This window comes from Ruminiclostridium papyrosolvens C7, assembly GCF_000421965.1.
Lineage (GTDB): Bacteria > Bacillota > Clostridia > Acetivibrionales > DSM-1351 > Ruminiclostridium > Ruminiclostridium papyrosolvens_A.
This window is the reverse complement of record NZ_ATAY01000093.1, coordinates 1-86,667: the sequence shown is the minus strand read 5'-3', so window position 1 is coordinate 86,667 and position 86,667 is coordinate 1. Positions and strand designations below refer to the sequence as shown.

The following is an 86,667-nucleotide window of genomic DNA, read 5'->3' as shown; positions in this document are numbered from 1 at the left end:
TTTGTCGCAAGCAGCTTAATTATATTAACACTTTGCTATCCTGTTGTCAACACTTTTTTTAATTTCAGTTTTTGGTAGTTATACTACCTTAACTATTTAAGTGCTGTTTTCTGCGACAGCTTGATTATGTTAACACACCATTACTTTTGTGTCAACACCAAATTCTACACTAATTTATGGTATATGATTATCTATAAAAACATCATTGCTGCGGGAAGCAACAGTGATGTTAAGGATAACAAAATTACTATCAATCCTCCAAACCAGTTGCTATTTTTCCAAGTGTAAACTCCGAAGCTGAATGAATATATACATATCCAGACTAAGAATATTACTATAATGATATTACCTGCCATTTTATCCACTCCCGATTTTATTTATTGCTGACCCGAAACCGTCATGCTTACTCTTATCCTGTAAATCGCATTGGGAAAAATCTCGTGCCATTTGACTTTATCCCATTGCGATATAGTCATGTAATTTTTCTTTGCAATCTGTCCAAAGCCAAATATATCGCTTTTGCACTCATATGACGTTTTAGTAAGAAGGCTGTTCATTTCATTTTTTATATAATCTTCATACTCCTTTTGAACTTTCTGTAATTTTGCAGGATCGGAGTAATTTATGTTGCTTTGAACAGCTTCTACATCTGCATGAAGATTGAGGTCTATATTTATTTCGGGTTTATTGCCATATACCTGTACGCTTGTATTGGAGGACCTGTCTTTGCTTACATTGCTTAATATTTTATATCTTTCGTCCAGGGGGTCTCTAACCTCCAGTTTTATATTATCTATAGACCCTGTCATTAATGCATATATAGAGGTTTCTGCTGAATCAAGACTTCCTATCATTTTGTCCCCATTAAATACGGCCAATCCCTTTACGGACATATTCTTCTTTCCCTTATCTGCCTCTTCCTCAGGTTTGTCTGTTTCAGGCTTTTTACTGTCAATAACGCTATTGTCCACATCTGTATATATTGCCACAGGTTGTGAACCTGAGCTATGTGTTCTGTAAAGATAGTCCCCCAGCTGAGAACTTGGAACACGAAAATCAGTTTGGTAGGATTTAAACATCATATCATAAAATTTGGTAGGGCTTGATGACAGTTTAGGTTGCAGGGATTCTATATAGTTTTTGGCTCCATTTGCAGAAACAATAATATTTACGTTAGGACGAAGCTCCATGTAGTTTTGTAAACCATTCAGAAATGGAAGTAGTCCTCTTTTCGCTATTTTTTCAGAAACTACAATTATTTTTGTATGGGACAAATTTATTTTTTTACTTAGATATCTTCCTGTTTTTCTGAAGCCTGAAATAAAATTATCAGTCTTGAAGGTTTTTATATCTGTCGTTTCCCCTTCACCGGTGGTTATTGATTTTGGTACAGCAGTCTGAAAGGTAAGATTAAACATATTGTTATCAGCTTCATCTATCCCGATTGCTACTACATATGCTAAGTCTTCAATTTCTCTGTTATCATAACAACCTGTCAGAGTTACCATAATTACAGATATACATAAAATAATACAAAAGAGTCTGGCTATTCTATTCGTAGTTTTGCCCTCCTTCATTTTCAGAATCTACTTTTTTTATGGAACCTATAATCAGTACGATAATCGGCAGCAAAAGTGCTAAAATACACAGTATGTTTGTCATTTGACTGCCCGGCAGGTGAAACGGAAGTCCTTTTTTAAAGAATGTCATAGAGTAAATTATTATTGCAATGGGCAATATAATTGGCTGATGTCTGTCCAAATCAAGAGTTTTAGCAATTATATGGATTATGAAAGTAAACAAGGCACCCATGTATAATACGGATGATAATGAAAATACCAAAACAAATACTGATTCCACTCTTTGTACATAATCTCCAATTTCAATAAGTCTTGCCATCTGATATATAGGTATTTTTTTACCAACTGCCATTTCGTATGGATAAGTCAATAGAAATGATAATGTGGACCAAAACATTATTAATCCTGATATGGTTATTGATAAATAGCCTACACGGTTTAGATTCCTTCTCTTAAAAAACGGTATCATAAAAAATATTAGCAGCAATGGAGAAAATATATGCAAGCTGACAGTACTTCCGTTTATTATTGAATCAACACCTTTTCCCAAGATGGGGAACAAATTGTCTGTATTATATTCCGGGATAACTCCTATTGTTATTAAAATAAATCCGATTATGCATATCGGTACTATAAAGGCACTTATACGTGCCACAACTTCTATTCCATAATATGCTGCCGCAGCCATCCCCACCAGAAACAATATGAGAATATAAGCTAATGGAGATTTATCAAGTGATACTATTTTAAGTGAGTGTGCGTACTCGCCCAAAAGAGATACTTCAAGTAATATAAGTAATAACGCTGCTAAAAGCCCTACAATTATCTTACATATCCTTCCTGCAGACTTTTCCGATATCTCAAGTAAATCAAGATTTCCATGTTGTCTATAAAATCCGGTGGCTATGGCAAAGTAAATATAGGCGATTATTGTTACCGCTATAGGTATAATCCATCCTGCGCTCCCTCCCATAACTGACGCATCTTTTGGAAAATATAATATTACCTGGACAAAAATCATATTTATTAGTAAACAGATTGCCTCCCAGGAACCAAATCCCTCGTTATTCCTCATTATCCTCACCTCCAGCTTCACCTTCATCACTGCGAGTCCAACCTCTGCTTACTTCAGGCTGCTTTATAATATCCTTTGTATTCAGATAGTCCGGCCTTTTTTCCTGTTTCCACATAGGCTTTCTCATTATCTTGTCTGAATATTTTCCATTTGTAATAGGCCCGAACGGTGTGAGAAAAGGTACTCCAAAAGATTTTGACGATGCAAGCAGCAGAGAATTCAATAGCAGACCTAATGCTATTCCAAAAAATCCAGCTATAGACCCTAATATAATATAAGCAAATCTAATTATTCTTATGGAAAAGGACATAGAGAAACTTGGTATTGAAAAGGAACCAAGTGCCGTAATAGCTACTACTATTATTAGTATCGGGCTTACAAGATTGGCTGAAACCGCTGCCTGTCCTAAAATCAGACCTCCCACAATGCCTATTGTAGAGCCGATAGCTCCCGGTACTCTGATGCCTGCTTCTCTTATGAGCTCAAACGAAAATTCCATTATTATTATTTCAATAACGGTTGGAAATGGAACGATTTCCCTTGAAGCCTCAATTGCAAATAAAAGATTAGTCGGAATCATTTCCTGATGATAATTTGTTACAGCTATATACAGTCCAGGTAATAGAAGTGCTATGATAACACCAATTATTCTTATCATACGTATAAAATTTACATATGGAAATCTTATGTTTATATCTTCAGGGGTACTAAGGTATTCCGTTATTGTTGCAGGCATCACAAGTACATATGGACTTCCGTCCAATATAACGGCTATGTTACCTTGGGCCAGCATTCTCGCAACAGTGTCAGGTCTTTCCGTTGCAAATATCTGTGGTGCTGTCAGAAAAGTGCTGTCTTCTAATAGTTGCTCCAACTCACCGGAATCAAATATATAATCAACCTTGATACTTTTCACTCGCTTTAATACTTCACGCACAAGGGATTCATTTGCAATATCACGGATATACATGACAGCACAGGGAGTATTACTTCTCGTACCAATAGTAAGTCCCTTGATAGTCAAGTCTTTGTCCTTTAATATTTTTCTTAAAAGGGCTGTATTTGCTCTTATTTGTTCATTAAAAGCCTCCTGTGGCCCTCTTATAACAGTTTCGGAATTAGGCTCACCCACATTCCTGTGTTCCCACTTTTTAGTATCCGCTGTGTATGCATATTCCAATCCATCCACAAATACAGCACAACCGCCAAAATTTATATTGCTTACAACATCTTTAAAATCCTTGTACCTTTTTTAACTGATTAAAAGGTATAAGTCTGTTGAATATAAATTCTCCTACATCCTTTACCTCTTGTTTAATATCAAGGTTTGATAAAATCATTAAAGGCTGAAGGATATTATTGCTTATAATACTACTGTCCGTCATTCCGTCAATAAATACTATAAAAGCCTGATAATTCTCATCTTGCACGGTTATATTGAACTCCCTGTATACAATATCGCTGTTTTCAGGTATATTATATATTTTTTTCATCATGCGTTTATTATAATCTATTTCGTCTGATACCGACTCTTCAAGATATTCATCATTAACCGGACATTCATCAAAGTAATCCTTGAAGTCTTCGCTATCAAATGTATCCATAGAAGCAGCGTTTTTCGCCCTGTTACAATTAACCGACTTTGTTTCCTTCAACTCAAAGTCATGTTTTATACTTTTTTTGTCATATATAATGTATTTGCTTAATCTCTTTGCAATTCCCAATTTTAAGCTCCTTTTATATAAATTATGCTTAGGTTTAAATGTATTATTTTATTTTAAGTTTACTTATATGCATTGTTTTCATTTGTTGAATAACTTTATTAATTCTTGAAAATTTTGTAACCTATTTTTAACCTTAGTTTATTGATTTTTGCCTTGTTAATTGAGTCCCTATGTTCTATCATTATATTAAGAAATGAAATAATTACTTTCGGCAGGTGAAGTTAATGAGCAAAAAAATAATTTCAGTTATAGTGGCATTAATTTTTATTTTAAACAGTATCCCGGTTTTTGCATGGACACCGGCTGAAAGTCTTACTTCCAGCTCTGTAGTCCTAATGGATACCGTAAGGGGACAAGTTCTTTTCGAAAAAAATGCTTATAAGCATTTATCGCCTTCGGTTATGTGTAAACTTATGACTGCTCTTGTTACCATCGAGAAAACAGATTTAAATGCAAAGGTTACAATCAGCAAAAATGCCGCCAGCTTTAATGGGCTTAATCTTGTGGTAGGAAATCAGTATACTGTTGAGGATTTACTTTATGCCGTAATGCTTTCACAGGGAAATGATGCAGCTGTAGCACTTGCCGAATATGTAGGTGACGGTGATATCAAAAAATTTGTCAGATATATGAATACGGAAGCTAAAGAGCTGTCTTTGAAAGATACATATTTTGTAAATCCAACGGGCCTTTATGAGAAGGCACAATATACCTCTGCCAATGACATTGCCTTACTTATAAAGGCAGCAATATCAAATAATACTTTTAATGTGATATTTGGAGCTAGAGGTTTTGGCTGGCTCAATGGAAATAATTCTTCTATTTTAACAAACCAAAATACCCTTTTCTGGAGTTATAAAGGTGTTGATGGCGGAAAATTAGGTACAAATACAAACCCTCAGAGCTTTTCCGCTGTTACTACTGCTTCCCAAAATGATAAACGGCTTATTGCTGTGGTATTCAACACCAGTAAGGAAAGTGCTTTTTCCGAGACTGCAAAACTTTTTGATTACGGGTTTTCCAAGTTTTATACGGGAGTGCTAGTTCCCAAAAATATCTCTCAAAGAAGTATAGAAGTAGATAATGTTAAGCTTGATCTGTCAAGTAAAATTGATGTTTATTACACCTATCCGGTAGGAGACAGTTTTATTAAAAATATAAGCTTTATACCGAATGAGAAGTTGAAACTCCCGGTTAATACCGAAACTATTGCGGGTGTTTTAAAATACACACTAAATGATAATACTGTAATAGAAGTTAATTTATACTCAGATAAGACTGTTTCAGCCCCTGAGGATTACAGAACGAAAATCAAAGAGATTGTTACCGAAAACAGGGATTTAGTTACAATTGTAGGTATTCTTGGAATTATTGAAATCATTCTGATAATAAAAAATCTTATAAAATTTATGTTAAGAGCTAAAAAAACAAGAACCCAGCAGTAGCAGGGTTCTTGTTTTTTAATTTGAAGCCGGTTTTGCATTATACTTATTGTGGCGCTTTGACGACCACCTGTTATTATTTTCAATATAAGTTTTTAATACTTTTTCCAAATCAAGGACATCCTTCATTTCGTAGTACCCGGATTTTTTATGAATAAATTTTGCTGCACTTACCGCTCCCTGTGCAAAGGCTTTTCTTGAAAAAGACTCATGACTGATTTCTATTTTGTCTTCCTGACCTACAATCATTACTTCATGCTTACCTATTACACCTCCGGCCCTTACTGAATTTATAGGTATGTCCTTATGCGAAACTACAACTCCTTTGTTTAAAAGACCACTCTGTATTTCGCCGGCTATTTTTTTTGCTGTTCCGGATGGTGAATCCAATTTGTTTTTATGATGCAACTCTGTGATTTGAAAATCGTAATTACTTAGCAAGCTTGCCGTAAGATTTGACAGCAGCATCAGAACATTTACACCCATAGTTATGTTTGGTGCATAAACAATGCCGTTTTTAAACTTTCTGCAAATTACGTAGAGCTTTTTAAGCTGATAATCTGAGAACCCAGTGGTTCCCACTACAATGTTTATCCTGTATTTTGAGAAAATTAAAGCATTTTTCAATGCTGATTTTGGATTTGAAAAATCAATAACAACGTCCGGTTTATTTCTGAATATTACTTCCTCCAGTTTATCAGACCCGGTAACCGTAATTCCTGTTTTATTCATTCCAAGAATTTCTCCCAAATCCTTATTTAAAGATTTACTGCTCGGACTGCATATAGCAGAAACAAGCTGAATTTCATTTTGTAATAGTATTGTCCTTGCAATTTCCATTCCAGTGCGGCCCAAGCCCGATATACAAACTTTCATCAAATAAGTTCCCTCCCTTTCAAATTATAATGTAAGATTTAAAATTGAATAATTAAATTTGAAGAAAATGAATAAGGATAAACTTAAAAAATGCTACAGATAAACTGTAGCATTGGGTTAGATAATTACAAAATGTAAAAATTCACTTTCTCCCCAACGCTTACGAAGTTAGCTGCCGGATTCGGGTTGTAAGAGACTAACCCTACCTGGTAACCCAGGATTCACCCCATCAAATGGTTCCCCCGCTTATAGCAATCAAACTGCTATAATTCAGCGATAAATTATTAATTTTTAGACTTAAATCTACTGTTAGTATATACCAATTATATAAATAAGTCAATATTTCCTGATTTTTATTAACATTCTATCATTTAAGCCGGTTTGGTTATAATAGATTCACTAATCTTACCGTTTCCTATTTTTACTAGGTACACGTCATAATATTGTTGTCCAAGCTCATATGCAAACTTTTTATCTAATACCGCAAAATCAAATCTGTTTTTACCTTTTATTGCACTCCCCGTGTCCATAGCGATTGTATATCCCAACCCCTTAATATAGAAAATTGTTCCATACGGCCAATGTGTGTTATCTATTGCTATTGATACACCGGGTACTATTGGCTGACCGGAGCTGGTTATGCCCTTGTTATTACCGCATTCCTCAGCACATGGAGTGTATGCCGTGCCAAGAAATTTTCCAAGATACTTTCTTTTACTGTTATTTTCGAGATTGTCACCACTGTATATCTTGTATGATTGAGGTTTTACACCTACCGCTGCTGCCTTTTTAAGTGATTTCTGAAGCTGAAGGTTATCATCGGCTAATTCTCTTTTTGTAGCTTCCAATTGCTTATTTTGTTTTTTCAGGTCCTCAAGCTGTCTTTTTATCTCTTCATTTTGTTTCTTAAGGTCGTTGTTAAGCTTACTGAGTTCATCACTTTGAGATTTATAATTATTTGTGTTTGTTGTTAATGATTGATTTGATTTCATAATAAGCATGGATTGAACACATTCATTATTATATTTTTCTTTGTACTGGTTTACTACATTGTTTACCCTGATACAGAAAAAAGCAAGTAAAGTACTTGTCAATACCAATGTTATAGTTAATACCTTGAACATCCAAATATCTGCAGACTTTTGTTTGTCTTTTTCGGTCATATATGCGAACTCCTTATTAAATAAATTAACCTAATATGGATTATTTTCCAAATTAGCAGTATTTATACATGTAGAATAACAATGTTTTATTTGGGGACAATGACTTTGGGTGATATAATGTTTAGTTTTTTTAAATCCAGAGAGCCTAAAAAACCAAAACGTACGGGTACCGAAGTACCTGAAGATAGTCAAAATAACAGCAGTACTCAAATTCCTAAATCTATCGACAAAGTCAAAGGACTGCTGAATCAGGAATTTTCCCTGTGTAGTGACTTTATTCTGCGTGAAGTGCTTTTAGGAAAAAAAAATACAAGAATTATCATTGCTTCTATAGAAGGTTTTTTTGACAAGGCAATCCTTGCTGAGAATATTATTGAACCTATTATAAATTATTCAGGTGAGAAAAGCTATTCATCAATTTTTACACTTTTAAGTGAGAGTATATTAAGTGTGAGTGATCTTAAAGAGCTCTATTCCTTTAAATCCTGTTTGGACGGTATTCTCACGGGGGATGTTGTTTTGTTCATAGACGGCGAGGACAAGGCCTTTAAAATAGGATTAAAATCTCCTGAAAAAAGGGCTGTCGGAGAACCAGATACCGAAATAAGTATTAAAGGTTCAAGGGAAGGCTTTACAGAGAGTCTTAAGACAAATCTAATTTTGCTTAGGAGAAGAATCAAAAATACTAAATTTAAAGTTGAAAGCCTTGTGTTAGGCAAGCAAACAAATACTGATATTGCAATTTGTTATATTCAGGGTATTGCAGCACCTGAAGTTGTCGAAGAAGTAAGAAACCGTCTTAATAGTATAAATATAGATGCAATTCTTGCTACCGGATATATGGAACAGTTTATTCAAGACGGAAAAATGCCTTTTTTCCCTATGGTCGGAAACAGCGAAAAGCCTGATAAGGTTGCAGCTAAACTTCTGGAAGGAAGAGTTGCAATTCTGGCAGACGGAACTCCTACGGTATTGACCGTTCCTTTTCTGATGATTGAGAGCTTTCAAGCTCAGGAGGACTACTTCGGAGAATTCTATTTCGCGAGCTTTATGAGGCTACTAAGATTAATGTCTTTTTTTATATCAGTATACTTGCCGGGACTATATGTTGCGGTTACAAGCTTTCACCAAACCATAATACCTTTTAAGCTTATGCTGACAATGGCAGCGACCAGAGAAGGAATCCCCTTTTCGTCTTTTATAGAAGCTTTGATTATGGTAATTACTTTTGAAATTCTTCGTGAAGCAGGTCTTCGGATGCCAAGGGCTATAGGTCAGGCAGTTAGTATTGTAGGAGCTATTGTACTTGGAGACGCCGCCGTAAGCGCAGGTATCGCTTCTGCTCCATTGGTTATTATTGCAGCTTTAGCAGGAATTTGCAGTTTTATTGTACCTCCTCTTATGAAAGTAGGTGCAATTTTAAGGATTGTTATTTTAATAGCAGCCAATGTTCTTGGGTTATTGGGAATAGGCTTTGTTACCTATATGTTTACTATTTACCTGTGCGGAAAGAAATCATTTTTTGTGCCTATCCTCTCCCCATTTGCACCTTTCCGAGGAGAAAGCCTGAAGGATTCCTTTGTAGTAGCACCTATATGGTCCATGTTTAACCGCCCCCGTTCATTAACTCAAGACCAGAATAGAAAACGTACAACTGGGAAAACTTTTGCTCCAAGGGGGAGTAAAAAATGATTAAAAAAGTAATTTTGTTATTGCTATGTATCAGTATGATTATGACTTTAACAACAGGTTGCTGGAACAACAGGGATCTAAGCGAATTGTCTATTCTTACAGCTATGGGAATTGACCAGACTGAGGATGGTAAAATAATGGTAACAGCACAGATTATCAAACCTGTAGATGTCAGCAGCTCCGGTGCAGGAGTTTCCGGTGGCGGAGGTGGCGGTGAAAAAAGCTTTGTAGTTGTCAGCAATACTGAAAGTACTATTTTTGCAGCGTTAAGAACCATGCTTGCCAAGATAAATAAAAAGATATTCTACAGTTCCTCACAAGTTATAGTTTTTAGTGAGGATCTTGCTAAATCCGGAATTAAAAATTATGTAGATTTCATTTTAAGAGACCATGAAACTCAGTTTAAATCACTTATTGTAGTAGCAAAGGGAACAACTGCAAAGGAAATTGTAGAACAGGAGTACGGGCTATCAAAAATTCCCGGCGGTTATATTAGAGATACCATAAAAAATTCTAAATCTCGAGGATTTACAAAAGAATTAAGGTTGCTGGACATGGCAAGAGAATTAGCAACAGAAGGCCGTGAGCTATCTATTGGAACTATAGAAAAATCAGAAAATCTAACTTCTACTGAAGGTTTGGCTGTATTTCAGAAGGATAAGATGGTAGGATGGCTTGACAAGTATGAAACCCGCGGATACATGTTTATAACAGGCCGTGCTAAGTCAGGAATTATAGAAATAGAAAGTCCTGATAATCCTAAAGAAATAATCGGAATTGAATTAATGAAGGGTTCTTCTAAAATTGAAGTTAATTCCTCAAGTAATAATTCTATAGAAGTCAACGTTAAAATCAAAGCGGAAGGCAATGTTGGCGAACAGCAAAGTCAGTCGGGACAAAGTCCGGATAAAATATGTAAATCTCTTAGCAAATGTCTTGAAAAGCAAATCACAAAAGAATGTTACAGTGCAATTTCTAAATGTCAGAATGAATATAAAAGTGACATATTTGGCTTTGGAATTCACGTGTTTGATAAGTATCCGAAATACTGGCAAAAAGTTACAAGTGTTTGGAGTGAGGAAATTTTTCCTTCTATACAGGTAAAAGTAAAAGTAGATGCAAAAATTAACAGAACCGGGCTTTTAAGTAAAACAATAAAGATTAGGTAAGGTGAGATTATTTGCTAAAAGTAATTATAGGTATATTAATACTTGTACTTTTAAATCTAAAAGAATTGATAACATCACCATCCAAGGGTAAAGTTATGGGTGTTTATTTTGTAATTGTTGGGATTTCTTTAATATTGGGTATTCTTTTAAGTATCAAAAAAGCACCTCCGAGTCCCTATGAAATCATTATGGTTATTTTTAACAACATGGGTTTGGGAGATGAATAGTATGAGTAAGGTTAAACTATCTAATTTTCAGCTTGCAGTTATAGCCATTGGTTATTTTCATGGAAGTACTACCATTTCCAACCCTGCCATAGGAGCAAAAAGAGATGCCTGGATAGCAGTTATTTTAGGAACTCTGGGAGGATTTATAGTTATTACCATGCAGTTATATCTATCGAAAATTAGCAAAGGGAAAAATCTTCTTGAAATAATTGAATTTTGCTTTGGCAAAACAACAGGAAAAATTTTGTGTCTGATTTATATCTTATATTTTATGCATAATGCAATATTAGATACTAAAGCTTTTAGCGAATTTATGGTAACTGTCAGTTATCCCGAGACGCCCATTATTGTAATTGTATTAGTACTAATAATTATAGCAGTTTATGCAGCCAGAAGTGGTCTTTCAGTAATTGGAAAAAGCTGCGAAGTACTTGTACCATTACTTCCTTTAGCAATTGCAATCGTTACTCTTTCATTACTTAAAGTAACTGATTTTACAGGGTTTAAGCCAATTTTACTTGAGATACCCCCTGTTATTAAAAGTTCTTTTGATTTGGTAAGCTCTGTTTTTGCAGACTTCATAGTTTTTCTTATGATATTGCCGTACACCAACAGCGAAAAAGGAAGGTTTAAAGCAACTTATTGGGCAACAGGTATTTCAGGGCTTATACTTCTGGTAATTTCGTCACGAAACCTTCAAATAATAGGTCCGGCACTAATTGAGTATGTAAGATATCCTTCACATATTGCAGCTCAGCTTATTCCTACTATAAGTATAGACCCACTTGTTGATATGAATCTTCTTATTGGCGGTGTAATTAAGGTTTTAGTTTCGTTGTATGCAATTTCAAAAATTACCGCTGAAATTTTCCACATAGAATATAAGCCTCTTGTTCCTGCTTTCGGTTTGCTTATAATTGTACTCTCTTTCTGGGCATTTCCAGATGCCATGGAGCTATACAGCTGGGAGCATAGTATGGGAGAAACATTAATTTCAATACCACCTCAATTATTGTTGCCAATAATATTACTCATAATTTCATTAATTAAAAACAAAAGAGAACAAAACGGTCAGAAAAGTCAGTCTGCGTAAATAAGTATCTAAAACAGGAGTTTTTATGAAAAAAAAAGTTATGATTGTAATCTTGTTAAGTCTCATTATTTCATATCCATGCAGTCTTGAAGCAAAACCTATAGATATAAGTCCAGCAGAGCAAGTAATAAGAGAATACCTCTGTACCAAAATTCAGTCTGCCATTTCGCATAATGTTGATGCTTTAGATAAATTTTTTACCAGTAGTACCGAAGCCTCTCAAAAGAACCTATTATTTGTAAAAAAACAGGTATTAGAGGATTATATACTTTCTTATGCCTCCAACGATTACGTAATAGAAAAGGTTAATCCCAAGGTTAAAATAAATGAAGCATTTTTTGATGGTAGTTCTGCACACATTAATGCGACCTTGACAGCAGATATTTTCTGGAATGCTGCAAACCCTTTAGGAAATTCCATAAATGGCAGAAAAGAAGAGAAACATTTAATATTACTATCAACCGACAGTGGTGTTTGGAAAATTACACAAGATAAGTTTCAAACAAAAAAAGGGCATTCCGACGACTTATCCAGAGATAATCTCTCTGAATTAAATGAACAGATTCTTACACTAAAAGCCGAAGAAGAAAAAGTTTTAGATAAGGCAAAAAAAAGCACACCTTCCAGGTTATTACCTGTAGTGCCAGACCGGAAAGGTTCACGTACGAGTAATAACTATAACAGAGATGCAGTTTACAACTGGGCATACAGCCACTGGAACAACTACTCAAAGGAATTTCTGAATTTTGGTGATGAAAAATGGAAAGGCGGAGACTGCACCAATTTTGTTTCACAATGTTTAAGGGCCGGGGGTGCTGCCAATGACAAATCAGGAGCTTTCCAATGGTATTATAACAAGAAGGGAACTCTGGCAACCTCCAATGATGATTATTCTTGGACCTGGAGTACTGCCAGAGGACTTAACAGCACCCTGTCAGGTAATTATAAAAATAACGAATTTGGTCCAAAAGCTACTCAGAAAGTAATTATCGGAGATAATCAATATGACGCATCAATAGGAGAATATGTAGTTCCGGGCGATGTTATACAGTATCACTGGAAGAATAAATCTGCCATTTCTCATGCTGCCGTTATTGTAGGAATGATTTACAATAGTGCAAAAGCCAGGTATGAGCCTGTAATAGCCGAACATACTGAAGATTCATGGTTTACTCCATGGACAAATAATGCATACAAGACATACTTTGTTCATATTACAGGTATAAATTAAGTCCCTCTTATCTTTCAGTTCATAATTATTGTATAATTAATTATACTTTAATCCAAAGGAGTTATTAACCATGAAAAGAACTGATTATATTAGCTGGGACGAATATTTTATGGGAATAGCCGTTTTATCCGGAAAAAGAAGCAAAGACCCTTCTACTCCGGTTGGCTCTTGCATTGTTGATAGAAAAGCCAACAGAATTTTGAGTGTCGGCTATAACGGATTCCCCTTCGGGTGTTCTGATGATGAATTTCCATGGGAAAGAGAAGGGGATGTACTTTGTACCAAATACCCTTATGTTGTACATGCAGAACTTAATGCAATTCTAAACAACAGAGGAGTTTCACTGGATGGAAGTAAAATTTATACCGCCCTGTTTCCCTGCAACGAATGTGCAAAGGCTATAATTCAATCAGGTATACGGGAAGTAATCTACTTGAGCGATAAATATGCTGATACAGATAATGTAAAGGCATCAAAAAGGATGTTTGAAAAAGCAGGTGTTATATTCAGAAAATTAGAAACAGCTATAAAAGAAATAACCTTAACATTTTAAGGAATTGTCATTCATATTCTGGTAGTTTCTCATTTTTCCTAAGCAGTTCAAGAATACTGTCATATAGGAGAAAGAACGTGGATAAGCTTAACAAAAGACTGTTTAAAAACGTAAAATCCTGTTCTTTTAAATGGTTGAAAAAGCTGTAGGTTGTTATTCCTGCGTTATCAATACGGCTTTGCATAGTTATACCGAAAAAATCCGGATGACAGTATTCTGATAAGTAATTATAATTCTCTCTGAATTCCTTTTTTTCACTATTTCTTGTTTTGCTGATATACTCATCAGCAGCATCTATTAGTGTCATTACGTTTACAGGTGCAGGAGTATTTTCAGACAGTTCCTCTGTTTTAGTACCCAGTATTAACCTTTGAAGAGCTTCATTGAGAATTTGGTAGGATATAATATTATTATAATAATTGTGAAGTTTCTTCAAGAAAAAAGCCAAAGCCCCGGTTACTTCCAAATGTGCTCTGGCGGAAAGCATTGCCAGCAGCCCATTTTTTGCATTAAGTGCGGTTATTACACCTTCAGCCAGTAATTTCGACCTGCACAATGCCATCTGAATATAATGCATACTGTTTCTTCCCAGAAGTTTTTCAGTATTTTCAGGCATTGGATACATCTTGTAAATGAATCTTGATGAATATTCGGAAAAGCGATCTTCCAACTCCTGCATTTCTCTTTCAATTCCGCATTGTGTAAGAAGTTCTTTAATTTCTTGATTTAACATTAGTTTACCTCTTTTTAATTAAACATATATATAAAAATGTCCCATTCAAATGCTTTTTATTCCCCGATAATTTTCACAAGTACTCTTTTTTCTCTCTTACCGTCATACTCGCCATAAAAGATCTGTTCCCAGGTTCCAAAATCCAATTTGCCGTTAGTAATTGCTATAACCGCTTCCCTGCCCATTATTTGCCTCTTTAAATGTGCGTCGGCATTGTCCTCATAGCCGTTATGATTGTATTGACTATAGGGCTTTTCAGGTGCCAGTTTTTCAAGCCATTTATCAAAATCCGCATGAAGCCCCTCTTCATCATCATTTATAAATACACTTGCAGTTATATTCATTGCGTTAACCAAAACCATACCCTCTTTAATGCCGCTTTCGTCAATACACTGCTGAACCTGCTGTGTAATATTAATATAAGCTCTTCTGCGCGGTAAATTAAAAAACAACTCTTTTCTGAAAGATTTCATACTAAAAACCTCCAATAAAATAATTATAACCTTTTACTAAACCTATCTTTTTATACAAACTTATTCTATATTTATTATATCAGTTATTATTTTTAAAGTACATTTTGGGAGGTGCATGACTTACGGTTAAAGGAGGTAAAAACATGTGGTTTGCATTTGCTCTTTTATCAGCATTCTTTGCTGCACTTACATCTATTCTAGCTAAAATAGGTATAACAGGAATAAACTCTAATCTTGCTACTGCTATTAGAACTATAGTTGTATTGGTTGTTGCTTGGGGTATGGTATTTGTAACGGGCTCGCACCACGGTATTACAAATATTAGCACAAAAAGCTGGCTGTTTCTTGTTTTATCCGGAATAGCCACCGGCCTTTCCTGGCTGTTTTATTATTATGCACTGCAAATCGGTGAAGCTTCAAAAGTAGTCCCTGTTGACAAATTCAGTGTGGTCATAAGTATAGTGCTTGCATTTGTTATTTTGCACGAAGCCGTAACAGTTAAAACTGTTTTGGGAGGAATTTTTATAACACTCGGTACATTTATTATGATTTTATAAAAATATAAATTTGCTGCATTGAATCAAACAGGGAAAAGAGATATAATTCTTTAAAAAGCATGGAAATATAAGGAGTGTAATGCATTAATGAATAGAGTGAATTTAATCCTTGAAGGTGGCGGTATGCGTGGGTTGTATACAGCGGGTGTTTTGGACTGCTTTCTTGACCATAAAATGTTTTTTCAGGACATCGTAGGAGTATCGGCAGGAGCCTGCAATTCCGTTTCCTACATTACAGGACAGCGTGGCAGAAATCTTGAGATTAATGCAGGGTATTGCAACGATAATCGTTATGTCAGTATTAGGGGGCTTTTTACAAGAGGTTCTATTTTTAATATGGATTTTCTTTTTGATGATATTCCTAACAAGCTTATTCCCTTTGATTACGATAAATTTAAAAGCTCCGATTGCAGATTAACAGTTGTGGCTACCGATTGTGAAACAGGTAAGAGTTACTATGCTTCCGTTAAAGATATGAGAGTTGATGACGTTTATGTAAGAGCTTCAAGTTCAATTCCTTTGGTTTCCCCAATAGTTGAAGTTGCGGGAAGAAAACTGGTTGACGGGGGCCCTTCTGACTCAATTCCTATTCACTACTCTGTCAATAACGGATTTGACAAACACGTTGTTATTCTTACACGACATAGGGGCTATGAGAAAAAACCAAATAAATTGTATTCCCTGTGTAAGCCAAAGCTAAAAAATTACCCTAATCTTTTAGAAGCAATTAAAAACAGGCATATTCACTATAATGAGAGCGTAAAGTTGGCTGAAAAATTGGAAAAAGAAAATAAAGCTGTCATTATCAGGCCCAAGAGACCAATTGAAATCTCAAGGTTTGAAAAAAATGCTGAAAATCTTAAAAAGCTCTATGCTGAAGGGTATAAAGATGCCGAAGAAAAATACTCCGAATTAATTCATCTTTGTGGGGACTGCAGTAATTTCTCCTCATTATAAAGTTAATAGTATATGAAATATGCAACCCGCTGCAATTGCAGGAGACATTCTGACAAATGTACGGGTTGTTTTATTTTCAAAACCAGAAAGACTCCGTGACATAAGACATAGTTTAATTTCCTTTATAAATGGAACAAATGTGCTTAAAACCTTCTTTTTTATACATAACCTAACCAATGAATATAAACCGCAAATCAGAAAAGAGTACGCTGCTGCCATAATTACAAAGTCTATGCCAAAAACAGCTCCAATGCTGGAGTAAAGCTTTATATCCCCTGCCCCTATGAGCCTTGCACAAAAGAATATTCCTAATATCAATACAGGAAGAATACTACCTTTTATACTTTCCTTGAAACCATATATACCTGAAAAGTAAGTATTAACCGCAAATCCGGCAATTATAGCTGATACTGTATATGTATTTCTGATTTTTGATGTTCTTAGGTCACTTAATACGCAAAGTAGTAAAATTATAAAAAGAATTATGTACTTAATCATGTAATACCCATTTCTTTAATATTTATTTTATAGTACTAAGACGGAATTATAAAAGTAAATTCTTTGTTTGCAAATCGTATAATATCATTATTGTTAACTTTTACTTTTGTATTAGGCTTAATTCTATCGTCATTCAAATAAGTTCCATTTCTCGAACTACAATCCATAATAAAGTATGAATCGTCTTCGTTTAAAATTTCTGCATGAACCTTGCCCACAGCATTATTATCTATTATATGGTCTACAAAGCTTCCCATCCTGCCTACTAAAATGCTATTTTTGTCAACTTTTATAATGTTCTCCCCATCCCTTTCTTGCAAGTATGGCTTGGCTTGAGGCTGGCTTTGAGGAAGAATAACCGTTTCTCCACCATGGTAGCTCTCTTTTTCAATATGTATTTCTTCAAGCTTTTTATTATCCTTATCTGTAATTGTCTGTTTAGCAATTGCATAACTGTTTTCACGCATTTTTTCTGTAATGTATTTTAGAGGTTTATAGCTTTCAGAACTTTCCGCTTTCTTTTCATTCAAAATTCTTATTGCTAGGATATCTATTCCAATAAAAATTAATGACAAAATTATTGCAGTGGTTTTAGGGTTCTCTGACATTCTTACGAATTTACTTGTTAAAATTGTAATGAGAATAACTAAAACAACAGGTTGAACAATTATTTGGGTAAGACTTATTTTACTGAATACTTTTAAGGAATCTTTAGATTTTGTGTTTACATTTATGTAGGAACATTCTTTTGTCGGTAAATTCGGTATTTTGACCTCACCTCTTTTAGTTGGAGGTTTTGGCTTTTCTGTTGCCGTCTTTTCTGCAATACCAGAACTTTCATTGGGTTTATTTCTTTTGATATTCTGTCCTAACAAGTTTTCCAATAGTTCTTTCAGACGAATTAGATTAAACATTTCACTTTTTATGTTTTCCAGAATTTTTTGTATATAATTATCACAGTCTTCATCTTGAAATTTGGCTAGTTTTATAATTATATTAAGCAAAAACGTTTTAAGGTCGTTTGTGTTATTTTCGAAAGGTAAATATACAAAAAATAAATTCATTGTTTCTGGGTCTACATAAATGTTATTTTCATCCAAAAGTATGTTATTATCATTTAATAAATAATTCTTAATTCCTATTATACTTTTTGTAATCATTAGCATTGTTATCAAAAATTCGTTGCGGTTATACTTTTTACGGTTCATTATGTTAACAAGAGTGCATTTTGAAGTAATCTCATAAAAACAATTTATCTGATTTCCAACAGAATTTATATGAAAGCCCAGAAGCCCTTGTACATTGTTATTCAGCAACATTTGAACCTGATATTCTATTAATTTTTTATGACTTCTAGGCCTTAAAACCAGATAATTTGACGTTGAATCATTCTCATAATGAATATCGTATTTTTGTTCAAGCATTTCGTTCAATTTACATCACCCCGACAGTTTTTATTTATAAAAATATTATACACAACCGATTAAAATCAACATTACTGTTGCAGCAAGTATAAACGGAGCAAAAGGTATCTCCGTTTTCTTATGAGCTTTCCCACTTACAATAATAATTGCAGAAAATAGCCCCGCTAAAGTTACAGAGGTAAACAATGTGGAAATTAAAGTACTGATTCCGGTATAAAGTCCCGTTACAGTCATGATTGCAACATCTCCACCCCCAACCTGATTTCTGGATATGATAGCCAAAAGCTTCATAAGTATAAATGAAACAATTAAAGCTGCCATTCCTTCCAGAATTCGCCCTGTAAAAGCCATAATACCTACACCCGCGAGAATTGCCGGAACAGTGATCTTTGCCGGGATTGTCATGTTGTTTATATCCCATATGGCTGCCAAAAGCTGAACTATCAACAGTACCTCTATGGCAACTGCCACCTTTGACTTATTCAAAAACCCAACTGTTACAATAGACCCTATTGTCCATACAACTATACAAATTATAGCTGCTGTAAATTTTCTTAATTTTATATTTTTTCTCTCAATTATCCTTTCCATTGTCCACCCCATTTTTTGTATTATTTTGTTTACCATAAGCTTTTACAATTTTTAAACTTATTCCTTTTTCCCTAGCAATATCTATACATTTATTCAGGGTTTGCAGCTGTGCACTCGTAATATCTGTTTCCGGTACAACTAATATCAGCTCTTTCCTATATATTTGGCTGCCGTCAATTGTGACTGAACCGCTCTTCCCACCATTAAACTCTTGAAGTTTTGTGATATACCCTTTTAATTTGTTTTGAAGGTTAATGGTATTATGGTAATATATTTCATCAAGATTAAGGCTTTTAATGCTGGCAGCTGTTCCATTTTCATATTTTGATACTACAGGAAAATTGAAGGGAAGGTTTGCACCCTGAAGTCTGCGTATTTCTCGGCCTCTTTTAATATTTTCCAAATTCCATACACATTGTTCATTATCTTCACTGTCGCCTTTTAATGAATTTACGCCATCTTCCCCAGCCCAAATACAAGCGGATGCAGTCTGAGTTATTTTAATGTCGGGCAGCACTTGTGAAAGAAACGGCAACTCCAACTTATATTCAGCAACAACATCTATGCTTCTACCATCAGCAAGCATTCTGCTGTGAGTAAAGTCAATTCCCTCCAGCCCATCAGGGATGTTTAAATTCTTCAATCTTAAATCTGCTTTATCTGATGAATTACCGAGGTGTTCTCTTACAAGAATTTTTGTAATAGGTACCAGTACGGCCTGCGCCCGGACATAATCAGTCGCATCCTTACCAAATTCTCGGATATACTGTAGTAACCCTGTATTTTCAAGTGCATTGCTTACTTTTTCGGAATTGCAGAATTTTTCTAATCCCCCTACAAGTTCCTCTGCATTTGTACTATAATATATGATACTGTAAACACTCATTTCATCGCAGGCCCCTGTTATGGCGTTATGAATTATCTCATGTGCAAAATATACCTTTATTAAAAAAACAAATGAAATTACAGCAATTATAAAAAATGGCAAACAGATTGCAGCTTCCACTGTAATAGACCCTCTGTCCCGCACTCTTTTCCTCTTCAGACAAAGCCCCTCCTTTAGTACCCAAGGTACATACTTTCATTAATATATGACCGACTAATGTTTCTTCTAGAATCAGCAGTAAACATTGGAAATGAAACAAAGAGATTTTTTATGGAAACCTTGGTATCAGCTTTTAAAAATACTTTGCAATCTTCCAGAAGGAATCCCGGACTTTTAACACTTTTATTTAGCTGGATAAGGTCCTGCACCCTGGTAAGCTTTTTGTCTTTATTCAGAGTCACAAGAAATATTTTTAAATAATCCTGATAACTAAGGCATAAGGTGTCATTGTCAGCTTTATTTGCTTCTTTTTTTACTACAGCTCCTGAAATATCGGTCATCCATTCATCATTTGTCTTAAACAGTGCGACCTTTCCTCCTTTTTCTAGTATGTTAATGTCATACAGCGCTTCGAAGGTAGCCCATGAAAAAATCAGCATTGTTTGAATCAGTGGAGTTGACAGACCGGCGCACCAGACACTTAATGCTGCTGCGAGACTTGTAACCCTTGTAGTTTTTGAACTGTCAGCATATATGTTAAGCACATTTGCAATGAGTCGTATTGCCATTATTTCTGATTTTGTTAGCATTGAATTTACTGCTTCATCCTTATGACCGTTTATTATGTATTCCACCTCAAAGTTTGTAAAAAACGATGTTGTCTTTGATTTATCTTTTGATCTTAAATTGTAAGCATCTTTCTCCGTCTGACCTTTCAAAATGGGTACACCATGCTTAAAGGTTCCCATAATGTATTCGTTAAAGAAAAGTTCTTCTGATATTTTATTAATTATGTTACTTAAAATATTGTCTTTCTCTGCAATATAATCGAAATTATCTACCGCACAGCTTTCATCTTCAAAATCCATACTATCCCAAGTTCGAGCTTCGGTTTCCTCTTGTAAACCGGACTTTTGTGAGGGCAGGTACTCTAGCAGGTTCTGAGGTATTTTTTTAGAATCTCCGTCCGTTTCAAACGTATCCTTTAGCGCTTTTGAGGCTATTTTACGGTTGTCCTTATCATTTGAATAGGAAGCTTGTGTTTTACCAAATGAGTACTTTGAGATATCGGTGGCTGAAAATTTATCAAGTGAATATAGAAATTCTTCTTCTCTATCCGCAGAGTTTAAAACTTTATTGCAATTTTCAATATTCTGATTGAAGCTATCCAGCAGCGTGTCTGAATTGTCTTGTCCCACCAAGCTTTTCATCTCATTCATGCTGTTTTTATAAGAATTCTGAAGCTCAGAGATTCCCTCATAACTTTCTTCCAGTTGTTTCAATTCCCCGTTAATCCTGTCGCAGAGTACTTTCTTCTTATCTGTAATAGCATCAGCTGCGGAAACAGCTTCTGAATTTAGTGTTTTAAACTCATTTATACCCTGAAGAATACTGCCTTTTATATTATTTTTTGTGATATTTATACTTTGGATTTCCTCCCGTCCATTATAGAGTAATTTTCCTATATCCTGTTTTTTCTTTATATCAGTTTCACTATTAAAAGCAATTTCGAGATTTTGTAAACTTTTATTTTTTTCGTTTAGAATTTCATTTTGATTTTTTAAATCATTTTTAAGTATCGATAATTGAGCCGGCAAATTTAATTCATTTATTCTCTTTGTTTTGTTCTCAAGTAAAAGCTGTATTTCTCCTATTTCAGCTGCATGTTTGTCTGTCTGCATTTTCCGACTGTATATATTTGACCCTTTTGAAATGTTCTTGATTCCTTTTACCTTTTCAATAAGTTCTGTTGCCAATTCGTAAGGTGCCCTGTATTTCATAAATTCCATTATCTGTTTATCGAATACATCTTTATTCTCAAGACTGTATGGATTATCAAGCTTAATGTCATCTATACAAAAATCAAACATAGATTTTCCTTCACCTACAATACCAAGGTTTTTTCGGAAATACTCTTCAAAAGTTTCCTGTATTGAGTCCTCATCCAAATAAACTCCAAAAAGTCCATACTCATCTTTTAGTTCATTGTTATAATTTCCGAGTACTGAGGAAAGGGCAGATTTATTTGCCCTTTGCACATGTGAATGAGCAAGCCTGAGTCTGGCTCCATCAGTAAATGTTCCCATAACCAGAAATACAGCAGACAAAACTATGCTTAAAAATACAGTTATTGCACCTTTAGTTTTATGATGTCCCACCATAATTTCTCCTTTATTTTTTCTTCAACAGTTTTTCAATTATGTCTTCCATCTGTGAATCCTCTCCAATCCATTTGTTATCGCTGTTTTGAATACAATTACGCATGTCTTTCACAATATCCATGTTTCTTATAAATTCTGCATTGTCGTCCAGTGGAGAAGTAGCCACAGCCTTAAGACTTAGTACCGGAGACAGACCGAAAATATCAAACATGTTACCCACAGGGAGCGGATATATCTCTTGAATTTCTATTTGAAGATTTTTCATAAGAATTTTGTTATTTGTATTTACAGAGATATTTTTTTCAGTGGGAAGAATAGACTTGTCCAATAATTTATTTACATAATTACTAATCCCGGATATTTTTTCATTTTTATTTGTATCATAAATTCTCCAGTACAGTTCATTTATTTTATATGAACTGTACTTTTCTCCTGTTTGATTAACATAATAGTAAGCCCCTTTGGTCACAGCTTCATCGGCTATGCTTTGTATATTCACATATTGATACATAATTACAAATATGTATACAAATGCAGCCACCATAAGAAAAACTAAAGAAAAAACCAGTGAAGCTTCAACAGTAAAACTGCCTTTAGTATTTTTCATAATGATATACCTAACCTACAAGCTTTATATCAGCACCATTCCTGTTATCCTCAAGCTTGCTTGCATCCGGAAAAAGATTTTTTATTATACCATTTACAAAGGTAATCAGTTGTTTTCTGAAAAGCAAAGCTACACCCACAAGAACAGCGATGATAATAATAACTTCAACCGTTCCCATACCATCTTCTTCTCTTATAAATCTTTTTAATGCTGCAATCATATTATTCCTCCTTATCCGTGAATACGGCTTAAAATTAATTTTCTAAAAATTAGATATTCCCTGCATAGATATTAATGCAGGTGTAATTACAATGATAATTATTGCAAAAAACATAATCATCATGGGAAACAGAAGCTTTGTAGAAGCTTCCTCTCCAAGTCTCCTTACTACATTTTTTCGTAATTCCCAACTTTCATTTGACTGAAGCTTTAATGTCAGTACAAGTTCGTTCCCTCCTTTTTTTGTATTCTGAATAATTGATGACATAACTCTTGATATTTCAGGTGTTTTTAACCTTTTTGCAAATTCTCCGAATGCTTCTGATTCGCTTACACCTGTTTTTAGTTGAGATACTGTTTTCTCCACTTCTTTATAGAAAGCACACTTCTTTTTGCTGTCTAAAGAAATTTTTTCCCAGGCCTTGGACATTGTCAATCCTGCATTAAGTAATAAGGTGAGTTTATTAATAAAATCAGGAAACTCCAACTGTATTTCCAAACGACGTTTTTTAATCCGACTAGTCAGTCTGGTGTCATCCAGAAATATCATTATTCCGAATAATAACGTTGTGTAAATACTAAATACCGCCTGGTAATCAGATAAAATCCCCACAAGTAATTCACCAGGAATAATTAAAGCCATAAGTATAATTTTCTTTGCATGAAATATTCGTATATAAAATGCTGAATATTCCTGTCCGTATATTTCACTAATCCTTCCTATAGTCCTTCTGTCATACGCCGAATTAAAGGAATAACAGAATTTATCCAATATATACAGCCCCAAAGGCAGCAAGCTTTTTAGCGGGTACTCCTTTGAATTTAAAACACCACAGTATTTAGAGTAATCTTGATAGTTTTTAATTAATATAATGAAAAAAGCTATTATGTAAACAATCAATGCAATTCCAGTCAAAATCAATAACATAATACCTCACAATTTTATATTCATTATTTTATTTGAAATCAAATATGCAGTTAACAGAAGAATCAGACACAGTGTTACGGATATCCTGCCTGTAGCAGTGACAAATACCGGCTTTATATATTCTGCTGCAGTTGTTGACAAAATAAACATCATTGCAATTGGCATAACATTTAAAATTTTCTGTTCAAATTTTCTGGATGAAAGTAATGTTTCTATTTCTTGTGTCATCTCAATTTTTTCACTTATTATTCTTGATGAATTTTTAATTGCTTCAACCAGATTTCCACCAGCCCTTTTGCATATTATAATTACATCTGAAAAGTTTTTTATGTCATCTAATTCAGAACGGTCTGCAAAGTCTGAAATTGCATCTTCGATACTTACATTCAGAGATAGCTTATTTATAATTATTTTCGTTTCCCGTACTATATGTGCATCATCACTGGGATATAAAACATAGAGGTCTGAAAGAGCTCCTACAAAAGACTTTTCCAAGGGTTTCCCTGCTGACAAAGAGGATGATAGAGATATGAGCAAATCTTTAAACTGCAAATTAAGTTCTCTTTTTCTTTTATGTATTATCTGTTTTCTTTTGTACTTCAAGTAAAATATACCTAACGGGCTTACTACCATGGAAATGATAATGCTCCTGTAAAACAGGTAAGAAACGGCAAAAGCAACCGCTGCAGCCGATAGTGCATATAATAATTTCATTTGCAACGTAATTGAATACTCGTTATAGTCAACCACTGATATTCCTCCTAAAAACCATCGTAAATCCCCGAATTTATCATTTTATGTTTATTAATTAATGGATTTAATGTTCTTTTCAAGCTTCCTGATACAGTATTAATGGCTTTTTGATCTTTTTGAATTGTTTCTTCAAACATAAAAAGCGGGTTTAGTTTTATTAATCCATTTTCTATTCCTAATACTTCTGAAATCTCCATTGTACGTCTGGAACCATCCCTAAGCCTTGAAAGAAATATAATAATATCTATCGCTGAGGCTATCTGTTTTCTAACAGCCTCCAATGGCAAAGTTGCAGCACTCAGAATCATTGTTTCCAGTCGTGAAAACATATCTTGACTAGAATTTGCATGTCCTGTACTAAGTGATCCGTCATGCCCCGTATTCATAGCAGCCAGCATATCTATTGCTTCCTCACCCCTTACTTCTCCAACGATTATACGATTTGGTCTCATGCGTAAGGCTGTTTTTATAAGATTTTTAATAGTTATTTCTCCTCTTCCCTCTACATTCACATTTCTGGTTTCAAGACTCACAAGATTTGATATATTTGTTATTTGGAGTTCCGCAGAATCTTCTATGGTTATTATTCTTTCATCTTCTGGTATATAGTTTGAAAGTGCATTGAGATAAGTTGTCTTTCCGGAGCCGGTACTACCTGCTACAAAGATATTATATTTTGCCGTTACCAGCATTTTTAGTGCCGCTGCTGCCTGAACGGTCAAAGAGCCTAATTCAACAAGACTTTCCATATCAATTGGTTTCCCGGGGAATTTTCTAATAGTTACAATAGGGCCATTCAATGCAATAGGCGGAAGTACTACATTAAGCCTTGACCCATCCTTTAATCTGGCATCAACAATAGGATTTGATTCGTTTACTGTCCTGTTTGCCGTTGTTACCATTATCTGTATAATATCTTCCAACTTTTGCTGTGATTCAAAGGAAATTTCAAGGCGGCTTATTTTTCCTTTCTTTTCAACAAATATATTGTTAGGGCCGTTTATCATTATTTCTGTTACCTGATTATCATCGAGAATGGGCTGTAATATATCCAGCCTGCGCAGAGAATTAAAAACGGATTCTATTATTTGTTTTTTGTCAACCGTATTCAGAAAAACTTGTTTGGATTTGTCTAATACCGTACGGACTACTAACTCACTAATTTCGTGGTCTGTGAAATTCCTCTTTAAGTCAATTTTTTCATTAATTGAGGCTTTTATTTCATTGATGAGTTCTTGTTTCACACCGTACCCTCCATGTTATGTTTAATATATCTTCCCGCTATGTCTTTGTATGAATTGAGTATCATTTCAGGCTCTCCGTTGAATTTGGAAAGGTTATTTAAAGAAGGGAAATCAGAATCGTAAAGGATTTGGGACATGAGCTCCTGCTCAAAACAGAATTTATCAGACAAGAGAGCCTGTTGAGATACTTTGTTTGCTATATATTTTATTTTATTTTTCAAGGAAGCTTTATTTTGATAGCTCTTTGAAAGTAAATCTATGCTGTCAACAAATAACTTAGTTTTATGTAAACAATTTTCTTCCTTTGTTATAACATACAGAATTTCATCGGACTTTTCAAAAAGCTTCATTGTATTTTCATTAAGTTGTGAATCCATATCTATCATTACAAGGTCATAATATCCACAGTCTTTAATAGCAGAAACAATAAAATCAATATCCTCCGGCAGCATTTCTTTTATGTCAAATACGTTGTTTGTCTGACTAAAATAGTGGACACCTGAATCAATTTCCCTGGAACAGATAACAGGAATTTTTGTTACAAGGTTTTTATCCTTTTCCTTGGCAAAATATATAATATCAGAAAAGGAATACTGAGTATTGTCGTTAAAAAAGATACTGGTTGATTGGAATTGCTCCAAATTCAGGTAAAAAACTGATAGACCGGTGAATGAACATATACTGCTGACTCCTAATGCCAATGAAGTTTTACCTACATTTCCGGCGGCTGAAAAAACCGAAACCACTTTAGTATTCTTCCCCCGGTGTTATATATTTTATTTCCTGTAGTGGTATGTATATTTATTATTTCAAGAGCAATTTGATTAACATCTTTGTATTTGTATATGTAATCAGTCTTAATCGTTGTTTCGGGGTTTTTTAAAGACGATAATAGAATTAAATCAATATTAGTATAGTTTTTTATTTCACAGTAGTATTTCTCTGAAGAAAGTATAACATTGGGGTCAATCTTTTTTATACTATTATTAATGTCATTGAGATCTTTGCAGTAGTATACTGCAAAAGTTTCTGAGTAACTATGAGTAAGAAAATTGCATAAGCTGATTGAATACTCATTGTCCTCATCAATAATTAAGAGTTTTATGAGTGTCATGAAATATCTCCAATAGATTTTAAATTTTTAAAAGAAAATATAAAGACAAAAACAAAATAGAATTTAGTAACACAACCATTATATTACATATTTTACGTTTGTCAAGATTTTATTTGGTAATTATTTTAGTCAAAAATAAAAAGCATGAAGAATATTCTAATCCTCCACGCCTTTTATTAGATTAAATACTTAAAAATGATAATTACTGAAGATTTGGAACAGTCCAATCAATCCATCTTGCTTTGTCAAAAGTATAAGTTTTATCTGATCTGAATACATTGGTGCTTACATTCTGTCCCAGCAGGAATTTCTGAATAAATGCCGTTACTTCGGGCTGCTGTGATGCAGGGAATACACAATGTCCGTGTCCTCCTATTGAAGAGTAACCCATATTGTCCTGTACTCCGAGTGCCTGATATATCATTCGTCCTGCTGTTGCAGTATTCCAGCAGCTTAGATTACCAAGCCACTCAAAATCAGGATTTTCTAATACAAGTAATCCACGAGGTGCACACAAGGCTTCTATTTCATGATGATCATAAGGAAGTTTTGTTGTATTATTGACAAATTGATTCAGAGCCTTTGCAAACCACACGTTCTCACCAACGATTTCTGAAAGTGTCTGAACATTCTGTCCTGCTGCCATCTGAGCATCAGCTGTTCTCCATCCTGACGCTCCTCCGTTTCCAGATTCCTGAGGAATGGTGAGAGCTATTCTCTCATCGAATGCACCTATTGCAAGTGCACCTTTTCCGTTTCGTGAACCGCCTGTTACACCTAATTTTGTTGGATTTATATTTGCTGCAGGTGTCATTTCAAGTGCATCAATAAGACGGTCAGCACCCCATGCCCATGCAATCAATGCTCCCGCATCGTATGTACTTCCGTAAAGGTCAAAAAACTTTCCTTTTCCTCTTGAGCTCCCGTCAACTTCCTGTGCAATTTCATCAGCAGGAAGAGTAATCAAAGCAACTCCCAGTTTAAGTATTTCACTGGTATTAAGAGTATTCATGTTTACACCTATCATTGCAGGATATGGTGCCTTACCTGTAGTGGGGTATTGTATTGAACATGCAAAGGATATTGTTTTACTACCTTGTTTACAAGTTATATTAATCTTGTTGCTGCTGTATGAGGCAGTAACCGATTCTGGCTTACCGGGTTTTACTCCGTATTCAAAAGCCTGAGCCAACTGGCTTATTTCATAACGACGTTGTTCCCACTGACTCTTTGTTGTAATACGCGTACCTTTTTTGGCTCCAGTCTTATACATAAATGGATCAGGAAGTTTTGCATTTGCCTGTAAGGATGAAAATGCAGGAATTGTTATGGGTTCAAGAACAGGTGGTTGGTCAACATCAGGGTCAGGTAAAGTTGCTTGACCTAAAAGATATCTCTTAATCATTGACACATCAAGTGAATCTACAGAGCCGCTCTTATCAACATCAGCGGCATTTTTTCCCTGATCACTAGGGAAAGTAGTTATTGTTCCGAGTAAATACATTTTCATTAAGGAAAGGTCTAAAGCGTCCACTGTCCTATCTCCATTAACGTCACCGTATATAAAAGCCGGTGTTGTTGCAGCTGATGTGTCAAAAGAGCCTGCAGCTGCAAAAATACAAACAAAAATTGATAAACATGCTAAAAAGGAAATTCCTTTTTTCATATCTTTTCCCCCTCTTCATTATAGTCTTCTGTTATATTTTGATATAACTTTCTCCCGGAGTGACGTTTACATACTAAATCACAAGATGTCTTCCACGGATTAATATTTATAGCTTCTTTCAACCGTATTATGAACAACCCAAAAGGCCAGCTGTTTTATCCACAACACCTGTAGGCTGACAGGCCATAAGATATATTTTTTGATTGTAGAGAAATTTTTTATTCCTTGACTATATTGAGATTAATCTGTGTAATGACTTTACATTGTTGTCTGTGTTTGATTATTAAACGAAGTGATTTTATTGCATTTGAATACATTTTATAATTGTGCTAGTCCCTGATAATATAACCGCTTGTGAAAGTTATCCGGCAAAAAATGCAACCGGATTTGCTAAATTCTTCTTATTTCACCCCCTATATTATATTTTTATTACCATGTAATAAACGTTCTCCTTATCCTTATTATACAATATTTAGCAATTTTTAGTAAAGACTTTTTATAAATATTTTTGTAAAAGCATACATTAGTATCCATCAATAGATATTTTACCCATGTCGGTTGCTGCTTTCACTTTTATATTACCGGCAATCCCAGTAAACTGATTACTTTGTAGTGTACCGTAACTGTCTACTGTAACATCCGAATCCTTAGGAAAGCTTAATTCTACATTACCGGCACCTGTCTTAAATACATACTGTGAATTATCCTGGCACTCTGCTTTTGATGATATATTTCCGGCTGTTATATTAACTGTTGAATCGCGCAAAAGCTTTCCTGAGTCAAATCGAAAGTTCCCTGTATCACCTTTCCATATGAGTTTTCCATTCATTGCCTTGATTTCAGTATTAACAGAATCAACATCTCCTGTGATATTCCCCTCAAATTTATCCTCAATTAATATAGACCCGGTGTCTTGCTTTATATATATATTCTTAATGCTACGGGGAACAGTTAACTTTATTTCCGTATAATAATCCTGAGGCCTTTTAATTTTACCGGCGTAAGAGACGGTAATAAATGTTGTTTTTTCTTTTTGACTCGATTTAACAGAATATTTTTTCAATAGTATCTTAAGGTCTTCATCTGATTTATTCCCGCGGACAACATGTTTTGCTTCATATTTGATTTCATCATTATCCCAGCAGTATATTTGCAGATTTCCTGAATCTATGTTGATATTAAGTGTCTTTATTGACTTATTTACCTTAACCACACCGTTATTATAGCTATATGTACTGTGTTTAGGAAACACTGTTTTTTCGTTGCCGCAGCTGCTTAATATAATAAATGCAGCCATTACCAGACACAAGGGTATTCTTTTCATGATATCACTCCTGCAAGTCATAATGTTGCAAGAATAATAACATATTACCTTACATTTAAACAATTATTTCCTAATTTGCATTATAAAAGGGGCTGTTTCAAAACTAATTTTGTTTTGAACAGCCCCTGATTTTATAAATATCATATTATACTTTTCAAATACCCTGCAAAGTGAGCAAAAACGATACCCGGTTCCTCAAGGTCAAGACACCATCTTTTTACCCATTCAAGGGAGACATATCCGTTATAGCCGTTTTCATTGAGAAGTTCAACAGCAGCCTTCACCGGAATATCACCGTAACCGGTCATTTTGTACTTAATGGTACCATCAACGACTATAGAATCCTTGATGTGTACGAAACATATGTGTTCCTTCAAATTACCGTATGTGTATTCCAACGATTCATTAAAAAACCTGACAGGGTGATGTATATCCCAAAGCACTCCAACACTGTCAGAGTTAACTTTATTCAGCAATGCTTTCATAACCTTTGAATCGGCAAATACACCGTTGGTTTCCACTAATAATTTGACACCTTTTCCATTTGCCTCAGCTGCAAGAATTTTAAGGCTTTCAGCAACAAAATCAATGTCTATTTCAGACGGTTGCGGCTGAGCATCACCTAAAACCCGTACATAAGGTGTACCAAGCTTTTGAGCTAAATCAATATAATCAATACCTTCTTTTATATGTTTATCTATATTAGCCTTGTCAAATAAAAAACAAGCTGAAGTCAAGCATGGTATTTCAAGACCTATTTTATTTAATTTTTTCTTAGTCAAATCAATATTGTCGTTTGAAAAATGTTTTACTTTTGGTACATAAAGTTCATTGCCGATACCTCTGACTTCTATACCGTCAAAACCTATATCCTTTGCAGTTGAAAGCATATCCTCCCAACTCCATCCCGGACAGCCCAATGTGGAAAACGAAATCTTCATAATAGCCACCTCCGAATATAACTGCTTTTTTTCATGATAACACGTTTTCTTTGGGCTGTCATCAGTTTTGCCATTATTTGTACCCGCTATGATTTATTCAAATATTACCCAAAATACTCGATTCCGGCTTGGAATATTTTCTGGTCTTTTTCACCTGGTACATTTTTGTACAGGTTTGTACCTATTCTTTCGGAATGTCCCATCTTACCGAAAACTCTACCATCGGGGCTTGTAATACCTTCTATTGCATTTATTGAGCCGTTAGGATTGTGTGCTATATCATAAGTGGGCTTTCCATTTAGGTCAACATACTGTGTTGCTATTTGTCCATTTGCTTCCAGTGCGGCCATAACATCACTGCTTGCAGTAAACCGTCCTTCACCGTGAGATATTGCTACTGTATGAATATCACCAACCTTTACGTTGTTGAGCCATGGTGAAAGGTTTGATGCTATTATTGTTTTAACAAGACTGGATTGATGTCGTCCTATTGTATTAAAGGTCAGTGTAGGACATGCCTCGTCAATTTCTCTTATTTCACCGAATGGAAGAAGTCCTAACTTAACAAGTGCCTGGAATCCGTTACAAATACCTAAAACCAATCCGTCCCTGTTTTTCAGAAGCTTCATGACAGCTTCACTGACAACAGGATTTCTGAAAGCTGTGGCAATAAATTTACCTGATCCTTCAGGTTCGTCGCCGGCACTGAAACCTCCGGGAATCATGATTATCTGAGAATTATCTATCAGTGTTTCCATTCTCTTTATAGACTCTTCAATGTCATTATGGGTCATGTTCTTTATTACCAGTGTTTCTACGATTCCCCCGGCATTTTCAAATACCTTTTTGGTATCGTATTCACAATTTGTTCCCGGAAATACAGGAATAAATACTCTTGGCTTTGCAATCTTTACAGAAGGTTTTACTTTTGTTTTTGCTTCATAACTGTATGCAACTACATTTTTCTGTTCTTCCATTACCCTTGTAGGAAAGACCTTTTCTAAAGGCTCCTGCCATTTAGCCGCAAGCTCATTAAGTTCAATTGAAGTTCCGTTTATATTAATTTTACAATTGTCTGTGGTAACACCCAATACAGTGTATCTGAGTCCTTCCAGAACTTTTGTCAAATCTATGTTTTCAGGTATTTCAAGGATTAAAGAACCATAGAACGGTTTAAACAGAAGTGAAACATCCGTTATGCCTTCAAGCTTAAATCCTATCATATTTCCAAATGCCATTTTGCTGATTATTTCTGCAATACCGCCTGCTCTTACCGAGCTTGCAGAAAGTATAGCTTTTTCTATGGAAAGCTTATTGACACGACTGTATACTTTGTCAAGCTCATCAAAATCAGGAAGCATATTATCGTCAAGTTTTACTTTAAGGAGTACAACCTTGCTTCCTACAGCTTTGAATTCGTTTGAAACTACATTTTCAACATTGACTGTGTTTACGGCAAAGGAAACCAATGTCGGCGGAACATCCATGTCCATAAAGCTTCCTGACATACTGTCCTTTCCGCCGATAGCTGCCGTTCCCAGCTTCATCTGTGCATAGTACGCACCAAGTAAAGCGCTTAATGGTTTTCCCCAACGCTTTGCATCTTTTCCGGGCTTTTCAAAATACTCCTGTAGTGTCAGCCTTGCTTTGCTGTAATCACCGCCCATAGCAACTATTTTTGCAATTGATTCTACAACCGCATATACTGCTCCATGAAAAGGACTCCATTTTGATATGTCAGGATTGTATCCAAAGGACATAAGTGTCCCGGTTGATGTATCACCTTCCATAAGAGGCAGCTTTGCAGCCATACCTTCCGCAGGAGTAAGCTGAGTTTTTCCACCGAAAGGCATAAGTACTGTATTTGCACCTATTGTTGAGTCAAATCTTTCAATCAATCCTTTTTGGCTGCATCTGTTAAGATTTTGCAGATTATTAACCCAGTATTCTTTTAGACTTTCTATCTCTATTTCATTACATTCATCAAAATATGTTATTTCATTTGGTGCTGAAATCTCTATGTCTATACGTTGCTTTGCACCGTTTGAATTCAGGAACTCACGGCTTAAATCAACTATTTGCTTTCCTCTCCATGACATTTTAAGTCTTGGTTCTGCCTTTACTTCCGCAACAACAACTGCTTCCAAGTTTTCTTCTGCTGCATGGCCTATAAATTTTTCCACATCGCAAGCGGCAACAACAACTGCCATACGCTCCTGTGACTCTGAAATTGCCAGTTCCGTTCCGTCCAAACCTTCATATTTCTTTGGTACTGCGTCAAGATTTATTTCAAGACCATCTGCCAATTCTCCAATTGCAACGGAAACACCGCCTGCACCAAAGTCATTACATCTTTTTATCAATGTACTTACATCAGGATTTCTGAATAAACGCTGTATTTTTCTCTCTGTAGGAGCATTACCCTTCTGAACCTCAGCGCCGCATGTCATGAGAGATTCTTCAGTATGTGCCTTTGATGAACCGGTTGCTCCTCCACAGCCGTCTCTTCCTGTTCTTCCTCCTAGAAGCACTATCTTATCTCCTGCCTCCGGCTGCATCCTTACAACGTTTTTTCTTGGTGCTGCACCGATTACGGCACCGATTTCCATTCTTTTTGCAACATATCCCTCGTCGTAAATTTCAGCTACTTGTCCGGTAGCCAGACCAATCTGATTCCCGTATGAACTGTATCCTGAAGCGGCTCCGGTAGTTATTTTCTTCTGTGGGAGCTTTCCTTGTATAGTATCTTCAAGCTTTGTTCTGGGGTCGCCGCTTCCTGTTACCCTCATTGCCTGATATACATAAACTCTTCCGGACAACGGGTCTCTGATAGCTCCTCCCAGACATGTTGCAGCTCCACCAAAAGGCTCTATTTCAGTAGGATGGTTGTGTGTCTCATTTTTAAACATTACAAGCCACTCTTCATTTTTTCCGTTTACATCTGCATTAACAACAATACTGCATGCATTTATTTCATCTGATAGGTCAAGGTCGTTTAGTTTTCCTTGTTTTTTCAATGCTTTCATTGCCATAAGTGCTACATCCATAAGGCATATGTCCTTGTCGTTACGGTCCTTGTAAATATCCTCTCTTTTTTCAATGTAGTCCTTATAGGTCTCTTCAATGATTTCTGTAAATCTGCCTTTTTCAAACTTAACACTGTCAATGCAAGTTAGAAAGGTTGTATGTCTGCAGTGATCCGACCAGTAAGTGTCTATCATTCTCATTTCTGTAACTGAAGGGTCACGCTTCTCAGTATTTTTAAAGTAGCTCTGGCAGAAAACTATGTCGTCAAAGGACATTGCAAAGCCCATTTCCCTTAGAAGCTCAGAAAGTTGTTTTTCATCCATTGATGTAAATCCGTTAAGAGTAGCAACATCTTCCGGCTGCTCAACCTGAGATTTAAGGGTTTCAGGTTTTGCCATCTTTGCTTCCCTGCTTTCAACGGGATTTATATAGTATTTTTTTATTGAATTGAATTCTTCCTCAGTAATGCTGCCTTCTAAAACAATTACTCTGGCAGTGTTTATATCAGGTCTGTCGCCTTGTGTTAAAAGCTGTATGCATTGGGCAGCTGAATCAGCCCTTTGATCGTATTGTCCCGGAAGATATTCAACTGCAAAAGCTTTGCAGTTTGAAGGAATTTCATACTCCTCATCATATGCAAAATCAACTGTTGGTTCAGAAAAGATAGTATTTCTTGCCAACTGATATTCAGAATCACTTATGCCTTCCACATCATATCTGTTTACTATCTTTAAAGAATTTAATGATTTTATTCCCAGCGTTTCTCTCAAGTCCTTCAAAAGTCCCTGTGCTTCAACGTCATAAGGATGTCTCTTTACAACAAATAATCTTTTTACAGTACTTTTCATTTGGCAGTCCCCCTAATATATATAAATTCATTCGAATAATCTTTCTAATTGTAATTATATTATGATAAAATATATTAGTAAAATTAATATATTTAATACATTATATTAGGAGTACTTATGGATATTAACTTTTGAATTGTATAAAATATTTTATCACTGTGCTGAAAATAAAAAGCTTTTCAGAGGCAGCACGCAAACTCTTTATAACACAGTCAGCAGTAAGTCAGTCTGTCAAGAGCCTTGAAAAGCAGCTGGGAGTAACTTTATTCCACAGAAAGTCGAGAAATATCCAACTGACAAATGAAGGCGAGCTTCTTTTCAGTTATGTTTCTCAGGCCTATAACTTTTTGAAAACTGCCGAAGAAAAGCTTCAGGAATTTGAAGGCCTCACTGCCGGCGAAATTCGAATAGGAGTAAGCGATTCAATCTGTAAATACTTCATAATGCCATATATAAAAAAATTCGGACAAATGTACCCGAATATTATGGTTAAGGTTATCAACAGAACTACTCCCCAACTACTGGACGTTTTAAAAGGAGGCCTTATAGATATTGCCATTTCTACTCTGCCGGTTAACCAAAATATGTTTAATGCAGTCCCTTTTATTTTTGTTCAGGATATATTTGTAGCATCAGATAAGTTTAAAGAATTAAAAGAAAGGGAAATAACCTTGCAAGAATTGAACGGATATCCTCTTGTATTATTGCAGTCGGACAGTTCAACCAGGAAATCTGTTGATCGCTTCTTTCAAAGCCAAGGCCTAACATGTTCTCCTGAAATAGAGCTGGAAAGTCTTGACCTTCTGGTCGAATTCGCAAAAATAGGTACAGGAATAGCCTGTGTACTAAAAGAAAGTGCTGTGGATGCAATAAAATCGGGTGATTTATTCAAGATTATAACAAAAGAACCCCTACCTCCAAGAAGTATAGGGGTTGTCACTATGAAAAACGTGGTGTTATCTAAAGCAGTGAAAACTTTTATAAGTGAACTGATATAAAACTATAGCAGTTCACTTATAAGTGCTTCTTTTTCCTTTGCAAAGTCAACAAAATCCTCGTTTATTTTTACAACGGGAGCATATGCACAAGAACTTGGAACGTATACTACTTCCCCAATTTCGCCGTTGTCCAGCTTTACCTTTGACCCGATATAATACCTTGGCATATTATCAAACATTACACCCATTACCATAGGGTCAACAATATCGTACCCTATTTTCTCCATCTCCTTGAATGCTGAGAATGGTGTCTGCTTTTCTTTGTAAACCCTTTCGGACGTTATTGCATCAAATATATCTGCAGCCGTAATTATTTTTGCATAAAGATTCTTTTTATTGCCCTGAATCCCGAATGGATAACCTGTACCGTTTTCCTTTTCGTGATGCAATATAACTGCCCTTTTTATTTCCATTGAAATTTCAGGAATGCTTTTTATAATATCATACCCGTAAATGGGATGCCTTTTTATAATCTCAAACTCATTTTCGTTAAGTGGACCCTTTTTATTTATAATTTCTGTAGATATCTTGGATTTGCCTATGTCATGCAAAAGACCTGCCATGGCAAGATCCTTAACCTGCAATTTGCTCAGGTTCATCCACTTACCCAATAGCATTGCATAAAATGCAACATTTACAGAATGTGAATATGTATATTGATCGGCTACTTTAATTGAATTGATACATTCAATTATTGAATTTACGTCTCCAAGTCTCTCATAGATATTATCTGTAATGGTTCTTACATTATTAATATCCAGTTGCTTACCTATTGCCAGGTCACGCAATATTGCCTTGGTAGCATTAACATCCTCAATATATTGTTTCTGGCTGTCACTAATACTCATATCTGAAAGATATTCGTTGCCAAGAATTGAATGAGACCTGTATATGGTTACTCTTTCAACCCTAAAGGCTTTTAGTTTTTTGATAATATGCTCTGATATCAATGTATCAGACGGAACTATCATGTTCCCTCCACGGGTATAAACATCGTCAGCCAAAATACTATCCATAATGTCTTTACTTACTTTTACATATTCTCTTTCCACATTAGCACCTACTTTTATTTATTATAAAGGGTATAAAATTCTAAGTAAGGAAACCTCTTTATATTATACTATCATTTTACAAAATAGTCAGCTAGTTTTTTTTATGGCTATTTACAGCGGTTTTGGCCAGTAAATATTTCCCAAAAAAGCCGCACTGACAATAGTATTATGGTTAACCTTATCAGATGCGGCTTTTAAATTTGTATTTTTCATTTATAATGTGAACTTTGATACTTGATCCTTCAGCTTTTTGGAAGCAACAAGATTATCCTGAGTAGAAATTTTTACATTTACAAAGTGTTCGACAACCTCAGCTGTTTTAACTGTAATAACTTCAACTCCTTCTGCACTTTCATTTACACTGGAAGTAACCTGTTCCAAAGCAGTAACAATGTTTGCAATGGAATTATTCATAGCCTTTGCAGAGTCATTAAATTCATTCATTATCTTACTGAACTGTGCTGAATCGTTATAGTACTGCTCGCCTGTATCAATAAGCTTTTTATAGTCGTTTAATACTTCCTTGTCTACGAATTCCAGAAGTACTCCCGCACTGTCAGTCAATGCACCTACTGATTCATTTACGGTCTTTACTATATTCTTAATATCAGCTGCGGTTTTTGAAGACTGGTCTGCAAGCTTTCTTATCTCATCTGCTACCACAGCAAAACCTTTTCCAGCTTCGCCCGCTCTTGCTGCTTCTATAGCCGCATTAAGTGAAAGCAGATTTGTCTGTTCCGTTATCTGAAGTATAGCCTGAGCGAGCTGGTCAATGTGAGAAACCTCTCCAGCCTTATCAATTGCTCCCTGAAGCTGCTGTTTAACTTCAAGGTATACATTATTTGCGTTCTCTGCTGATAGTACAGCACTTTCCTTTATTTCACTTGCCTTAATACTGACTTCATTTGCTGTTTGTGCCCCTTCCTCTGAATTCTGGGCAATAAGATTAATATTTTTCTTTATTTCCTGAGTACTGAAATTAATCTGATGAGATGTAGCGGCTGATTCCTGCATTGATGCTGATATGTGCTCTGTAGTTGTTAATGTATCATCTGCTTTTTCTTTTAAGTTTTCGGTCATTCTTTCTACTTGCTGAGAATTTTCAATAACTTTTTCAGATGCATTAGCCATGAGCCCAAGTATCTCCCTCAATGAACCCCTCATAGTTGAAAGGTTTCTTGCAAGAAAACCTATTTCATCCTTTCTACCTTTTATTCGGTTATATGTTTGGTCATGTGATAAATCAAAATTCGCAGTTCGTTCAACAACCCGTGAAAGCACTTTGATAGGCATGGTAAGAGAAAAAGTAAGCCACAATCCTATCGCAACAGCAAATACACAGAATATTGCCGTAATTATATAAACAGGAAAATCATAAATACTATATAAGGCTGTCCCACCGCCGACAATAATTATGCAACCGATTACAATACACAGTATCTTTTTGCCTATAGACATGTTTTTCGCCCCCAGTAAGTTTATAGATAAAATAAAACACAAGTTCATAGTATCATATTATTTGAATAAATTCCATATTATTAAAGATACTTTTACTATTTTCAACTATGATGGAATTTTGTATGAAAAAAAGCAGAAAACATTAAAAATTTATGTTCAAAAGGTTCTTTACGGTATATATTTACCAAATCAAATGTGCTAACATAGTTTAATGATTGATGTATTGAATTTAGTACATATCTTCCAGCTTTTTTTGCAACTATTCACTGTTTTTATGATATTATTTTGTTGTAAGACTATTTATTTAACTACATAAAACATGGGAAGGTGATTATATGTCTGAACAAATCAGATTAATTGCTTCACGAATAAAAGAGTTAAGAGAAATATCTGAAATTACTGTTGAAGCACTTGCAGCAGAGCTCAAAATTTCTGAAGAAGCTTATAGGTCATATGAAAGCGGTGAAACCGATATTCCGGTAAGTTTTCTTTATCAAATAGCAAATAAGTTTAATGTTGAACTTTCAGCAATAATTACGGGAGATGCTCCAAAACTTCACACTTATCAGCTTGTTCGGGATGGAAAAGGTGTAAGTGTTGAAAGACGCGAACATTATAAATATCACAGCCTTGCTTACAATTTTGTCGGGAAAAAGGCTGAGCCTTTTGTAGTAACTGTAGAGCCGGAGGTTGCCGATTCACCTGTACACTTTAATTCCCATAAAGGACAGGAATTTAACTATATTATAGAAGGAACTCTGAAAATAATAATTAATGGACGCGAGCTTGTTATGAATGAAGGAGATTCAGTTTATTTTGATTCTTCAGCAAGTCATGGAATGAAAGCTATGAATGGTAAAAAAGCCAGATTTCTGGCAATTATTCTTTAGGTATCAGGGGGAGTAAGTAATGTTGGAAAAATACTTATCTCGGGTAGACTTTACATCTTATGATGATTTTTACGAGAACTTTAAAATAAATATACCTGAGAACTTTAATTTTGCATATGACGTTGTTGATGAATATGCAAAGGCAACGCCAGATAAGGTAGCAATTGTATGGTGTGACAAATCGGGAGCCGAAGCAACCTTCACATTCGGTCAGCTAAAAGAGTATAGCGATAAGACAGCCAACTTTTTTAAGTCATTGGGTATTAAAAGGGGCGACCCTGTAATGCTTATACTAAAAAGACGATACGAGTTCTGGTTCTGTATTCTGGCTCTGCATAAACTGGGTGCCGTTACAATTCCGGCAACTCATCTGCTCACTTCAAAGGATATAGTTTATAGGGCTAATGCAGCAGATATAAAAATGATCGTTTGTGTTAACGAACCAGAGGTTGTAAAGCATATAGAAGATTCCGAAAGCAAAACACCGACCGTAAAATATAAGGCATTGATTGATGGTACCAAGGATGGCTGGTTGGATTTTTCATCCGGCATTGATGAAGCTTCCAGCGAATTTCAAAGGCCGGAGGGAGATTCGGGTTCACACAACAGTGACATATCATTGCTGTACTTTACCTCGGGTACTACAGGTATGCCAAAGATGGTTCAGCATGATTACGAATATCCTTTGGGACATATCCTTACCGCCAGATACTGGCAGAATGTTTCTGAAGGCGGCCTGCATCTGACAGTTGCCGATACTGGCTGGGCTAAAGCTGTATGGGGCAAAATATATGGCCAATGGTTATCAGGCTGTGCCGTGTTTGTATATGACTTTGATAAGTTTGTTCCAAAGGAACTGCTTGAGGTTATATCAAAGCACCATGTTACTTCTTTTTGTGCTCCTCCTACAATTTACAGATTTTTTATAAAAGAAGACCTCTCGAAGTTTGACCTGAGCAGTCTTAAATACTGCACTGTTGCAGGAGAACCTCTCAATCCGGAGGTATACAGCCAATTTTACAAGGCTACCGGCATAAAGCTAATGGAAGCTTTCGGTCAGACAGAATTGACTGTTACAGTAGGTACTTTCCCATGGATGGAACCAAAGCCGGGGTCAATGGGTAAGCCGTCTCCGGGATATGATATAGACCTTCTTGATGACAACGGAAATTCATGTCAGGATGGTGAAGAAGGCCAGATTGTTGTTAGGACCACTAAAAGGAAACCTGCCGGTATGTTCGGTGGATACTACAGAGATGAAGCCCTTACTAAGAGTGTATGGCATGATGGTATTTATTATACAGGCGATATGGCATGGCGTGATGAAGACGGCTATTTCTGGTTTGTAGGCAGAGCTGACGATGTAATTAAAAGCTCAGGTTACAGAATCGGGCCTTTTGAGGTTGAAAGTGCTTTGCTTGAACATCCTGCAGTTCTGGAATGTGCCATAACTGCTGTTCCTGACCCTATCAGAGGTCAGATTGTAAAAGCTACCGTTATACTTGCTAAGAACTATACTCCAAGTGACGAATTGGTGAAGGAACTTCAGGATCATGTAAAGAGGGTTACGGCACCTTACAAATATCCAAGAATTATTGAGTTTGTAAATGAGCTTCCAAAAACAATCAGCGGTAAGATAAGACGTGTTGAAATAAGACAGACAGATAAAGATAATAAATAGAATCAATTTAAAATACCACTTCAGCTAAGAATTATCTTTTAGCTAGAGTGGTATTTTTATTAATAGCCGATATTAGTATAACAAAATTCATTGAAATAAAAGAGCTATAAATTCTGAATCATTGAGCTTAGTTCACTGCTAAGTATATTTATATCCTTTATAGATAGACCTATCTTAACTATATCACTGTTTTCCCTCTGTACAGTTGAAACAACTTCCTGTGTTGAAGCAGCATTTTCTTCTGAAATGCAAGCTACATTTTCTACCTGTTCCTTAATAATAATAAAACTATCTGATATTTTTTCAATCATTTTTGCTTCATCCAGTAAGGACTGATTAGTTCTATTAAACACCTTTTTAAACTCAGTAAAGTAGGAAGATACATCATTAGTCAGCTTTTCTCCCTCTTTAACAGCATTATATCCGTTAACAGATGATTCTACCGCAGTTTCTGTTTGTAATGAAATATCTTTTATAACTACGTTAATATCTTTTACTATCTTTGTACTTCCCTCTGCCAGTTTTCTGACCTCCGCAGCTACTACTACAAATCCTTTTCCCTGTTCTCCTGCTCTTACTGCTTCAATTGATGCATTTAATGCTAATAAATTAGTCTGTTCAGCTATTTGATTTCGTGTTAATTAAAATATTTAATTTATTAAAATTATATCATATAATAGTACTTTTTAAACAATTTTCGGCAAAATTTTACAATATTTTTAACTATGTTTTAAAAGGACAGAAATACTAAAATATTATTATCATATAAAAACCCGGATAGCGGTTAAATACCATCCGGGTTTTTGTTTGCTGTTTTTTAATTAAAGAACCTTCATCAATATCTCATTACTTCTTTGTATAAATTTGGCCATTGCATCCGGCCCCAAAGTCTGGTGACTCATCATGGCTAAATCATATATATGTTCGCTTACCAGCTTTACATCTTCTTTTCTTTCATCCTTTTCCTTTAAATCAAGTAATGCTTTTACAAGTTTATTTGAAGAATTCAATACAAGAGTCTGTTCTTTTGGGAACATATGACCCATATCCATTCCTCCGAACATCTTGCTCATTTCCTGCATTCTTCTGGACTGCTCGGACAGCAGTACTACAGCCGGTATAGTTTCATTTTTCAAGGATTCAACCTGTATTTTAAGTTTTTCATCATTTACCGTTTCCTTGAATAAACTCTCCAAATAACTTACATCAGCTTCAGGAATGCCTGTGTTCTCCTGCTTCATGCTTGCAGAAATATCAGCATCTATTCTGTTAAACTGCAAGCCTGCTCCTTTGCTTTCAAGGAGTGACATAAAGTGATTGTCAATCATGTTTGTAAGTATTACCGCTTCCATTCCGTTTTCATTAAATAGCTTGATATACTGAGCCTGCTGATTTTCATCAGAAACGTAGAATACTTTATTTTCGTGCTTATCCTTGTTGTTTTCAAGATATTCCTTGAGAGTAGTGTAGCCTCCCTTGGTTGACTTGAAAATTAGGACATCCTTAACTCTGTCGTAGAATTTTTCTTCACGTAAGCAGCCATACTTAACGAATGGATTTATGTCATCCCAGTATTTGTTATAGTTTTCACGGTCATTCTCAAATATGGACGTAAGCTTGTCTGCAACCTTCTTTGTTATGTGAGTGGAAATCTTGTTAACATAACCATCGTTCTGCAAGAAACTTCTTGAAACATTCAATGGCAAATCAGGACAATCCAGTACACCTTTTAATAACAGTAGGAATTCAGGAATTACTTCTTTTATATTGTCAGCCACAAATACCTGATTGTAGTAAAGCTTTATCTGCCCTTCGTTAGTCTCAAATTCGTGTTTGAGCTTAGGGAAATAAAGTATACCTTTGAGGTTAAACGGATAATCCATATTCAAATGTATCCAGAAAAGCGGTTCATTAAAGTCATGGAACACTTTTGAGTAGAACTGTTTATACTCTTCGTCTGTGCAGTCCTTTGGATTTTTAAGCCAAAGAGGCTGTGTATCATTTAAAGGTTCAGGCTTTTTAGGCTCTGCAGCTGGAGTCTCTTCGCCTTCTTTTGTTTCTTCTTTCTTCTCTTCTACCTTTGCAGCATCCTCAAGATATAGTTCATATGGTAGGAAGGCAAAATATTTTTCGAGGGTAGTTCTCATCGTGTATTCTTCTGTAAATTCCAGACTGTCATCAGCCAGATAGAGAGTTATTGTTGTTCCTCTCTCATTCCTGTCAGAATCTGACATTTCAAATTCTGTTCCTCCATCACTTACCCACCTTACAGCAGCTGCATCTTTCTGATATGAGAGAGTGTCAATCTGGACACGCTGTGATACCATAAATGCCGAATAAAATCCCAGACCGAAGTGACCTATGATTTGTCCGTCGTCTGACTTGTCCTTGTATTTTTCAAGAAAATCGACTGCTCCTGAAAAAGCAATCTGATTGATATATTTTTTTACCTCTTCCTCTGTCATTCCCAATCCGTTATCTATTACTTTTATGGTCTTATCATTTTTATTGACAATGACCTTTATTTCAAATTTATTACCTTCGGGTAGTTCGGCTTCTCCCATAGCATCAAGTTTTTTCATTTTGCTAATGGCATCACTTGCATTTGACACAAGTTCTCTAATAAATATGTCCTTTTCAGAGTACAACCACTTTTTAATTATTGGAAATATATTTTCCGTATTTATTGAAATACTTCCGCTTTCGTGTTTCATAATATTACCTCCACTTCATTTTTTACACTATTAATAATATAACTCGAATAGTGTAAAGTTTCAAGTATTTTTTAGCACTCAATCAACAAGAGTGCTAACAAATTTTGTGAAAGTGGCTCTATCTCAAGTGTACAGCGATATTCTTTTCATTTCATCACATGCTATATTTTTCTTCTTTTCCTCCAGGTGTGTAGTCAGTACGACTTTACCCTTCCACAAATCCACAAGATGTTTAAGTGTTTCATAAGCGTAACTCAATTCCAGTTCACGCCCGTCGAATTCGTGTTCCAGAACTAAAGTATTCTCCTTTGGGCTCCATTCGGTTACTTTTATTGTTGGAATACTCCCAATACCCACTGTATCACACAAAGTATCTCTTACCTTTTTCCAGCCCTCATCATCTGAAACCTCTGAAATCATGTAATCGTTTCCCGTGGCTATATATTCAAAGAGATTCATTTCACCGCACAGTTCCTGCGTCAGGTATCTTCTGATAAAAGATTGATCTCTCTCGTTTTCCCTTACCTCAAATATCTTATCTTTACCCTGTGTATTATATAGGTTCTCAATGATTTTAAATCCTATGAAATACGGATTTATACTTGATTTTAAAGGCCTGATTACCTCATTGTGTTTTCTTAGGAATTCAAAATGCATATTCTGAGGAAGTTCAAGCTTGTTTAATATGGTATAATGCCAGAAACTTGCCCAACCCTCATTCATTATTTTTGTTTCAATCTGCGGGATAAAGTACCGAGCTTCTTCTCTTACAATAGACAGTACATCCTTTTCCCAATCCTGCAAACGACCATATTCTGCAATAAAGCTCAGTATGTCCTCCTGAGGCTCCTCCGGTATTTTTATTTCCTGACTGCCAGCCTCAGTGTCATCCTTACTTTCATTTCCTGAGTATCTGTCAAGGTTCGGAAAAGCAGATTTATGTTCAGTTAAAGCGGATTTTGATTCCTCTTTTTGCTTTTTATTATTGTGGAAGTCAATTATCCTTTCAGTTTGCAGCTTTACGGCATGTGCTGCATTAAGAATCTTTTCAACTTTTCCATAACCGATGCTTGGGTCAGAAATATAATCACGTATCCGGTTGGCATGGTTTTTAAAGGTTTCTACGGCATACTCAGCCTTGGTTCCTTTATTGAAAAGCCTGTTATTTTTGAAAAAATCATTATGTGCATATACATGTGCTATTGTAAGTATCTGAATAAGAAGTGAATTATCCTTCATCAGGTAAGCAATACATGGGTTGGAGTTTATAACCATTTCATATGGAAGTCCTGTTAGATTATATTTGTGTAGAGTTTTAATCCTTTCAAAGGATTTTCCGTAACTCCAGTGAGGATAGTGGGATGGCATTCCTACGTATGATTCATAGCCTATCATATCTTCATAGTTTATTATTTCAAATTCCTGATTATAAAAGTTCAGGCCACTTTCCACCGCTATTTTTTCTATACGCTCATTCCAGTATTCCAGCTCCTTTAAACTAAAATCCGCCATAGGCTTTTTATTCCTCCCGATTTATTCAATATTTATCTAATTTAAAATCGCCTTCTCGTCCCTGTCGCTTACTTTATCAAGGAGCTTTTTAAGTGCCGGAAGGACATCCTCTTTTTTGTTGATATTAATAGCTGCAAAGTTCTTACTTTTAATCTTGGTCTGAAATTCGTTTTTTATGGTACTGCCTATATTGTAATAACCGGGTACTATTTCTCCATAGCCGAACAGGTTGCATACCTCACATAGCTTGTTAGCACTTTCAACTGCTTTTTTATTATCTTCAGACCAGTTGTCTCCGTCACTACAGTGGAAAGCATAAATGTTCCAGTTGGCAGGACTGTATCTTTCAGTAATAATTTCCAAAGCTTTATCATACCCGCTACTGATGTAGGTTCCACCGGATTCACCCCGGTGGAAAAACTCTCTTTCGTTTACTTCCTTTGCAGTTGTTGTGTGAGCTATAAAAACAACATCCACGTTGGCATATTTCAGTCGCAGGAATTGATATAAAAGGAAATAAAAGCTTCTTGCCAGATATTTTTTTGTTTGATCCATGGAACCCGAAACATCCATAATACACAGAACAACTGCATTATAATCTCTTTTGTTATCCTCTTTGATTCTGTAGTACCTTAAATCTTCCTCAATAAACGGAAACCTTTCTTCACCTTCCTCTTTATCATATGTAGTATCCTCTCCATCTTCAGACCTTTTGGAGGCTTGTTTGCGCTTTATTTTCTCAATAACGGAGCGTTTTTTGGCAAGTCTCGGAGGAATACCTTTGTGCTGGTAACCAAGCTTTCTGTAGCTTTTTTCCTCCAACTGGGATAGCTGCTTTTTATCAATATCAGGAAGGTTCATGTCATCAAAAAGGTATTTTATTACCTCCTCAATGGTTATCTCCGTTTCATAAACATCTTCTCCCTCCTGATTTCCAGCACCTCCCTTACCTTTTCCTTCCTGTGCCTCCCCAGCAAATTTATCGCCCCTTTTTTCATTGCCGTCACCTGCCCCTACGCCGGGCTTGGATTTGCCATATATAAACTGGAATTCCTTTATTCCTTTTATGGGAATCTTGATTTTCTTATCCTTACTTTTGCCTATTATACTTTCTTCTGCAATAATACTGCCTAAATTCTTCTTTATGGATTCCTCAACAAGTTCCCTGTGTCTCCTTCTGTCTTCGGCTGACCTGTCTTTACCGATGTTACTGCAGTCTCTGAAAATAGCCATACTCGACCCTCCAATTAATCCTTCCACAGATTGTTTGCAGCATATTTCAATATGACGTTGCAGCAGTGGTCGCAGTAGCCGTTCTTCTTCATTTCTTCTACCATTGTGTTATATTTCTGGGTCTGTTCCTTATCCCTTACTTTTGCCTGTGTTATAATCCTGCTTAAATCTCTTACGGATGCCGTCAGCTTTTTCTCTATTGCATCCTTCAAAGGTTCATAGCTTGTATAATCCAGACTTCCCCCATTTCTCATAACAAAGAACATATATGCGGTGACATCCGACCTGAACCCCTTTACCGCAGTATCGGAGATACCTATCTGTTCTTCAATGGAACGCATGAATTTTTCATCCGGCTCCAGCTCCTCGCCTGTGTTCTTATCCTTTATCTTGGTCTTGTTGACAAAGGCCTCTGCATGGTCAAGGTAATTATTGAAAAGACTCTCAGCCTGTTCTCTGTAGCCATGGATAAACGCCTTTGTAACTTCTTTTTCCAGAATTTTATTGTATTCCTTCTTTACAGAATCATATATAAGCCTTAAATAACGTTCTTTTTCGTCATCCCCGATTCCAAGCTCTTTTACGGATTTTATCAAAGCTTCCATAACCGCAATTGGATTTATACAGTCATTCTCCGATTCGGACAATGCAGTATCAAGAGCTTTCATTATAAATCTGGTTGATATACCCGTCATGCCTTCTCTGGGTGCCTCCTCACGAAGCTCAAATATATCTATTTTACGAGTCATTCCTTTTTCCAAAATTTCCTCACCGTTGTATATTTTAAGCTTGGTAAGCGGGTCTACCTTGTTGGATGGGCTTAGTCTGGTCAGTATTGCAAACATGGATGCAATTTCTATGGTATGAGGTGCTATATGTGCCTTGAATTTGCTCTTTGAAAGCATTTTTTTATATATTTTTATTTCCTCGTTTAATTCAAGGCAGTAGGGTACCTCAATTCTTACAATTCTGTCCAGAATTGCCTCATTTGTATGGTCTGACTTGAATTTGTTCCATTCCGCCTCATTAGAGTGGGCCAGTATGACTCCGTCGAAATATATCATTGCACCCTTACCCGGCGATGGAATAGATTTTTCCTGAGTTGCTGTTATCATGGTGTGTAGGTATTCCGTTTCATTTTTAAATACCTCTATAAACTCCACAATACCTCTGTTTCCCGCATTAAAAGCACCATTGAGGGATAGTACTCTTGGGTCGTCTTCCGAATAGAGGTCTATTTTTGATATATCAACGCTTCCGGTTAGTATTGAAGTATCCTGGTTGTTAGGGTCTACCGGAGGCACTACACCGACACCCTTTCTTGACCTTATGGAAAAGCCTGTTGATTCAACCGGAAACTTTTCATACTCCCCGTTATACTCATTCTTTAAACGGTACCTGCAAACAGGACATAAATCACCTTCAATTTTTACATTTAATTTTTCCTCAAAATCTTTCCGAAGGTGCTTTGGAATTAAATGAAGTGGCTCTTCCCTCATCGGGCAATCCTTCAAGGAATATATAGGCGGAGCGGATTCCAAAGCTTTTTTAAGTGCTTCCATCAGCGATGATTTACCTGCCCCTACCGGCCCCACCAGATACAAAACCTGTCTTGCCTCTTCTCCGGCCATGGCTGCAGAATGGAAATACCTTACAATTTTCATTATTGTTTTATCAATTACCAAAAAAATCGTCTTCAAAGAATGTGTATTTTTTAATTATATCGTTTCCGTAAATTCTTCTTAACCTTGGATTTTCCTCGGTTTTGACAGCTTCAACTCCCTTGCAGCTGATAAGCTCATACAATCTTTGATGAGACAGCATGGCAATCTCCGGATTGGATTTAACTATTTGCAAATAATCCAGGAATGTTCCATCAAATTGTTTGCGTATATGTTCCTCTCTGTCTCTTTTAATCAGTTCACTAAAATCAAATTCCGGTTTGGTCATTTAAGCCCCTCCCTTTTATGCCGTGGTAGTTATTAGTAATTTTATAAAATATTTCTCATTTTAAAATATATGTGGTCATTTTAAAAATATTATTAATTACACACTTTTCTGTTTGTCAGTTTATAATACAAAAAAGTGAAAGAAAGGTGACATAATTTTAACAAATATTTAATTTACATTTATTAACATGTTAGCTATTGACTTACAGTTTGAAGCTTATTATAATGAAATCAATCTATTGATTAATAAACAGTAGTTATGCACACTAATTATAAAGGAGGATTCGTAATGAATATTCAGATAAAGTAATGTATCATATGCTTATATGCCTTACTCCATTTTTGATTAGTTTAGTAATTGTATTAACTCTCAAATTATTATTTTACTTTAAGAAAGGTAAACAGCTATGGATGCACAAATAAAAAAGGGAGTACTTGACATGTGCATTCTTCATATCATATCCAAACAGGATATGTACGGGTATGATGTTATGAAACAAATGGGTTGGTTATTCCCCGAAGTAAACGACAGTACATTTTATGCGATTCTCAGAAGGCTCAACAAGGAAAAACTTACGGAAGTTTATTTGGGGAAAGACTCCAACGGGCCTCCCCGTAAGTACTATAGTATTACCTCATCCGGGAAAAATGCACTTGGTGAAGATATTAAAAATTGGAAAAAGCTGATAGAGATTGTTTCTTCCATAGGAATATAATAACTTACAGAGGAATTCCTTTTACTGAAACATTCTGATACTTTCCTGAAACTTCATCTTTGGATGAATAGTCAAACAATAGTACTTCATTAGATGGATATAATAAATTTAATTTAACAAAGAATACCCTTTTTAATATATTTTTTGCCTGAGTACCCTTATATTGAGGAAGATATTTATCAATAAACTCTTCATTTCTAAGCATAGAGTGAATATCACCGGGAGACAGAGAATCATCTTCCCTTTTTATGCAATCCGGAATTGCACCCGAACTGTCTGTGCTGAGAAAATCAAGTACCATGTATTGCCTGAACTTTTCAAAGTCTGTACTATCTTGGCAAATGTCTTTATAGAAACTGTACAGAATCTTTATATTTTCTCTATAGGATACGGGTCTGTCCAGATATCCGTTTTTTCTGCAGTAATGTGCCAACTTTTCATACATATTAAATGAATCCGAAGTAAAACAATCAGCTTCAATAAAGTTTAGTGAATTACCAAACCTGCCTGAATTGTAATATCTCTCGAAAGTCTCCTCCATGTCTTTTAAAAGAAGGATTTCGTCATATGAAATATACTTGTTTTTCAAAACTTCGTATGGTGCATAGTCTCTGAAATAGAAACCGTGTTTTTCGGATTCTTCCCTTATTCTTGAGCCCTTTAGCATTTTCAGGAAGCCCAGTTGAAGCTGTTGAGGTTTCAGGTTATAGACATAATTGAAGGATTTTTTAAAACATTCAAAATTCTCATAAGGTAAACCTGCAATCAGGTCAAGATGAACATGGATATTTCCTATGCTAAGGATCTTTTTCACATTCCCGGTTAACACATCTATATCCGTTACTCTGTCAATTTCCTTCAAGGTTTTAGTGTTTATAGTCTGAATCCCTATTTCAAGCTGTATCCTGCCTTTTGGAGCTTTTCTAAGTATATCCAGCATCTCACTGTCAAAGAGGTCTGCGGCTGCCTCAAAATGGAAAACTGTTTCACAATTTAAGGATATCAAGAATCTTATAATTTCTTTCGCCCTTTCCCTATGGCAGTTAAATGTCCTGTCAACAAATTTTATAAGTCTTGGTTTATACTCAAGAATTCTAAATATATCACTTTTTACACGCTCCATACTAAAGAATCTTATCCCGTTGAAGGTGGATGAAATACAATAGGAACAGGAAAATGGGCAGCCTCTGGATGATTCGTAATAAACAATTCTGTTTAATGTAGTTTTCATTAATTCGTTATTATATGGCGAAGAGACTTTATCAAGCTCTTTAACCAGATTAAAGCCCTTATTAAATATTACAGAGCAGCTGCTTTTATAAGCTATTCCCTGTAATGTTTTATACTGCTTCGTACCGGCATATAAGTCTTTTACCAAAACCGGAAATACATCCTCTCCCTCTCCGGATATAACAAAATCAACGTCCCCATTTTCAGACATGATTTGCTCAGAGTCATAAGAAACATCAGGCCCCCCCAGAATTATGTGGCAGTCCGGCAACAGCTTTTTAATCTCCTTTGAAATTGAAAGAACAATCCCAATATTCCATATATAACATGAAAATGCTATAATGCCGGGCTTTTCCCTGTAAATTTCCGAAAGGATATTATCCTGCATATCATTTATGGTAAATTCACGGACAGTTATATTGTCAATTCCATTAATACTTGCTCTGAGATACCAAATTGCAAGACAGGTGTGAATATATTTTGAATTTATGCCTACCAGCAGTGTTTTCATTAAAATTCCCTCTTCGTACGTAAAAGTAAAAAATACTCTACTATTATCCCATCTTTAATGTTGATGTACAAGTCTTGCCCATGTTTTAAATAACCGGTCAAAATAATAGTAGAAATCCTTTCTTCTAATATTGTCAGTGGCTTTTACATCAGCCGACGCCAACACTTTACCGTCCAGAATATAGTTAACGGTACCAATCCTGCTACCTTTTTGTATCGGTGCTTCCAGTGTTTTAGGAATATCATATTCTACCTTAATTCTGTCCGCTTCGTCCTTTTTCAATGGAATTGAAATATCTTTATCAGAACATATTCCAACTGCATTGTATAAACCTTTATGTATGCCTACTTCTGATATCTGCTGCCCCTGCTTCAGATAGTCGTAAGTCTTGTAGTTGCCAAATGCATAATCCAGCAATATCTTGCTACTCTGAGCCCTGACAGACCTCGTGGAGCAATTTAATACTACTGATATAATTTTCCATCCATTATGTGTAACAGAGGTTACAAGGCATCTTCCTGCCTGACCGGTATAGCCTGTTTTTACTCCGTCTGCTCCCGGGTAAAGGCTTAGCATCTCATTTGTATTATTAATGGGATTTCCTTCAAAGGAAGAGGATTTTGTGCTTACTATTTTGCAGAACTTCTCATTCTTTAAAGCATACTGGGTGATCAATGCCAGATCGTAAGGAGTTGAGTAATGCTGCGGATCGTCCAATCCATGAGGCGTCACAAAATTTGTATTGGTTGCTCCTATTTCAGCGGCTTTCCTATTCATCATTTCAGCAAATGCTTCAACAGAACCTCCAACATGCTCGGCTATTGCAATAGCCGCATCGTTCCCAGACCTGAGCATCATTGCATTGAGAAGGTTCCCCAGTTTATAAGTTTTTCCTTGTTTAAGATTTACTCTTGACCCCCCGATAGATGCTGCCTTTTTGCTGACAATAACATCTTCATCATCTTTTCCATTTTCAATGGCAACAATTGCAGTCATAATTTTTGTTGTACTTGCAATAGAACTTCGCTTATACGCATTTTTCTCATACAAAACCCTGCCACTTTGGGCGTCCATTACAATTGCAGCGCCGGCCGAAACTCGTGGCAGCTGATTTCCGGCAGCCTCCCAACTCTCATTTTTAATTATATCATTAGTAATGGGCCCATCATCATTTGTATCATCTGCTTTTACCATATTAGTACATATCAGGTTTGATAAAATAATCATAACTGTTAGAACTACTTTTGCAGTTTTTTTCAAAAACCTCACATCCCCGGAATTTTATTAAGCGGACAAATATCAAGCGTTATAAATATATGAAAAGTGTAATGCGATTATAACGTTTGGATATATTAATTATATGAAAATAAATCGAACTTTTGTATTTTATTAACGTACAATAAAAAGAGTTGAAAATACCTATCAATTTACTAAAAGATTGTAATATTATATAATTAGTTTGGTAAATGATACATAATCTTTATTGGAGGCAATGAAAAAACATGAAAAATGTTGTAATAATATCTTCAGATTATACGGGACATGGTCATAAAAGTATCAGCGAAGCTTTACAGGAGCAATTTTGCATACATGAAGATGTCTGCTTAAATATAATAGATGGATTCGAACTTGGTGGCAATATGTGGATAAAGGTAGGTAAATCCTATGGTATGGTAACCAGAAATGCAAAGGAAATATGGAAGCTAGCATGGAAGATTTCCAAAAGGAACCCGACCTTCATTCATGAGTTTACAGAACTAACAATTAGGGAGAATTTTATTAAGTTATTAAGGAAACTAAAACCCGATTTGATTTTAAGTGTACATCCTGTTTTTAATACGCCTATTATAAACATACTTAAAGAATATAAAATAAATATACCTTTTGCCACCTTTGTAGCCGATTTGGTAAGTATATCACCAATGTGGGCCGATTCAAGAGCCGACTGTATAATCTGTCCTACTGAAGAGGCAAAGCAAAGATGCATGGGGTTCGGTGTTCCCGCACACAAATTGGAGGTTATTGGTTTCCCTGTCAGGTCCAGATTCACTCAGCATATTTCTCAGAAAATCGAGCATAATGACTATACTTTGGACAGACCGTTGGAATGTCTTATTATGAGCGGCGGAGAAGGTTCCGGGGATATGAATAATGTTGCCAGAATTCTTCTGGACAATTTTAACTGTAATATACGCATTATTGCAGGTAGAAACGAATCAATGAAGGAAAAACTGGAGAAGACTCTCTCTCTGCAATTTCCGGGGAGAGTTGAAGTACATGGCTACGTAACCAATATTCAGGATTTTATGCTGAAATCAGATATCGCTTTTACCAGGGGCAGCCCGAATGTTATGATGGAAGCGGTTGCCTGCAATGTGCCTCTTATAATAACAGGCGCATTACCCGGACAAGAACAGGAAAATCCTGATTTTGCAGTTAATAACAAACTTGGTATATACTGTGATGATTTGTCATCTTTGGCCGCTGTTGTATCCGGGTTACTGGCTGATAATGCAAAGGGGCTTAATGAGATAAAGCAGGCTCAAAGGATTTATTTTGATCATGCTTCAGCTGAGAAGATTGTTAATCATGTTCTGGGTCTTATAAAAAATGATGTTTTTATATATCCCTCTGAGCTAAGACGCAGGAAGAAATTTCTTACATTAAGGCTTCAATCGCGAAAAAGTTCCTGATTATATAAAAAATTTTGGTTAAAACAAAAAAAGCTTGTTCAGGTTAAATTTATCAACCTGAACAAGCTTTTCTGTATTATTAGTCATTTGTCAACTTTAATTTTTCAAGTACATAGAATAATGTGCTTATTACTATTCCTACCAGAGTAGCAAGAACCATTCCCTTTAGCTCTACATTTCCGGGAAGCTTTATTGTTACACCACTGATACCGATTACAAATACTACTGCAGTAAGTATAAGGTTCTTTGATTTGCTGTAGTCTATTTTTGCTTCAACTATCATTCTGATACCGGAAGCGGCGATTACACCAAACAACAGCAGACTTACACCGCCCATTACAGGCTGCGGAATACTTGATATGATACCTGAAAGCTTTCCTATGAAAGCGATTATTATTGAGATAACCCCTGCTCCTCCGATAACCCAAACACTGTAAACTCGTGTTATCGCCATTACTCCCATGTTCTCACCATAGGTTGTTGTTGGGCATGAACCGCAAAATCCGGAAAGAATTGTTGACAATCCGTCTCCGAGCAATGACCTGTGTAGTCCGGGATCCTTAGTTAAATCTCTTCCAACTATGTTGCTGGTTACAAAAAGATGTCCGATATGTTCTGATAAAACAACCAGTGCTGCAGGTGCCATTATCAACATAGCATTAAAGCTGAATGAAGGCATTACAAAGGTTGGTACACTGAACCAATGTGCAGATGTTACTGAATCAGTATTGACGTAGCCCATTACAGCTGCCAGACCGTAGCCGGCAACCACGGCAACCAGTACAGGTATTACCGAAAGAAAGCCTCTGAAACAAAGGTTTCCTATTATGACTATTGCAAGGGTTACAAGAGAAATAATTATAGCTTTGGTGTCAAAAGCACCTTTTTCATTTGGTAGAAGGCCTGCCATGCTAGCAGCACTGCCAGAAAGCTCAAGTCCTATAAGTGCAACTATAGGGCCCATGGCAGCAGGCGGAAGAACTACATCAAGCCAGCTTGTACCGACCTTGCCTATTATGAGAGCTACTATTGCAAATATCAAACCGCATACTATATACCCGCCTAGGGCCTTTGAAAAGTTGTCGTTATAACTTGTTGAACTTGCAATTATTGATGCTGTAGGTGAAAGGAACGCAAAGCTGGAGCCAAGAAATGCAGGAGCTTTTCCTTTACAAAGCAGCAGATAAATCAATGTTCCAATACCATTAAGTAAAAGTACAAGTGCCGGGTCTATAACCTGAACGTGGTTGTACTGAACCAATTGGTCCGGTGTCAGCTTGTCAATTGTCGTGTGAAGAACGTTTTTAAGAAAATCGCTTTTTGCATAACCGTTAAATAAAAACGGTACTAATACAGATGCCCCGAACATTGCGAAAAGGTGCTGTAAACTGAGAGGTATTGCCTTTAAAAAAGGAACTTTTTGGTCAACTTGTATTACCGGTCTTTCGTTTTTCATTGTATAAATCCCCTCCAAAAATTTTGTAATCAACTCGTATATTTTAATATGATAATTCTAATCATATCCAACATACGAAAATTGATTTATGCAAATAAAAAAACCTTACTGACTAGGCGCAGTAAGGTAGGGTCTCTATCCATAAAAATACACTTTTCCCATATATACCCTTACTAGCCTCTCTGGACTAATTTAAAAGTTTTTTTATCCGAAAATGATTCTATCACATATTTCAACAATAGTCTACATATTTTTTATCTTTTTTTCTATTAGTTGTTTAGCTAAAAAACCATTTTTTACTTATTATATTTTGGACTTTATGTGCCATAATAATCACTAAGGAGGTGATTTATTATGGCTAACAACAGAAGTGGCGGAAGAAGCAGTGGAGCTTTTGACAACATGAAGTACGAAGTTGCAAGAGAAGTTGGTGTCAACTTGAAGGAAGGTTATAATGGTGATATCACTTCCAGAGAAGCAGGAAAGATTGGCGGAACTATAGTAAAAAAGGTTTTTTCTTCTTTTAGAGAACAAAACCCACAGGCTTAAAGTAAGAAAAACAGCAGGAGTTTAACTCCTGCTGTTTTTATATTATCTCCTTTATAAGGTGATATATTTTTTCAACTGAATCTGTTACACTGTTTTTCGAAGCACTTTTTGACATCTTCTTCAATACATCCTTATTGGATATCAAACTACAAATTTGTTTATAGAGTAAATCAGCATTAAGTTCGCTTTCGAGTATTACCACTGCTCCGCCGTCTCTCTCCAGTGACCTTGCATTATGCTCCTGATGGTTTGCTGTCACATAAGGTGACGGAATCAGAATTGAAGGTATCCCCATAGCTTGAAGCTCACTAATTGTTATGGCTCCCGCTCTGCAAATCATCAAATCGCTTGCTGTATAAACCTGATCTACATTATATATGTAAGGTACAACTTTTACCATACTCTTGTACTTTTCATCAACTTTAACAGTTACGCTTATATCCTCAAACTGAGCTTCTCCTGTTGCAAAAATCAAGTTAAATTCACCCTTGAAATAGTTGTTGATCATATCTGCAATTGTTTCGTTGATTTTCCTTGCTCCTCTGCTGCCGCCCATTGCAACTATCAAAGGTTTTCCCTCAACAATGCCCAAATCGGATATAGCATTTTCTCTGTGGGATTTAAGCAGCTCCTCCCTTACCGGATTACCGGTGAGAACCAGCTTTTTCTTATTCTTAAAGTACTTTTCTGCATCCTTAAAGCTTATGGCTACGTAATTGACATATCTTTCAAGCAGCCTGTTGGTTACACCCGGAAAAGCATTTGATTCATGTATTAATGTGGGAATTCCTTTTTTGGCTGCCATATACAGCACAGGACCGCATACATATCCTCCTGTACCAATAACAACATCCGGATTAGTTCTTTTTAAAAGTCTTGATGCCTGAAAGAAACTCTGTATCAGTTCCTTTATAGCGATAAGTGTGTCCAGCGAAAGCTTCCTTTTGAATCCCCTGACCGTAATTGTTTCCAAAGGAAAACCTTCTCTGGGAACCAATTTCGTCTCCAAGCCTTTTTTTGTCCCTACAAATGCAATATCAGCTTCTGGGTCCTTTTGCTTTATATACTTTGCAATCGCCAGTCCGGGATTTATATGCCCTCCCGTTCCTCCTCCTGCTATTAAAACCTTCAAATGATCTCACCTCAGAATCGTTCATAATTTGAATATCTTGATATATTTAGCAGTATTCCAACTCCAAACATAAGAAATACCAGTGATGTTCCCCCATAGCTAAAGAACGGAAGAGATATACCTGTCGGTGGTATAGAATTTGTTACAACTGCAACGTTAAACAGAAATTGCAGACCAATAAGGCAGGTTATACCTGTTGCCATAAGGCTTCCAAAGGTGTCAGGCGCATTCATGGCAACTTTAATGCCCCTCCAGATAAATATAAGAAACAAGAGCATTACCACAAGTGCCCCTATAAATCCAAGCTCCTCTGACAAAACTGCAAAAATATAGTCATTGTAGGGCTCGGGAATCCAAAGGTACTTCTGCATACTTTGTCCCAATCCCCTTCCAAAGATTCCTCCTGAACCGATAGCCAGCAAAGATTGAACCGTCTGCCAGCCCTGATCCTTGTAGAAATCAAATGGATGGAGCCACGCCTTGACTCTATCCAATCTGTATGACGCCATTAATATCGCACCAACAACGCCGACTACACCGGGTGCAGCCATAACAACAAAGTGTGAAATCTTTGCCCCCGCACAAAATAGAATTATAAATGAAGTAATTACTATTATTAGAGTACCACTTAAATGCGGTTCTACTACAACCAGTCCGGCGACAAACCCAATTAAGAGAAGATATGGCAACAGTCCTTTAGTAAATGACTGCAAAACATCTTTTCTCTTGGACAGGCTGAAAGACAAAAACATAATAATTCCCAGCTTCGCCAGCTCCGAGGGCTGAATAGTTTTTGAACCGACTCCAAGCCACCGCTGTGCACCGTTTTGCCTTTGCCCTACTCCAGGGATTAATACCAATATAAGTAAACCAATGCTTACCATAAGAATAATTGGGGATATCTTACCCCATTTACGGTAGTCAAAATTCATCGTCCCTACCAGAACCGCAATACTCAATGCCATGTAAAGGAGCTGCGGCCTTAGCAGCATAAATGACTCACCAGTCTTTTGTGTAGAAAAATAATAACTGGAGCTGAATACCATTATGGTTCCTAATGAAAGTAACAAAATTACTGCTGCAAATATCCAAAAATCAAAAGGCTTTGTGTTCTTGTTCCTCATTTCATTCCTCCAGCCTTGTACCGTGTATATTTTGATTATATGTAAAAAGTATGTTATAAATTCCCATTATCAAAATATGTCTGAACCAATCACAATAAGTGAAGCAATTGCAAGCAGTACTGTCGCTATAATAAACACTGCTACAACCTTGGTTTCCCTCCACCCCTTTAGTTCAAAATGATGGTGAATTGGTGCCATTTTAAAAATTCGCTTCCCGGTGAGTTTAAAGGATACAACCTGAAGAATTACCGAAAGTGCTTCTATCAGATATATGCCTCCTACAAGAAATAATATAAGGGGCATACGCATCATAACTGCTATGGATGTCAATGCTCCCCCCAACGCAAGGCTTCCGGTATCACCCATAAACACCTTTGCAGGATGAATGTTAAATGCCAGAAAGCCAAGACAACCTCCTGCAATGGCAGCAGAAAATACTTTTATATACCCCCACTCACTGTTTGTAAGGGAAACGATTGTAAAGAATATGGCTACAACCAGCGTAACTCCCGCACAAAGTCCATCCAAACCATCCGTAATGTTTACTGCATTAGAAAAGAAGTACATAAACAAGACTATAAATATAAAGTAAGCCCAAGGTTGTATAATCATATTTGTAAACGGAATTGCGATTGAGCTTCCGGCTTCTGTATACCTCATGACATAAAAAGCAAAGGAAACACATACAATCAATTGAAAGAAAGTTTTCTGACCTGCGAAAAGTCCGTCCTTCCTCTTTTTTACAACCTTTATAAAATCGTCAATAAATCCAACTGCAGCAAATCCCAATGTTGACATCAGTACAGGTATTATCTGGGGATAGCTTTGATAAAAGTATATTGATGTAAGCGTTACCGGGACAATAAAAATAAGCCCCCCAATAGTCGGCGTCCCCATTTTTTTTAGATGAGTCTGCGGCCCGTCGTCTCTTACTGTCTGGCCGAATTTTAACCTCCGCAGAAACGGAATTAATATGGGGCCTGCAATAAGAGCAAGCACAAACGCTGCCGCAAACGCTATTATATGTTCAGATGTCAAAGAAAAAGTAAGCAAAACAATTTCCCCCTGTTTATTTATATGGAAATCATTCTGACTTCATTATTCCGTCAGCGATTTCTTCCATTTTCATTCCTCTTGAGCCTTTAATCAATACGTAATCTCCTGGCGTTACTATTCCGAGAATATATTTAAGTGCTTCCTTGTTGTTTTCAAAATGATGCAATTTTATCTCACCATTGCCTGAATCAGCCACTGCCTGAGATATCATTCCTGAATCCTGTCCAACAGTAACCAGATAGTTTATCTTCTTGTTCTTTATAAAATCCCCAACTGAGTAGTGCAAATCCTTTGACATTTCCCCCATCTCGAACATATCTCCCAAAACTGCAATACTTCGTGAACCTGAAGATATTTCCTCAAGAACGTTAATTGCTGCCTGCATGGACTGAGGACTTGCATTGTAGGCATCATTTATAATTTTTATGCCATTATGATTTATTATACTCTGTCTCATATTTCCCGGGCTGAACTGTTTAATTCCATCAACAATTATTTCCATGGGAATCTTCATTTCAATTCCTGCTGCAATAGCAGCCAGTGCATTGTATACATTATGTATACCCGGAACAGGAATTTCAATGTTATACCCGCAGCCGTTTACTGTTATTTCAAAGCTAGTTCCCTGTTCTCCCAAGGTTTGATAGTTTAAGGCTGTGTAATCGTTGCCGCTGTTCATTCCATAGAAAACAGTCCTGAAAGGAAGCTTTCCTTTCAAAGGCCTCAGTAGCGGGTCATCTCCGTTCAATACTACTAGTCCATCCTTGTCCAGACCCTCAAGAATTTCAAGTTTTGCCTTTAAAATTCCCTCCTGTGAGCCGAGCTTTTCAATATGTGAAACACCTATGTTTGTTATTATAGCAATACGAGGTCTGGCAATAGCGGTAAGCCGGCTGATTTCGCCAAAACCACTCATTCCCATCTCTATTACAGCTGATTCATGGCTGTTATCAATATTCAAAACAGTCAACGGAAGGCCTATTTCATTATTGAAATTACCCTGTGTCTTTAAAACACAATACTTTTGAGACAGCACACATGATACCATGTCTTTTGTACTGGTTTTACCCACGCTTCCTGTTATTCCTACCACAGGTATATCAAATTTTCTGCGATGCCATGCAGCCAAATCCCGTAAAGCCTTGGCGGTATCATCCACTAAAACCGCAGAGCAGCCTGTAACGGGCGGTATTTGTTTAGAAGTCAGGCAAACCGACGCACCAGCCTTGAAGCACTGCTCTATATAATCATGACCGTCAAATTTCTCTCCGATTAGCGGAATAAATAAACTATCCTTGGTAACCTTTCTGGAGTCAGTGGTTACACCGTTAAAAGTCATACCAGGTTCTCCCCAAAGCAGCTTACCTGCTACTGCTTCTGACAGCTCAAAGCAGTCAAAAGAAATCATGCTACTCACTCCTTCCGAGTTCTACCAGCAGCTCATTTACTACCTCACGTTCATCAAAGTGTATTGTTTTTTCGGCAAATTGCTGGTAGGTCTCATGTCCCTTGCCTGCCAAAATAATTATATCTCCATCCTGAGCATTTTCAAGTGCAAATTTTATTGCCTGCCTTCTATCGGTTATTTTAATATATTTTCCATTTGTGTTTTTAATGCCTGCTTCAATGTCTTCAATTATTTGTTCGGGGTTTTCAGTTCTCGGATTATCAGAAGTTATAATTGTAAAATCAGCTATATTTCCTGAAATTTCACCCATTGCAGGTCTCTTTCCCTTATCCCTGTCACCTCCGCAACCAAAAAGACTGACAACCCTTCCATGTGCAAACTCTTTTACTGTTTTAAGCACTTGTTCAAGGCTGTCAGGAGTATGTGCGTAATCTATCAGAACAGAATAATTACCGGTAGTTTTTACAGACTCCATTCTACCCGGAACCGTAACCTTACTAAGTCCTTTTTTTACATGCTCCAATGTAACACCCGGTATTAAACAACACGAACCGATGGCCGCCAGAGCATTGTATATATTGAATTCACCCTGAAGATCGGTTTCAATGTCAATACTGCCCCATGGAGAATTAAGTTTAAAGTATGTGTGTCCTGTTTTCTTGATAATATCAGAAGCCCATATATCTGCCTTATCGCTCAAGCCATATGTTAGCACTTTACATTCAGCCAGTTCTGCCATTTTTCTGCCATGTTCACTGTCTATATTAATAACTGCTTTACGGCACATTTTAAACAATTTTGCTTTTGCATTGAAATATTCTTCAAGTGTTGCATGTTCCTTAGGGCCGATATGATCCCTTGAAAAGTTTGTAAATACTCCGATGTCAAAATCACATTTTGCTACCCTGTGAAGTTCCAAACCCTGAGAGGACACCTCCATTACCGCACTGTCTACCTTTTTTTCAACCATATCATTAAAAAGGCTCTGTAAATCATATGATTCCGGAGTTGTTCTGGAGGTATACAGCACCTGATTTCCTATGAGATTGGCAACGGTGCCTATAAGGCCCATATTGTGCCCTGCAGCCTCCAGGATAGATTTAACCATATAAGTAGTCGTAGTTTTACCTTTTGTCCCTGTAATACCTATAAGGTTCAATTTTGAAGACGGATGGTCAAAAAACGCATCGCATACTGCCGCAAGTCCGAACCTTGTATCATCTGTTTCTACTGTTGTAATTCCTTCAGGAACGTCTACATGTTTCTGAACGAGAAATGCCTTTGTTCCGTTTTCTATAGCATCATTTATGTACTTGTGTCCGTCAACCACAGTTCCTTCAATACAAACAAAAAGACTACCCTGTTTTGTTTTTCTGGAATCATATGCTATACTGTCAACTTCCACATCAAGACTTCCATTAATTTCTTTGATATTCAAATCCCTTACAAGCTCTTTTAGTTGCAAGAAAAACACCTCCAAATATTAGAATTCCATACTTTTCTATAAGTATTGCCCCGTTTTTTTACCACTAAACTAATCCGAAACTACATTCCTGAATATAACTTCGATAACAGCACCTTTTTTGACTTTTGTACCGGCATCAATATTCTGACTGACTGCTGTTCCGGTACCGTTCACCCGAATATTAAGTCCAAGTTTCTTAAAAGCTTGTGTCGCATCATAAACTGACTTGTTCTTAACATCCGGAACCTTGACCGTTGCTTCCTCTTTCGGCGTATAGGTATAGAGTATAACAATGGATTTTTCGTGGAGCAATGCGCCGGATTTAGGTGTCTGATCCTGTACAATTGCTTTTTTGTCAGTGTCGCTTCCTTCTATTTTATACTCTAGTTTGCTTTGTTTCAACAGTTTAACTGCCTCTTCCACTGTTTTGCCCTTTATATTTGGAACCTGAACCTCCTGAAGCAGCTGCTTTTTGTCTTCTTCTGTGTATTCCTTTTCAACTCCTTTGTAGCTGAGGATATCATCTATCAATTTTCCTACAACCGGTGCAACCAGCATACCACCTCCGGGATTGTACATATCAGGATAATCCAGTACAACCAGCACGCATAAGCTTGGATTATCGGTAGGAGCAATAGCTGAGAATGAAACTATGTATCTCTTATTTTTTCCTACAATATTTAGTTTTTGAAGTTTTGGGTCAACTATTGTTTCCGACGTACCTGTCTTACCTCCGATTTTGTAGCCCGGTATCTTTGCATTTTTACCTGTACCTATATCCACAACGCCTTGGAGTATGGATTTTAATGTATCGGAGGTTTGTCTGGATATTACTTTTCTGACAACGTTAGGCTCGTATTTCTTTATTACGCTGCCTGTTTCGTCTACTACCTCTTTAACAACATGAGGTGTTATCAGGTCTCCTCCATTTGCAATTGCACCATATGCCTGTATCAGCTGTATAGGCGAAATCTGAAAGCGCTGTCCAAAGGAAGCTGTTGCCATGTTTATCTCTGTGGGGTTTGTAAACATTATACTACGCGCTTCACCGGGTAAATCAATCCCTGTCTTATCATAAAATCCAAATGCTTTTACATATTTAAAAAACAATGGTACTCCCAATTTTTGGGAGAGACGTACAAAAACAGGGTTACAGGAGTTATAAACGCCTTCTCTGAAAGTTTCATGTAAGTGGGCATTTGGTTTCCAACAATTTATGTTCCACCCTCCCACCTTAACAGTAGCATCGGTAACCTGTGTGTCAGGAGTAATAGCACCCTCCTCTAGACCTGCTGCTGCTGTAACCGGCTTGAATGTGGAACCCGGTTCGTATGTATCAACAACTGCTTTATTTCTCCAGACTGTCTGCTGAAGATACTCTACATCTTCCTTACTTTTTCCGGTCCAGGTTTCCGGGTCCTTCCCCTTTGGAACTCCTCTGGGGTTATTCAAATCAAAATCGGGCTTTGAAGCTAATGCAAGTATTTCGCCGTTTCTTGGGTCCATTACTATTGCAGTCGCTCCGTTTAATACATTATTATCTGAAATTGCCTTTTCCAGAGCCTTCTCGGCAAAATACTGAATTGTTTCGTCTATTGTAAGAATAACATCATTTCCGTCCTGAGGTTGTATGAATTTTTCATCACTCATACTCAATGCCATTCCGCTTGCATCTGTTTCACTGAGAATTTTACCGGGTACACCCTTTAGATACTTCTCCATCATCCTTTCAACACCGTCAAGTCCGTCATTGTCTATATTTGTGAAGCCGACAACGTGAGCAGCCAGATTTCTGTTGGGATAGAACCTTTTAGTATCCTCATCAATATAAATACCGGAAATTTTGTTTTCTTTCTTCCATTCACGCACCTTGTTTCCGATTTCCCTGTCTATCTTTTGCTTTATAAGTTCATATTGGTTATTCTTAGTGAACTTCTTTTTAACTGTTTCCTTATCCATGTCAAGTATCGCTGCAAGTTCACCTGAAATCTTATCTATATCAAGTTTTTGTTTCCTAATCTCCTGAGGACTTGCACTGACAGTGTCTACAGAACCACTTACTGCAAGAGGTTTCATATTACGGTCGTATATAGTACCTCTTTTTGCACTTATAGTACGGTTCTTTGTCTGTTGATTATATGCAAATTCCTGATATTCTTTTCCGCTATATATTTGAATCCAGGCAATCCTTAATACTAGCATAAGTGTTAGTATGGTAAAAGTACCAAGTATAAACAAAAGTCGTTTCTTAATCTTCAAATTTACTCCAGCCAAAGTATTCTCCCCCTTGTTTTCTATTTTAAGTAAAATGTCCCGTTTACTAATTAATATTGTATATTAATAAAATATATTATTAAATTTAAAATAAATTGTCCAAAAATAAAAACTATAGACTTAATATAATGTTATATTATATTAAAAAATCTATAGCTGCTTATTTATAACTAATTATATTCATTTTTAGCCCCCCATGAGTATCCTAATTTGTTTTTGTCGGATATATAAATATATATCATGGTCTGTTATTTTTGAATGAACCAAGGTGATAAGGCCTAATAAATCATGTTTAAAAACTTGTTAAGGCTTTTATGCATACTATTGAACAATACAGTCAGTTTTGATTGTTCCTTATTTGCTGTAATTGTAACATCCTTCTTGGGTATACTTACATATACAATCTGTGACTTGTCAGGCTTGTGCATGTCCAGCTTTGTTTCTGCAATTTGCCTTATATTCTTTAAATCCATGGCATTTTGTATATCAATAAGCAACAATTGATTTTCATTCTGTATCTTGGTATACTCGCTTTTCAGTACATTGCTTTCATAGTTCAACTGACTGATTTGTGCATACCTGAACATAACAACAATGAACATTGCAAAAACAAGAAAGATATTTAAGATAATTCTCACTTTTACTCTTTTATTGTCTCTTGCTATCTTTTTTGACTTGAGTATGGCATTATCTTCATATGGATCATATTTTATTTTTTCCGCTAAGGAACCATGTACATAATCATTTTTGGTCTCTGCCACTTTAAACACCCCTGTCAATAATAAAGATAATTGGGGAATCAGCCATTAAAGCTGATCCCCGTTTCATTTTTAGAAGTTTTAGCTTTTGTTTCCCCAAACTTTGTCACTTGTATTTCAATTATTTTTTCATATGTTGATATATTATGGTTTTCATTTGTTATCATAATTATAGGTTGTATATTAAATTTTTTGCAGAACTCTTAATTTAGCACTTCTTGCCCTTGGATTTTCCTCCAGTTCATGGGTATCTGAAATAATAGGTTTCTTATTTACAAGCACTGCCCTTGGCTTTTTTCCGCAAACACATACCGGAAACGAGGAAGGACAAGTACACGGGTTTACCATTTTGTTATACTGCAGCTTTACTATCCTGTCTTCCAATGAATGGAAAGTTATAATACATAACCTTCCTCCACTTTTAAGCAAATCTACACAATCTTCAATAGTTTTATTCAATATTCCAAGTTCATTGTTTACTTCAATTCTGATTGCCTGAAAAGTTCTTTTTGCCGGATGAGGGCCATCTCTTCTGGCAGAACTTGGAACTGCCCTTTTTATTATATCTACCAGTTCATAAGTAGTCTCTATCGGTTTATTCTGTCTGGCTTCAACTATGAATTTCGCTATACGGGAAGCCCATTTTTCTTCACCATAATCACGGATTATACGGTATATATCCTGCTCGGAGTACTTGTTTATCACATCATAACCTGACAACTCCGATTTTCTATTCATTCTCATGTCAAGGGGCGCATCATGCTGATAGCTAAAACCTCTTGACGCTTCATCCAACTGATGGGACGAAACTCCTAAATCCAGAAGAATACCGTCTACTTCATAAATGTCCAACTCAGAGCAGGCACTACGTATATTTTTAAAATTGGTATTTACAACCTTGAAGTCTGCCGGAGAATTAATCTCACCAAGCCTCTTAACCGATGTTTCTACAGCAAAGCTATCTTGGTCAAGACCTATCAAACAGCCTTTTTCACCTAGTCTTTTATATATCTCTGATGAATGTCCCGCTCCACCAATTGTACCGTCAACATAAATACCTTCCTGATTAATATTCAAATTTTCTATGCACTCATCAAGTAATACGGATTTATGTTTAAATTCCATTATTCACCTCAAAGTTTTTCCGTCTATATACCAAGCAATGCCATCTTTTCCGCAATTTTATCAGCGCTGATATTATCATCACTATTGTAAGCTTCCCATGCTGCTTTTTTCCATATTTCTACTCTTGAAGACACCCCGATTATATATATGTCCTTTTCAAGAGCGGCATATTCCCGCAGATTCTGTGGTATCAATATCCTTCCCTGTTTATCTACTTCACATTCCGTTGCTCCCGAAAAGAAAAATCTGATAAATGCCCGGACGTCCTTATCGGTAAATGGCAAGGATTTAAGCTTGTTTTCCAGGCTTGTCCACTCTTCGGATGAGTACGCAAACAAACAACCGTCAAGTCCCTTGGTCAGTATGAACTTTTCACCCAACCCCTCTCGGAACTTTGAAGGTACTATTGCTCTTCCTTTAGGGTCAATTGTATGTTGGTATTCACCATAGAACAATTTTTACACCCCACATCCGATAAGTTTCCTCCACTTCCCACCACTTTTCACCACTTATAAACATATTCTATTGCAAAAATTAAAAATTATCAATATATTTCAGTCAATTGAAATAAAAAAAATAAAAGACAGGATGTTAATCCTGCCTTTTATAGGCCAGTAGTACTAGCTTTCGGGATTTTTATTAAAGTACCTGAAATCTTGATTATTTCCTAAGCATTCATTAATCTAACCTTGTCTTTCTAAATACACTAAGTACTAAACATTACTTTTTTTCGTCTCGATGAAACACTTAACACAATGCCTATGGCTAAATAATTGGCCAGAACCGCAGTTCCTCCCGCACTTACAAAAGGAAGTGGCAGACCTGTTACCGGAAGCAAACCTATACTCATTCCTATATTTTCTATAAAATTAAAGGCAAGCATACCAGTCACACCTATTACAAGAAACGAACCATAGGAATCACTTGAGTTTTTTGCTATATAAATACATCTTAAAAGAATTATCAAACCTAATAGTATAATTATAATACCACCGATGAACCCAAATTCTTCTCCAACCACCGAGAAAATAAAGTCAGACTCGTTTACCGGTACATTCCTGCTTTGGGTCTGCAACCCACTTCCGTAGCCTTGTCCGAACAACTGTCCCGAACCTACTGCAATTTTGGATTGAATTACATTATAGCCAGCCCCCTGAGGGTCTCTGTCAGGCGAAATAAAAGTGAGAATTCTCTCCCTCCTATTTCCATTCAGAACATAGACCCATATGAAAGGCAAAGAAAGCAGCAACCCTCCACCCAAAATGAATATATACCTGTACGGAATGCCAACAATGTATATAAATATTACAAATATAAACCCAAATACAAGGGCTGTTCCCAAGTCTCTTTGCAAAAGCACAAAACCTATGGCAACTCCGGAGTAAACTATAAATTTTATAATATCCGATTTATTTTTTTCAGTACTATCCTTAATTCTTTCCAGAAAGACCGAAGCCAGAATAATATAGGCTATCTTTGCATATTCTGAAGGCTGTATGCTGAATCCGGCTATTTTCATCCAGTTTTTATTTCCCAGTTCCTCACCGGAACCGATAAACAAAACAAGAACCATCAAAGACATTGCCCCAAAAAATATAAACAAGCTGAGAACTTTTAAATCCTTATAATCTATTATGCTCAAGATAAGGCATAGTGCAATTCCCATTATCATAGCTAGTATCTGAGACTTCAGAATACCCGGTCTTGTTCTTACTGCACTGCTGAGCACAACAAGCCCAACTGCCGATAAGACCAGAACCGATATAAACAACATGTAGTCAAATCTCTTATAAGGATTTGATGTTTGCGACTTTTCAACAAAATACATTTTTCACCTTTTCCTAAATTACTGGCTGTCTGTCATTTTATTATTATCTTCTTCATGTGAATTTTCACTGCTGTCAGGCTTAATTTCACTTTCGTCAGATTCTTCCTGAACATCCTGTGTATTCTCTGCTTCCTGCAACTTCTCAGTGTTTTGCTCATTATTTTCAATTGCTTGTTCTTCTTCCATGTATTTAAGAACATTTGCATATGCACTTGGTCCTGTTTCAGCCTCTTCATAAACTGCATTTTTTGCTCTGTTTCTTAGAACTACTACCAGTATACCGAAAACAATTATAAGTAGAATAGACAAGAACTGTGAAACCCTTAGATTACCAAGCATCAGACTATCTGTTCTAAGACCTTCTATAAACGCTCTTCCGATACTGTAGGTTATAAAGTACAGGCAGAATATTTCACCACTGAATTTCTTTCTTTTGCGCATCCACATAAGAAATGCAAATATTGCAAGATTCCATATACTTTCGTATAAAAATGTTGGATGAACGGGTAAATCGGGATTTACAGTTATACCTACCGTTTTCTGAATTGAATCGGCTTTATTTGTCAAATATGCATTTATTGTAGGGCTGGTCATTCCCCAGGGAAGACTTGTATTTGTACCAAAAGCCTCCTGATTGAAAAAATTCCCCCACCGACCAATCGCTTGTCCCAGAGCCACATAGGGTATTGCAAAATCAAAAAGCTTCATTGTAGGAATTCCTTTATATCTTGCAACAAAATAGGCTGTAATTATAGCTCCTATTATTCCTCCATAGACAGCCAACCCGCCTTTTCTCAGATTCAAAATATCAATGGGATTGTCGACGTACTCAGACCAACTGAAAATAACATAGTATAACCTTGCACATATTATAGCTGCCGGTGCTGCAAACAGCATCAGATCTATTATTGTATCCGGAACAAGATCATATTTTGTTGAATCTTTCATCGCCCATAATACACATATCAAAAAAGCCGCCGCTATGATAATTCCATACCAGTATATAGGTTTACCGAAAATGTTGAAAGCAACCCTTGGTACATCAAAACTCCAACCAAGTTCAGGAAAGCTGACTAATGTACTATCCATTTATAACCTCCACAATAACACTTTTTATTTCTGCTTAACAACAGATAATGCCATGTGCTTAATGTCAAAATGACTGTCAAACACATCTGTAATATAATCAAATTTCATTTTATCATAAACCTCTAAATAATCAAACATTGTAACACCCTTGAAATATAAATTTATAAATGACCTTGATATATTTTCAAGTGAATTGAGCTGCCTTAAAAATCTTCCTTTGGAAGCATTAAGTAGTCTGTTGAATGTCTCCTGGTCCAGCCCTTGTTTTTTCAGTAATTTAATTTCCTTTGTAATCCTATCCTGAACCTCTTCCGGATTGACAGATTCTCCCCCAAACATTGAATATGCATAACTTTTCTCCAATGAAAAATCCATTTCAAAGCTGGAATTAATAAGTCCCTTGTCATACAGCTCTTCGTATAGTCTTGAACTTTTACCCATAAGCATTGACAGCAGAAGTTTTATAGCAATCTCATACCTCAGTATTTCGGCACCTTCTAAATCAAAATTACTGTCTTTAAATCCCATGTAAAATATAGGCGTTGATACCGGCATATTTTGCTCGATATAACTTTTGTTAATATCCGAACTTTCTTTCGGGAAGATTCTTTTTATTTCAGGAGCCTTCTCCGTTGTCTGTATGCAATTTTCAACCTGTTCAAAAACCTTAATGTGATCCACGTCACCAACCACTGTTATCATCATGTTGGATGGATGGTAGAAGGTCTTGTAGCACTGATACAAGGTTTCTTTTGTAATTTCACTTATACTGTCAATAGTTCCGGCTATATCATACCTTACAGGGTGGTGCTTATATATTGCCTTCAGTAGATTGAAGTTTACCCTCCATCCGGGATCGTCACGGTACATATTGATTTCCTGACCTATTATCTTCTTTTCACGTTCAACACTTTCATCGGTAATATAAGGATTTTGAACAAAATTTAATAAAAGCTTGAAGTTTTCGCTGAACAAATCTGTACACGAAAAAAGGTATACTGTTTGGTTAAAGCTTGTAAATGCATTTGGTTTTGAGCCTAAAGCGGCAAACTTATCCATGACACTTCCGTCTTTTTGATCAAACAGTTTGTGCTCCAGAAAATGAGCAATTCCATCAGGAACTTTTGTCGGTTCGTTTTCTCCGGGTATGATGAATTCATTGTCAACAGAACCGTACTGGGTAGAAAATGTGGCATACTTTTTGTAGTAGCCTTTTTTAGGAATTACTATACAGTTCAAACCACTGGGATGTTCATACCGATAAAATAATTCGTTATACTTTTTATATTCAATGGTATCAAAATTCATAAGCTCCTCCGCTTTGCATAACTTTTTTATTTGCTGTTTTCATGTGATTTTGAAGTCAGGAAATATACCGTATCCAACTGCAGCTTATCTGCCACCTTGATAATATCGTCTACCGTCACCTTGTTTATTTTTTCTACCAAGGTTTCCATAGTATCATGTGTACCATTTATCAATTGGCTCAGATAAAAATCCACTACATAAAGCTGACTGTCTTTTAATGACATAATTCCGGTTTTTAAAGACTTTAAGGTGGCTTCAAATTCATACTCCGTTATGTTCCCCGAACGTATTTCCTCCAACTGTTTCATAATTATTTCCTGAGCCGTATCCTTGTTATTTACATCAATACCGCTTGCAATAACCATCAAACCCTTAAACTTTTCTAACCCGGCATACACATAGTATGCAAGCCCTGCTTTCTCTCTGACATTCTGAAAGAGCTTTGAATGCATACCCCCTCCCAGTAAGCCGTTAAAGACCATCAGTGCATAATAATCATTATCAGCAGGCTGTACATGTGTCCTGAAGCCCATACACAGTTTAGCCTGATTAACGTCCATTTTGTCTTCATATTCCCTTACGTCTTTAACACATTTAAGTATAATACTGGAATTCAGTTTTTGAGATGTACTTCTTTCTACAAGGGACAGCTTTTCCTTTACAAAAGCAACATCTTTTTCATCAATTTCTCCGGTTATAAAAATTTCTGCAGGAAGTAATGCTATTTTTTTCTTATAATGGTCATAAAGCTTGTCATTGGTTATTTCATCTATTTGTTCTACCGTACCGTATTCATACAGTCCAAAGGGTTCGTCCTTGCACATTAGCTCATAGCATCTTTCCATGCTGTACTGAACCTTGTCATTTGTTCTTCCTTCAACAATCATTTTCAGATTGTTCTTTTCCTGTTCTACATACTGTTCAATAAACGAACCATCCTTAAGTTCAGGTCTGAAAATTATATTCATAAGAAATTCAAATGCCTTTTCAAAGTTTCTTTGGCTATCATTAGTATACTTATCTGAAATATATTCAAAATAAAAATGTATTATCTGTCTTTCGCCTTTTTTTACAATACCGCAGTCAAACACTGCACCGTACAGCTTTTCAAGATATAAATTAATTTCTTTTATAGTAGGAAGCCCCTTGCAGCCTCTTCTCAATACCGAAGGAAAAAGTGCGTTTAAAGCAACTGAATCATTGTTCAAATTATCCTGAAAAAAGATGTTGATTGTATTTGTTTTAAATCTATTAGAATTAATATTGTAAACCTCTATCCCGTTCTTTTCAAACAACCTGCATAGCTTTTCCTCTACATGGGTACCAATCATAAATACCTCCTTTAATTACAAATTATAGAATTTTTACTTATCATATATAGTATAATAAAATTTTTCGTATATATTCAAGTTAGACAAGGTTATTAAGTAATTAAATATATCATAAATGCTAATAATAGAATTGATTAAATAAAGTTTTTATATAAAAGGGAGGGTTATAGTTGAACGGACGAAACAGAAAATATGCAAGAACAACAAAAAAATAGCCAGCAACTGCCTGATGCATCTGAGGATACAGAATTTTCACTTTCTACTACAATGGCTTTAGGAATTGTAGGAGGAGCCTTTCTTATCGGAATGGTATCGGGAACACTGGTATCCATGTGCAAAAGGATATAATTTGAGTATGTAAATTTTAAGCGGCCAAGCTCTTTAAAAAGGCTGGCCGCTTAAAAAAAGTAATTATTCGTATCTCAGTGATTCTATCGGATCAAGGTCTGCTGCCCGTTTTGCAGGATAAACTCCAAACAACAGTCCTAAAGCAATAGATCCCATAAAAGCAAGTACAATTACCTGTATGTTCAGTACCGGTGGAATTTTAACAAGCGATGAAATTATAAATCCACCTAAGATACCTAAAATAATGCCAATTACACCGCTTATTCCCGTAAGTATAATTGACTCGGTTATAAACTGTATAACTATATCTCGTTTTCTGGCACCCAGAGCCTTTCTTACACCAATCTCCCTTATACGCTCAGTAACAGAAACCAGAAGTATATTTACTATTCCTATACCTCCTACAATTAATGTTATTACAGCTATAACCAGAAGTACTGTGGATATAACATTTAGTACGGTATTCAAGCCGTCCTGAAAATCAGAATAGAATTGTATTGTATACTTATCCCTATTTCCATGCTTATTTTCAAGGGTTTTTATTATTTCATCAGCTATATTTTTCAGAGCAGTCTTATCCTTTTCATCTACCGAAATGTAAACGTAGTTAAACTGGTCTGAATCAGGATAATATGATTGAAGCGTAGTCATAGGAATTGTAAGGCTTACCGGTCTGCTTTCATTATCAATCATCCCTCCGAAAGGAGTTTCTTCAGTTTTAGTCACTCCTACTACTCTCAGTCTCAAAGTACTTCCTGAGCCAAGTGTTACCTTTAGTTTCTGACCGATGGGATTTTGCTTTCCAAAATTGGCTTTTGCAAATTCTTCATCGATTACAACAACATTTGATCTTGTAGAGTTATCAATCTCATTTATCATTCTACCCTGAGCCATATCCACAGGTACAATGTCCTTATACTGAGACGAAATACCATTTATACTTGCGTTTCTTGTTTTGTTATCAAGCCGGATGGTTCCTGATCTGCTGATGTTGGTTCCGATATTTTTTATCTCTTTAACGCCTTTACTTATAGCCTTTAAATCATCACTAGCCAGCATATCATTTGTACTCAAACTGTCTGTCTTATAAGATACGATTAGTATGTTTGCTCCGATTTTTGCAAATTCGCTGTCCACATAACTTTGGGTCGCATTTCCGATTGCTACGATAGTTATAACCGAAAACACACCCATAATTATACCGATCATTGTAAGGACGGAACGGAGCTTGTTTGCTCTAAGACTCGATAAAGCCTGTTTAAAGCTCTCAATTATATTCATTTTCTGTTTACCCTCCAATCCCGTTTATTAATCTTTAATTTTAACACGGGCTCCGTCCTTATAGGCAGGGTTTGGATTCATAACAACAAGGTCACCTTCCTTTAATCCGCCGCCTACTAATTCCGCTTTCATATCCGAAGTTGTGCCAAGCTCAATTTTCTTTTTCTGCATGGTCTTTTTGTCAGAGCTTATTACAAATACGTACTTGCTATCATCCTTGTCCTGACCAAGCATATCAAGATCTACAGTAAGGACATTTGAAATATCCACTGTCTTGATATCACAGCTTACGGTAATACCGGGCTTCATAGAAGGCGTAATATTATTAATGCTGATGACTACAGGAATAACCGTTTCAGAAGAACCGGTGTTGGTGGTATTTGCTTTTGCCATAGGAGCTACACTTTTAACCTTACCTGTGACTTCTTCTGTTTCAGGAATGGAATCACCGCTTATTTCCACAGCTTGTCCCGGCTTCAAAAGTTTCGCATTAAACTCATTAATATTAAGCTTAACTTCCAGCTTATCAGGATTAATAACCACAAACACGGGCTGACCTGCCATTGTGTATGAACCCTCTGCAACATTTACCTGAGATGCAATTCCATCCATTGTACTGAACATTGAAGCCTTATATTTCTTAATCTTGTTTTCAAGGTCTTTAATTGCAACTTCTGTTGTTTGTATTGCAACCTGCTGTGACTCTATATCTATTTGCTGTGCAGCTTTTGATTTACTGTTTGTTTTACTGGTCTCGTTCTGGGCATCTTTCTTTGCCTGAAGAGTTAATTTTGCAACACTCAGCATATCCTCGGCATCTTTTAATGTATTTTCAGCACTATCAAGTTCAACCTTTGATATAGCCTCTGCATCATATAAAGCCTTTTTCTCGTTGCGATTTTTAAGTGCCTGTTCATAAGCCCTCTGTTTTGAAGTAACATCATTTTCTGCTGCTTTTATTTCATTCTGATTATTTACCGTACTGATTGTTGTATCAGCTGTCATAGCCTTTCTCAATAGCAATTCCTGACTTTTCTTCTGGAGCTTTTGAGTTTCAAGCTGGGTATTCATGTCATCCAAATCTATTTCTGCAAGCTTTTGTCCCTTTTTTACGGTGTCGTTCTGCTTTACATATAGCTTGGTTACTTTCACCGGGTTATCAATGTACACCTCAGATTTTTCTATTTCGGAAACTGTACCATTTGCTGAAATAAATGAACTGACATCACCTTTTTTTATTTCACCTGTCTGTACTGCAAAAACAGTACCTGAACCGGCTGTTCCGGCATTTTTTACTATCCCGACAGTAATCAGAGCCACTACAACAACTGCCAGACTCACCCCAATAATTATCTTCTTTTTCATTTTAACCTCCATGTCCCCCAAGGAAAATTCTACATTAATCCTGACATCCTAACTTCAGTTATCCCTGCATACAGCACTTGGATAACAAATATAGCAGCTACAATTAAATACGCCTTCTTTTTTGGCATCTTGCTAACTGCTGCAACACCTATAGCGATTACTACATATTGCCATATACTGAATACATCCAAAAATTTGGCCATACCATAAATAAAGTTTCCATCCATCTTAGGCATTAGTACAGCCATACTGGTATAGCTCAAAATGTCGTAAACGCCTGTAATATTTGTTTTAATTACATGTACCACTGTTGAAAGTACTGTAATTACACCGGCATACCCTGTTATTGATAGTATCTGTTTAAAACTTCCCTGCCCTTTAAAAATTTTAATGATTCCCCATAAAATCAAGGCACCAAGAACCCAGGTTATAACAACTCCTATAGCCCCTCCAATAGGCCCCGTAATCGAAGTTAGATTTACAGCTTTGTTTAATTGTTCCGTTGTCATTTCAAGATTTTTTTGGGAAGCTAATTCTTCTGTACTAGTTCTAATAAACTCTTTATACATTGGAATTATAGCCAACATAGCTACCAGTTGAGCAATTGGCAGAAAAATAAAAGGAAAAGCTATTCTAGGTCTTTCTGCAAGGTTATCCATTGCTTTTCCCGGCCAGAAAAACATGCCGGCGACCCTTTTTAAAAAGTTCATCTGACTGCTTTGCGAGAGATTTACAGCTCCATTAACAGATACTTGCGTATTTTCTTCCATCGTCTTACCTCCATGGCCACTTACTGCGGCAAAAATTTTATATCTATAAGGAGTCAGTTTCTAAGCTTCTTCCTTGTACTGACTTAATACAACTCTTGCATCAAGTGGGTTTTGGACTACTTCATCGTTTCTGAGCATCCCGTCTTTAAATCGTAATACTCTTTTAGTATGCTCTGCAATGTCCGGCTCGTGAGTTACAAGTACAATAGTAACTCCTTCACGGTTCAAGTCCTGAAATACTGTCATTATTTCTTCCCCTGCTGTACTGTCAAGGTTGCCTGTCGGTTCATCGGCAAGTATAATAGCAGGAGAATTAACAAGGGACCTGGCTATAGCAACCCTCTGCTTCTGTCCTCCGGACATTTCGTTCGGCTTGTGATGAACCCTTTTCTCCAGGCCAACCCTCTCCAATGCCAGCATAGCTTTTTTACGCCTTTCCTTAGCACCTACTCCTGCATATATCATTGGAAGTTCTACGTTTTGCAACGCAGTAATTCTTGGAAGTAGATTGAATGATTGAAAAACAAAACCTATTTTACGGTTTCTTACCTTTGCCAGTTCAATTTCGTTCAGTGTAGAAATATTAACTCCATCCAGCCAGTATTCCCCTGCTGTGGATTTGTCAAGACAGCCTATTATGTTCATTAATGTTGATTTTCCTGAACCCGACGGCCCCATTATTGCAACAAATTCTTCCTTGTTAATATTTACATTGACATTTCTTAACGCCTCAACCTCTATCTGCCCATTTTTATAGACCTTGCCTAAATCCTTAATTGATATTATCAAGTTTTCTCGCCCCCTCGAAACAATTATTAGCATATACGTGGGAGCTGATCCCCTGCAAGAACACTGATAATTCTGCTTCCGCCGCTGAGTGCCTTTAGAAGAACCTTGGGTTCCCCTGCTTCAGTCACCTCTCCTATTATCCTTGCATCTTTTCCGTATTTGTTCTTATGAAGTGCTTCTAATACTTTATCCGCCTTATCTTCACCAACAAAACAGAGCATTTTTCCTTCATTAGCCATATATAAAGGATCCATACCCAAAAGCTCACAGACTCCCTGAACCTCACGCTTAACAGGTAAGGTGTCTTCCCTTATCAAAATGGAAACATTACTCTGAACAGCTATCTCATTCAGAGTTGTGGCAACCCCTCCTCTGGTGGGGTCTCTTAAAACATGAACATCCGGTACTACAGATAATATATCCTGAACCATGCCGGACAAAGGAGCACAATCACTCTTTATATCAGCATTAAAGCCTATACTTTCCCTTTCAAGAAAAATACTGCTTCCATGGTCGCCTATAGTACCTGATATTATGATTCTGTCTCCAACTTTTGCATTTCTGCCGGAAATGTCTAATCCATCGGGGATTATCCCTATACCTGAAGTATTTATGAATATTTTGTCAGCCGCTCCCTTTTGAACAACCTTTGTGTCGCCTGTGACTATTTTAACGCCACATTCACTGGCAGTTGCGCTCATAGCTTCAACTATTCTTTCCAGTTCGTCCATACCAAAACCCTCTTCTATAATAAATCCACAGCTTAAATAAAGAGGTTTGGCTCCGCTTGTTGCCAGATCATTTACCGTGCCGCACACAGCCAACTTACCTATGTCGCCGCCATTAAAAAATATTGGAGTTACAACAAAACTGTCAGTAGTAAATACCAGATTCCTTGCATCACCTATATCCAATCTTGCACTGTCATCTCCTTGTGACAGTATATCATTACTAAAGTGCTTCTTAAATATCTGCTCTATCAGCTTTGAAGTAGCTGTCCCGCCGCTACCGTGAGCTATGGTTATCATGTTTTTTTCCATTTTATCCTCCGTATTTATAATAAGCAGCACAGGTTCCTTCAGAAGAAACCATACACGAACCTACCGGGTTTTCAGGAGTACATCTTTTTTTAAAAAGCTTGCAATCTGCAGGACGTTTTTTCCCTTTAAGAACCTCCCCGCACAAACATCCTTTTGGCTCAGGTGTATCCTTCTGTTTAATATCAAACTTTTTTGCAGTATCGAACGTTTCATATTCTTTTACAAGACCAAGACCTGATTTGGGAATCATTCCGATTCCACGCCAAACTGAATCCACAGGCTCAAAAACCTCGTACATTTTTTGCTGGGCCTTAACATTTCCTTCCTTTGATACTATTCTTGAATACATATTTTCTAAAACTATTTTCCCATTTGTAATATTATCTACCAAAACCTTAATGGAATAGAGTACATCCAAAGGTTCAAAACCTGCGACTACACCAGCCTTTTCCATATTATACGCGACATAGGTAAAAAAGTCTGTACCTATTATTGCAGAAACATGTCCCGGATACAAAAACCCATCAATCTGTAGTTCATTGTCGCCTGCCAGAGTTTTTATTGCTTCAGGCATAGTTTTGTTTGCAGTTAGAACTGAATAATTCTTAATGCCCTCACTCTTTGCCTTTGACACAGAGAGTGCTATTACCGGCGTTGTTGTTTCAAAACCAACTGATAAAAAAACAACCTCCTTATCTGGATTCTCTCTCGCCAATTCCACTGCGTTAAGCGGAGAATATACCATTTGGACGTTGCTGCCTTGGGCCTTTTTGTGAATCAGTGTACTGTTATTTCCCGGGATTCTCATCATGTCCCCGAAAGTTGTAATAATAACATTTTTGTTATCTGCAAGCTCTGTCGCACTGTCAATATATGATTTGGGCGTTACGCAGACAGGGCATCCCGGCCCGGAAATCAGTTCTATCTGAGGGGGTAGAAGCGAACGGAGTCCATATCTTGAAATAGCCATTGTATGAGTTCCGCATACTTCCATTATCTTTAGTCTGCGTCCAGAGTAACCTTGAAGACTTTGCACAATTTTGCCTATAACTTCACTGTCCCTGAATTCATCGATATAGTTTCTCATTTAATGCCTAGCTCCTTTATTTCGTTAAAAATGTCTATGGTTCTAAGTGCCTCTTCCTCATCAAGAACCTGTATGGCACATCCTGCATGCACAAGAACATAGTCACCCACCTGTACGTTGTCCAATAGCTCTATAGAAACCTTATTTGTTACTCCCATCATTTCAACATTACTGCTGTTCCCGTCAATACTTACAACCTTTGCAGGCAATCCCAAACACATATTTTAATCCTCCTATTGTTATATTTATCAACTATATTTTATAAATTAGAATTTGTCTATTTATACACATTAATGAGTATATACCCTGATGAGTTACATTTCAATCTTCAAGAGTTGGAAAGTCTATGTGCAATGGCCATTATGGACTGTCCTAAAGCTATACCTCCGTCATTTGCAGGAACCTCGGAATGAACAAAGACCTTAAAGCCTTGCTGTTGCAATGAATCCACTGTTATTTGAAGAAGAGTTACATTTTGAAATACTCCTCCGCTTAAAACAACATTATTTAATTCACCCCTGCTTCTGATACTCAAACATCCTTCAAGTACAATATTAGCTATTGTGGCATGAAATCTGGTTGAGATGTACTCTAAACCGTTTCCGTCCAGAATATCATTAACAATCTGCTTAATAATACAGCTTGTGTTAACTTTAAATTCTTCTTCAAATGCAGCATTTTCAATATCGAAATGGTATGGTTCGGTGCAGCATAAATCAGCATAATATTCTAATTCAATAGCGGCCTGTCCTTCATAGCTGATATCTGTTTTAATACCAAGTAAAGCCGAAACCCCATCAAAAAAACGACCCATACTTGAAGTAAACGGACTGTTTATTCTCTTTTCCAGCATTTTTATTGTAAAAATTATCTCTTCCTTACTCCTATCTTTAAATGCTGGGAGTTTATGCGCTATTTCCATAATGTTATCAAACACGCCCTGCTCTGAGGCATATAAATAGCTTAAAGCCATACGCCAAGGATGTTTTACTGCTGAATCACTTCCCGGCATCATAACGTAAGCCATATGTCCGGCTCTATGGAAACCGTAATAACCTCCCGTAAAAAACTCTCCGCCCCATATGTTACCATCCTCACCGTAGCCAGTTCCATCAAAGGAAACTCCTATTACATCACCCTTTAGCCGGTTCTCTGCCATACAAGAGGCAATATGTGCCTTGTGATGCTGAAGGGCAATTTTATCAATATTCGGTTGCTTAAGTGCATATTGAGTTGAATAGTAATTGGGGTGAAGATCATAAGCAATGCATTGGGGTGAAATATCAAACAATCGTTTAAAGTGTTCAATCGCATTACGAAAAGCAATATTGGTACTTTCATTTTCTAAATCCCCAATATGATGACTCAAATAAAAGTTCTTTCCTTTATTCAGGCAAAAAACATTTTTGAGTTCTCCTCCACAGGCAAGTACCGACGGTATTTCAACAGCTTCATTCAAGTCAAGCAATTCGTGTACATTTATAGAAACAGGCTTTGGTACATAGCCTCTGGCCCTTCTTATGATGTATTCTTTCTCCTTGAAAACCCTGGTTACGGAATCATCTGTTCTTATATATATTTCCCTGTTGTTGGTCAGGTAGGCGTCTGCAATTCCCTGAAGGCCTTCGATTGCCTCCTCGTCCCGGTAAAAAATAGGTTCACTGCTTAAATTTCCGCTGGTCATAACCAAAAGCTCAGGAAAACCTTCTTCTTCAAATAACAAATGATGAACTGGAGTATAGGGCAGCATTACCCCAAGATACCTGTTGAGATGAGCGATGGCATCAGGCAGTAGACCGCCATCTATTTTTTCAAGTAAAACTATGGGGCTTGCAGGTGAATTTAGTATACTCGTTTCAGCAGGGCTGATTGTACAATATTTTTCAGCTGTCTTTAAATCTTTTGCCATAACCGCAAAAGGCTTGTCATCTCTATGTTTTCTGGTTCTGAGTCTGTCAACTGCCTCTTTGTTCAGTCCGTCGCATGCTAGGTGATATCCTCCTATGCCTTTCACAGCAACGATATATCCCTTTTTTATCATGTCAGCAGTGTAACCAATACATTGACTGCTGGATTTAATTTCGTGTATCACTTTACCTGTTTCATCGGCAACACTTAGGCTAGGACCGCAGTCATGGCAGGAAACGGGTTGCGCATGATACCGTCTGTCAGAGGGTTTTGTGTACTCCTGCCCGCAATTTTCACACATTTCAAAACATGCCATAGTAGTCTTATCCCGGTCATACGGGATATTTTTAATTATGGTAAACCTCGGACCGCAATTGGTACAGTTAATAAATGGATACTTATATCTTCTATCCCTTTTATCTTTCATTTCTCTTAGGCAATCGCAGCAAGTGGCAACATCCGGAGAAATGAAAACAGGCCCCTTGGAATTGTTTTGGCTGTGCCTTATCTGAAAATTCCTAAAGCCTTGATAATCTATCTCATTATATTCTATTGATTCAATTACTGATAAAACGGGTGCCGATTTTTTTATTTCACCTATAAAATCGGCTGCCACCTGAAAATCTCCATCAATCTCTATTATTACGTTACTGTCGGAGTTGCCTACCCAACCTTTCAGACCAAAACTTTCAGCCAGATTAAAAATGAAGGGTCTGAAGCCAACTCCCTGTACAATACCTGTTATGATAATCCTGTAACCTGTCATATATAACTATAATTTATCTCCTAACTGACTATACTCAAGTAATCCCTTGCAATCTTCATGTCCTTTGTAATTTGATTTATCAACTCTTCTACACTGTTAAATTTCTTTTCATCACGTATTTTTTTCAAAAAGAATACTTCAATTTTTTCACCGTAAATGTCCTTATCAAAGTCCATAATATGAGTTTCAACCGTTTTTTGCCTGACATCCTCAAAAGTAGGGTTATAGCCAACATTAGTCATACTATTGTATAAATGGCCGTTTAACAGTGTTTTTGTAATATATACACCATTGTAGGGCAGCACCAGATACTTTTCAGGATGAATATTCGCAGTAGGAAAACCTATTGTATTACCTACACGCCTTCCATTTACAACCTCAGCTATTATTGAATAATTTCTCCCCAACAGCTTATAAGCTGTTTCAAGATTTCCGTTTATAATGGATTGTCTGATGCTTGTACTACTTATAATCTCGCCATCACAGGTAATAGGCGGTATAACTACCACCTTGAATCCATACTTCTTCCCGAATTCCTCCAGTAAAGGTATGTCTCCCCCGCCTTTATAGCCGAATCTGTAGTCGTGGCCTGCAACAGCAAGCTTTATATTCAGCTTGTTTTTAAGAATATTTACAACAAACTCTTCGGGAGACATTCTTGAAAATGCTTCATTGAACTCGTCAAGATAAAGGTAGTCAAGAGTAGTTTCACTTAAAAGTTCTATCTTCTTAGTTTCTGTAAGTAAAAGAGGCGTAATAAGCTTTTTTCTTAGAATATTTTCTGTATGTTTTGTAAAAGTATAAACCACCGATGATAGTCCGTTTAATTTGGATTCTCTTATTAATGTGTTAATAAGAGCCATATGTCCGATATGCAAGCCGTCAAAATTACCAAGACCGACACCGGTATAGCAACTGAATATATTATTGTTAGAATCATTTGAATGAATAACCTGCATATTATGTCTCCTTAGTGTTCGTCATTTAAAGAACTTCTTTGATTTTAAATACAATGTACTTCCTTTTTCAAAAACTTCTCCTAACCCAAGAAAACTATTATTATCGTATACCCTGTAAAAACTATTTATATATTTGTTTTTTTCTACTTCCAGCCATACTCCGTTATTATACTTAAAAAGTTCTTCCTTAGTTAAATTTATACTATCATACTCTTCAAATATCTTTTCGACAGGCAATAAATGCCCTTCAAGAGATTTGGTTTCCGACAATTGTACTATTTCTTCAATTGTCAAGGCATTATCAAGGTCATAATATCCTGCCCTCGTTCTTACAAGGAATGACATATGACCATCGCAGCCAAGCTTTTCTCCAATATCATTACATAATGTCCTTATATATGTTCCCTTTGAACAGTGAACATCCAAAAGAACTTTTTTTACGGCAAATTCTTTAGTTACGCCTCCTGATTCAAAAATTACATTGTCTTCCCAAATTCTGATAATGCCTATGTTGTAAATTTGAATAGTTCTTGATTCCCGTTCTATCGTCTCGCCCTGTCTGGCTAATTCATAAAGCTTCTTACCACCTATTTTTATGGCAGAATACATTGGAGGAAGCTGTTCAATGGTACCCACAAAGCTCATAATTGTTTTTTTTATTTCATCATCATTAACTTCTACGGAATATGAATCCAACACAATTCCAGAAGAGTCCTGGGTATCAGTTGAAATTCCCAGTGTCAGTTCTGCACGGTAAACCTTATCCTTGTCTATCATAAACTCTAAAGCCCTGGTGGCATTACCAATGCATAAAGGTAAAACTCCAACTGCTGAAGGATCAAGAGTACCTGCATGACCTATCTTTTTTTGGCCGGTTATTCTTCTCATAAATCCAATTACGTCAAAAGATGTCATTCCTGCAGGCTTTAAAACATTTAAAATACCGTTCATACTTATCTCCGATTAAGTTTGTCCTTGATAGTGTTTATCAGTTGCTCTTTAACATCTGAAATACTGCCTTTTATTGTACACCCGGCAGCCCGTTTATGTCCACCGCCTCCAAAAGCGGCTGCAATCTCTGATACATCCACATACGCTTTTGACCTTAAATTTACACGGATTTCATTACTACTCTTTTCTTTTATAAGAACGGAAACTTCTACTCCTACTATTGACCTTCCGATATTTACAAGCCCGTCACAGTCTTCATCTTTTGCTCCTGTTGACTGTAGAATGTCCTGTGTTATTGCTATTACGGCTAACAAGTCATTTTCATACAGTTCCAGTAGCTCTATTGCTTTCTGGGTAAGTTTTAATTTTATAAAAGTTGTATTGTCAAATATTTTCTGTGAAAGATCAGCAACATCAATACCTGTTGAAAGTAACTCTGCTGCGGCTTTATGAGTTTCAGCAGTAGTGTTGCCGTACTTGAAACCACCAGTATCTGTTGCAATTGCAGTATAAAGACACTTTGCCATATCGATATCAATTTCATAATTTATTTCATGAAGAAGTAAAAATATAAGTTCACCAGTTGATGCCGAAGAAGCATCAACATGGTTATGCTGAGCAAATTTAGTATTTGTAATATGGTGATCGATGTTTATAGTAACCGGAGCTTTAAAAAAGAGGTCTGCTCTTGTTCCAAGTCTACCGATATCTCCGGTATCAAGTGCAATATTCAATCCCATAACTTCGTCGTTTTCACCGATAAATCCCGCAAGGTCGATTCCGGGAAGGTATTTGTAGGTATCAGGTATACTTTCTTCCATATACACAATTACCTTTTTGCCGGTTTTCTTTAATGCTAAAGCTAATGCAAGGGATGAACCTATTGCATCGCCATCGGCAGAAATATGGGGAAAAATAGCTACGCTTTCTGCCCTTTCAATTGCCTTTATTAATTCTTTTTCCATCGTTTTATCCCCCGATAATTTTAATTAAACATGCTATTCAGTAAATTCCTTTTTTGCATCATCAAGAAGCTTGTTAATGTGGATACCATGTTCAATAGATGTATCAAGTTCAAAGTGTATTTCAGGTGTATACCTCAGCTGCACTCTATGTCCAAGCTCACGTCTTATGAAACCTGAGGCACTTTTCAAAGCGCTAATGGCATTTTTCTTTTGTTCTTCATTTCCCAAAACACTGACAAACACCTTAGCATATCTTAAATCCTTGGTTACATTGCAGGAAACTATACTAACCATACTTGGAAGTCTAGGGTCCTTTATCTCATTTTGAATTATATTGCTTATTTCCTTTTTAACTTCTTCTGATATTCTAACTATTCTGTCTGCCATACTATTAGCCTCCATCTGCCGCTATCGGCTGGATATTTTTTTAATACTTCTCCCTTATTCACACGCAGCGAATAAAGGAGGCTAATCATACAATTATACTAATGCAATTATTGACATTTATCTGTGGTTAAATACAGTGTCAATTCATATTCAAATTTCATTTTAATATGTAAATAGGTTGAATTGGATAAACCTCCAACTTCAACCTATTTTAATCACAGTACTTTATCGTTATCTCTTTACTTCTTCCATAATGAAGGCTTCTATTACATCGCCTTCCTTAATGTCATTGAAACGCTCTATAGATACACCACATTCATAACCTTGAGCAACTTCCTTGACATCGTCCTTGAACCTCTTGAGAGAAGCAAGCTTACCTTCGTGAATAACAATACCTTCTCTGACAACCCTAACCTCGGAATTTCTCTGTACCTTACCGTCAGTTACGTAAGCACCTCCGATGGTTCCCACACCTGAAACCTTGAATGTCTGCCTGATTTCAATGTGCCCGAGTACCGCTTCCTGATAGGTTGGTTCAAGCATACCATTCATAGCAGCCTGAACATCTTCTATTGCCTTGTAAATAACGCTGTATAGTCTCATGTCAACTTCTGCATTCTTTGCAGCTTCAGTAACATTTGCACCCGGTCTTACATTAAAACCAATGATTATGGCATTTGATACCTGAGCTAAAGTCACATCTGACTCGGTAATAGCACCAACCGCACCATGTATGGTCTTGACTCTTACCTCTTCATTACTTAATTTTTCAAGAGACTGTTTTACTGCTTCAACCGAACCTTGAACATCGGCTTTTATAATAATATTTAAATCTTTTACTTTACCTTCTTTTATCTGAGTAAACAGGTCTTCAAGAGTAACCTTTGCAGTTGCTTTGAACTGTTGTTCCTTCTGTTTGAACTTACGCTTCTCAACAAGCTGTTTTGCTATCTTTTCATCAGTTACTGCATAGAATACTTCCCCTGCTTCAGGGACCTCATCCATACCCAGAATTTCAACCGGCATTGAAGGTCCTGCTGCTTTGATTGCATAACCTTTGTCGCTTGTCATTGCCTTGATTCTACCAAATGATGAACCTGCAATCAATGAATCTCCGGTTTTCAATGTACCTCTCTGGACAAGAACTGTAGCAACAGGTCCTCTTTCCTTATCAAGCTTTGCTTCGATAACTGTCCCTTTTGCCTGTCTTTCTGGGTCTGCCTTTAATTCAAGCATATCCGCAGCAAGAAGTACCATTTCAAGTAATTGATCTATGTTTTCTCTCTTTTTTGCGGAAACAGGAACCATTATCGCATCTCCGCCCCATTCTTCCGCAACAATTCCATACTCGGTAAGCTCCTGCTTAACCTTGTCAGGATTTGCGCCTGGCTTATCTATCTTGTTAATTGCAACTATGATTGATACATTAGCAGCCTTGGCATGATTAATTGCTTCAATTGTCTGTGGCATAACCCCATCATCAGCAGCTACAACAAGTATTGCAATATCTGTTACCTGAGCTCCTCGGGCACGCATTGCAGTGAACGCTTCGTGACCAGGTGTATCCAGGAAGGTTATAAGCCTGTCATTTGCCTTAACAGTATAAGCACCTATATGCTGTGTAATTCCACCAGCTTCGCTGTCTATAACATGTGCACTTCTGATGGCATCCAGCAATGATGTCTTACCATGGTCAACGTGTCCCATTACAACGACAACCGGCGGTCTTGACTGAAGATTGGAGTCATCCTGAACTTCATCATCATCAAATAGTATATCCTCTTCGCTTACCTGAATAGCTTTCTCGGTCTTTACTCCATATTCTTCAGCGATTACTGTAGCTGTTTCAAAATCAACATCGTTATTGAGAGTTGCCATTACACCGTAAGCCATCAATTTCTTGATAATTTCTGTCGAAGTCTTTTTTAGGGACTCAGCCAGATCTTTTACTGTAAGTGACTCCGGAATGGTTATTGAAGTAAGTACTGCCTTTGGAGGAATGTACTTCTCCTGAACCTTTTCATTCCTTTTATTTCTTTGTTTTTTCTTTTTACCATCATCGTTATAGAATTCGTTAAAAATATAATCTTCAGAGAGAATTTCAGAAACTCCCTTCTTTTCTATAACTATCTTCTGAGGTCTGAATCTTTGCTTTGTTGTTGAAGTGTTGCTCTTAGGGGCTTCCTTCTTTTGCTTTTCTTCCCTCTTAACACTCTTGTCAAAATCCCTACCCTGGAACTCTCTTCTTGCCTCATTTCTCTGTGAGTCAAAAGCTTCCTGAGCTACTGAAGCATCTGGCTTTGGTATATCCAGATTTTGCTGTCTGGACTGACCCTGCGGTCTGTCTGTCCTCTGGTTATTATACTGACCCTGTGGTCTGTCTGATCTCTGGTTGTTATACTGACCCTGTGGTCTGTCCGACCTCTGGTTGTTATACTGACCCTGTGGTCTGTCTGACCTCTGGTTATTATACTGACCCTGCGGTCTGTCTGTCCTCTGGTTATTGTACTGTCCCTGCGGTCTGTCTGTCCTTTGGTTATTGTACTGACCCTGCGGTCTGTCTGTCCTCTGGTTG

76 protein-coding genes, 2 pseudogenes and 1 riboswitch are annotated in these 86,667 nt (G+C 36.5%); of the genes and pseudogenes, 16 read left to right on the top strand and 62 right to left on the bottom strand.

What is annotated here, in order from left to right; genetic code table 11:
- Positions 1–191 precede the first annotated feature (191 nt).
- From L323_RS41460 to L323_RS41970, 5 genes are read right to left on the bottom strand one after another with little or no spacing between them, the layout of a single operon-like run.
- Positions 192–356, bottom strand: coding sequence for a hypothetical protein (locus L323_RS41460; RefSeq protein ID WP_020817009.1), 165 nt, complete (start codon positions 354–356; stop codon positions 192–194).
- 21 nt (positions 357–377) lie between these two features.
- Positions 378–1,577 carry a Ger(x)C family spore germination protein gene (locus tag L323_RS38520; RefSeq protein ID WP_020817008.1) on the bottom strand — a complete coding sequence of 400 codons (1,200 nt, stop codon included), beginning with the start codon at positions 1,575–1,577 and terminating at the stop codon, positions 378–380.
- On the bottom strand, positions 1,552–2,655 hold the full coding sequence (locus L323_RS38515; protein ID WP_020817007.1) for a GerAB/ArcD/ProY family transporter: 1,104 nt from the start codon (positions 2,653–2,655) through the stop codon (positions 1,552–1,554). Before L323_RS38515 ends, L323_RS38520 begins: the two co-directional genes overlap by 26 nt.
- Entirely contained in the window at positions 2,645–3,844 is a 1,200-nt protein-coding gene (locus L323_RS38510) for a spore germination protein (RefSeq protein ID WP_278245005.1), read from the bottom strand. Before L323_RS38510 ends, L323_RS38515 begins: the two co-directional genes overlap by 11 nt.
- Before the next feature lie 43 nt (positions 3,845–3,887).
- Complete coding sequence (locus L323_RS41970; RefSeq protein WP_278245004.1) at positions 3,888–4,379, bottom strand: spore germination protein; 492 nt, start codon at positions 4,377–4,379, stop codon at positions 3,888–3,890.
- Between the two features lie 224 nt (positions 4,380–4,603).
- Between L323_RS41970 and L323_RS38505 the strand changes: the two genes are divergently transcribed.
- Positions 4,604–5,824: a D-alanyl-D-alanine carboxypeptidase family protein gene (locus L323_RS38505; protein ID WP_020817006.1), complete on the top strand. Its 1,221-nt coding sequence runs from the start codon at positions 4,604–4,606 to the stop codon at positions 5,822–5,824.
- A 15-nt stretch (positions 5,825–5,839) separates the two neighbouring features.
- On the opposite strand, the gene dapB is transcribed toward L323_RS38505, so the two are convergent.
- Together dapB and L323_RS38495 are read right to left on the bottom strand one after the other, a co-directional pair.
- Positions 5,840–6,697 carry a 4-hydroxy-tetrahydrodipicolinate reductase gene (dapB, locus tag L323_RS38500; RefSeq protein WP_020817005.1) on the bottom strand — a complete coding sequence of 286 codons (858 nt, stop codon included), beginning with the start codon at positions 6,695–6,697 and terminating at the stop codon, positions 5,840–5,842.
- 142 nt (positions 6,698–6,839) lie between these two features.
- Positions 6,840–6,983, bottom strand: a riboswitch (cyclic di-AMP (ydaO/yuaA leader).
- 85 nt (positions 6,984–7,068) lie between these two features.
- Positions 7,069–7,860, bottom strand: coding sequence for a 3D domain-containing protein (locus tag L323_RS38495; RefSeq protein WP_020817004.1), 792 nt, complete (start codon positions 7,858–7,860; stop codon positions 7,069–7,071).
- A gap of 117 nt (positions 7,861–7,977) precedes the next feature.
- Between L323_RS38495 and L323_RS38490 the strand changes: the two genes are divergently transcribed.
- The 6 genes from L323_RS38490 to L323_RS38465 all read left to right on the top strand — a co-directional run bounded on the left by L323_RS38490 (position 7,978) and on the right by L323_RS38465 (position 13,825).
- Complete coding sequence (locus L323_RS38490; protein ID WP_242835336.1) at positions 7,978–9,552, top strand: spore germination protein; 1,575 nt, start codon at positions 7,978–7,980, stop codon at positions 9,550–9,552.
- Positions 9,549–10,721 (top strand): Ger(x)C family spore germination protein, encoded by a 1,173-nt coding sequence (locus L323_RS38485; RefSeq protein ID WP_020817002.1) that lies wholly within the window; start codon positions 9,549–9,551, stop codon positions 10,719–10,721. Before L323_RS38490 ends, L323_RS38485 begins: the two co-directional genes overlap by 4 nt.
- Before the next feature lie 11 nt (positions 10,722–10,732).
- A complete protein-coding gene (locus L323_RS38480) occupies positions 10,733–10,948 on the top strand; it encodes a hypothetical protein (RefSeq protein WP_020817001.1) in 216 nt (71 codons plus the stop codon).
- 1 nt (position 10,949) lies between these two features.
- Positions 10,950–12,041, top strand: a complete 1,092-nt coding sequence (locus L323_RS38475) for a GerAB/ArcD/ProY family transporter (RefSeq protein ID WP_020817000.1) — start codon at positions 10,950–10,952, stop codon at positions 12,039–12,041.
- A 25-nt stretch (positions 12,042–12,066) separates the two neighbouring features.
- Entirely contained in the window at positions 12,067–13,272 is a 1,206-nt protein-coding gene (locus L323_RS38470; protein WP_020816999.1) for an amidase domain-containing protein, read from the top strand.
- A gap of 70 nt (positions 13,273–13,342) precedes the next feature.
- The gene (locus tag L323_RS38465; RefSeq protein ID WP_020816998.1) at positions 13,343–13,825 is read left to right on the top strand and encodes a deoxycytidylate deaminase; all 483 of its coding nucleotides are present in this window, start codon (positions 13,343–13,345) and stop codon (positions 13,823–13,825) included.
- A gap of 7 nt (positions 13,826–13,832) precedes the next feature.
- Here L323_RS38465 and L323_RS38460 read toward each other — a convergent pair whose 3' ends face one another.
- Complete coding sequence (locus L323_RS38460) at positions 13,833–14,558, bottom strand: hypothetical protein (RefSeq protein WP_020816997.1); 726 nt, start codon at positions 14,556–14,558, stop codon at positions 13,833–13,835.
- Positions 14,559–14,614: 56 nt separating this feature from the next.
- Positions 14,615–15,031 (bottom strand): secondary thiamine-phosphate synthase enzyme YjbQ, encoded by a 417-nt coding sequence (locus L323_RS38455; protein ID WP_020816996.1) that lies wholly within the window; start codon positions 15,029–15,031, stop codon positions 14,615–14,617.
- Positions 15,032–15,174: 143 nt separating this feature from the next.
- Here L323_RS38455 and L323_RS38450 point away from each other — a divergent pair, with 143 nt between their 5' ends.
- Together L323_RS38450 and L323_RS38445 are read left to right on the top strand one after the other, a co-directional pair.
- Positions 15,175–15,588 carry an EamA family transporter gene (locus L323_RS38450; protein WP_020816995.1) on the top strand — a complete coding sequence of 138 codons (414 nt, stop codon included), beginning with the start codon at positions 15,175–15,177 and terminating at the stop codon, positions 15,586–15,588.
- A gap of 87 nt (positions 15,589–15,675) precedes the next feature.
- A complete protein-coding gene (locus L323_RS38445) occupies positions 15,676–16,545 on the top strand; it encodes a patatin-like phospholipase family protein (protein ID WP_020816994.1) in 870 nt (289 codons plus the stop codon).
- Here L323_RS38445 and L323_RS38440 read toward each other — a convergent pair.
- From L323_RS38440 to L323_RS38370, 16 genes are all read right to left on the bottom strand, one after another.
- Positions 16,540–17,043 (bottom strand): A24 family peptidase, encoded by a 504-nt coding sequence (locus L323_RS38440; RefSeq protein ID WP_020816993.1) that lies wholly within the window; start codon positions 17,041–17,043, stop codon positions 16,540–16,542. The two genes, L323_RS38445 and L323_RS38440, sit on opposite strands and share 6 nt — an antisense overlap.
- 35 nt (positions 17,044–17,078) lie before the next feature.
- A complete protein-coding gene (locus tag L323_RS38435; protein ID WP_031342489.1) occupies positions 17,079–18,467 on the bottom strand; it encodes a DUF6382 domain-containing protein in 1,389 nt (462 codons plus the stop codon).
- A gap of 45 nt (positions 18,468–18,512) precedes the next feature.
- A complete protein-coding gene (locus L323_RS38430) occupies positions 18,513–19,058 on the bottom strand; it encodes a prepilin peptidase (protein ID WP_020816991.1) in 546 nt (181 codons plus the stop codon).
- Positions 19,042–20,088, bottom strand: a complete 1,047-nt coding sequence (locus L323_RS38425) for a pilus biosynthesis protein TadE (protein WP_020816990.1) — start codon at positions 20,086–20,088, stop codon at positions 19,042–19,044. The genes L323_RS38430 and L323_RS38425 overlap by 17 nt, the downstream gene beginning before the upstream one ends.
- A gap of 29 nt (positions 20,089–20,117) precedes the next feature.
- Positions 20,118–22,265, bottom strand: a complete 2,148-nt coding sequence (locus L323_RS38420) for a DUF5702 domain-containing protein (protein ID WP_020816989.1) — start codon at positions 22,263–22,265, stop codon at positions 20,118–20,120.
- Positions 22,266–22,275: 10 nt separating this feature from the next.
- Positions 22,276–22,872, bottom strand: a complete 597-nt coding sequence (locus tag L323_RS38415; protein WP_020816988.1) for a TadE/TadG family type IV pilus assembly protein — start codon at positions 22,870–22,872, stop codon at positions 22,276–22,278.
- A 10-nt stretch (positions 22,873–22,882) separates the two neighbouring features.
- Positions 22,883–23,092 carry a Flp1 family type IVb pilin gene (locus tag L323_RS38410; protein WP_020816987.1) on the bottom strand — a complete coding sequence of 70 codons (210 nt, stop codon included), beginning with the start codon at positions 23,090–23,092 and terminating at the stop codon, positions 22,883–22,885.
- A 42-nt stretch (positions 23,093–23,134) separates the two neighbouring features.
- A complete protein-coding gene (locus L323_RS38405) occupies positions 23,135–24,019 on the bottom strand; it encodes a type II secretion system F family protein (RefSeq protein WP_020816986.1) in 885 nt (294 codons plus the stop codon).
- A gap of 6 nt (positions 24,020–24,025) precedes the next feature.
- Positions 24,026–24,769 (bottom strand): type II secretion system F family protein, encoded by a 744-nt coding sequence (locus L323_RS38400; protein WP_020816985.1) that lies wholly within the window; start codon positions 24,767–24,769, stop codon positions 24,026–24,028.
- An 11-nt stretch (positions 24,770–24,780) separates the two neighbouring features.
- Complete coding sequence (locus L323_RS38395) at positions 24,781–26,016, bottom strand: CpaF family protein (RefSeq protein ID WP_020816984.1); 1,236 nt, start codon at positions 26,014–26,016, stop codon at positions 24,781–24,783.
- On the bottom strand, positions 26,013–26,762 hold the full coding sequence (locus L323_RS38390) for a hypothetical protein (protein WP_242835335.1): 750 nt from the start codon (positions 26,760–26,762) through the stop codon (positions 26,013–26,015). Before L323_RS38390 ends, L323_RS38395 begins: the two co-directional genes overlap by 4 nt.
- Complete coding sequence (locus L323_RS41820; RefSeq protein WP_242835334.1) at positions 26,729–27,130, bottom strand: hypothetical protein; 402 nt, start codon at positions 27,128–27,130, stop codon at positions 26,729–26,731. The genes L323_RS38390 and L323_RS41820 overlap by 34 nt, the downstream gene beginning before the upstream one ends.
- A 202-nt stretch (positions 27,131–27,332) precedes the next feature.
- Complete coding sequence (locus L323_RS38385; protein ID WP_020816983.1) at positions 27,333–28,796, bottom strand: dockerin type I repeat-containing protein; 1,464 nt, start codon at positions 28,794–28,796, stop codon at positions 27,333–27,335.
- Positions 28,797–29,319: 523 nt separating this feature from the next.
- Positions 29,320–30,120 carry a hypothetical protein gene (locus tag L323_RS38380; RefSeq protein ID WP_020816982.1) on the bottom strand — a complete coding sequence of 267 codons (801 nt, stop codon included), beginning with the start codon at positions 30,118–30,120 and terminating at the stop codon, positions 29,320–29,322.
- 140 nt (positions 30,121–30,260) lie between these two features.
- The gene (locus L323_RS38375; protein ID WP_020816981.1) at positions 30,261–31,061 is read right to left on the bottom strand and encodes a sugar phosphate isomerase/epimerase family protein; all 801 of its coding nucleotides are present in this window, start codon (positions 31,059–31,061) and stop codon (positions 30,261–30,263) included.
- A 104-nt stretch (positions 31,062–31,165) separates the two neighbouring features.
- Complete coding sequence (locus tag L323_RS38370) at positions 31,166–34,936, bottom strand: phosphoribosylformylglycinamidine synthase (RefSeq protein WP_020816980.1); 3,771 nt, start codon at positions 34,934–34,936, stop codon at positions 31,166–31,168.
- Between the two features lie 131 nt (positions 34,937–35,067).
- On the opposite strand from L323_RS38370, the gene L323_RS0121200 reads away from it, so the two are divergent.
- Positions 35,068–35,934, top strand: coding sequence for a LysR family transcriptional regulator (locus tag L323_RS0121200; RefSeq protein WP_031342485.1), 867 nt, complete (start codon positions 35,068–35,070; stop codon positions 35,932–35,934).
- A 2-nt stretch (positions 35,935–35,936) separates the two neighbouring features.
- On the opposite strand, the gene L323_RS38365 is transcribed toward L323_RS0121200, so the two are convergent.
- Together L323_RS38365 and L323_RS38360 are read right to left on the bottom strand one after the other, a co-directional pair.
- On the bottom strand, positions 35,937–36,986 hold the full coding sequence (locus L323_RS38365; protein ID WP_020816979.1) for an HD-GYP domain-containing protein: 1,050 nt from the start codon (positions 36,984–36,986) through the stop codon (positions 35,937–35,939).
- A gap of 213 nt (positions 36,987–37,199) precedes the next feature.
- Positions 37,200–38,444, bottom strand: a complete 1,245-nt coding sequence (locus tag L323_RS38360) for a methyl-accepting chemotaxis protein (RefSeq protein ID WP_020816978.1) — start codon at positions 38,442–38,444, stop codon at positions 37,200–37,202.
- 335 nt (positions 38,445–38,779) lie between these two features.
- On the opposite strand from L323_RS38360, the gene L323_RS38355 reads away from it, so the two are divergent.
- Both L323_RS38355 and L323_RS38350 read left to right on the top strand, forming a co-directional pair.
- Positions 38,780–39,334: a helix-turn-helix domain-containing protein gene (locus tag L323_RS38355; RefSeq protein WP_020816977.1), complete on the top strand. Its 555-nt coding sequence runs from the start codon at positions 38,780–38,782 to the stop codon at positions 39,332–39,334.
- A 19-nt stretch (positions 39,335–39,353) separates the two neighbouring features.
- Positions 39,354–41,015 carry an AMP-binding protein gene (locus tag L323_RS38350; RefSeq protein ID WP_020816976.1) on the top strand — a complete coding sequence of 554 codons (1,662 nt, stop codon included), beginning with the start codon at positions 39,354–39,356 and terminating at the stop codon, positions 41,013–41,015.
- A 104-nt stretch (positions 41,016–41,119) separates the two neighbouring features.
- Here the strand turns inward: L323_RS38350 and L323_RS41815 are convergent, their stop codons facing one another.
- The 6 genes and pseudogenes from L323_RS41815 to L323_RS38325 all read right to left on the bottom strand — a co-directional run bounded on the left by L323_RS41815 (position 41,120) and on the right by L323_RS38325 (position 48,424).
- Entirely contained in the window at positions 41,120–41,326 is a 207-nt protein-coding gene (locus tag L323_RS41815; protein WP_020816975.1) for a hypothetical protein, read from the bottom strand.
- Positions 41,327–41,371: 45 nt separating this feature from the next.
- Positions 41,372–41,641, bottom strand: a pseudogene (locus tag L323_RS42180) (methyl-accepting chemotaxis protein); the annotation flags it as partial.
- Between the two features lie 195 nt (positions 41,642–41,836).
- A complete protein-coding gene (gene htpG, locus L323_RS38340) occupies positions 41,837–43,729 on the bottom strand; it encodes a molecular chaperone HtpG (protein ID WP_020816974.1) in 1,893 nt (630 codons plus the stop codon).
- A gap of 123 nt (positions 43,730–43,852) precedes the next feature.
- Positions 43,853–45,241: a SpoVR family protein gene (locus L323_RS38335; RefSeq protein WP_020816973.1), complete on the bottom strand. Its 1,389-nt coding sequence runs from the start codon at positions 45,239–45,241 to the stop codon at positions 43,853–43,855.
- A 36-nt stretch (positions 45,242–45,277) separates the two neighbouring features.
- A complete protein-coding gene (yhbH, locus tag L323_RS38330) occupies positions 45,278–46,474 on the bottom strand; it encodes a sporulation protein YhbH (protein WP_020816972.1) in 1,197 nt (398 codons plus the stop codon).
- 14 nt (positions 46,475–46,488) lie between these two features.
- Positions 46,489–48,424 (bottom strand): annotated as a pseudogene (locus tag L323_RS38325) (PrkA family serine protein kinase).
- A gap of 406 nt (positions 48,425–48,830) precedes the next feature.
- Between L323_RS38325 and L323_RS38320 the strand changes: the two are divergent.
- Complete coding sequence (locus L323_RS38320; protein WP_020816971.1) at positions 48,831–49,139, top strand: PadR family transcriptional regulator; 309 nt, start codon at positions 48,831–48,833, stop codon at positions 49,137–49,139.
- A 4-nt stretch (positions 49,140–49,143) separates the two neighbouring features.
- Here L323_RS38320 and L323_RS38315 read toward each other — a convergent pair whose 3' ends face one another.
- Together L323_RS38315 and L323_RS38310 are read right to left on the bottom strand one after the other, a co-directional pair.
- Positions 49,144–50,880, bottom strand: a complete 1,737-nt coding sequence (locus L323_RS38315; RefSeq protein WP_020816970.1) for a B12-binding domain-containing radical SAM protein — start codon at positions 50,878–50,880, stop codon at positions 49,144–49,146.
- Positions 50,881–50,934: 54 nt separating this feature from the next.
- Positions 50,935–52,140 carry a D-alanyl-D-alanine carboxypeptidase family protein gene (locus L323_RS38310; RefSeq protein WP_020816969.1) on the bottom strand — a complete coding sequence of 402 codons (1,206 nt, stop codon included), beginning with the start codon at positions 52,138–52,140 and terminating at the stop codon, positions 50,935–50,937.
- 242 nt (positions 52,141–52,382) lie between these two features.
- On the opposite strand from L323_RS38310, the gene L323_RS38305 reads away from it, so the two are divergent.
- A complete protein-coding gene (locus L323_RS38305; protein WP_020816968.1) occupies positions 52,383–53,573 on the top strand; it encodes an MGDG synthase family glycosyltransferase in 1,191 nt (396 codons plus the stop codon).
- A 79-nt stretch (positions 53,574–53,652) separates the two neighbouring features.
- Here L323_RS38305 and uraA read toward each other — a convergent pair whose 3' ends face one another.
- A complete protein-coding gene (gene uraA / locus L323_RS38300) occupies positions 53,653–55,029 on the bottom strand; it encodes a uracil permease (protein ID WP_020816967.1) in 1,377 nt (458 codons plus the stop codon).
- A gap of 354 nt (positions 55,030–55,383) precedes the next feature.
- On the opposite strand from uraA, the gene L323_RS38295 reads away from it, so the two are divergent.
- On the top strand, positions 55,384–55,578 hold the full coding sequence (locus L323_RS38295; protein WP_012634928.1) for an alpha/beta-type small acid-soluble spore protein: 195 nt from the start codon (positions 55,384–55,386) through the stop codon (positions 55,576–55,578).
- 37 nt (positions 55,579–55,615) lie between these two features.
- Here L323_RS38295 and murG read toward each other — a convergent pair whose 3' ends face one another.
- From murG to yfmF, 13 genes are all read right to left on the bottom strand, one after another.
- Positions 55,616–56,710 (bottom strand): undecaprenyldiphospho-muramoylpentapeptide beta-N-acetylglucosaminyltransferase, encoded by a 1,095-nt coding sequence (gene murG / locus L323_RS38290; RefSeq protein ID WP_020816966.1) that lies wholly within the window; start codon positions 56,708–56,710, stop codon positions 55,616–55,618.
- A gap of 11 nt (positions 56,711–56,721) precedes the next feature.
- Positions 56,722–57,834 carry a putative lipid II flippase FtsW gene (gene ftsW, locus L323_RS38285; protein WP_020816965.1) on the bottom strand — a complete coding sequence of 371 codons (1,113 nt, stop codon included), beginning with the start codon at positions 57,832–57,834 and terminating at the stop codon, positions 56,722–56,724.
- 69 nt (positions 57,835–57,903) lie between these two features.
- Entirely contained in the window at positions 57,904–58,887 is a 984-nt protein-coding gene (mraY, locus tag L323_RS38280; protein ID WP_020816964.1) for a phospho-N-acetylmuramoyl-pentapeptide-transferase, read from the bottom strand.
- Positions 58,888–58,918: 31 nt separating this feature from the next.
- Positions 58,919–60,298: a UDP-N-acetylmuramoyl-tripeptide--D-alanyl-D-alanine ligase gene (locus L323_RS38275; protein WP_020816963.1), complete on the bottom strand. Its 1,380-nt coding sequence runs from the start codon at positions 60,296–60,298 to the stop codon at positions 58,919–58,921.
- 1 nt (position 60,299) lies between these two features.
- Positions 60,300–61,763 carry a UDP-N-acetylmuramoyl-L-alanyl-D-glutamate--2,6-diaminopimelate ligase gene (locus L323_RS38270; protein ID WP_020816962.1) on the bottom strand — a complete coding sequence of 488 codons (1,464 nt, stop codon included), beginning with the start codon at positions 61,761–61,763 and terminating at the stop codon, positions 60,300–60,302.
- A 69-nt stretch (positions 61,764–61,832) separates the two neighbouring features.
- Entirely contained in the window at positions 61,833–64,037 is a 2,205-nt protein-coding gene (locus tag L323_RS38265; protein WP_020816961.1) for a penicillin-binding transpeptidase domain-containing protein, read from the bottom strand.
- Positions 64,038–64,315: 278 nt separating this feature from the next.
- The gene (locus L323_RS38260) at positions 64,316–64,798 is read right to left on the bottom strand and encodes a cell division protein FtsL (RefSeq protein WP_020816960.1); all 483 of its coding nucleotides are present in this window, start codon (positions 64,796–64,798) and stop codon (positions 64,316–64,318) included.
- 180 nt (positions 64,799–64,978) lie between these two features.
- Positions 64,979–65,920, bottom strand: a complete 942-nt coding sequence (gene rsmH / locus L323_RS38255; protein ID WP_020816958.1) for a 16S rRNA (cytosine(1402)-N(4))-methyltransferase RsmH — start codon at positions 65,918–65,920, stop codon at positions 64,979–64,981.
- Positions 65,921–65,943: 23 nt separating this feature from the next.
- Positions 65,944–66,375, bottom strand: coding sequence for a division/cell wall cluster transcriptional repressor MraZ (mraZ, locus tag L323_RS38250; protein ID WP_014313084.1), 432 nt, complete (start codon positions 66,373–66,375; stop codon positions 65,944–65,946).
- A 251-nt stretch (positions 66,376–66,626) separates the two neighbouring features.
- The gene (rodA, locus tag L323_RS38245; protein WP_020816957.1) at positions 66,627–67,748 is read right to left on the bottom strand and encodes a rod shape-determining protein RodA; all 1,122 of its coding nucleotides are present in this window, start codon (positions 67,746–67,748) and stop codon (positions 66,627–66,629) included.
- Between the two features lie 18 nt (positions 67,749–67,766).
- Entirely contained in the window at positions 67,767–68,837 is a 1,071-nt protein-coding gene (lgt, locus tag L323_RS38240; RefSeq protein WP_020816956.1) for a prolipoprotein diacylglyceryl transferase, read from the bottom strand.
- Between the two features lie 24 nt (positions 68,838–68,861).
- A complete protein-coding gene (gene yfmH, locus L323_RS38235; protein ID WP_020816955.1) occupies positions 68,862–70,145 on the bottom strand; it encodes an EF-P 5-aminopentanol modification-associated protein YfmH in 1,284 nt (427 codons plus the stop codon).
- Between the two features lie 26 nt (positions 70,146–70,171).
- Positions 70,172–71,476, bottom strand: a complete 1,305-nt coding sequence (gene yfmF / locus L323_RS38230) for an EF-P 5-aminopentanol modification-associated protein YfmF (RefSeq protein ID WP_020816954.1) — start codon at positions 71,474–71,476, stop codon at positions 70,172–70,174.
- Positions 71,477–71,668: 192 nt separating this feature from the next.
- Between yfmF and L323_RS41455 the strand changes: the two genes are divergently transcribed.
- Positions 71,669–71,824, top strand: coding sequence for a hypothetical protein (locus tag L323_RS41455; RefSeq protein WP_165582695.1), 156 nt, complete (start codon positions 71,669–71,671; stop codon positions 71,822–71,824).
- 63 nt (positions 71,825–71,887) lie between these two features.
- Here the strand turns inward: L323_RS41455 and L323_RS38225 are convergent, their stop codons facing one another.
- From L323_RS38225 to infB, 13 genes are all read right to left on the bottom strand, one after another.
- Positions 71,888–73,105, bottom strand: coding sequence for an ABC transporter permease (locus L323_RS38225; RefSeq protein ID WP_020816953.1), 1,218 nt, complete (start codon positions 73,103–73,105; stop codon positions 71,888–71,890).
- Between the two features lie 27 nt (positions 73,106–73,132).
- A complete protein-coding gene (locus L323_RS38220) occupies positions 73,133–74,470 on the bottom strand; it encodes an efflux RND transporter periplasmic adaptor subunit (protein ID WP_020816952.1) in 1,338 nt (445 codons plus the stop codon).
- Between the two features lie 29 nt (positions 74,471–74,499).
- Positions 74,500–75,240: a Yip1 family protein gene (locus L323_RS38215; RefSeq protein WP_020816951.1), complete on the bottom strand. Its 741-nt coding sequence runs from the start codon at positions 75,238–75,240 to the stop codon at positions 74,500–74,502.
- A gap of 60 nt (positions 75,241–75,300) precedes the next feature.
- A complete protein-coding gene (locus L323_RS38210) occupies positions 75,301–76,029 on the bottom strand; it encodes an ABC transporter ATP-binding protein (RefSeq protein WP_020816950.1) in 729 nt (242 codons plus the stop codon).
- Positions 76,030–76,055: 26 nt separating this feature from the next.
- Positions 76,056–77,069 carry a hydrogenase expression/formation protein HypE gene (hypE, locus tag L323_RS38205; protein WP_020816949.1) on the bottom strand — a complete coding sequence of 338 codons (1,014 nt, stop codon included), beginning with the start codon at positions 77,067–77,069 and terminating at the stop codon, positions 76,056–76,058.
- A 1-nt stretch (position 77,070) separates the two neighbouring features.
- Complete coding sequence (gene hypD, locus L323_RS38200) at positions 77,071–78,156, bottom strand: hydrogenase formation protein HypD (RefSeq protein ID WP_020816948.1); 1,086 nt, start codon at positions 78,154–78,156, stop codon at positions 77,071–77,073.
- The gene (locus L323_RS38195; RefSeq protein WP_020816947.1) at positions 78,153–78,377 is read right to left on the bottom strand and encodes a HypC/HybG/HupF family hydrogenase formation chaperone; all 225 of its coding nucleotides are present in this window, start codon (positions 78,375–78,377) and stop codon (positions 78,153–78,155) included. Before L323_RS38195 ends, hypD begins: the two co-directional genes overlap by 4 nt.
- 107 nt (positions 78,378–78,484) lie before the next feature.
- Positions 78,485–80,830 carry a carbamoyltransferase HypF gene (gene hypF / locus L323_RS38190; RefSeq protein ID WP_020816946.1) on the bottom strand — a complete coding sequence of 782 codons (2,346 nt, stop codon included), beginning with the start codon at positions 80,828–80,830 and terminating at the stop codon, positions 78,485–78,487.
- A gap of 20 nt (positions 80,831–80,850) precedes the next feature.
- Complete coding sequence (locus L323_RS38185; protein ID WP_020816945.1) at positions 80,851–81,789, bottom strand: bifunctional riboflavin kinase/FAD synthetase; 939 nt, start codon at positions 81,787–81,789, stop codon at positions 80,851–80,853.
- Positions 81,790–81,810: 21 nt separating this feature from the next.
- On the bottom strand, positions 81,811–82,740 hold the full coding sequence (truB, locus tag L323_RS38180) for a tRNA pseudouridine(55) synthase TruB (RefSeq protein ID WP_020816944.1): 930 nt from the start codon (positions 82,738–82,740) through the stop codon (positions 81,811–81,813).
- Between the two features lie 2 nt (positions 82,741–82,742).
- Entirely contained in the window at positions 82,743–83,705 is a 963-nt protein-coding gene (locus L323_RS38175) for a DHH family phosphoesterase (RefSeq protein ID WP_020816943.1), read from the bottom strand.
- A 33-nt stretch (positions 83,706–83,738) separates the two neighbouring features.
- Complete coding sequence (rbfA, locus tag L323_RS38170; protein ID WP_020816942.1) at positions 83,739–84,092, bottom strand: 30S ribosome-binding factor RbfA; 354 nt, start codon at positions 84,090–84,092, stop codon at positions 83,739–83,741.
- Between the two features lie 231 nt (positions 84,093–84,323).
- Positions 84,324–86,667, bottom strand: a 2,344-nt coding sequence (gene infB, locus L323_RS38165) for a translation initiation factor IF-2 (RefSeq protein ID WP_020816941.1), incomplete at its 5' end; no start/stop codon positions are given.

Bases quoted from the DNA above. Each gene is read 5' to 3' on its own strand.
- L323_RS41460 (WP_020817009.1), bottom strand. From the start codon at position 356: ATGGCAGGTAATATCATTATAGTAATATTCTTAGTCTGGATATGTATA.
- L323_RS38520 (WP_020817008.1), bottom strand. From the start codon at position 1,577: ATGAAGGAGGGCAAAACTACGAATAGAATAGCCAGACTCTTTTGTATT.
- L323_RS38515 (WP_020817007.1), bottom strand. From the start codon at position 2,655: ATGAGGAATAACGAGGGATTTGGTTCCTGGGAGGCAATCTGTTTACTA.
- L323_RS38505 (WP_020817006.1), top strand. From the start codon at position 4,604: ATGAGCAAAAAAATAATTTCAGTTATAGTGGCATTAATTTTTATTTTA.
- dapB (WP_020817005.1), bottom strand. From the start codon at position 6,697: ATGAAAGTTTGTATATCGGGCTTGGGCCGCACTGGAATGGAAATTGCA.
- L323_RS38495 (WP_020817004.1), bottom strand. From the start codon at position 7,860: ATGACCGAAAAAGACAAACAAAAGTCTGCAGATATTTGGATGTTCAAG.
- L323_RS38490 (WP_242835336.1), top strand. From the start codon at position 7,978: ATGTTTAGTTTTTTTAAATCCAGAGAGCCTAAAAAACCAAAACGTACG.
- L323_RS38485 (WP_020817002.1), top strand. From the start codon at position 9,549: ATGATTAAAAAAGTAATTTTGTTATTGCTATGTATCAGTATGATTATG.
- L323_RS38475 (WP_020817000.1), top strand. From the start codon at position 10,950: ATGAGTAAGGTTAAACTATCTAATTTTCAGCTTGCAGTTATAGCCATT.
- L323_RS38470 (WP_020816999.1), top strand. From the start codon at position 12,067: ATGAAAAAAAAAGTTATGATTGTAATCTTGTTAAGTCTCATTATTTCA.
- L323_RS38465 (WP_020816998.1), top strand. From the start codon at position 13,343: ATGAAAAGAACTGATTATATTAGCTGGGACGAATATTTTATGGGAATA.
- L323_RS38460 (WP_020816997.1), bottom strand. From the start codon at position 14,558: ATGTTAAATCAAGAAATTAAAGAACTTCTTACACAATGCGGAATTGAA.
- L323_RS38455 (WP_020816996.1), bottom strand. From the start codon at position 15,031: ATGAAATCTTTCAGAAAAGAGTTGTTTTTTAATTTACCGCGCAGAAGA.
- L323_RS38450 (WP_020816995.1), top strand. From the start codon at position 15,175: ATGTGGTTTGCATTTGCTCTTTTATCAGCATTCTTTGCTGCACTTACA.
- L323_RS38445 (WP_020816994.1), top strand. From the start codon at position 15,676: ATGAATAGAGTGAATTTAATCCTTGAAGGTGGCGGTATGCGTGGGTTG.
- L323_RS38440 (WP_020816993.1), bottom strand. From the start codon at position 17,043: ATGATTAAGTACATAATTCTTTTTATAATTTTACTACTTTGCGTATTA.
- L323_RS38435 (WP_031342489.1), bottom strand. From the start codon at position 18,467: ATGCTTGAACAAAAATACGATATTCATTATGAGAATGATTCAACGTCA.
- L323_RS38430 (WP_020816991.1), bottom strand. From the start codon at position 19,058: ATGGAAAGGATAATTGAGAGAAAAAATATAAAATTAAGAAAATTTACA.
- L323_RS38420 (WP_020816989.1), bottom strand. From the start codon at position 22,265: ATGGTGGGACATCATAAAACTAAAGGTGCAATAACTGTATTTTTAAGC.
- L323_RS38415 (WP_020816988.1), bottom strand. From the start codon at position 22,872: ATGAAAAATACTAAAGGCAGTTTTACTGTTGAAGCTTCACTGGTTTTT.
- L323_RS38410 (WP_020816987.1), bottom strand. From the start codon at position 23,092: ATGATTGCAGCATTAAAAAGATTTATAAGAGAAGAAGATGGTATGGGA.
- L323_RS38405 (WP_020816986.1), bottom strand. From the start codon at position 24,019: ATGTTATTGATTTTGACTGGAATTGCATTGATTGTTTACATAATAGCT.
- L323_RS41820 (WP_242835334.1), bottom strand. From the start codon at position 27,130: ATGACACTCATAAAACTCTTAATTATTGATGAGGACAATGAGTATTCA.
- L323_RS38385 (WP_020816983.1), bottom strand. From the start codon at position 28,796: ATGAAAAAAGGAATTTCCTTTTTAGCATGTTTATCAATTTTTGTTTGT.
- L323_RS38380 (WP_020816982.1), bottom strand. From the start codon at position 30,120: ATGAAAAGAATACCCTTGTGTCTGGTAATGGCTGCATTTATTATATTA.
- L323_RS38375 (WP_020816981.1), bottom strand. From the start codon at position 31,061: ATGAAGATTTCGTTTTCCACATTGGGCTGTCCGGGATGGAGTTGGGAG.
- L323_RS38370 (WP_020816980.1), bottom strand. From the start codon at position 34,936: ATGAAAAGTACTGTAAAAAGATTATTTGTTGTAAAGAGACATCCTTAT.
- L323_RS38360 (WP_020816978.1), bottom strand. From the start codon at position 38,444: ATGTCTATAGGCAAAAAGATACTGTGTATTGTAATCGGTTGCATAATT.
- L323_RS38355 (WP_020816977.1), top strand. From the start codon at position 38,780: ATGTCTGAACAAATCAGATTAATTGCTTCACGAATAAAAGAGTTAAGA.
- L323_RS38350 (WP_020816976.1), top strand. From the start codon at position 39,354: ATGTTGGAAAAATACTTATCTCGGGTAGACTTTACATCTTATGATGAT.
- L323_RS41815 (WP_020816975.1), bottom strand. From the start codon at position 41,326: ATGATTGAAAAAATATCAGATAGTTTTATTATTATTAAGGAACAGGTA.
- htpG (WP_020816974.1), bottom strand. From the start codon at position 43,729: ATGAAACACGAAAGCGGAAGTATTTCAATAAATACGGAAAATATATTT.
- L323_RS38335 (WP_020816973.1), bottom strand. From the start codon at position 45,241: ATGGCGGATTTTAGTTTAAAGGAGCTGGAATACTGGAATGAGCGTATA.
- yhbH (WP_020816972.1), bottom strand. From the start codon at position 46,474: ATGGCTATTTTCAGAGACTGCAGTAACATCGGTAAAGACAGGTCAGCC.
- L323_RS38320 (WP_020816971.1), top strand. From the start codon at position 48,831: ATGGATGCACAAATAAAAAAGGGAGTACTTGACATGTGCATTCTTCAT.
- L323_RS38315 (WP_020816970.1), bottom strand. From the start codon at position 50,880: ATGAAAACACTGCTGGTAGGCATAAATTCAAAATATATTCACACCTGT.
- L323_RS38305 (WP_020816968.1), top strand. From the start codon at position 52,383: ATGAAAAATGTTGTAATAATATCTTCAGATTATACGGGACATGGTCAT.
- uraA (WP_020816967.1), bottom strand. From the start codon at position 55,029: ATGAAAAACGAAAGACCGGTAATACAAGTTGACCAAAAAGTTCCTTTT.
- L323_RS38295 (WP_012634928.1), top strand. From the start codon at position 55,384: ATGGCTAACAACAGAAGTGGCGGAAGAAGCAGTGGAGCTTTTGACAAC.
- ftsW (WP_020816965.1), bottom strand. From the start codon at position 57,834: ATGAGGAACAAGAACACAAAGCCTTTTGATTTTTGGATATTTGCAGCA.
- L323_RS38275 (WP_020816963.1), bottom strand. From the start codon at position 60,298: ATGATTTCTTTTGACTGCTTTGAGCTGTCAGAAGCAGTAGCAGGTAAG.
- rsmH (WP_020816958.1), bottom strand. From the start codon at position 65,920: ATGGAATTTAAACATAAATCCGTATTACTTGATGAGTGCATAGAAAAT.
- rodA (WP_020816957.1), bottom strand. From the start codon at position 67,748: ATGTATTTTGTTGAAAAGTCGCAAACATCAAATCCTTATAAGAGATTT.
- lgt (WP_020816956.1), bottom strand. From the start codon at position 68,837: ATGGATAGTACATTAGTCAGCTTTCCTGAACTTGGTTGGAGTTTTGAT.
- yfmH (WP_020816955.1), bottom strand. From the start codon at position 70,145: ATGAATTTTGATACCATTGAATATAAAAAGTATAACGAATTATTTTAT.
- yfmF (WP_020816954.1), bottom strand. From the start codon at position 71,476: ATGATTGGTACCCATGTAGAGGAAAAGCTATGCAGGTTGTTTGAAAAG.
- L323_RS41455 (WP_165582695.1), top strand. From the start codon at position 71,669: ATGCAAGAACAACAAAAAAATAGCCAGCAACTGCCTGATGCATCTGAG.
- L323_RS38225 (WP_020816953.1), bottom strand. From the start codon at position 73,105: ATGAATATAATTGAGAGCTTTAAACAGGCTTTATCGAGTCTTAGAGCA.
- L323_RS38220 (WP_020816952.1), bottom strand. From the start codon at position 74,470: ATGAAAAAGAAGATAATTATTGGGGTGAGTCTGGCAGTTGTTGTAGTG.
- L323_RS38215 (WP_020816951.1), bottom strand. From the start codon at position 75,240: ATGGAAGAAAATACGCAAGTATCTGTTAATGGAGCTGTAAATCTCTCG.
- hypE (WP_020816949.1), bottom strand. From the start codon at position 77,069: ATGGAAAAAAACATGATAACCATAGCTCACGGTAGCGGCGGGACAGCT.
- hypD (WP_020816948.1), bottom strand. From the start codon at position 78,156: ATGAGAAACTATATCGATGAATTCAGGGACAGTGAAGTTATAGGCAAA.
- L323_RS38195 (WP_020816947.1), bottom strand. From the start codon at position 78,377: ATGTGTTTGGGATTGCCTGCAAAGGTTGTAAGTATTGACGGGAACAGC.
- hypF (WP_020816946.1), bottom strand. From the start codon at position 80,830: ATGACAGGTTACAGGATTATCATAACAGGTATTGTACAGGGAGTTGGC.
- L323_RS38185 (WP_020816945.1), bottom strand. From the start codon at position 81,789: ATGCAGGTTATTCATTCAAATGATTCTAACAATAATATATTCAGTTGC.
- truB (WP_020816944.1), bottom strand. From the start codon at position 82,740: ATGAACGGTATTTTAAATGTTTTAAAGCCTGCAGGAATGACATCTTTT.
- L323_RS38175 (WP_020816943.1), bottom strand. From the start codon at position 83,705: ATGGAAAAAGAATTAATAAAGGCAATTGAAAGGGCAGAAAGCGTAGCT.
- rbfA (WP_020816942.1), bottom strand. From the start codon at position 84,092: ATGGCAGACAGAATAGTTAGAATATCAGAAGAAGTTAAAAAGGAAATA.